The organism is Egbenema bharatensis FJBBOT/2019, assembly GCF_048077055.1.
Taxonomy (GTDB): Bacteria; Cyanobacteriota; Cyanobacteriia; order Elainellales; family Elainellaceae; genus Egbenema; species Egbenema bharatensis.
In genome coordinates, this window is the sequence record NZ_CP182236.1 from 6,070,570 (window position 1) to 6,185,912 (window position 115,343).

At 50.1% G+C, this 115,343-nt stretch carries 96 protein-coding genes, 1 tRNA gene and 7 pseudogenes (2 of these 104 only partly in view); 63 read left to right on the forward strand and 41 right to left on the reverse strand.

The features are described from left to right. From ACM1PF_RS28300 to ACM1PF_RS28325, 6 genes and pseudogenes are all read left to right on the forward strand, one after another. Positions 1-95: the 3' end of a YqhA family protein gene (locus tag ACM1PF_RS28300; RefSeq protein WP_416669497.1), read on the forward strand. The gene continues 427 nt to the left of window position 1, outside the view; only the last 95 of its 522 coding nucleotides appear in the window; its start codon lies off the left edge, out of view; it ends in the stop codon at positions 93-95. Positions 96-149: 54 nt separating this feature from the next. Beyond that, a pseudogene (locus ACM1PF_RS28305) lies at positions 150-1,441 on the forward strand (anaerobic sulfatase maturase). Positions 1,442-1,682: 241 nt separating this feature from the next. Then, positions 1,683-2,213, forward strand: coding sequence for an HAD family hydrolase (locus ACM1PF_RS28310; protein ID WP_416669498.1), 531 nt, complete (start codon positions 1,683-1,685; stop codon positions 2,211-2,213). 52 nt (positions 2,214-2,265) lie between these two features. Further along, positions 2,266-3,249: a formylglycine-generating enzyme family protein gene (locus ACM1PF_RS28315; protein ID WP_416669500.1), complete on the forward strand. Its 984-nt coding sequence runs from the start codon at positions 2,266-2,268 to the stop codon at positions 3,247-3,249. A 199-nt stretch (positions 3,250-3,448) separates the two neighbouring features. After that, on the forward strand, positions 3,449-4,240 hold the full coding sequence (locus ACM1PF_RS28320; RefSeq protein WP_416669502.1) for a MarC family protein: 792 nt from the start codon (positions 3,449-3,451) through the stop codon (positions 4,238-4,240). Positions 4,241-4,567: 327 nt separating this feature from the next. Beyond that, the gene (locus tag ACM1PF_RS28325) at positions 4,568-4,888 is read left to right on the forward strand and encodes a transposase (protein WP_416669503.1); all 321 of its coding nucleotides are present in this window, start codon (positions 4,568-4,570) and stop codon (positions 4,886-4,888) included. 99 nt (positions 4,889-4,987) lie between these two features. On the opposite strand, the gene ACM1PF_RS28330 is transcribed toward ACM1PF_RS28325, so the two are convergent. Next, positions 4,988-5,788 (reverse strand): ABC transporter permease, encoded by an 801-nt coding sequence (locus tag ACM1PF_RS28330; RefSeq protein WP_416669505.1) that lies wholly within the window; start codon positions 5,786-5,788, stop codon positions 4,988-4,990. Positions 5,789-5,973: 185 nt separating this feature from the next. Here ACM1PF_RS28330 and ACM1PF_RS28335 point away from each other — a divergent pair, with 185 nt between their 5' ends. Further along, the gene (locus tag ACM1PF_RS28335; RefSeq protein WP_416669507.1) at positions 5,974-6,423 is read left to right on the forward strand and encodes a hypothetical protein; all 450 of its coding nucleotides are present in this window, start codon (positions 5,974-5,976) and stop codon (positions 6,421-6,423) included. Further along, on the forward strand, positions 6,318-8,423 hold the full coding sequence (locus tag ACM1PF_RS28340) for a PhoD-like phosphatase (protein ID WP_416669509.1): 2,106 nt from the start codon (positions 6,318-6,320) through the stop codon (positions 8,421-8,423). Before ACM1PF_RS28335 ends, ACM1PF_RS28340 begins: the two co-directional genes overlap by 106 nt. Before the next feature lie 196 nt (positions 8,424-8,619). Here ACM1PF_RS28340 and ACM1PF_RS28345 read toward each other — a convergent pair whose 3' ends face one another. After that, positions 8,620-11,190: a sensor histidine kinase gene (locus ACM1PF_RS28345; protein ID WP_416669511.1), complete on the reverse strand. Its 2,571-nt coding sequence runs from the start codon at positions 11,188-11,190 to the stop codon at positions 8,620-8,622. Positions 11,191-11,871: 681 nt separating this feature from the next. Here ACM1PF_RS28345 and ACM1PF_RS28350 point away from each other — a divergent pair. Further along, complete coding sequence (locus ACM1PF_RS28350; RefSeq protein WP_416669513.1) at positions 11,872-12,264, forward strand: hypothetical protein; 393 nt, start codon at positions 11,872-11,874, stop codon at positions 12,262-12,264. 219 nt (positions 12,265-12,483) lie between these two features. On the opposite strand, the pseudogene ACM1PF_RS28355 reads toward ACM1PF_RS28350, so the two are convergent. After that, positions 12,484-14,378: pseudogene (locus ACM1PF_RS28355) on the reverse strand (ArsA family ATPase). 154 nt (positions 14,379-14,532) lie between these two features. On the opposite strand from ACM1PF_RS28355, the gene ACM1PF_RS28360 reads away from it, so the two are divergent. The 3 genes from ACM1PF_RS28360 to ACM1PF_RS28370 all read left to right on the forward strand — a co-directional run bounded on the left by ACM1PF_RS28360 (position 14,533) and on the right by ACM1PF_RS28370 (position 17,805). Further along, the gene (locus ACM1PF_RS28360) at positions 14,533-16,377 is read left to right on the forward strand and encodes an AAA family ATPase (protein ID WP_416676832.1); all 1,845 of its coding nucleotides are present in this window, start codon (positions 14,533-14,535) and stop codon (positions 16,375-16,377) included. Positions 16,378-16,662: 285 nt separating this feature from the next. Next, on the forward strand, positions 16,663-16,923 hold the full coding sequence (locus ACM1PF_RS28365) for a hypothetical protein (protein ID WP_416669514.1): 261 nt from the start codon (positions 16,663-16,665) through the stop codon (positions 16,921-16,923). Positions 16,924-17,145: 222 nt separating this feature from the next. Continuing rightward, positions 17,146-17,805 (forward strand): type I restriction endonuclease, encoded by a 660-nt coding sequence (locus tag ACM1PF_RS28370; RefSeq protein ID WP_416669516.1) that lies wholly within the window; start codon positions 17,146-17,148, stop codon positions 17,803-17,805. Between the two features lie 57 nt (positions 17,806-17,862). On the opposite strand, the gene ACM1PF_RS28375 is transcribed toward ACM1PF_RS28370, so the two are convergent. Both ACM1PF_RS28375 and ACM1PF_RS28380 read right to left on the reverse strand, forming a co-directional pair. Continuing rightward, entirely contained in the window at positions 17,863-18,732 is an 870-nt protein-coding gene (locus tag ACM1PF_RS28375; RefSeq protein WP_416669518.1) for an aldose epimerase family protein, read from the reverse strand. Between the two features lie 224 nt (positions 18,733-18,956). Continuing rightward, a complete protein-coding gene (locus tag ACM1PF_RS28380) occupies positions 18,957-21,143 on the reverse strand; it encodes a CapA family protein (protein ID WP_416669519.1) in 2,187 nt (728 codons plus the stop codon). 465 nt (positions 21,144-21,608) lie between these two features. Between ACM1PF_RS28380 and ACM1PF_RS28385 the strand changes: the two genes are divergently transcribed. The 5 genes from ACM1PF_RS28385 (at position 21,609) to ACM1PF_RS28405 (ending at position 27,829) form a co-directional block, all read left to right on the forward strand. Beyond that, positions 21,609-21,830 carry a hypothetical protein gene (locus ACM1PF_RS28385; RefSeq protein ID WP_416669521.1) on the forward strand — a complete coding sequence of 74 codons (222 nt, stop codon included), beginning with the start codon at positions 21,609-21,611 and terminating at the stop codon, positions 21,828-21,830. 124 nt (positions 21,831-21,954) lie between these two features. Beyond that, positions 21,955-23,154, forward strand: coding sequence for a pyridoxal phosphate-dependent aminotransferase (locus ACM1PF_RS28390; protein WP_416669523.1), 1,200 nt, complete (start codon positions 21,955-21,957; stop codon positions 23,152-23,154). A 127-nt stretch (positions 23,155-23,281) separates the two neighbouring features. Then, entirely contained in the window at positions 23,282-26,386 is a 3,105-nt protein-coding gene (locus tag ACM1PF_RS28395) for an N-acetylmuramoyl-L-alanine amidase (protein ID WP_416669524.1), read from the forward strand. 135 nt (positions 26,387-26,521) lie between these two features. Further along, the gene (locus ACM1PF_RS28400) at positions 26,522-27,232 is read left to right on the forward strand and encodes a hypothetical protein (protein ID WP_416669526.1); all 711 of its coding nucleotides are present in this window, start codon (positions 26,522-26,524) and stop codon (positions 27,230-27,232) included. 27 nt (positions 27,233-27,259) lie between these two features. Next, a complete protein-coding gene (locus tag ACM1PF_RS28405; protein ID WP_416669527.1) occupies positions 27,260-27,829 on the forward strand; it encodes a hypothetical protein in 570 nt (189 codons plus the stop codon). On the opposite strand, the gene ACM1PF_RS28410 is transcribed toward ACM1PF_RS28405, so the two are convergent. Continuing rightward, entirely contained in the window at positions 27,818-28,081 is a 264-nt protein-coding gene (locus ACM1PF_RS28410; protein WP_416669529.1) for a DUF4351 domain-containing protein, read from the reverse strand. The two genes, ACM1PF_RS28405 and ACM1PF_RS28410, sit on opposite strands and share 12 nt — an antisense overlap. 12 nt (positions 28,082-28,093) lie before the next feature. Further along, entirely contained in the window at positions 28,094-28,372 is a 279-nt protein-coding gene (locus ACM1PF_RS28415) for a hypothetical protein (RefSeq protein WP_416669531.1), read from the reverse strand. Between the two features lie 314 nt (positions 28,373-28,686). Here ACM1PF_RS28415 and msrP point away from each other — a divergent pair, with 314 nt between their 5' ends. Further along, on the forward strand, positions 28,687-29,667 hold the full coding sequence (msrP, locus tag ACM1PF_RS28420; protein WP_416669532.1) for a protein-methionine-sulfoxide reductase catalytic subunit MsrP: 981 nt from the start codon (positions 28,687-28,689) through the stop codon (positions 29,665-29,667). A gap of 39 nt (positions 29,668-29,706) precedes the next feature. On the opposite strand, the gene ACM1PF_RS28425 is transcribed toward msrP, so the two are convergent. Further along, positions 29,707-31,341 (reverse strand): glycosyltransferase family 39 protein, encoded by a 1,635-nt coding sequence (locus ACM1PF_RS28425; RefSeq protein WP_416669534.1) that lies wholly within the window; start codon positions 31,339-31,341, stop codon positions 29,707-29,709. Positions 31,342-31,501: 160 nt separating this feature from the next. On the opposite strand from ACM1PF_RS28425, the gene ACM1PF_RS28430 reads away from it, so the two are divergent. Then, positions 31,502-32,596, forward strand: a complete 1,095-nt coding sequence (locus tag ACM1PF_RS28430) for an AI-2E family transporter (RefSeq protein WP_416676833.1) — start codon at positions 31,502-31,504, stop codon at positions 32,594-32,596. A 127-nt stretch (positions 32,597-32,723) separates the two neighbouring features. On the opposite strand, the gene ACM1PF_RS28435 is transcribed toward ACM1PF_RS28430, so the two are convergent. The 3 genes and pseudogenes from ACM1PF_RS28435 to ACM1PF_RS28445 all read right to left on the reverse strand — a co-directional run bounded on the left by ACM1PF_RS28435 (position 32,724) and on the right by ACM1PF_RS28445 (position 37,607). After that, positions 32,724-34,013: an ATP-grasp domain-containing protein gene (locus ACM1PF_RS28435; protein ID WP_416669535.1), complete on the reverse strand. Its 1,290-nt coding sequence runs from the start codon at positions 34,011-34,013 to the stop codon at positions 32,724-32,726. Between the two features lie 124 nt (positions 34,014-34,137). After that, a pseudogene (locus ACM1PF_RS28440) lies at positions 34,138-37,403 on the reverse strand (UPF0182 family protein). A 60-nt stretch (positions 37,404-37,463) separates the two neighbouring features. Next, the gene (locus ACM1PF_RS28445; protein ID WP_416669537.1) at positions 37,464-37,607 is read right to left on the reverse strand and encodes a hypothetical protein; all 144 of its coding nucleotides are present in this window, start codon (positions 37,605-37,607) and stop codon (positions 37,464-37,466) included. Between the two features lie 261 nt (positions 37,608-37,868). Here ACM1PF_RS28445 and ACM1PF_RS28450 point away from each other — a divergent pair, with 261 nt between their 5' ends. Then, on the forward strand, positions 37,869-38,420 hold the full coding sequence (locus ACM1PF_RS28450; protein WP_416669539.1) for a hypothetical protein: 552 nt from the start codon (positions 37,869-37,871) through the stop codon (positions 38,418-38,420). A gap of 24 nt (positions 38,421-38,444) precedes the next feature. Here the strand turns inward: ACM1PF_RS28450 and ACM1PF_RS28455 are convergent, their stop codons facing one another. Further along, entirely contained in the window at positions 38,445-41,108 is a 2,664-nt protein-coding gene (locus tag ACM1PF_RS28455; RefSeq protein ID WP_416669540.1) for a bifunctional diguanylate cyclase/phosphodiesterase, read from the reverse strand. Between the two features lie 404 nt (positions 41,109-41,512). Between ACM1PF_RS28455 and ACM1PF_RS28460 the strand changes: the two genes are divergently transcribed. Continuing rightward, positions 41,513-41,761, forward strand: coding sequence for a hypothetical protein (locus ACM1PF_RS28460; RefSeq protein ID WP_416669541.1), 249 nt, complete (start codon positions 41,513-41,515; stop codon positions 41,759-41,761). A gap of 222 nt (positions 41,762-41,983) precedes the next feature. Here ACM1PF_RS28460 and ggt read toward each other — a convergent pair whose 3' ends face one another. Continuing rightward, positions 41,984-43,552, reverse strand: a complete 1,569-nt coding sequence (gene ggt, locus ACM1PF_RS28465; RefSeq protein WP_416669542.1) for a gamma-glutamyltransferase — start codon at positions 43,550-43,552, stop codon at positions 41,984-41,986. 147 nt (positions 43,553-43,699) lie between these two features. On the opposite strand from ggt, the gene ACM1PF_RS28470 reads away from it, so the two are divergent. Beyond that, positions 43,700-43,781, forward strand: a tRNA-Leu gene (locus ACM1PF_RS28470). A 197-nt stretch (positions 43,782-43,978) separates the two neighbouring features. Here ACM1PF_RS28470 and ACM1PF_RS28475 read toward each other — a convergent pair. From ACM1PF_RS28475 to ACM1PF_RS28485, 3 genes are all read right to left on the reverse strand, one after another. Further along, positions 43,979-44,794, reverse strand: a complete 816-nt coding sequence (locus tag ACM1PF_RS28475; protein WP_416669543.1) for an SDR family oxidoreductase — start codon at positions 44,792-44,794, stop codon at positions 43,979-43,981. Further along, a complete protein-coding gene (locus ACM1PF_RS28480; protein ID WP_416669545.1) occupies positions 44,791-45,735 on the reverse strand; it encodes a class I SAM-dependent methyltransferase in 945 nt (314 codons plus the stop codon). The genes ACM1PF_RS28475 and ACM1PF_RS28480 overlap by 4 nt, the downstream gene beginning before the upstream one ends. An 86-nt stretch (positions 45,736-45,821) precedes the next feature. Next, a complete protein-coding gene (locus ACM1PF_RS28485; RefSeq protein WP_416669546.1) occupies positions 45,822-47,966 on the reverse strand; it encodes an AMIN domain-containing protein in 2,145 nt (714 codons plus the stop codon). A gap of 223 nt (positions 47,967-48,189) precedes the next feature. Here ACM1PF_RS28485 and sbcD point away from each other — a divergent pair, with 223 nt between their 5' ends. Beyond that, on the forward strand, positions 48,190-49,509 hold the full coding sequence (gene sbcD, locus ACM1PF_RS28490; protein WP_416669547.1) for an exonuclease subunit SbcD: 1,320 nt from the start codon (positions 48,190-48,192) through the stop codon (positions 49,507-49,509). A 240-nt stretch (positions 49,510-49,749) separates the two neighbouring features. After that, positions 49,750-51,864: a M3 family metallopeptidase gene (locus ACM1PF_RS28495; RefSeq protein WP_416669549.1), complete on the forward strand. Its 2,115-nt coding sequence runs from the start codon at positions 49,750-49,752 to the stop codon at positions 51,862-51,864. 103 nt (positions 51,865-51,967) lie between these two features. Here the strand turns inward: ACM1PF_RS28495 and ACM1PF_RS28500 are convergent. From ACM1PF_RS28500 to acsF, 6 genes and pseudogenes are all read right to left on the reverse strand, one after another. Continuing rightward, positions 51,968-52,198: pseudogene (locus ACM1PF_RS28500) on the reverse strand (IS701 family transposase); the annotation flags it as partial. Positions 52,199-52,213: 15 nt separating this feature from the next. Further along, a protein-coding gene (locus ACM1PF_RS28505; RefSeq protein WP_416669550.1) for an IS1 family transposase occupies positions 52,214-52,917 on the reverse strand; the annotation gives its coding sequence in 2 pieces (ribosomal slippage) (positions 52,214-52,579 and positions 52,582-52,917; 702 coding nt in all). A 37-nt stretch (positions 52,918-52,954) separates the two neighbouring features. Then, positions 52,955-53,866 (reverse strand): annotated as a pseudogene (gene tnpC / locus ACM1PF_RS28510) (IS66 family transposase); the annotation flags it as partial. A 34-nt stretch (positions 53,867-53,900) separates the two neighbouring features. Continuing rightward, positions 53,901-54,443, reverse strand: coding sequence for a transposase family protein (locus ACM1PF_RS28515; RefSeq protein WP_416669552.1), 543 nt, complete (start codon positions 54,441-54,443; stop codon positions 53,901-53,903). A gap of 280 nt (positions 54,444-54,723) precedes the next feature. After that, a complete protein-coding gene (locus tag ACM1PF_RS28520) occupies positions 54,724-56,031 on the reverse strand; it encodes an NF041680 family putative transposase (protein WP_416666339.1) in 1,308 nt (435 codons plus the stop codon). 130 nt (positions 56,032-56,161) lie between these two features. Next, a complete protein-coding gene (gene acsF / locus ACM1PF_RS28525; RefSeq protein ID WP_416669554.1) occupies positions 56,162-57,235 on the reverse strand; it encodes a magnesium-protoporphyrin IX monomethyl ester (oxidative) cyclase in 1,074 nt (357 codons plus the stop codon). A gap of 392 nt (positions 57,236-57,627) precedes the next feature. Between acsF and ACM1PF_RS28530 the strand changes: the two genes are divergently transcribed. From ACM1PF_RS28530 to ACM1PF_RS28545, 4 genes are all read left to right on the forward strand, one after another. Further along, entirely contained in the window at positions 57,628-58,386 is a 759-nt protein-coding gene (locus ACM1PF_RS28530; RefSeq protein WP_416669556.1) for a biliverdin-producing heme oxygenase, read from the forward strand. A gap of 130 nt (positions 58,387-58,516) precedes the next feature. Then, positions 58,517-59,902: an oxygen-independent coproporphyrinogen III oxidase gene (hemN, locus tag ACM1PF_RS28535; protein ID WP_416669558.1), complete on the forward strand. Its 1,386-nt coding sequence runs from the start codon at positions 58,517-58,519 to the stop codon at positions 59,900-59,902. A 48-nt stretch (positions 59,903-59,950) separates the two neighbouring features. Further along, a complete protein-coding gene (gene bchE, locus ACM1PF_RS28540; RefSeq protein WP_416669560.1) occupies positions 59,951-61,978 on the forward strand; it encodes a magnesium-protoporphyrin IX monomethyl ester anaerobic oxidative cyclase in 2,028 nt (675 codons plus the stop codon). A gap of 343 nt (positions 61,979-62,321) precedes the next feature. After that, positions 62,322-63,167: an acyl-CoA desaturase gene (locus ACM1PF_RS28545; RefSeq protein WP_416669562.1), complete on the forward strand. Its 846-nt coding sequence runs from the start codon at positions 62,322-62,324 to the stop codon at positions 63,165-63,167. Between the two features lie 229 nt (positions 63,168-63,396). Here the strand turns inward: ACM1PF_RS28545 and nifT are convergent, their stop codons facing one another. From nifT to cysE, 6 genes are all read right to left on the reverse strand, one after another. Continuing rightward, a complete protein-coding gene (nifT, locus tag ACM1PF_RS28550; protein WP_416669563.1) occupies positions 63,397-63,600 on the reverse strand; it encodes a putative nitrogen fixation protein NifT in 204 nt (67 codons plus the stop codon). Between the two features lie 8 nt (positions 63,601-63,608). Then, on the reverse strand, positions 63,609-63,887 hold the full coding sequence (locus tag ACM1PF_RS28555; protein WP_416669565.1) for a nitrogen fixation protein NifZ: 279 nt from the start codon (positions 63,885-63,887) through the stop codon (positions 63,609-63,611). Continuing rightward, entirely contained in the window at positions 63,877-65,028 is a 1,152-nt protein-coding gene (nifV, locus tag ACM1PF_RS28560; protein WP_416669567.1) for a homocitrate synthase, read from the reverse strand. Before nifV ends, ACM1PF_RS28555 begins: the two co-directional genes overlap by 11 nt. A gap of 337 nt (positions 65,029-65,365) precedes the next feature. Beyond that, complete coding sequence (locus ACM1PF_RS28565) at positions 65,366-65,914, reverse strand: Dps family protein (protein WP_416669569.1); 549 nt, start codon at positions 65,912-65,914, stop codon at positions 65,366-65,368. Between the two features lie 51 nt (positions 65,915-65,965). After that, positions 65,966-66,271 (reverse strand): Asr1405/Asl0597 family protein, encoded by a 306-nt coding sequence (locus ACM1PF_RS28570; protein ID WP_416669571.1) that lies wholly within the window; start codon positions 66,269-66,271, stop codon positions 65,966-65,968. Next, complete coding sequence (cysE, locus tag ACM1PF_RS28575; RefSeq protein WP_416669573.1) at positions 66,231-67,091, reverse strand: serine O-acetyltransferase; 861 nt, start codon at positions 67,089-67,091, stop codon at positions 66,231-66,233. The genes ACM1PF_RS28570 and cysE overlap by 41 nt, the downstream gene beginning before the upstream one ends. Before the next feature lie 983 nt (positions 67,092-68,074). Here cysE and nifB point away from each other — a divergent pair. From nifB to ACM1PF_RS28685, 22 genes and pseudogenes are all read left to right on the forward strand, one after another. Further along, a pseudogene (nifB, locus tag ACM1PF_RS28580) lies at positions 68,075-69,510 on the forward strand (nitrogenase cofactor biosynthesis protein NifB). Positions 69,511-69,837: 327 nt separating this feature from the next. Beyond that, positions 69,838-71,046: a cysteine desulfurase NifS gene (nifS, locus tag ACM1PF_RS28585; RefSeq protein ID WP_416669574.1), complete on the forward strand. Its 1,209-nt coding sequence runs from the start codon at positions 69,838-69,840 to the stop codon at positions 71,044-71,046. Positions 71,047-71,209: 163 nt separating this feature from the next. Next, the gene (nifU, locus tag ACM1PF_RS28590) at positions 71,210-72,109 is read left to right on the forward strand and encodes a Fe-S cluster assembly protein NifU (RefSeq protein WP_416676834.1); all 900 of its coding nucleotides are present in this window, start codon (positions 71,210-71,212) and stop codon (positions 72,107-72,109) included. 187 nt (positions 72,110-72,296) lie between these two features. Then, complete coding sequence (gene nifH, locus ACM1PF_RS28595) at positions 72,297-73,187, forward strand: nitrogenase iron protein (protein WP_416669576.1); 891 nt, start codon at positions 72,297-72,299, stop codon at positions 73,185-73,187. A 131-nt stretch (positions 73,188-73,318) separates the two neighbouring features. Next, positions 73,319-74,800 carry a nitrogenase molybdenum-iron protein alpha chain gene (gene nifD, locus ACM1PF_RS28600; RefSeq protein WP_416669578.1) on the forward strand — a complete coding sequence of 494 codons (1,482 nt, stop codon included), beginning with the start codon at positions 73,319-73,321 and terminating at the stop codon, positions 74,798-74,800. Between the two features lie 185 nt (positions 74,801-74,985). Continuing rightward, complete coding sequence (nifK, locus tag ACM1PF_RS28605; RefSeq protein WP_416669580.1) at positions 74,986-76,521, forward strand: nitrogenase molybdenum-iron protein subunit beta; 1,536 nt, start codon at positions 74,986-74,988, stop codon at positions 76,519-76,521. Between the two features lie 65 nt (positions 76,522-76,586). Further along, positions 76,587-76,901 carry a Mo-dependent nitrogenase C-terminal domain-containing protein gene (locus ACM1PF_RS28610; protein ID WP_416669582.1) on the forward strand — a complete coding sequence of 105 codons (315 nt, stop codon included), beginning with the start codon at positions 76,587-76,589 and terminating at the stop codon, positions 76,899-76,901. Positions 76,902-77,323: 422 nt separating this feature from the next. Then, complete coding sequence (locus ACM1PF_RS28615) at positions 77,324-80,074, forward strand: bifunctional nitrogenase iron-molybdenum cofactor biosynthesis protein NifEN (protein WP_416669584.1); 2,751 nt, start codon at positions 77,324-77,326, stop codon at positions 80,072-80,074. 91 nt (positions 80,075-80,165) lie between these two features. Beyond that, positions 80,166-80,615: a nitrogen fixation protein NifX gene (gene nifX, locus ACM1PF_RS28620; protein WP_416669586.1), complete on the forward strand. Its 450-nt coding sequence runs from the start codon at positions 80,166-80,168 to the stop codon at positions 80,613-80,615. Beyond that, the gene (locus ACM1PF_RS28625; RefSeq protein WP_416669588.1) at positions 80,612-81,085 is read left to right on the forward strand and encodes a NifX-associated nitrogen fixation protein; all 474 of its coding nucleotides are present in this window, start codon (positions 80,612-80,614) and stop codon (positions 81,083-81,085) included. Before nifX ends, ACM1PF_RS28625 begins: the two co-directional genes overlap by 4 nt. A gap of 68 nt (positions 81,086-81,153) precedes the next feature. Beyond that, positions 81,154-81,378 (forward strand): CCE_0567 family metalloprotein, encoded by a 225-nt coding sequence (locus tag ACM1PF_RS28630; protein WP_416676836.1) that lies wholly within the window; start codon positions 81,154-81,156, stop codon positions 81,376-81,378. Next, complete coding sequence (gene nifW / locus ACM1PF_RS28635; protein ID WP_416669590.1) at positions 81,375-81,686, forward strand: nitrogenase-stabilizing/protective protein NifW; 312 nt, start codon at positions 81,375-81,377, stop codon at positions 81,684-81,686. The genes ACM1PF_RS28630 and nifW overlap by 4 nt, the downstream gene beginning before the upstream one ends. A gap of 179 nt (positions 81,687-81,865) precedes the next feature. Further along, positions 81,866-82,669, forward strand: coding sequence for a TOMM precursor leader peptide-binding protein (locus ACM1PF_RS28640; RefSeq protein ID WP_416676838.1), 804 nt, complete (start codon positions 81,866-81,868; stop codon positions 82,667-82,669). 7 nt (positions 82,670-82,676) lie between these two features. Then, entirely contained in the window at positions 82,677-82,943 is a 267-nt protein-coding gene (locus tag ACM1PF_RS28645) for a hypothetical protein (RefSeq protein ID WP_416669592.1), read from the forward strand. Between the two features lie 63 nt (positions 82,944-83,006). Then, positions 83,007-83,375, forward strand: a complete 369-nt coding sequence (locus ACM1PF_RS28650) for a HesB/IscA family protein (RefSeq protein WP_416669594.1) — start codon at positions 83,007-83,009, stop codon at positions 83,373-83,375. Between the two features lie 154 nt (positions 83,376-83,529). Continuing rightward, on the forward strand, positions 83,530-83,829 hold the full coding sequence (locus tag ACM1PF_RS28655) for a 2Fe-2S iron-sulfur cluster-binding protein (protein ID WP_416669595.1): 300 nt from the start codon (positions 83,530-83,532) through the stop codon (positions 83,827-83,829). Positions 83,830-83,853: 24 nt separating this feature from the next. After that, the gene (locus tag ACM1PF_RS28660; RefSeq protein WP_416669597.1) at positions 83,854-84,099 is read left to right on the forward strand and encodes a ferrous iron transport protein A; all 246 of its coding nucleotides are present in this window, start codon (positions 83,854-83,856) and stop codon (positions 84,097-84,099) included. A gap of 98 nt (positions 84,100-84,197) precedes the next feature. Next, positions 84,198-84,494, forward strand: coding sequence for a ferredoxin III, nif-specific (gene fdxB, locus ACM1PF_RS28665; RefSeq protein WP_416669599.1), 297 nt, complete (start codon positions 84,198-84,200; stop codon positions 84,492-84,494). Between the two features lie 94 nt (positions 84,495-84,588). Continuing rightward, positions 84,589-85,191, forward strand: a complete 603-nt coding sequence (locus ACM1PF_RS28670; protein WP_416669601.1) for a CBS domain-containing protein — start codon at positions 84,589-84,591, stop codon at positions 85,189-85,191. A 90-nt stretch (positions 85,192-85,281) separates the two neighbouring features. Next, positions 85,282-85,923, forward strand: coding sequence for a class I SAM-dependent methyltransferase (locus ACM1PF_RS28675; RefSeq protein WP_416669602.1), 642 nt, complete (start codon positions 85,282-85,284; stop codon positions 85,921-85,923). 76 nt (positions 85,924-85,999) lie between these two features. Further along, a pseudogene (gene cysK / locus ACM1PF_RS28680) lies at positions 86,000-86,988 on the forward strand (cysteine synthase A). Positions 86,989-87,496: 508 nt separating this feature from the next. After that, on the forward strand, positions 87,497-88,816 hold the full coding sequence (locus ACM1PF_RS28685; protein WP_416669604.1) for an AAA-like domain-containing protein: 1,320 nt from the start codon (positions 87,497-87,499) through the stop codon (positions 88,814-88,816). 222 nt (positions 88,817-89,038) lie between these two features. On the opposite strand, the gene ACM1PF_RS28690 is transcribed toward ACM1PF_RS28685, so the two are convergent. Next, positions 89,039-89,257: a hypothetical protein gene (locus tag ACM1PF_RS28690; RefSeq protein ID WP_416669606.1), complete on the reverse strand. Its 219-nt coding sequence runs from the start codon at positions 89,255-89,257 to the stop codon at positions 89,039-89,041. Positions 89,258-89,414: 157 nt separating this feature from the next. Between ACM1PF_RS28690 and ACM1PF_RS28695 the strand changes: the two genes are divergently transcribed. The 4 genes from ACM1PF_RS28695 to ACM1PF_RS28710 are packed head-to-tail and all read left to right on the forward strand — an operon-like array spanning position 89,415 to position 96,346. Beyond that, a complete protein-coding gene (locus ACM1PF_RS28695; protein WP_416669608.1) occupies positions 89,415-90,581 on the forward strand; it encodes a cyclic nucleotide-binding domain-containing protein in 1,167 nt (388 codons plus the stop codon). A 30-nt stretch (positions 90,582-90,611) separates the two neighbouring features. Next, the gene (locus ACM1PF_RS28700) at positions 90,612-91,184 is read left to right on the forward strand and encodes a hypothetical protein (RefSeq protein WP_416669610.1); all 573 of its coding nucleotides are present in this window, start codon (positions 90,612-90,614) and stop codon (positions 91,182-91,184) included. Next, entirely contained in the window at positions 91,184-93,418 is a 2,235-nt protein-coding gene (locus tag ACM1PF_RS28705) for an NHLP family bacteriocin export ABC transporter peptidase/permease/ATPase subunit (RefSeq protein ID WP_416669612.1), read from the forward strand. The genes ACM1PF_RS28700 and ACM1PF_RS28705 overlap by 1 nt, the downstream gene beginning before the upstream one ends. 3 nt (positions 93,419-93,421) lie before the next feature. Beyond that, positions 93,422-96,346: an NHLP bacteriocin export ABC transporter permease/ATPase subunit gene (locus ACM1PF_RS28710; protein WP_416669614.1), complete on the forward strand. Its 2,925-nt coding sequence runs from the start codon at positions 93,422-93,424 to the stop codon at positions 96,344-96,346. Positions 96,347-96,482: 136 nt separating this feature from the next. On the opposite strand, the gene ACM1PF_RS28715 is transcribed toward ACM1PF_RS28710, so the two are convergent. Further along, complete coding sequence (locus tag ACM1PF_RS28715; RefSeq protein WP_416669616.1) at positions 96,483-96,959, reverse strand: TOBE domain-containing protein; 477 nt, start codon at positions 96,957-96,959, stop codon at positions 96,483-96,485. A 192-nt stretch (positions 96,960-97,151) separates the two neighbouring features. Between ACM1PF_RS28715 and modA the strand changes: the two genes are divergently transcribed. Both modA and modB read left to right on the forward strand, forming a co-directional pair. Further along, positions 97,152-97,964 (forward strand): molybdate ABC transporter substrate-binding protein, encoded by an 813-nt coding sequence (gene modA, locus ACM1PF_RS28720; protein WP_416669618.1) that lies wholly within the window; start codon positions 97,152-97,154, stop codon positions 97,962-97,964. After that, the gene (modB, locus tag ACM1PF_RS28725) at positions 97,964-99,814 is read left to right on the forward strand and encodes a molybdate ABC transporter permease subunit (RefSeq protein WP_416676839.1); all 1,851 of its coding nucleotides are present in this window, start codon (positions 97,964-97,966) and stop codon (positions 99,812-99,814) included. The genes modA and modB overlap by 1 nt, the downstream gene beginning before the upstream one ends. A gap of 69 nt (positions 99,815-99,883) precedes the next feature. On the opposite strand, the gene ACM1PF_RS28730 is transcribed toward modB, so the two are convergent. The 3 genes from ACM1PF_RS28730 to ACM1PF_RS28740 form a co-directional block, all read right to left on the reverse strand. Beyond that, a complete protein-coding gene (locus ACM1PF_RS28730) occupies positions 99,884-100,093 on the reverse strand; it encodes a TOBE domain-containing protein (protein ID WP_416669620.1) in 210 nt (69 codons plus the stop codon). 160 nt (positions 100,094-100,253) lie between these two features. Then, the gene (locus ACM1PF_RS28735; RefSeq protein ID WP_416669622.1) at positions 100,254-100,718 is read right to left on the reverse strand and encodes an ArsC/Spx/MgsR family protein; all 465 of its coding nucleotides are present in this window, start codon (positions 100,716-100,718) and stop codon (positions 100,254-100,256) included. Between the two features lie 55 nt (positions 100,719-100,773). After that, the gene (locus ACM1PF_RS28740) at positions 100,774-101,640 is read right to left on the reverse strand and encodes a type I restriction endonuclease (RefSeq protein WP_416669624.1); all 867 of its coding nucleotides are present in this window, start codon (positions 101,638-101,640) and stop codon (positions 100,774-100,776) included. A 299-nt stretch (positions 101,641-101,939) separates the two neighbouring features. Between ACM1PF_RS28740 and ACM1PF_RS28745 the strand changes: the two genes are divergently transcribed. Together ACM1PF_RS28745 and ACM1PF_RS28750 are read left to right on the forward strand one after the other, a co-directional pair. Then, a complete protein-coding gene (locus ACM1PF_RS28745; RefSeq protein WP_416669626.1) occupies positions 101,940-102,716 on the forward strand; it encodes an SAM-dependent methyltransferase in 777 nt (258 codons plus the stop codon). A 111-nt stretch (positions 102,717-102,827) separates the two neighbouring features. Then, a complete protein-coding gene (locus ACM1PF_RS28750; RefSeq protein WP_416669627.1) occupies positions 102,828-103,163 on the forward strand; it encodes a cupin domain-containing protein in 336 nt (111 codons plus the stop codon). A 7-nt stretch (positions 103,164-103,170) separates the two neighbouring features. Here ACM1PF_RS28750 and ACM1PF_RS28755 read toward each other — a convergent pair whose 3' ends face one another. Beyond that, positions 103,171-103,905, reverse strand: coding sequence for a Crp/Fnr family transcriptional regulator (locus ACM1PF_RS28755; RefSeq protein WP_416669629.1), 735 nt, complete (start codon positions 103,903-103,905; stop codon positions 103,171-103,173). Positions 103,906-104,066: 161 nt separating this feature from the next. Here ACM1PF_RS28755 and ACM1PF_RS28760 point away from each other — a divergent pair, with 161 nt between their 5' ends. Both ACM1PF_RS28760 and ACM1PF_RS28765 read left to right on the forward strand, forming a co-directional pair. After that, the gene (locus ACM1PF_RS28760) at positions 104,067-104,921 is read left to right on the forward strand and encodes a YwiC-like family protein (protein ID WP_416669631.1); all 855 of its coding nucleotides are present in this window, start codon (positions 104,067-104,069) and stop codon (positions 104,919-104,921) included. Positions 104,922-105,216: 295 nt separating this feature from the next. After that, positions 105,217-106,830, forward strand: coding sequence for a helix-turn-helix domain-containing protein (locus tag ACM1PF_RS28765; RefSeq protein ID WP_416669633.1), 1,614 nt, complete (start codon positions 105,217-105,219; stop codon positions 106,828-106,830). A gap of 146 nt (positions 106,831-106,976) precedes the next feature. Here ACM1PF_RS28765 and ACM1PF_RS28770 read toward each other — a convergent pair whose 3' ends face one another. The 4 genes from ACM1PF_RS28770 to ACM1PF_RS28785 form a co-directional block, all read right to left on the reverse strand. Beyond that, positions 106,977-107,789, reverse strand: coding sequence for a pentapeptide repeat-containing protein (locus ACM1PF_RS28770; RefSeq protein ID WP_416669635.1), 813 nt, complete (start codon positions 107,787-107,789; stop codon positions 106,977-106,979). Positions 107,790-107,998: 209 nt separating this feature from the next. Continuing rightward, positions 107,999-109,471, reverse strand: coding sequence for a P-loop ATPase, Sll1717 family (locus ACM1PF_RS28775; RefSeq protein ID WP_416669637.1), 1,473 nt, complete (start codon positions 109,469-109,471; stop codon positions 107,999-108,001). 119 nt (positions 109,472-109,590) lie between these two features. After that, positions 109,591-109,794: a hypothetical protein gene (locus tag ACM1PF_RS28780; RefSeq protein ID WP_416669639.1), complete on the reverse strand. Its 204-nt coding sequence runs from the start codon at positions 109,792-109,794 to the stop codon at positions 109,591-109,593. A 150-nt stretch (positions 109,795-109,944) separates the two neighbouring features. Further along, a complete protein-coding gene (locus ACM1PF_RS28785) occupies positions 109,945-110,076 on the reverse strand; it encodes a hypothetical protein (RefSeq protein ID WP_416669322.1) in 132 nt (43 codons plus the stop codon). Positions 110,077-110,194: 118 nt separating this feature from the next. Between ACM1PF_RS28785 and ACM1PF_RS28790 the strand changes: the two genes are divergently transcribed. Beyond that, complete coding sequence (locus ACM1PF_RS28790; RefSeq protein ID WP_416669640.1) at positions 110,195-110,359, forward strand: hypothetical protein; 165 nt, start codon at positions 110,195-110,197, stop codon at positions 110,357-110,359. 318 nt (positions 110,360-110,677) lie between these two features. Here ACM1PF_RS28790 and ACM1PF_RS28795 read toward each other — a convergent pair whose 3' ends face one another. The 3 genes from ACM1PF_RS28795 to ACM1PF_RS28805 form a co-directional block, all read right to left on the reverse strand. Further along, positions 110,678-112,711 carry an NACHT domain-containing protein gene (locus ACM1PF_RS28795; protein ID WP_416669643.1) on the reverse strand — a complete coding sequence of 678 codons (2,034 nt, stop codon included), beginning with the start codon at positions 112,709-112,711 and terminating at the stop codon, positions 110,678-110,680. Between the two features lie 2 nt (positions 112,712-112,713). Further along, positions 112,714-113,124: a hypothetical protein gene (locus tag ACM1PF_RS28800; protein WP_416669644.1), complete on the reverse strand. Its 411-nt coding sequence runs from the start codon at positions 113,122-113,124 to the stop codon at positions 112,714-112,716. A 124-nt stretch (positions 113,125-113,248) separates the two neighbouring features. Next, a complete protein-coding gene (locus ACM1PF_RS28805) occupies positions 113,249-113,491 on the reverse strand; it encodes a hypothetical protein (RefSeq protein ID WP_416669646.1) in 243 nt (80 codons plus the stop codon). A gap of 765 nt (positions 113,492-114,256) precedes the next feature. Here ACM1PF_RS28805 and ACM1PF_RS28810 point away from each other — a divergent pair. After that, positions 114,257-115,078, forward strand: a complete 822-nt coding sequence (locus ACM1PF_RS28810; RefSeq protein WP_416669648.1) for a class I SAM-dependent methyltransferase — start codon at positions 114,257-114,259, stop codon at positions 115,076-115,078. A 12-nt stretch (positions 115,079-115,090) separates the two neighbouring features. Then, positions 115,091-115,343: the 5' portion of a (2Fe-2S) ferredoxin domain-containing protein gene (locus ACM1PF_RS28815; protein WP_416669649.1), read on the forward strand. It continues 137 nt past the right edge of the window; the window shows 253 of its 390 coding nt (coding positions 1-253); its start codon is at positions 115,091-115,093; its stop codon lies off the right edge, out of view.

Below are 115,343 nucleotides of genomic sequence, written 5' to 3' on the forward strand. Positions count from 1 at the left end.
TTGCCGCGATCGGACTGATTCTCTACGTGCGAAAAGTGCCTCATCCTGTTGAGGGGCAACTCTTAGAGCCACCCTATGAAGAAACGAACCATTGATGGTTCTCAGGAACTTGCTCGTGATCAGAAAACTATTCTGGAGATTTCCCAGGTATGTTGAACAAACTTCCGCCTCGCATTCATGTATTAACTAAACCAACTGGAGCCATTTGTAACCTCAACTGCTCCTACTGTTTCTTCCTGGACAAAGAACAGCTTTATCCCGGCAGTCGGTTCCGCATGACCGATGATGTCTTGGAAACCTATATTCACCAACTGATTGAAACCCATCAAACTCCAGAGGTGACCGTAGCGTGGCAGGGCGGAGAACCAACCTTAATGGGCATCGACTTTTTCCGCAAAGCGATCGCCTTTCAAGAAAAGTATCGCCAGCCGGGGATGACCTTTGAGAATACGCTGCAAACCAACGGCACGTTACTGAATGATGAATGGTGCGAATTCTTTAAACAGAACAATTATCTGATTGGGTTGAGTCTGGATGGCCCCAGAAATTACATGATGCCAATCGAGTCGATAAGGGAGGCGGTGGCACGTTCGATCGCGTCATGCGCGGACTGCGACTGCTGCAAAAACATGGCGTGGACTACAACATTCTCACAACCGTTAATCGTGTCAATGCCGATCATCCTCTGGAGGTTTATCGCTTTTTGCGCGATCAGGTGAAAACAGATTGGATTCAGTTTATTCCCGTTGTAGAACGCCTGAATGAAAGCGGCGATACCCTCTACCAGGCTGGAACGATGGTATCCGATCGCTCGGTTCTTTCGGAACAGTTCGGCAATTTCTTAATCACCATTTTTGATGAATGGATTCGGCATGATGTCGGTAAGGTCTTTGTCCAAACCTTTGAAGCTACGGCTCGGAGTTGGATGGGGTTGCCTTCAGGAATGTGTGTGTTTGCTCCTACCTGTGGTCATGGCGTAGCACTGGAACACAATGGCGACCTCTATTCCTGCGATCACTTTGTCGAGCCAGATTATCTGCTGGGCAACATTCAGGAGACGCCCATGGCGGAATTGGTGGGGAGCGATCGGCAGTACAACTTTGGGCGAGACAAGTTAAGGTCGTTACCCAAATATTGCCGCGAATGCGACGTTCGATTTGCCTGTCATGGAGAATGTCCCAAAAATCGGTTCCTGCCCACACCCGACGGAGAACCGGGACTCAACTATCTCTGTGCTGGATACAAAAAATTCTTTCAGCATGTGAACCAACCGCTTCAGGTGCTTGCCACCTTGATGCGTCAGGGCAGACCCGCCTCCGACATCATGACCTGGTACGCGATGCAGGACAAAGCCGCCAAGGCGCAGCAACCGCCACCAGTCACAGCAGGGAAATCAGGGCGATCGAAACCACAAGGGTTTGGAGAACGCAAAATGCTGTGATTTTCCCTTAGTTCTACCCGGTCATCTGCCGTCAAGATGCCTGCTTCTAACATGCGGTGATACTCCTCCACAGTCCAGGCTCGAACCTTGGTCAGCGCCATGTTCCGTTTCTCCTGCGCCATGTTCACCCACGATAGCAAGTATGGCATTTTCATATCTCATGCTTAGAAGTTCATATCTCTCTCTTATTTCCTCGACCTATGGTTAGGGACAATCCAGCGAATCTATCCTCCGATCGCGTATGTTAAATCCATTACCCAGTTGGCATGATACGCCCACCAGGCAAATTATTCTCGATTTTGTCACCGCAGTCACCACAGAAGAACATTCTGACTTTGTCCCCCCTGCTGAACGCATTGCCACCTTTGACAACGATGGGACGCTATGGTGCGAACGCCCGATCCAGATTCAAGTGTTTTTCCTGATCGATCGCATCAAAAGCATGGCAGCAGAGAATCCCGCATTAGCCACACAACAACCGTTTAAGGCGATTGTAGAACAGGACTTAGAAACCCTGAAAACCTTCGGTAAAAAAGAGTTGCTGATTTTATTTTTCAGTTCCCACACGGCGATGCCCCCAGAGGAATTTGCTCAACTTGCTCAAACCTGGTTTGAGTCAGCAACCCATCCTCGATTTAAACGGTTGTTTAAACAATGCGTTTTTCAGCCAATGGTGGAACTGTTAAATTACTTGCGATCGAACGGCTTCAAAACCTTTATTGTGACGGGGGGAGGAATCGAATTTGTCCACGCTCTAATCTTCGCTAGATGACAAAAGTGAGATGCACAAATCCTGGCAACCTATTCGGCAAAAGGAGCTAACGATGAGTAGTGCTGCACCATCTGCCCAATCCACTAAAGAGAAAGACACATCTCCCGGTCGTACCCCTGCTAAAGACATGGTATGGATACCAGGCGGTACATTTCAGATGGGATCGGATCATCACTACCCGGAAGAAGCTCCAGCCCATCAGGTAACAGTGAGCGGCTTCTGGATGGACAAATACACCGTGACGAATGAACAGTTCCAAAAGTTTGTTAAAGTGACGGGGTACATCACCGTTGCTGAACGTGCCCCCAATCCAGCAGACTATCCTGGAGCCGACCCCGAACTGCTGGTTCCCGCTTCCCTGGTATTCCAGAAGCCTACCCAACGAGTAGATATGCGCGATATCTGTAACTGGTGGCAATACCTGCCAGGTGCAGATTGGCGACATCCTGAAGGAAAGGGCAGTTCGATTAAAGGACGAGAAAAGCATCCAGTGGTGCATGTAGCCTATGAAGATGTGGAGGCGTATGCTAAATGGATTGGCAAGCAGCTACCTACCGAAGCAGAGTGGGAGTTTGCGGCAAGGGGTGGTTTAGAAGGGGCAGATTACGTTTGGGGAGATGAGTTGTACCCCAAAGGTAAAATGATGGCGAACACCTGGCAGGGAGAATTTCCGCTGCAAAATTTGCTGACCGATGGCTATGAGCGCACCGCTCCGGTCGATGCCTATGCGGCCAATGACTATGGCTTGTACAACATGGCAGGCAATGTTTGGGAATGGACAGCCGATTGGTATCATGCTCGCCATCTGCCCAAAACCTGCTGTGGCAGCATGAACCCCAAGGGTGGAGCAATGGAGCAAAGCTATGACCCCAATCTGCCAGCAATCAAGATTCCGCGTAAGGTGCTGAAAGGGGGTTCCTATCTGTGTGCGCCAAGTTACTGTATGCGATATCGTCCTGCGGCACGAATTGCTCAACCGATCGACACCAGCACCTGTCACGTTGGATTCCGCCTCATTGTTAGAACTAAGCACTAATACAACGGAAAATTCATTCTCAATTCAAAACCCTGGTATTCATCCAATGGGCACAATTTTTGTAGAAAAACAGTTTCAATTATGGGCTAGGAAATGGCGATCGTTTAGTGTCGTTAGTATCATCAGTTTGATTCTTTTTCTGAACCTGGTGCTCCCTGATTTTGTCTTTTCTCAGGAAGTTAACCTATGCAGTAGTAGCATGAGGCAATTCACTTGTCAGGCTGTCAATCAGAATAGTAACCATTACAAGGATATGTTGCTGGCTCAAGCTCCTACAAATGAATTACCACCTTTAGAGGGGAACAAAACTGCCAAAGAACGCATTGCCGATCGCATTGCCAAAACACCATTAGAGTCTCCTATTGGCGTTTTTAATTTATTCATTATCTTCTTCGTCACACTGGGTCCCTTAAAGACCATTCCAACCTTTGCTCAACTAACACAACAGGCAGATGAAAAATTACGCCAACAGTTAGCATTTCGCAGTACCGCCATTGCCACGATCGTGCTTTTGTTAGTGTCGATCATTGGTCAAAATATGCTGCGGGTTTGGCAAGTTCGCTTACCTGCCCTATTAATTGGCGGCGGAATTCTCCTCTTTCTCGTTGCCCTGCGAATTGTCCTGAGTGAGTATGCCCCTCCCCAGAAGGCTGACCCACCTGATCCCCCCACCTTGAATATGGCAGTGTCGCCTCTCGCGTTTCCCACCATTGCCCCTCCTTTTGGTATTGCGATCGCCCTCACGATTATGGTGATGGCTCCAGAGATTGGAGTCAGCCCACTGATTGTTCTAGGATTGCTCGTGTTGGTGATGCTGCTCAATCTAATCGGCATGTTAGCAGCCAGACCCATTCTGGCGTTTCTCAAACCTGTCACCTTAAGGATTGTGGGATTTGCCTTAGGTGTATTGCAACTTGCTCTAGGCATTGAGTGGATCATCACAGGATTGGAGATTGAAGTTTTGGTGCTGCGCCGCCTGTTAGAAAGTTGATGACTCAGTTTTGTTAGGGAGAGAATATAGCGTTCACAAATTGTTTGTGAACAAGGGGGTAGGGGCAACGCCCCCACGCCAGGGTTTTACCCCTGCACCCCGTTCAAATCCTACGGAGGATAGCTATAACTAGATCAATTTCTGAAATAAATCCTCAACGCGAAATTCAGTTATTGCAACGATTAGAATCAATATTCCGGTCAGAATTAGATAGTTATGATGCTGTAGGAGAAGAGATTGTCATAGCTGGGTGGAATTTAACCAAAGTTCGGTCTACCTCTAGCATTCACTAGCCTGTAAAAGTGAACTAGTACACTGCGGCATAAGTTGAACATTCATCAGTCAGAATCGTTAGTGCGCTATGTGGCAGCAGTCGAGGGAATAAACATTGACCTGGGCATCAAGGGCAAGAGAGGCATTCTCCAGTCGATGGCAACGCGAGCCGCGTTTTTAACGGATCCCACCCATCAGATTGTGTTTCATTTTACGCCCAAGCATTGCTCCTGGCTCAACCAGATTGAGATTTGGTTTAGCATCTTGATGCGGAAGTTACTCAGACGCGGCAATTTTCTGAGCCAAGCAGACTTAAAAGAGCGTATCCTTGCCGTTCATCGATTACTTCAACCAGACAATGGCGAAGTCATTTAAGTGGACGTATAAAGGCAAGGCGCTAGCACCTAAAAAAGCAGAGGTAAATTTACGCCGTAGACTACTAGCTAATCTGGCAAGGCAACGAATACAGCTGAATCAGGCTCCCATTCCCGAATACCGTTTCAACCCCAGCCGCCACAGCCATCGATTCAAACCCATAAATAGCACTGTCCAACCGATCATCACCGCCAGGCTCCGTCCCAGATCCACGGGCAACCCAACCAACAGACTGGCTGGAAAATAAATCATATACGGGAAGGGAGTCCATTCCACGATCGCCCGCACCATAGGAGGAAAGATCTCTAACGGAGCCACTACGCCAGAGAGAAACAGGTAGAACAAAAACCAGAAAGACTCGATCGCATTAGCCCGTTCAATCCAGAAGGAGAACATGGCGAAGGTGTATTGGGTGACAAAGCGCAGAACAAAGGCGAGGAACGTCACTCCAATGCAGAGGAGGATGTTGCTCAGGCTGGGAACCCAGAAAGCCTGGGGATAGAGCAGAAAAAAGAGGGCAATCAGGACGATCGCAAAGGGAAGACGAGCAAACCGTTCAGCGAAGTGGGAGGCGAAGTGATGCCAGCCGGGATCGAGGGGTTGGAGGAGTCGGAAGGACAGTTTACCTTCAACCACCTCCCGCTCAAACTCCCAGATCACCCAGACGACGGAGAATTGCCGCACCAGAAACACGGCCAGGAAATAGCGAATAAACTCTAAGGGCGAAAGCTCAAACTGTCCTTCCTGGGAAGCCTGTACCCATACCCCCATCAAGATCAGGGGCAAGCTGCCAGAGAGTACCCAGAAGAATAATTCTGCCCGGTACTCCAGCATGTAGGCATAGTAGACGGTGATTAAAGTGTTGGCAGTGCGGAGGGCGCGGCGGAGGGGATGCTTCATAGGGTGGCAGTCGAGGATGAGCGGTAAAGGGGGCGAGCGAGTGTATCCTGATTTTATGCCGCATTATATTAGCTTGCGTCGCTTCAATTGGGAACTCTCTCTGGATGGTTTCCAGACTGCTAGCATAGATTGATAATTCTACTGATCACCCCTCACCGCTTACCGCTTACCGCTACACCCTCCCTATGTCCTGGACACCGTTGGCCGATCGCCTCCCTCATTTACCTCTGGTTCTGGCTGGGCCAATCCTGCGACGCACAGAGTCGGACTCGGTTACGGTTTGGCTGGCCTTGCAGAAACCCTGTGAGGTCACACTGTCCGTCTATGCAACAGCAGCAGGGGATGGCATCCGAATCAAAGAAGATGCTGGTGAAGCCCGATCGCCTCTCCTGGCTGGAACTCGCTCTACCGTTGCCCTGGGTCAAAATCTCCACATTGTCGCAGTCACGGCGCGATCGCTGACAGAACAGACCTTAGTTCCAGGACAGGTCTACGTTTATGATCTGCATTTCGGGAACGGTGAACGGGAATGCAGACCTTGGCACAGGCTCTCAATGCCGCATCGTTTCCGCCCGTATCCGTCAGCTATTTTGATCATCAGCTTCCCAGTTTCTCCCTACCGCCAGCGGACTTAAATCAGTTGCGAATTCTGCATGGTTCTTGTCGCAAAGCTCATGGCGGTGAGGCGGATATTTTGCCCTTTATCGATACATTGATTGAACAGCACTGCACCCAGGCGAATACCCGTCCCCACCAATTATTCTTCACGGGCGATCAGATCTATGGAGACGATGTCGCCGATCCGTTGCTGATGGCTTTGACCGATGCGGGGGAAACGCTTTTGGGATGGCAGGAGGAACTGCCGATCGATGCCTCAAATCCAGTCAGGCTCAAACAGCTTTATCCTGGGCAGCGCAGTCAAATTGCCGAGGAATCGGGCGGGTTTACGGCTGGACTTCAGGGCAAAGAAAAACTGGCCAAGAGTCATTTATTTGGGTTGGGAGAATACTGTGCCGCCTATCTGTTGGTTTGGTCGCAGGTGTTGTGGACGGAATTTCCGGCAGGGCAGGTGGTTTATCCGCAACGAAAAGCGGCAAAAGCCTGGAATCAGGAAGTCAATGCCCTACAGAATTTAGCCCATACCCTCTGGCGAGTCCGACGACTGCTGGCCAATGTGCCCACCTATATGATTTTTGATGATCATGACATTAGTGATGACTGGTATCTGAATCGGCATTGGTGTGAGCGGGTGCTGGGACGAAAATTAGGGCGACGGACGGTGTTGAATGGCTTACTGGCCTACGCGCTGTTTCAGGGTTGGGGAAACACTCCGGAGCAGTTTGAGCCGGGTCAATCTGGAGCGGTGTTGTTAGAAGCGGCAGCAGCCTGGTCTGTCTCCAGGGGAACTGATTCCACGATCGAAGCGACGATCGCCCGTTATTTAGGACTGCCGGACACCGATCCAGCCACCGGACTGCCAAAATTTTGTCAGGATGGAAAGACCCTGATTCTCGATCGCCACCCTGTCGCGTTGCAGTGGGACTATGTGGTGCGGGGCAGTCAGCATGAAGTCGTAGTGTTAGACACTCGCACCTGGCGGGGTTATCCGGTGAATGAAGCGGCGGAGGCTCCGCCCATGTTGCTCAGTCAAACCGCTTTCGATCGCCAACTGCGACAACCGCTCCAGCCAACCGATCGACGAAATCCAGAGATCCAAACGACGATTAAAGCCACCCTGGTGATTGCTCCAACGAATTTGGTTAGCCTGAAGGCGATCGACTGGGTGCAGCACTGGAATCTAAGACAGGGCAAGGTGTTTCACAATGATGTCGGGGATGCCTGGAATATTAATAAATACGCCTTCTCGAAACTGCTGAGAACGTTATTTGAACAGCGCGATCGAGTGGTGGTTTTGTCGGGTGATATTCACTACGGTTCTGCGGTCTGTTTACACTACTGGTTGCGGCAGTCGTCTGACCCTGACTCCCCTGAAGCGGCGCGAGTTCTGGCCCAACTGACCTCCAGTGCCATCAAAAATACTGAATTCAAAACCCGCATTGTGCATACCAAAATCAAATCCCTTGTCCCAGAGTGGTCACAGGATTGGGCTGGTTGGGATACACCACCAGAGTTGTTAGGAGTGCGTTCAATTCTGGGATTCAGGCGGGTCAGTCCAATCCCTCAATCCACCCATGCACCAATGATCCGACGACTGCATCAGATTCCAGGACAGGCACGATTTGCCTGGAATATAGCAGTGTCCCATCCCCGGCATCTACCCCACTGGCGGTATCATGTTGACTGGATCAGCCGTCAACCGGCTCAGATGGTGTATGAACGGCTCAAACCGACAGCTCCTCCCCAAGGGGGATTGAAACGGATATTGGATGGGTTCCAGATGCTCTGGACGAATCGGTGGTTGCAAGACGGGAAAGAGGTGGTTGGCTTAAATAATATTGGGTTAGTGCAGTTTGAATGGGTAGAAGCCGCCGATCGCTTCACCGTGACTCAAGACCTGTATTGGTACGCACCCTGGCGATCGGATGCTGTGGTTTCCAGTCAGTTTCGTGTTCCCCTACAGCTAGAGGAACCGCCCGTACACATTCCAGTCGTCGAGAAACCCAAGTCACCATAGGAATGCAAACTTAATCATCTGAAATTCTTGTGGGGTGGGCATCTTGCCTACCCAGTCAACTCAAAAGACAGTAATAAACTAGAGTTCTTGTGGGGTGGGCATCTTGCCCGCCCAGTCAACTCAACAAGACAATAGAACAGGTACTTTCATTCACACTTCATCGGGCAAACATATGACCGATCAGTCCTGACAAAAACTATCCCAGATCCGGTAGAACCAGCGTAAAGGTCGTACACCGATCGCCACTGTTCACCTGAATTGAACCTTGCAGCCGCTGAACCAGTTTCTTGATTAATGCTAATCCCAAACCCGTTCCACCATACTTCCAGGGATCGTTGTTGGGAATGCGATAAAACGTTTGAAAAATTCGATCGTATTCCTGTTCAGAAATTTCGACCCCTGTATTGCTGATCTGGATCAAAAACTGAGCTAGATGTGAGTTATTTTCAGGATCAGTCATTTGAACTGAAACGGTAATCACTTCATTGGGTGGACTGTATTTGCAAGCGTTATTTAGAAGTTCTGTGATAATGCGTTCCAGATTCGCCATATCAGTCATGATCAAAGGTAAGTCAGCAGCAAAGGAAAACTCAAACTGCTGTTGCTGGGAATGGGCTAATTCCACAAATGATTCAGCAACATGGGGAATCCAGATGCTGAGATCAAGCGGTGTCAGCAGGAGGGGATCGGTTTCAGCATCAATGCGGGACAAATCTAGTAAATCGTTGATTAATCGAATCTCTCGATCGCACTCATCCTCCAGGATTTGGAAGTATCGATGCAGGCGATCGATCTCGATGGGTTGAGCTAGCTCGGAGGGGAGAGTTGGAAAAGGTTTTCCGGATGCGGGTGTGCTGCCAGGTTCAGGACGATGGATTCTTGAGGGATCATTACGGCCAAACAACGTTAACTCCAACATTTGCACGGCCATTTTAATACTGGACATCGGGGTTCGCAGCTCATGGGAAACTGTACTCAAAAAATCATCCTTGAGGCGATTGAGCCGTTCCAACTCTTGCACCTGAGCTTGTGCCGCTTGATAAAGCCGCGATTGGCGGAGTGCGATCGCACATTGGTTGGCCACTTGCTGAGCGAGCCGAATCTCCAGACCATCGAACCCTGAGTGACAGGGTTTGAACAGCCACATATCTCCAACCACCTGTCCTTCATCAATCATGGGACAGGCTAAAATTGCAAAGCCTTGACGGGGCACAGGAGTCAGATCGCTCAATTGACAAGCATGGCAGAATTGGGCGGTTTGCCCATGCAGAAGCTGCTGATATAGATCAGGAATTCCTGCCATTTGAATCCGCGTTCCTTCCGCATGGGGCAACTCAGACCGAATATATTCAAAGCAAATCGTAGCGATTTGTTGTTCACAATCGTAAAGAGCGGTATCACAACCCAGTAATTCCAGCCCGTCCGACAGTTCCTCGACCGCCGTTTGTAAAATTTGGGACTCATCCAAACTATCGCGCACCTTGTCAGTAATTCGCTTGAGCAGGGCTTCAAATCCCAGAGCCTGATGCAACTGTGCGGTGCGGAATCGAACCAGATCCTCAAGATCATTGTTCAAATCTTGAATTTCAATATAAAGTTGGGACTGCTGAATGGCAATTCCTAGCTGATTGGCGATCGCCTTAGCCAAATTTACCTCCCATTCTTCCCAGTGCCAGCGACTCTGATGATTCAGGCTCAGGCTTCCCCAGACTTCATCCCCTACTTCCAGGGGAACCAGCAACCATGTACCAGGATAAGCCTCAGCAAAGGATTGATTGGTAGCATCTGCTTCTCTGCGATAGTCACCCACATAAACCACCTCGCGTCGCTTGAGACGATCCGCAAGGGCATTGCTTTCATCAGGAATTCGGATGCCTAGAGCATTCGGCATTTCAAAGTGGCGACGATAACTGGACACATTTAACCAGCAGCGATCGTCAGGCAAATATTGCACAATTTCAGCCCGATCGACCTGGAGAAACCGCCCAATTTCCGATGTTGCAGTGGCGAAGACCGTATTCAAATCCAGAGAATTGCGAATATCCTGGATCACTTGATTCAGAGCCTGTTCTCGGTGGGCCTGCTGCTGAATTTGCTGGTACAGTTCCGCCTGATGAATGCCGATCGCCAGGTGGTTACTTAACTGCTGGAGCATTAACCAATTGAGTTCTTCCCAGTGCCGAGAACTGGTGCACTGATGGGCCCCCAGCAGTCCCCAGAGTTCATTTTTGACCAGGATAGGAATAACAAGTACCGCCCGCACATGCAGGGTTTTGAGCAGTTCAGCGTAACACGGCTCAATCTCAGCCGTCAGGACATCGTTAATTCGGTGAATCCGTCCCTGGCGATAGGGGTAGAGCATCGACTCAACAAAGCAGGGATCATAAATTTCTTGATTGATGACAGAAAGGGAGGATTCGCTGACGGACTCTGCGGCAATTCGTCCACTCCAATCAGGCTGAAAGCGGTACACCACAACGCGATCGACCCGGAGAAATCGCCGCACTTCCTCAACGGTGGTATCCAGCACCTGATGCAAGTTCAGCGACTGCCGAATCGTTTGAGCCATCCGGGCAATAAACCGCTCTCGCTGTAGGATCCGTTGCTCATCGTCCGTTTGACGGAGGGTAGAGACCTCGGCTTGCAGGGCAAACACCTGTTGACGGAGTGCCGCAATTTCACTCATGAGTTGCTCTTGGGTTTTGGATCCATCGCCGACTAAATCTGCATTCTCCACAGAGAAATCTGCCTGTGAGTTTTCCGTCATCACTACCTTTCCAGCAAAGTCTGGGCATCGATCGGTTTACCCGGCGACGACTGCACCAGGTTGATTGGACTAACAGGGCCTAGCAATAATGCATAGGGGGCAGCTTAAAGCCAATGGGTGATTGGGACTAAAGAGCAACTCTAACCGAAGCGGGGAAACGATGGGGAGCGACTGGGAGCTATAAAACGAGAGAAATTTATCAAGAACATAGAAACGGAGCTATCCAGATGCTCGATTCAGGGTTCGGAATGCTAGAGGATGGACAGCGACGTGGCTAAGTTTCATTGCAGGGTTGCTCAGAGTTGCTCAGGGTTTCTCAGGGAAGAAGGGTGTTAAAAGAAACATCAATAAAAAATTCTAATTTTTGGCAAATGTGATGATAATCCAGTAATCCTACGGCTGTACCAGTCAATTTTACAGCCAACAAATCCAGGATTTTACGGTGGTAAGGTCGTCCTGACTGTTTTGAGTTTGGTTTAATTTAAACTTCGGACGCAAACTGCTTTACATACCTTAATACTTCCGGTACGCCCTGGCGAAAAACGTTTATAAAGTTTACAAACACCCCTTTCTACCAGAAAACACTGGATGATTTTCTCTGGGTCTGTTGAAATGGGTTTAACGAAATGGGTGTTAATGTTTGGGGGCGAACTCCGTTCTGCGAAGACTAGGAGGAATGCAATGGCAGATGTAAATGGTATGTGGCTGGGTACGTATTGGCAAAACGGTAACCCCACGCGCTTTGAGGCAACGTTCATTCAAGCGGGCAATAGCCTGAGCGGTCGCATTTTGGACGATAGCAGTCTGGGAGAGGCCCAGATTGATGGTGAGGTGGTTGGACGAAGTATTCGATTCACCAAGCGATACTTGACCGCCGCAGGGCAGGGTGCTGTGCTCTATTCTGGAACGCTCTCAGAGGATGCCGATTCCATGCAGGGAAAGTGGAAAATTAATCCACTCCATTCTGGTTCCTGGGAAGCCCATCGCAGTGGTGAGGATTTGATGGCAGATCTAAAGAATCTTTTGGAGAAGGAAACGCCGGAGGAGGTTCCAGCTTTGGCAGTGACAGAGTGATGGTCTGTGCCGAAACGCTCCTATTCCACAGGAGGTGTAGTGAAATGGAAATTTCCTGAGGAATGCGAATTGAATCCCCTGTTTCCGTGGAGTGGGTAGCGGTTCAACTGAGTGCTCCAGCCGATGTTGGGTCTGCCCCAGCAAGGCAGCAGAAACGATGATTGACATAGCTCCCGATCGCCCTGTTGAGCCATGAGCGCGATCGGGAGTTTGACGAATTCAGCTTGCCTGGGGATCAAACAACAGTTGAGCGGCCACCTGAATCTGCTTTTGGGGATCGATCGCCCTGGGCAATTCTGCTAACCGCACAAGAACCTGGGCTGAAAAAAGATGCGCTGCCAAACCATCCTGGGGCTGATACCGATTCTGGACAATATATCGTTCAGAAACGTTCATTTCTGCCAAAGATTGAGTGAGCCGTGCAGTTTCCGCCACGATCGCAGACTGGGACTGCAACACAGCAATAAACTCCGTATGATTTGGATCTCTTAGCTTTTCTGAGCCTGCACGACCCGCTGTCGGAGCGATCGCAATCGTCCCATTAATTCAACGCGCCCCACCACATTTTGATATTTAATCCACAGCTTAAAAATCCAGGCTAACCAATCTGCCAGGGCAGTCGGCATTTCCAAAAAGCGAAGCAAGTGACCCGTGGGTGCAGTATCCAAAATAATTAAATCCTGCTCGTCCTGTTCCAACAGCTCCATCACCGTCAACAATGACAGCATTTCATCAATTCCGGGTAAAGCCTGAGAGACAATCTGTCGCCATGCTGCTGGAGCATAGGCGATTTGGAGCATCTCATCCTCCGTATCTCCGCTCATCATCTCCGCCAGCTCCCAGAGATAATCCTCCCGAAATTGGTCGAGTACCCGTTTAGCATCCACTTCCTGCCCACTTAAATTTGCGGTGATGTGAATCGGTTCATGTCCCAGAGCAACGCCCAACGCATCTCCTAAGGAATGGGCCGGATCAATCGAAATGATGCTGATCTTGCGATCGGGATGTCGTTCTGCCATTTCCCAACCGATCGCAGCGGCCACGGTCGTTTTCCCGACTCCCCCTTTACCGCCAACCAGGAGCAAGCGTCGCTGGTCAAGCACAAAATCACTGAATCCCGGCGGATAGGCGGGTGGCAAAATCAGCGGCAGAGGATCGGGAGAATCGATCGGTGGGAGGCTCTTTACATCCAGCGTTTGGAGCTGGGTGAAGAGGTGATCGAGTGCAAGCAATCCAATGGGTTCCGCCTTTTGAAGGGGGAGAGTCACCACGGAATGGGGATCAGCCAGATTCAGAAATTTGTGCAAAAGTTCCTGCTGTTCCACAGAGGGCGATGAGTTGAAGCAAGAAGACCCTATTCGGTTCACAACCAGTCCACCCAGCGGAATTTGCAGTTGGTTCAATGCTCTAAGAAAGCGCCCCGTTTCTAAATAGCTCATGGGTTCTGCGATCGCCACCACCATACAGGCGGTCTGTTGGGGATCTTGCAGCAAAGCCCGTCCCCGTGTCAGATCAATTTTCATTTCATCTAAAAAGCGATCGGCTTGATCCGGGGTATAGCGTCCGGTAAGAGATTGATGAATCGTGCGGTGTTTTTCCTGGAAGAGTCCCAGCGCATCCAGCAATTGCTCAAGGAAATCCATTAACCCAAACAGGTTGAGCGTATGCCCAGAGGGAGCCATATCTACCACAATGCGATCGGCCTTTTGCTCCCGCAGCAGGGTCTGAATCTCTAGAATTCCCATCAGTTCATCCACCCCCGGCCACGCCAAATCCCACACTGGAGATAAATCTTCCCCCTGGACAAAGCTGCCGCGCTCCACCAAAAGCTGTAATACCTCGCCGTACTTTGCTCTGAAAGCTTGCAGTAACGCTTCCGCATCCAGCGATCGCACCGACAGGTTGGGCAAATTCTCCACAGGACACGGCGTATCGCTCACTTCCAGGTGCAGCACATCCCCCAGCGAATGGGCTGGATCGGTTGAAAGCAACAGAATGTCTTCGGCGGGAAACTGCCGCGCCCAGTACTGTGCCAATCCGCAGGCAAAGGTGGTTTTACCAACGCCTCCTTTCCCGCTAATGAGGGTGAGGCGTGTTGGGGTGAAGTGGTGCATGGTTGATTCCCTCCGATCGCTTCCATCTAGGATTCCCCCAGCCGTCGGACAATTACTGCTCAATTCGTAAAGAGGTGTTACGAGAACAACGGCGATCGTTACAACGCGATCGGAAATGGGGATGAATAAACTGGTAGCTCCGATCGAAACCGCTATGAGTGAATTATTTAAAGGGCTGGAACAACTGCTTGAGTTTGCCAAAGCCCTGGAAGAGAAAGCTGAAAAGGGAGAACTTAAAACAGATGTCCAATTTCACTCCCGTACCCTCAGCAGCATTCCCCGTCAGGGTAGTATGCCGCGTAGTAATCCGGGCGGAATCGGTACGAGCCGCATCTATCCCAATTCCCCTCCCGCCAGTTCGTCCCCTACTTCCCAGGATGAACCGATTATTACTCCCCCGCCTGCCGATCCAACTCCCAATGCATCGCTAACTGACGTGGGTGGACTGGGGGAGGTGTTGACGGAACTGCGGGAACTGGTGGAAATTCCCTTGAAGCGACCTGATTTATTAAATAAGTTGGGACTGGAACCGACCCGTGGGGTGCTGCTCGTTGGACCACCGGGAACGGGAAAAACTCTGACGGCTCGGGCCCTGGCGGAAGATTTGGGGGTGAACTACATTGCCATTGTCGGCCCGGAGGTGATGGGCAAGTATTACGGGGAAGCGGAAGCTCGGCTGCGGAGCATTTTTGAGAAAGCGACCAAAGCGGCTCCCTGCATCGTGTTTATTGATGAAATTGACAGTCTGGCTCCCGATCGGGCTAGGGTGGAGGGGGAAGTTGAAAAACGGTTGGTGGCCCAATTACTCAGCTTGATGGATGGCTTTGCTCAAACGAAGGGAGTGATTGTTTTAGCCGCGACGAATCGCCCCGACCATCTGGATCCAGCCCTGCGTCGTCCGGGACGGTTCGATCGAGAAGTGCAGTTTCGCGTTCCCGATCGCCAGGGTCGCCTGGAGATTTTAATGATTCAAACTCGCGCCATGCCGCTGGATGAGTCGGTGAACCTGGAAACGATCGCTGACCTATGTGTTGGAATGGTGGGAGCCGATCTGAAAGCACTCTGTCAAAAGGCGGCTTACACGGCCCTGCGTCGTCAGGTGCCCAACCTTCAGTCCAGTATTCCCGACACCCTGACCGTCACCCAGCCCGATTTTCAGGTTGCCCTCAAGGAGATCAAACCCTCCGTCCTGCGATCGGTGGAAGTGGAAACACCTGATGTCACCTGGGAGGCGATCGGGGGTTTGGAGTCCATCAAGCAAACCCTGCAAGAATCGGTAGAAGGGGCACTCTTATATCCAGAACTGTACCAACAAACCGGAGCCAAAGCCCCACGCGGCATTCTCCTCTGGGGTCCACCCGGCACAGGTAAAACTCTCCTTGCCAAAGCCGTCGCATCCCAGGCGCGAGCCAATTTTATTGCCGTCAACGGGCCAGAACTCCTGAGTAAATGGGTCGGAGCAGCCGAACAGGCCGTCCGAGAACTCTTCACCAAAGCAAGGCAAGCAGCTCCCTGTGTGGTATTTGTCGATGAAATTGACACCCTGGTTCCCGTTCGGGGCAGCTTTCAGGGGGATTCTGGCGTGAGCGATCGCGTAGTTGGACAACTCTTGACTGAGCTAGACGGACTCCAGGATTGCCTAAATGTCCTATTGATTGGAGCCACCAACCGCCCCGATGCGATCGACCCAGCCCTGCTCCGAGCTGGACGATTAGATTTGCAACTCAAAGTGGATTTGCCTGATACCACCAGCCGTCTGGAAATCCTGCAAGTTCATAATGGCGATCGTCCTCTGGAAAACGTCGATCTCACCCACTGGGCCACCCACACTGAAGGCTGGAACGGAGCCGACCTTGCCCTCCTTAGCAATCAGGCAGCCCTCGAAGCCATCCGCCGCTTCCGCACCCAGGGAGAAACCGACCCCACCACCCTCCGCATCACCACCGACGACTTCACCCACGCCCACCACCTCATCACCACCCAAAAAGCCACCCAATAAAAAGCCACCCAGCAGGTGTATCCCAATTTTGCCCTTTGACAATTATTTCCCCAGCAGGTGTATCCCAATTTTGCCCTTTAACAATTATTTCCCCAGCAGGCAAGATGCCTGCGCTACAGACCCCCTGACTCCTCACTCCTGACTCCCCACTCCCCACTCCCCACTCCCCACTCCTCACACTCCTCACTCCTCACACTCCTCACTCCTCACTCCTCACACTCCTCACTCCTCACTCCTCACTCCTCACTCCTCACTCCTCACTCCTCACTCCTCACACTCCCCACCATGCTTACCCCAACCCCAGACAACGCCCGTCAACAAGCACTCACCGTTCTGATCGCCAGCTTCGTCGCCCAGGGTCATCCTCCAGAATACGCCCAACACATGGCAACAGCCGCTATTTTTCAGGCAGATCTAGAGCTAAGAAATGCGCAATTAACCCATCTACTCAGTTGGCTAAAACAGGAACATAGTGATATCTACGATGAAGCGGTTGCGGTGGCTGAATCGACTCGTGAAGAATTCGAGCGGCGTGTGAAGGCATAAGTACCATTACCGCTCGGCAGATAGGGCTTGTAGAATAGATTTCATTGCTACCTCGTGGGTGTTCGATTTGTTTATCTGCACCTTATAAAGGGAGGTAGCTTTTTGGCTAGCAACTTTTTTCTCTTAAAAAGCTGTCTGAACCATTACCAAACAATCAGCGATTAATGGCCCATCACCCATTTCAAACGCAATAAAAGGAATTAGAGCAAACCAGAGGCTGACATGGCAAACATCCTGGCAATCGCAGAAGGAATTACAACGTTTCGACAAGTTGAAGAAAAACTGGGACTAACCCTAAGCACCGATCGAGCGTTCTTCACAGAATGGATAGAGCAATCCTCCGAAGAATTGACTGAAACAGAACAAACTCGTCTCGATCAAATTCGTGCCAACTATCTCTACCAAATTTCAGACGGCATCTTGTTAGAAGAAACGATCAGAATGGTCGTTCTTTCGCCACTCCTGGAACTAGCGGGTTTCTATCAATCTCCCTATAAATTTCGGGCAGAAGTTTCTGTTACGATTGAAGCACTTGGCGATCAAGATGAAATTCTACGTGGTCGTATTGATGCGCTTGTCCTGCAAGATCGCCTGTGGATTGTTCTCATTGAATCAAAAAGAACAACATTTGATTTAGAATTAGCCCTTCCTCAAGCCCTAGCATATATGGCAGCCAATCCGCAGCCCGAACAAGCTCTCTATGGCATGGTCACGAACGGCAGCACCTACTTGTTTGTGAAAACACTGGGTCAGCAATACGGAGTCTCCGATCTATTCTCAACGCGTTCAGCTTTGCTGTCTCGAAGAGAATCGCAATATCGAAACACGCTCAGTGAAGTTCTGAAAACTCTGATACATCTGGGTCGTTTGATTACGAGCTAACTTTAGAAGCAACCCGATCTATTGAAATTGATCAAGTAGAGCTACTTTTGGCATGATCTACTCCTCTACCAGCCGCAGGCAAACCAGCGTTCGCAAACTCGTACCCGGTTCCAGGTGGATTAGATTCTCACCCGTGTTCAGCGCGTTGCGGGGAGCTGTCCACGGTTCCAGGCAGTAATAATCTTTACCTTTGACTGTCCAGAAAACGACCGTGGAGTAAATCAAATCATAGTCGATCGCAATGCGGTACTTCCGACTAGTATCATTCACGCTGGCAGACTGGCGGGATACATTCCGAAAAGCGACATCGATTTCATCCTGCCCAAAGTCAAAATTGCCAGAAAAGGTGTGTGTCTTCTGCGTCAATTGATCGAGGTATTCTGTGGCAGGAATATCGAATTGGAGTTGGGTTTTATCTGATACTTGAAAGTAGGGATGGAGTCCCGTGCAAAAGGGCATCGGTTGGGCTGAGAGGTTGGTGTAGGTCTGATGGATCTCCAGCGCAGTTCCTTTCAGTTGATAGGTAAAACGAATATGGAAATCAAAGGGATAAACCCCATGGGTTTGGTCGTTACTCTCCAGATCCAGGCTAATGCTAACCTCATCCTGCGTGTTTTGCTCTACCACTCGCCAGGGCAGATTTCTCGCAAAACCATGTTGCTTCAGGGTATAGGATTGCCCATCGTAGGTGTAGGTGTCATCCGGTAGATTACCGCAGATGGGAAACAAAATCGGAATCCCACCCCGAATGGATAACTCTGGATTGGCAAAGCGTTCTGCATCCATGTACAGCAAGTCTTGTCCCTTTACCTGCCACTGAGTAATGATTCCCCCCCGCTCCGGAACGACCTCCAGACGAGCTTGAGCCACATCATCCGTCAGAATATAGGTGTGAAACTGCCGTTGTTCTTGATTGATGGCAAACACAGACAAACCTCCTGGTGCGGTAAAGCTGAAGACACAAAACGATCGGGGGAACAGTCCGCAGATCTAATCGCGTAGGCATCATAGCGCAAGCATCATAGAAGCGAATCACCCTGACCCATCGCTCATTGCCCTACCTTCAAGTTCCTTTAGACCTTAACCGATCGCGCTGGATGGATCTACTTTTTCAGGAAAATTTAAGTTCGTTGTGCATTGCCCCCTCCCAATCAATTCTCCTGGGGATAGGAGAGAAACGGATCGGTGGGTAATTCTGCATCAGGAGCCGTTGGCAGGGAAAAGCGCACCCGAGAATCCAACACCACGGGCGATCGCAAAGGTTGATCGAACAGGCTGGAGGCTTGATGAAAATATTCCAGAATGGCTGCTCCCTCTTCCCCTTCAGCGATCGAAGCTTGCCCCTGCCGCAGTTGGACTGGCAAAAACTCAATACCCATATCGTGATCGTCCAGCGTCACTTTCAATGTCACCGTATCTCGATTGGGAATCGGCTCATCACCGTAGTAATCCAGGTACTCTTCAATAGAACTGCCCAATGAATAGGCAATGACGCGCCCGTTGTAAATCTCTGCTCCCTGCGTCATCTGGGCATGATAACCCACCACCAGATCCGCTCCATGATCGATCGCCAACCGAGAGAGGTGCGTTTGCCAGGATGCAGGATACGCCCTCAGGTTGCGCTGCCAGCGAAAGCTAACCATCACCCAGTCCACCTGCTCTCGGATCGCTTGAATGTCTTCGGCAATCTGAGTCGGCAAAGGCGGAACCACATTGGCTGCAACAGCTAACTGAGTCGCTAGAGATTGCTCCGAATAAGCTAGATAGGCAATGCGGTGTCCTTTGACCTCAAGTACCTGCGGACGACGGGCTTCCTGGGGAGTACTGCCTGCGCCCACAGCATGAATCTGACTTTGCTTCAATACATCCAGCGTTTGCACCTGCCCAGAAGTATTGGACTGCACCGGGAGATTATCCGCCAGGTTGACCACATTGACCCCGTTATCCAACAATTCCTGCACCGTTACTTGCGGTCGTTGGGATGAAAACGCTGCTTCCTCCCCCCAATCGCCAGATGTTCGATCGCCGAGGTCGAGCGTCTGTTCAGGCATTGGCAAACTGGACTGGAACTCTCTCGTGGTTTCTGGCACCGTACGGGTAGAACTGGCTTCACCTGAACCAGAGTGAATTTGTGGCAACGTCAGTGGATGATCCAGGCTGGTCATGACGATATCGGCCTGTTGATAGGCAGTGATCCCCTGAGCCACGCGCCGACTGCTTAACTGGGCTTCATTCCTTTGTCTTCTGGTGGTTTGTCCCAGGGCTGCACTATTGCTGAACACCAGCGTCACAGCAGGATCGTCAGGATTTTTTACGGTGGGATAAATGACCGGCACGTTTTCCAGAGCCGTTGTAATTTTCGTAGAGTTGCTTCGGTTCGATCGCGTCCCTCCAACTCTGGATGCAGAGTATCCCACCGATGGGTTTGTAATATAATGCCGCAGGAGTTCCACCCCACAACCCAGGAAAAATACCGCCACGGCTGAACCGCTGAGGGTCAGGGCCCGCACGGGTACAGTTTGCCGATTAAACCATTGGGTAGATTGAGCTGACCAGCGTTGAGCTGCACCGGGCATCTGCGTGATTTGCCACACCACGGAACGCGACCAGCGTTTTAACCGATCAGATGAATGGAGCAAAGATGGCTGGAGCAAAGATGGCTGGAACAAAGATGACTGCTTTTGAGGCAGTTTCCGCCGTTTAACTCGCTTTTTCGGTTGGGCTGCTGGAGGGGCGATCGGACGAGAGGCTGTAGCAGATTGCGCCACAGAGGGTTGGGAAGATGAAGTTTGCGTCGGAAATTGAAAATCCCGAACGGACTGAACGAAGGAGGGAATAGAATTCGCGGCGACGGAGACAGAAGAACCCACCTGGGTAGAGTGGCTGAAGGGATGGGCTGAGGTTGGAGTCCGGGAAGGATTTGGCGCAACCGCTTGATCAGTCGATCCAGTCCCAGGATGACTGACAGGACGACTGACAGGATGACTGACAGGGCGACTAACTGCCTCACCCGCTGGATGAACAGAAGCAAGTTGTACCTTTTTTTCCCAGAGTAACTCAGAGGCTCCGACCAACTGCGCCCGAATTCGAGCGGACTGAAGGGACGGTGCTTTCAGGCTGTTTAAACGAGCCAGAATAAATTGCACCAGTCGATCGCAGTCTGGTTTGGTGTGGCTGACAACGCGAACCAGTAAGTGCCCAGGTTGCTCAAAGGACACTTGAGCACAAATTCCCTGAGGAACGAGATATCGGTTGACCCAAAAGGCAATTGCCCGCAAATTTCCGGCTTGCGCCAACTGAACCACAGAAGATTCCCACGATTGATCCATACTTGCCATCAGCTTCTTCCTTAATCCCGCTCTATATTCTGATTCGTCGTCCTCAGAAATCAACCATTCATCTGATCTGTCAAATGATCTGTCAAAAAATTAATCCATCACCCGTTCAACGACTGGACGCATTCCTCTTACTAGCATTAATGCCATACTCTGTAAGGGAATCTGCCCTTTTCTTTAACGTTGTTAGAAATTTTAGCTCGCCAAAGAATAATTGAACCACCTTTTTTCAGGTAAATTTCCAGTAGATTGCTCTCAGCTTATGCATGCAGCTCAATTCTCAAATCTATTGCTCCCAGGCAGTTCCCCAAGCGATGTCATCTCAAGGCATCCACTGTGACTTATATCACACGAATTCTAATCCGCGATCACATTTTATGACCGATCGCCATCAACTGGTTTCCCCGCCCGATCGCTGACACTGGATCTAATGATCTACCTCACGCCTTATCCAAGGACAGTTGCGCCATGCTCCGTCGCCTTATTCAATCTGCCTTTGAAACAGGCTATCTCAGCGTTGAATCAGAGGGCTTAATCCGTCAGGTTTTATCTATCCGAGGCTACCAGTCTGCTGATCTGGTTGCACTACAGCATTTGCGGCAAGCCGTTTACGAGGGGCTGATTAAACGAGAGGCCAGTGCCGATTTATTTCTGTTGCCAGAGGAAAGCGACTGGGGCCGTGTTCAATAAAAGTCGTATCAAACTCCAGACTTATCCAGTCGAACAATTCACTCCAGACTCAACAACCGGGCGAATTGAGAAATTTGCTGTACGATAGCAAGCATTCTATCCCCGATCGCATTCTGGAGGAATTGTGCCACAGCTTGAATCGCGGCGAATCCAGGTGGTTCAGTCGCCTATTATCCCGGTCGTTGGAGAACTGATTCAGAATACGCCAGGTACCATTTCCCTGGGGCAGGGTGTGGTTTACTATCCGCCGCCATCCCAGGCGATCGATCGCATTCAGCAGTTCTGGCAAAATCCAGACCACCATCGCTATCAAGCCGTGCAGGGTATCCCTGAATTAGTGGCGGCGATCGGCGCGAAGTTGAACGCTGAGAATGGCATCGTTGTGGAGAATGACGGTGAAACACCCAGCGAAATTGTGGTGACATCCGGGAGCAACATGGGGTTTGTCAATGCCGTGTTGGCGATTACCGATCCGGGGGATGAAGTGATTCTGCAAACGCCCTACTATTTCAATCACGAAATGGCGATTCGGATGGCCAACGCAGTGCCAGTGCTGGTGCCGACCGATGACCAGTATCAACTTCAGCTAGCAGCCATTCGGGCCGCCATTACCCCCCGCACCAGGGCGATCGTCACCATTTCCCCCAATAACCCTACGGGAGCCGTCTATCCAGCAGCAGATCTGCGAGCCGTCAACCAACTCTGTCGGGACTATGGGATTTATCACATTCACGATGAAGCCTACGAATACTTCACCTACGATGGGGTGATGCCCTTCTCCCCTGGCTCCATTCCTGGCAGCGGTGGTTACACAATTTCTCTCTTCAGCCTATCCAAGGCCTATGGCTTTGCCAGTTGGCGGATTGGTTATATGGTGCTTCCAGCCCACCTGATGGCGGCAGTCATGAAAATTCAAGATACGATCGCCATCTGTCCAGCCGTAATTTCCCAATATGCGGCTCTGGGAGCATTGGAGGCGGGAATCCAGTATTGCCAACACCATCTGCAAATGCTGGCTCAGGTCAGGCAACTCTGCCTTGAAGAATTTGCAACTCTTCAAGACCTTTGCACCATTCCCCCTGCTACCGGAGCCTTTTACTTCCTACTCAAGGTTCACACGTCCATGCATCCGTTTCAACTGGTGAAGCAACTGATCCAGGATTACCAGGTGGCAGTGATTCCAGGCATGACCTTTGGGTTGGAGGAGGGATGTTATCTGCGGGTCGCCTACGGGGCTTTACAGCAGGATACGGTAGCAGAAGGGATCGGGCGTTTGGTTCAGGGACTCAGGGCGATCGTCGGTTCAGGGGAAGTTCAGTGGTAATCTCGGCAATTTTTGACATTAAGGAATGCGAACTGAATAATCCGGAATTCTTGTGGGGTGGGCATCCTGCCTGCCCAGTCAACAACGTAAAAATTTGGCAATCTTAGGGCGTAATGGGCTTGCAAAAATGGTTTCCGATCCAGCACTACAACAATCTGCTTTCTCTAAACAGTTTCAAGAATTTCATGTGAATCCCGTAACCGAAGACGATGCGGCTGACGGTACATTTGCGCACCCCTTTCGTACCATTACCCATGCTCTGCGGCAAATTTCTGGGGGGATTGCCATTCTTCGCTTAGATCCAGGCATCTATAGCACCGCAACGGGAGAAGTTTTTCCCCTGATCATTCCACCTCAAACATCACTGCTGGGCAATCCCCGATCGCGGCAAAACCTGACTCGTTCCGCATCTCGTTCTGAATCAGATTCTCCTTCAGAATCATCTTCAGATTCTCCTTTGGATCCACGTTTTGAGCATTGTATCCTGATTCGGGGCGGTGGAAGGTATGACAGTCCGGGCTATGGTGCGCAAAATGTGGCGATCGTCCTGCAAGAAAACGCGCTGCTGCGAGACTTAATCATTATCAATTCCAATGACAAAGGCACCGGGATCTGGCTGGAAGATCAGCCCGCTGGAGTGGCATCCTGCCAGATGCTTCAGTGTGGACGAGAGGGCATGTTGGTGACGGGATTAGCCAACCCGGTGATTACCGACTGTCGCTTTGCAGAGAATACGGCCAGTGGTTTAACCTTCATGGGCAATGCCAGGGGCGAAATCCGACGTTGTGGGGGGCAAGGCAATCGGTTTGGTCTGGTGATCAGTGATGCAGCAGCTCCTTTTGTCGTCGATAACCAGTGGGTGCAGAATCGATCGGGAATCGTGGTGTCGGGAGCCTCCCGCCCGGTGCTGCGACAGAATCAGATTGCCCAAAACCATCAAGAGGGGCTGGCGGTTTTCCATCAGGCTCAACCCGATCTGGGGCACAGATTTGATCCAGCCGGCAATCACTTCAGCCAAAACGGAGCAGCCGATCTGCGCAATGCCACGCTGCGATCGCTCACCTCCGTCGGGAATCATCTCACGCTTTCAGGCATTCAGGGTTCCGTCCAACTCCTTCCCAGCCATGCTGCTGGTCACCCCACGCCCATCGTATCTCCCCCCCGCAAGCGCGCTCCTCTCAGTGCTAAACTCTGTCCCATCACGCCGCCTGCCCCTTCTCCGCCGCTGCTCCCCACGCCTGCAACAATTCCCTCCGACATAACAGGGCACTGGGCAGAAAGCTTTATTCATGCTCTGCTGGCGCATCAGGCGATCGAGTCTCCCCTGGAACCATTTCATCCCGATGATCCCATTATTTACTCCCAGTTTGCCGCATGGCTCACCCAACATTTTTCGGGGTCAATCTCTGAACAGTCCATTGCTCCCTCAGAACCCCTGAATCGACTTCAGGCAATTCTGATGCTGGTGCAAGCACTGGAACTAGAGGGAGCCAATCCGGATGAACTATTGATCTATAGCGATCGATCCCAAATTCCCAGCGGAACGGTAAGGGCCGTAGCCGCTGCAACCCACCATCAGCTCATCGTTCTACCTCAAAGCACCTCTGCCGTTTCCTCCTCTGCCCTGCGCCTGCATCCCTTTGCCCCGCTGACTCGCGCTGAAGCCGCCGCGATGCTGTATCAGGGACTGGTTTGGCAGAGGCAACTGAAGCCGATCGCTTCTTCCCACATCGTTCAGCCCCAGCCAGCCGTGGCATTTGCCGATAGTTACGATCACTGGGCCAGGGAATTGATTCAGGAAACCGTTTGTCAGGGAATCCTGGCAGGCTTACCCCACGGCCAGTTTGCCCCCGATCGCCCAATGACTCGCGCCGAGTATGCTGAAGTCCTGGTTCGTTTATTTGAACCGGAGGTGGAACGTCCTGCCGCTGGCTTTAGTGATGTCAGGGAGTCTCACCAGCAGGCGATCGATCGAGTGTATCAGGGGCAATTGATGGGGGGATTTGCCGATGGAACGTTTCGTCCCGATCAACCGATTACGCGGGTGCAGGTCTTACTCTCCCTGGTGAAGGGGTTGAAGTGTCCTGCGGCAGATTTGCAGCTTTTAAAGCGATATGCCGACCAAGCAACCATTCCCAGGGCAACCCGTCCAGCGGTGGCTGCTGCAACAGCAAACTGGCTGGTGGTGAACTATCCCCGGTTAACCCAGCTTCAACCCAATCGAGCCGCAACCCGTGCTGAAGTGGCTGCAATGGCGTATCAGGCATTGGTACGATTAGGGCGATCGGCTCCCCTGGCTTCTCCCTACCTGATTGATCCGGGGAATCCTGAGCAGCATCAACAGTTCAGAACCCCGATCGTAGTGGTACTGGATCCAGGGCACGGTGGACAGGATTTTGGCGTGGTCAATGCTAACCCACTTCAGGTTCAGAATGAGGTGCCACCCTCCCCCGCATCAGCAGCGTCACCAGAATTGTCAGAGCTATCAGAACTATCAGAACTATCAGAATTATCACCTCAATTCCCGCCCGGATTTTCCCCAGATTTTCCGCTCCAGCCTGCCATGCCGCCTTCCAGATCCCAACAACCGTCTGAAATGATGCCGCCTGGAACAATGCCGCCTGGAACAATGCCGCCCGGAACAATGCCGCCCGGAATGATGCCACCTGGAACAATGCCGCCTGGAATGATGCCATCCCAACCGACTGGGTTTAGCAGGATGCCACCGCCTGTTCTGCGAGAAAAAGAGATTGTGTTATCGATCGCTCGAAAAACGGCCGAACATCTTGGAGCGGAAGGGATTCGAGTCATCTTGACTCGTACAGACGATCGCACTCTCGATCTGGCAACCAGAACCCAACAAATCCACCAATCCAACGCTGATTTACTGGTCAGTCTCCACATCAACGGTGCGCCCAATCAACCCGATATCAACGGTTTGGAAACTTACTATTATGCTGATTCTCGTAACCCTAATGCGGCAGAAAGTGTCCGACTGGCCTGTGCGCTGCATCGCACCATCCTGGATGCAGTGGATATTCCCGATCGAAAAGTTCATTCCGCCTCTTTCTACCTGCTGCGAGCCGCCGACCTGACCGCTGCCCATGTCGAGTTGGGCTATCTCACGGGAAAAGTTGACGCGGCTAATTTCACCCGCTCAGATTATTGCCTCCATCTGGCAGAAACGATCGCCCAGGGCATTTTGCGATATGTTCGTACGTTTGGGGTTTGAACCAGGTTTTTGAATCTCCGTTGAAGTTCCCTTGAAGCTTGGCTAAAGGTTGGCTAAAAGTCGGTGGATGTGAGGATTGCCTCAAGATGGGCACTCTATACTCGGAAGATGAAGCTTGCTCAAGGGTGAAAAGTTATGGCAACGAGAAGAGCCGATCGACGTACCAGTTCCTATGACAATACTGTGAAAAATCCACAGTCGAAGAAAGTAGAACCGCTCTCCTCCCATGAATTGAGGCAATTGTTGTTAACGGTGCGATCTCAAAAAGATGAATTGCAGCAGAAGGTTCAAGAAACCGAGCAACGAGCAGAACAAACCCAACATTTGTATTTAGCAGAGCAAGGGAAATATCAATCAACGCTCACCCTGTATCAGGAAGAGCAGAAGAAATATGAATCAACCCTGACGCTGTACGAAGAAGCGCAAACTCAGGTGCAGTCTTACCTGGCACTGTACGATCAGGAAAAAGCCCGCAGCAGTGAGCTATTGGTTAAATATGAAACGGCTCAGACGGAACGCGATCGATACCTGACGCTGTACGAAGAAACGAAAGCTGAACTCAAATTTGAACGCCGATCGAAGGCTGGGATCAAGGGCTGGGAAACTCGTCGTAAGCGGGAAAATGAGCGGCTGAAGCAAGAAATTGGTGAGATGTCCGTTCTGCTGAGAGATTCCATTGCCCGAAGAGATTCAGCAATTGGTAACTTAGAAGAGTTAGCCAATCGAATGGATCGGATTCAAAATCTGGTTGACTCGGTGGAAGGCAGTTCTGGGGATACTCCTGTAAACCTGGTACAAAAATTTAAGCGCATCTGGCAAGCCATCCAGGACATCCTGGCAGAATAGAGACTCGCACAACAGAGAAGCATTCGCATGAGTGATCAGTCAGCTCCCCTGGTTCCAACTTCGGTTGTTCCTGATTCCAGTTCTCCAACCGCTCGAAAAACCACATTGGGCGATCGCATTCGCCACTTAGCTCAACAACTCCGCCAGGAAGATCAGATCCAAATCAAAGCAACTTCTCGTATCCTGGGAGCCGCAGCCCAATTGGCCGAAAATCACGATCGGCTGATTGATGAGGTGGTTGAGATGGTGGAGGAAGACCTGGATCAGCAAGCCCCAACCCCGCAAGCCCCAACTCCGCCGCAACCCTATACCGTCGAACAACTCCAACAGCAGTTCGGCAAATTCAGTGATGCGAAAGCTCATTTTGGTATCAAAGCAGCAAGTTGGGCGGCACTGGTGGATAAATTGAATCAACCCTGGCGGCAGCAAAGGACAGATACTCGTCATCCTTCCCCACCTTCCGCCCCTTCCCCCTCCCGCTCTCCATCCTCCCAGGATGCTGTCCTGCAACGGCTAGAGGCGATCGAACGGGAGATTCAAACTTTGCGAGGCGAGATGGCGCAGGTGTTGAGCCTCCTGAAGGCTTTAGGAAACTAGAGCCAGGTATTGAGTGAGATCTGCGATCGTCGAGAAATCTAAAATTGCTTCCCCCAAATCCTCCAATTGAGTGACTGATAGCTCTCTCACCTGCATCTCAACTTCAGAATCAAACTCCCCAAACTTGCGTCTGAGCAACCGCAGCGTGTAATTCAGTGCCTCTCGTTGGGATCCTTCTGCCTGCCCCTGCTGAAGTCCCTGCTGAAGTCCCTGCTGAAGTCCCTGCTCCATCCAACTGGTCACAATTTCCATAAGTCCCTCCTGCTATAGCACAGAATTGTTCTGTGATTCTCCTGAATGCAGTTGCTTTTGGGCAGATTGAATTCTCACCTGAGATTCCAACATTCGTGCCTGACGATCCAAACGCTGCGCCTCAAATTCTTCCAACCGTTGTAGCTTCTCTTCTGCGCTGACGTAGGCTTCAAAGTCTCCCTTTGTCTCTGCCTCCTGACGTTGCAACACAAGGACTTCATACAGCAAATTTGCCTCAGAACCATCTACCACCTGATTCAGGGCGGGTACTCCTTCCAAATTCAGTTCCATTGCGTCTGCGATCGCCTCCAGGGATGTATTGAACCTCAGTAGATCACAAACCTTGTTTAGATCCCCCCTAGCCCCCCTTGAAAAGGGGGGAACCGAGCCGAAGAGGGGTTGAAGTCCCCCTTTTTAAGGGGGATTTAGGGGGATCAACCCCAGGGTTCACTGTGAAATGAACCCATTTTAGATCTACTGAACCTATCTTCATGGGCTTTGGCTGCCTTTACAACCGAAACTCCAGCCTCGAATAAGCGATCGTTCAAATCCCTTATAGTGAAAGTAACGCCGTTCGATCGCATAACTAGTACCGCACTGATTCTATGGCATTTATCCATATTCCCAAATCCTGGCAGTTACCAGAAAAAATGGCAACACCTGAAGCCGTTTTCTTAAATCGTCGAAAATTTATTAAAGGGTTCGCTGGCTTTAGCATTGCTGGGTCAGCATTGGCTCTGGCAGGATGCCAAACGCAAGTTGCAGATGGAGAGGAAGCACTACAGGGAATCAAGTCGCTCAATGCCAGATTGAATCCCACCTTTGCTGATGCCGATCGCACTGTAACGAATCAGATCCTGGCAGCAACTTACAACAACTTTTATGAGTTTGGTGGCTCAAAGCATATCTGGCAAAATGCTCAGGCCTTGCCCACAGAACCGTGGCAGTTAGAGGTAACGGGCTTAGTCAATCAGCCTCGCACCTACGATCTGGATGATTTGTTGTCTACCTTTCCCCTAGAGGAGCGCGTTTATCGGTTTCGCTGCGTGGAAGCCTGGGCGATGGTGGTTCCCTGGTTAGGGTTTCCCATGAATGCCATCCTCGAAGCCGCAGATCCCACTTCAGACGCTAAGTTCGTCCAGTTTACGTCCTACTACGATCCGCAGGTTACAAAGGGGCCAACCTTTCCACCGTCGCAGTTTTTGCCATTCCCCTACACTGAAGGACTGCGAATTGAGGAAATGGCCAATGATCTGGCGTTTTTTGCCGTTGGGATTTATGGACACACATTACCCAAGCAGCACGGCGCACCGATCCGGGCGGTACTGCCCTGGAAGTATGGCTTTAAGGGGGCAAAGTCGATCGTCAAAATTGAGTTTGTGGCCGAACAGCCCGCGACCTTTTGGAACACGATTAGCCCCGGTGAGTACAAGTTTGAAGCCAACGTAGAACCCGATGTACCCCATCCGCGCTGGTCGCAAAGACAGGAACGCCTGATTGGGCCAGGCTCTCAGTTTGAATGGGAACAGGTTCCCACCCTTCTGTACAACGGGTATGGGGATTATGTGGCAGATTTATATGCGTAACAATTGTGGGTCAGCGATCGCCTGTACCTGAACCAGGCTTTACTCACCGTTGCTTTGAGCTTGCCAGAAGGGATAGGGATCACCGCGCAGTCCGGAACGTTCTCGAAATTCAGTAACCGTATAGCCTTGAGCTGCAACCCGATCGCGTAATTCATCGCTGGGAGTCAGCAAGTAGATGGGATCAAATCCGTCTGCAATGGTGATCTGATCGGGATCTCTGGCAAGCTGAAAGGCAATGTCTGGTCGGAGCCAGGTGGCAAAGGCCAGGGTATCGACGATCGGCCCATCGCTAATCAGGAGGGGATTGGCAGCTTGATTGATAACTTCAGAAACGGGGATAAAGTAAGCACTGCGGTAGGGGCTTTTGCTCCAGGGCACAGCGGATTGACTGATGGACATATTGGCAAACACATTTGCTGAAACCACTGCCACCATGATTAGCCGCCATACTTGCTGCCCCCAGGTTCTTGCCCACACGGCCTGCGTTGCAAAGACAAACGCCAGGGACATCTGAATCCCAAGCACGGCCGGCAGCAGGTAGCGAATTCGGGTCGATCGCCGTCCTCCCCATAGCAGATCTGGAACTGCCAGGGTCAGAAACAGGGTGGCAATGATCAGAATAATGAACAGCCAGGCGCGTTTGGGAGCCTTACGCCAGAGAAATCCGACAGAAACTCCAGACAGCAGCACAAAAATCCCATTGGCAGATCCCAGGTCTCGATCGACGAAAATCCGGCTGGCGTTGAGGAACCAACTGTCAATTACCCTGGACATGGAAATGGCTTGACCCAGAGATACGGTGGAGACTCTAACGGTTTCCAGGTTATTGAACAGCAGAACAATCCAGGGAGAAAGTAGCAGAAAGGCAATGCCAGCAGTCATGCCATAGGACAAAACCGATCGATTGATGCGTCCCTTAACCCGAAGCGGCTCAGTCAGCCCCACATACAGTCCCTGAGCCAGTACCACCAGGCTAAACAACAGGTGGGTGTAGAGTCCGGCCGTGATGGTGACTCCGTACAGCAGCCAGCCCAACCGTTTTCTCCCATGCCCTCCCGTTTGTGCAGTTTGTCCAGTGTGTCCAGCCTGTCCAGCTTGCAATATTCGCAACAACAGAGCACTCGATAGCAGAAATAACAGGCTAAACAGGCTGTAGGGCCGGGCTTCCTGAGCGTACAGAATATGCAATGGCGAAATGGACACCAGCGCAACGGCAATCCAGGCAACCGCAGGTGATTCAAACAACAATCGGCAGAGCCAGAACAGGCAGGGCAGCATCAACAGGCTGAACAGGGCAGCCAACAAGCGCATGGTGGTGACCGAATGACCAACCCCATCCACCCAAAGGCGGGACAGCATGAAGTAGAGGGGGGTATGCTCTGCGGTTCCCATCAGGGCATTCATGGTGTCATCCCAACCCCGATCGGGATCGGGCTGTTGATACTGTTGTAAAACTTCCGCCCGGACGACTTCCCCTGTAAATACGGCATCAATGAATTCACTACGGGTATAGCCGAGCGATCGAAGGGATGTGTTCGCCTCATCAATCCAATAAACTTTGTAATCAATATTGTAAAACCGGAAAAAAATTCCCAGGATAATGACCAGGATCACCCCGTAGCGGAACCAGACTGGCAGCTTTTTCCACCCCTCAAACCGTCTCGCATTCATCATGATGCGGTCAACTCAGTGCCCAACTAGATTAGGTTTACAATCTTCAGCAGTTTAACCGATCGCCATCCATAAACCAATGCGGGGCTAGATTTAGAAAATCTGTCGAGTAAAATTTTATTGTGTTACGGCTGCAAATCCTACTGTTGCGAACTGTTGCAAAATTGTGTCACCCATTCAAAAATTTCTGATTACCTGGTCACTGACCCTGGTTGCAAGCTGGCTGACGCTCAAAGCCTTGAGCTACGTCGGTGGATTGATCAGCCTTTTGCTGACCGCTGCCCTGATTGCGTTTTTGCTGAACTATCCGGTGACTGCCCTTAAAGCCCTCCTGCCTCGATCGATCGCTGCGGCTCTGGTCTACATTTTCAGTGCGGTCATCGTGGCTCTGCTATTGGTCACCCTGCTGCCCCCTGTGATCAATCAGGCGCGCCAACTGATTATTAACTTCCCAGGATTACTGGAACACGCTCAGGAAACCTTAGCCCGCTTTCAGGTCTGGAGCAATGAACATAATTTGCCGCTCGATGTGGAATTTCTGACTTCCCAGTTGCTCAAACGGGTTCAGGCGATCGCCGGTTCATCCGCCAAAACGGGGGTGAATGTTGTGTTGGGAACCTTTGACTGGGTGGTGGGCTTCATCCTGATTTTGGTGATTTCGTTCTATATGCTGATTGATGGCGATCGGTTGTGGAATTTACTTACCGGAATTCTCAATCCCATCATTCAAACCGAATTAACTGCTGCCCTCCGCCGCAACCTGCAACAGTTTGTCACGGGTCAATTGCTGCTGGGTTTGTTCATGGCAGTTACGCTAACCTGTGCCTTCTGGCTGCTGAATGTACCGTTTTTCTTGCTCTTTGCAGTGTTCATTGGGCTAATGGAACTAATTCCATTTATTGGTGCAACCCTGGGTATTGGCACGGTTACAATCGTTGTACTGTTTATCAATGTTTGGTTGGCTTTTGATGTCTTAATTGTGTCGCTGGTCATTCAGCAAGTTAAAGATAACCTGATCGCGCCCAAACTCCTGGGCAACTTAACGGGCCTATCGCCGGTCTTGATTTTTGTCGCGTTATTAATTGGGGCTAAAGTCGGTGGACTATTGGGCGTAATTCTGGCCATTCCGCTGACAGGGGCAGCAAAAAGTTTGGCAGAGGTCATTTCCGATCCAATGCTCCCCCCGCAAACGGGTTCGTTTTTCCGCAATCCCTTACAGAGGGAAAGAAGGGTTTTGGAGATTGGCGGTGAAGATTAACCCACCCCTAGCCCCTCCCGAGAGGGGAAGTTCCGGAGAAGCCCTGTCCAAGAGGTTCGCCCAAAGATCCCCTCCTGGGAGGGGCAGGGGTGGGTTCCAGTGCTACAGAAACCGATTTAGGTGACTTTTAACTGACCAACTGCAACCCTTTATGAAATAAATTCTGCTCGATCGCCTGCATTTCCTCCATTGTTTCCCCAGCCACAATGCCATAGATATCGGTATAAATTTTGCCATACTTCATCTTTTCGAGGGCTGATAAAATCAGAAAATCCTTGCGATCGAGTTCGGGTTTTAAGGTCGTTAAAATATCATCTAGCGTACCGTTCATGTGGTAATCACTGGAATACTTCGCAACTTCCTTGCCGACCTGTAGGAGGGAATGACGTTGGAGGCAAAGCGGGGTTGAACCATTGATGCGGAAATTGGCATCGATCGCATACAGTTCGCCATCTTTAGTTTCTAAAACATCGCAGCCAATAATGCCAAAATAGCCTTGCTGATGGGCATACTGAGCGATCGCCATAATCATCTCAGCAAACTTGTCAATCTCAGGATTATTGTAGTGAATTAATCCGCCCAGGAAGTTTCCCTCTGATGTCACTAACTGGCTCGTCACGCCAATCAACGTCACCTCACCCGTTTTGCTGACATAAAACTGCATACAATGATTCTCAATTGCATCTTTGACAAAGTCAGACACAATAATTGTGGTCAGCATCTGCGACTCAAGATATTTTTCTAACTCACTCAGGCAATAATTCAAATCGCTGACGGATTTGATGATGTAAGTACCCTCTCCAGAGAGTCCGTGGGAGGTTTTGATCAAGTAGGGAAACTGATCGGGAAGAGGAACTTGATTCAAAAAGATTTGCCGCAAATCATAGCTGGTGTAATGGGGACAAGGCACGCCCAAATCGGCCAGGGACACTTTACTGAGCAGGCGGTAATGCACATCTGGATCGATCGCGTGCTTGCTGGGATGGAGGCGATCGAAAGGAAACAGGGTAAGGACGTGATCAAATCGATTGCTCTGATTGAGGTAATCCAGGTAAAGCGATCGCTGGAGCACTTCCATATTGTTGTACTGGAAGCCAAAATGATCCCGCCAGTAGTCGATGAGCAAATTTCGAGGGGGACGAATCACAATTCCTGGAATCAGATCTCCCAAAACCGCCAGATTTTTCCAGGGTTCCTTCTGCGAAATCTTATCGTAGGACGTTTTGGTCGCTTCATCGCTACCATCTTGCAGCAAGTATTTAGACGTGTTGGGATAGACAGCCCAACTTGCCGTTGCAGGATAGTTCAGAATAAAGCAGTACTGCCCATCAGTAAGATCCTGGGCGAATAAATCAGACAGGGAAGTTCCCTGGGTATACTGAAGAGTTTGAGCTTGGGGGACTTGAGTTTGAGCCATAGGTCATTCTAACTGCCGGAGAGAAGTGTACGAATCTATCCAACAGGAGAATCAAACTTATAGAGTGGCTCTGTCTGTAGTCTGGCGTACAGAACCAGTCATCTGCATCCCCATTCCCCACTCCCTATTCCCCATTCCCCACTCCCTCTTCTCCCTGTCCATTCTCCAGTCCCGGATCCAGCAACTGCTCATCCACCGATCGAATAATCGGTGCCGCAGCTTCCTCAGGTTCAAAGACCGCCGTGAGGGCATCCTCCAGGGTTTCCGCCATCACAATGCGGTTACCAAAGGCCACAATCACCCGCACCAGGGTCGGCAGGCGATTCTGTTCCGCTTCCAGGTATAACGGCTCCACATACAGCAGCGAACTTTCGATCGGAATCACCAGCAAATTGCCCTGAGCCGTCCGCGACCCCTGCCGATTCCACAGGGAAATTTGTTCTGAGATCAGGGGATCCTGGTTAATTCGTGCTTCCACCTGTTCTGGGCAAAAACCAGCCGCTCCTTCGGGAACACATAAAGCAACATTCTGCCGTACTCTTCCCCATCCGATCGGGCGGAAAGCCAGGCAATCAGGTTATTCCGCTGGGTTGGCGTAAAGGGACGCAGCAGAATAAATTCCTCTTCGGCCGCGATCGGCAACCGCATAATCAGGTAGTACGGATCAACGATTTGTTGCTCATTTCGATAGAGTTCGTTGGGAATCCGCCACTGATCTTCCCGGTTGTAGAACACCACTGGATCGGTCATGTGATAGGTCAGGAGCTGATCCGACTGAACCCGGTAGAAGTCGGGGGGGTAACGAATATGCCGTTGCAGAATCGGCGGCATTTCGCTAAGGGATTGGAACATTCCAGGAAACACCCGTTCCCAGGTTTTAATAATTGGATCGCGTTCATCCGCAACGTAGAAATTCACCGAGCCGTGGTAGGCATCCACAATGATTTTGACGGAGTTGCGAATGTAGTTGAAGTTATTGGCAATTGGATCAGAATAGGGATGACGATCGCTCGTGGTATAGGCATCAATCACCCAGTACAGATAGCTCTCATCGACAATCGGCTGCCTTTCCGGGTCGTATCCCCGTTCCCAGGCTTTACCGCCTGTATCAGCAGTCACGATGTAGGGATCACTGTCAAACCGGAGGAAGGGCGCGATCGCACGCACCCGGCTGATCATGTTGCGGCGAAACAGCAGGCGGGTTTGGGGGAGAAAATCATCTGTAAACAACATCCGCCAGTCGCGCATATGCTTGGCGTAGAGTAACCGTCGCCAGAATGGGCCAATCCCAATGCCTCCCCGACCGTCGTAGATGTTGTACACGTTATCGCTACCACTGGGATAATCCAGCTCTCGAACGCTCGTTCCCGTCATCACATGGGTGTTGGTTAGTTCCCCGAAGTAGATACGCGGCCGACCCACAGGGACGCTATTCTGCACCCGCTCATCCACAATGATCGGTTCCAATCCCTGAATAAAGTAATCGGGCAATCCTCCTTCCGCTGCCACGTTCACCGGACTCATGGTGAACCCATAGCCGTGGGTATAGATTAAGTGTTGATTGATCCAGGTTTGGGCCCCAGCGGGTACAGCAGTATAGTCCAGTTCTCGGGCTGAGATTAAAACTTGCTGTTGAGCCAGTTCTCCAGCGTTATCCGGAATCACATAGCGATCGACATCGGCATCGGGAAATTCATAGTAGAGGCGAATCCGTTGCAGTTGGCGATTGGTTTCCAGCAGGGGATTCGTATCCCAGAGGCGAATATTTCCGACGGTAGCATCATTGGCTTCGATGTCTTCCAGCGTTAGATCTAACTGGGGATCAAACGTTTCCACCTGAATTTTCGCCAGGTCAAAGGCTTCTCGCGTCAGGGCGATCGTCCGTCGAATAAAGGGCTGCTCCAGTTGCAGTTCATTGGGTTGGACAATGACTCGCTGTACCACCGCCGGAATCACAATTCCCCCCAGCCCAGCAATCAAAATGTACAGCGCGATCGCATAGGGAATCGGACGAAACTGCAAGGGTCGCAGAAACGGAGCAAGGGGCGATGGCGGTGAGGCAACAACCGCACCATCCGGCAGGGCAAACAGAGAAGGTTGACGCAATACCGGACTCAGGGATTCCCCTTTCGCCAATCGTCGCTCTGCATTGACTCGCCTGGCCCGCAATTCCCGATTTTGCGCCTCTCGTCGCCGCAGTTCTTGAATTGTCAAACCTGCCGACTGCCCGTTTCCCTGGCCCGCAATCCCTGTCCCGCGACGGTCTTCCACCTTCTGCCTTCTACCTTCCTTGTTGCGCTTGCCGCGCCAGGAAATCGATCGCCAGGCCATAAACAGCGCGATCAACACCCCTAATCCGGCCAGCAGGGTATACATGGGTAGAATCGCTACGACATCGGTGTAGCTGGCTCCATAGGTGACGTTTGCTGATGAGGGGGTAAACAACAGGGCATAGCGATCGAGCCAGTAGCTAAAGGCAATGGCCAGCATCAGGACTGCCCCCACGCCATACAGGTGACGCTGTTGAGCCGGAGTCAATCCAGGAAAATATCCCTGACTGAGGCTCTTTCCAGAGAGCAGGTAAGTCAGCCCGACGGATAGAATCGTCAGCCAGGACAGCCCGATTAACCAAAATTCCAGCAATTCCAGGGAGGGCAACGAAAACAGGTAAAACCCGATATCTCGACTGAAAACGGGATCGACTTGGCCAAATAGGGTCGGATGCAGGGCCAGCAGGGCCTCGGCCCAATGTTCCGACAACACCACGCCGAATCCTAAACTCATCAGCAGGGCGATCGCAAACAGCGAAACGGTGGGGAAGACCAATACCACTACCGCGATCGTGAACACCAGAATCGGTTGCCACAGCTCTGCACCCCAGGTCTGAGCAATTTGCCAGATCAGCGGCAGGCGGAACTTAAGGGGAATCTGTGGCATGGCAGCATTGTAAACTCCCACATTCGGCTGCCAGTGGCTAATGGCAATCCGCCCATGATGCAGCAAAATCATCCCAATCACAAAGCTCATGAACAGCGTGATGGGCAACAGCCAGGCTAACCCCATTCTGCCCGACAACCCAACCGAATCCACGGGTTCTGTGGGATCAGGGGAGTCGATCGGTTTTGCCCAGGCCCGTCGGCGAGCAATCTGTAAATTCCACAGCAAAAACCCCGCACTGACCGCCAGGGGAATCGCGCCCAAAATCACCTGGGCAGTCAACCGCGTCAGAAACACCCCCAGATAATCTACCTCTTGAAACCAGAATCCTTCTGCCAGCAAGTAGGTTGATAAATCAAACAGCAGGTACACCCCAACCAGCAGGGCAATCCACAGCAAAGGGGACGATCGGAGGTTAACCAGGGAATGGCGTAAATGTTTGGGAATCAGCATGGAGTCAAGGCAGTTGCTCTTTCCTCAATGGTAAACCGATCGCCTCTTTCCCGATCTAATCTACGAACCGGATACGAGTGATTTGCTGAACTTCATCCTGGTGGGGTGCAGAACAGGAACGCGCATATTTGGCTCGATCGCCGCCAGCAGACTTTGATAATTCTTAACGGTAGAGTCAATGAACAGCATCAACGAACAGGGCATGGCAGTAGAGTCCTAAAGTTGTGGAGAGTAGTGAACGGTTTGGCAGAAAAGACATTGAATCAACCGTTACGTTGGGGAAAATAAAAAATACTTTGGGCAGGACTTAATTAAGTATTGAAATTGCTTAAAGTTACTTAAAGACATTGACAGGTTTATATTACGAACCAATACCGTTAACGGAACGGGTGATTTTTACTTTGTAGTAATAGTTTGAAATTGCTTTTACACTAAAAAAGAAGCAGGGTCTTGTGAGGTCAGGTTATGACGACTACCTCTTCCAAAAATAACAGCAACGCAGATTCTGAGGCTGACTCAAATCAAAACCGTCCTCAGGTCACAACGCTGAATCCAACGGTCGGCTTTTTAGCAAGCCCAGTTGATAATGGACATATTAAATTTTTTACTTGTGATTTTGATAAACGTCAGGTAGTGGTTTTGAGCCGCGTCGATTGGGACTTGTTAATTAAGCTTTTTGAAGCAATGGAACGGTTACAAGTTGCAATGGGTAAAGGATTTATGACCGTACAACCTTTGCAAGTTGTCCACCACATTACCCACCGGGAACAAGCACTTGTGATCTTACCTCTGAACGCCTGGCAGCGATTGCTTCGACAAATAGAAGATTGCTCCCGTGCCTGCGATTGGGAATTGTTTAATTTACACGTTGAACAACTGAAGCATGATCCAACTCCTCCCCCCCAACTGCCCCCCAGCGACAGTGTTCCAGTCGATATTCACCTGGATGATTTATCCATTCCTGATTCCTGGGAAGATGATCACGACTCCATTTCGCCATCGATCGCCCCCTCCTGACAGTTGGATTGCATAAAATTACGGTCAGGCTCCAGCGTTTGGAAATCGGGCAACGGATGAAGCGGCTAGCCCACAGTGCAGCAATTGGCGGATTTGATGCGCGGGTAAGGGTTTTGAGAAGAGATATCCTTGAGCATATTCACAGCCGATCGCCTGCAATTGGTTCAGTTGAGTCACGGTTTCCACGCCTTCAGCAACGATCTTGATGCCGAGCTTATGGGCCAATACCACGATCGCTTCCACGATTTCAAAATTTTTGCCCGGTAAATCCAGTCGTTTAATAAACGATCGATCAATTTTGAGGGTGTGAACGGGGAGGCGATAGAGATAGCTCAACGATGAATAGCCCGTCCCAAAATCATCAATACTCATCCGAATGCCGATGTGTTCAAGCTGGTGCAACTTTTCACGGGTGATGTCTTCGTGGGCAATAAAGCCGCTTTCGGTAATTTCCAGATTGAGGTGGGCTGGGTTCAGCGAGGTTGCCTGTAAGACTTGCTCAACTTGATGCAAAAAATCGGACTGGAGCAACTGTTGGGTGGACAAATTAACGCTGAGGCTCAGGGAGGCATATTCGGGAAATTGTTGTTGCCATTGGTAGATCTGTTGGCAGGCTTGCCGCATCACCCACCAGCCCAACAAATGAATCAGTCCTGTTTCTTCGGCAATGGGAATAAACCTGGCTGGAGAAATCATGCCCTGGCTGGGATGATGCCATCGGGCCAGAGCCTCAAATCCGATGAGTTGCTGAGTTGCAGTGCTGACGATCGGCTGATAGTAAACCTGTAATTCTTCCCGCTCCAATGCCCGTCGCAGGTCTGTTTCAAGCTGCAACCGTTCAACGGTATTGGTAAACATGGTGGCATCAAACACGGCATAGCGGGCCTTACCACTGGCTTTGGCTTGATAAAGAGCAATATCGGCATCCCGCAAAAAATCTTCTGCCTGGGCTTTACCATCCTGATTCAGGACAATGCCAATACTGACACTGACAAACGCCTCCCGTCCCCCCAGGTCAAACGGGTGCTGAATCTGGTCTAACATCCGCTGGGCAATGCGAACGGCATCACCTCGATGGGACATATTTTGGACTAAAACGACAAATTCATCACCCCCAAATCGGGCCAGGACATCGGTTGGATGCAAACAGGCTTGTAGGCGTTCGGCAACCGCCAGGAGCAATTGATCGCCGACCACGTGACCATAGCTATCGTTAATCAGCTTGAAGTAGTCTAAATCCAGAAAGAAAACGGCAAAGCTGCTGGAGGTTGGGGTCTGTTCAGCGATCGCAGTCTGCAACTTCAAACAAAAGGTGCGACGATTGAGCAGCCCTGTAAGGGAATCGTGATTGGCAATGTATTCAAGCTTGGTGAAGGAGTCGTGCAGTTGTACCGCCATACGATTAAAGGCATCGGACAGGCGATCGAGTTCGTTGACATGGGAGTCCGGAACTTGTTGATTCCAATGCCCCAGAGAAAGCGCATCGGCAGCTCCAACCATCGACAGAATGGGGTAGGTGAACCACCGGGCGGTGAGCAATCCCATCCCAACGGCAACGCTTAAGGCCAGCAAAGATAGCAGGATCGTCGTGCGCGTGTTGGCATTGATTTGGGCCATAAAGTCGGATTGAGGCACCACAATCACAACGAGCCAATCTAACCCATAATCATCTTGCCAGGGGGAAACCTTCACCAGTTGCCGCTCGCCGTTCCACCGGAAGCTAAACTGCTGCGGGATTTCAATGGCTTGCAGAGTATGAAATTCTGCGATTAATTGCTGCCCAACGCTCTGAATCAGCGGATCGGGTGAGTCAAACCAACCAAACCGTTGTACCTCACCGTTGGTTCGATGCAGAATCGGTTCAGGGCTAGAACTGCCGACCAGCAATCCTTCCCGATCAAAAATAAACACTTCTCCCGACTGGCTGACCTGTAGGCTGCGGAGAAAGGTGCTAATATCTGCCAGCAGCAGATCCACACAAATGGCACCTAAAAGCTGGTTGTTGCGATCGTAAAAAGGGGCAGCGGCCGCAATGGCAACGTAATCAGTCACGCCAGTTTCGAGATCAACCGTTTGCTTTGCTGCCAGCGATTGTCCCAGGACAGTCTGTTCAATGCTGAGGTTTTCAGCCGCATAGATCCGAGTCCACTTCAGGCTTCCGGCTGCTACTGCATCTTGATACCAGTCCTCTCCCAGCACATCATAATCATAGGTCTGAATTTTTTGGGTGCGATTCCCCTCTGAATCAGCGAGATAGTCGGATGCGCTATTATCGCCCGGCAAGTTTTCATACAGGGTGACTCCTAATCCGGCTAACCAGCGTCCGGCTCCCACTTCCCGGCCATCGGTCAGGGCATAGCCCACATAGGTCAACTGTTCAAACGCTTGTGCTTGCCGCCAGAAGTAGCGTTCACTGGCTCGTTGATCCTGGATATCGAGATCCCCTCGTTCGATCGCCTGCTGATTCATTTGAGCAATCTGGAGCGGCAGATTCAGTAAGTCGCTGAGGTGAGCATCCACCTGTTGCTGCGTTTTAAGAATCAATTGCTCACTTAAATCATGAACCGTTTGTTGCCCATTTCTAAACGATAGGAACGCAACTACCCCCACTGTCCCAAAGATTTGCAGTGCAAAGGGAACCACCAAGATCATTTGAAGAGATAACTTGCTGTACGGTCGTGGTGGCATAAACGCATTTAATATAGGAAAGACTTTATTCTATTGTTCCCATACTTCAGGCAGCACCCGAAGCTTTATCTAATTTTTATTAATCTATCTCTACCAGGAACAACTAAACCGTAACATTTTTAACTTGATTTGACCGATGCATTAATGCTAATCTCTTCAGCTATGGTTGTCTTTTGGGTTACACAGACCTGGGGGATAACTGGACGACCTGGAGACGAATTCTCTAACGGAGGTCGAGCGTGCGCCGACCAAGCATTACGCTCAACCTCCTGACCCAGACTATCCAAGCTAGTCCAGGCTAGGGTGTATGATAACACCCGATGCTTGCGGCCTGCCCTGTCTGACATTGAGGGCTAGTCTCTGGGGTTTCTTCAAACCCTGGAACACAAGGAGATTTATTTAATATGTCCGACAAACTTTTCGGTCAGCCTCCCATTGGCGATCGGCTGATTTCCCCTGCCCGGCGTTCCGTGAAAATTCTGATGATCGGTCAACCCGATGATGTGGAATTAACCATTGCTCGTCTGTATCAATGTGGTTTTTGCCGAGTCGAAGATTGGTCAAGACCCCTACCCTTCTCGCAGATTCAGCAGGCCACGACTAAGGAACCGGGTGAGATTATGCGGATTTATGTGCGATCGATGACGCTTTAAGGGATCTGCAACAGAGGTAGGGGGGCAACAATATGAGGACGCACAGCAATGCGCCCCTACAGTACCACCCTTGTTGCGATCTTGTGGGGTGGGCATCTTGCCCGCCCATTCAACCAAGACAAAATCATTCGCAAATATGATTCCATCAAGCATCCTCGATTCATTCTTCGTTAACTCTCAAACCCGATCGCCCTCAGGTTCATCAACAGCTGCATACCAGAATCATGGACACACAGCAACGACTCCACCCCGTCGCCGATCGCCTGCCCCGGAAAGTTCCCCAGTTCCACTGCGAGTGACGGCATGCACCCCCCCGAAGAACATATTTTGCTCTGCCCAGAGTTCTAGCGTTTCATTAAAGGGAAAAGCGGTGCGATCGATTGCATGAGGTTCCAAATTCTCGAATCCGGGTTCCAGATTAAACGTGCCATTTTCCCAATGCACACGGGGACTGCTGACCGCAGCGGCGACAGACAGATTGAAGTCAAGTAAGTTGGAAATCACCTGGAGAATAGCCGTCCGAATGCGATTGGAACCACCTGAACCCAAAACAATTTCGGGAACGTGGTGGGCATCCAGAATCATCGTCGGAGCCATCATGGAAGAAATCCGCCGATTTTCCTGCCACTCATGGAAGCCTCCCGGATGCAGATCGGCTTCTCCCAGCATATTGTTCACCATGATGCCCGTACCTGGAATCACGTAGGATGATCCTTCACCATTGGAAGTGGTGACGCTGGCCGCATTTCCTTCACCGTCGATCGCGCTGACGTGGGTGGTACTCCCCCATTTATTCGTGCTGGATAGCAGTTGTTGGCTATATTGAGCCAGGTGGGCGGGATTGAGGAAGCGATCGGCCACATCGGGTTCATATAGTCGTGCATCATAGCCATCGATGCGGGCCAGGTTCGTCAGGCGCATCACCGCTGCCAGCATTCGGATATGGTCTGGGGAACCAAAGGCGATCGAACTGAGATCGATTTGGGCCAGCAGAGCCAAGGCAAAGGCAATTAATGTGCCGCCTGAACTGGGAGGTGGGTTGGTGAGAAACGCATTGCCCCGGTAGGTGGTCATCAGGGGGTGACGTTCGAGGACTTGATAGCTTTCCAGGTCTTCCAGCGTCAGATATCCACCCTGCGTCCGACAATCCTGCACCAACCGTTGGGCTATATCGCCTTGATAAAATCCCCTCGCACCTTCCTGAGCTAAGTAGGCTAAAGTATCTGCCAGATCCGGCAGTCGCAGTGGATCGCCGGTGGTTGGAACCGTTCCCGTTGGGGCGTAAATCCGTTGAGCACCTGCTGAAGCCATCACGATCGGACTTAAAATTTTCAGGGAATAAGCCTGAAAGTCATTTACTTCTACCCCCGAACGGGCATAGTGAATGGCTGGCTCAAATACTACCGATCGCGGCAATTTTCCCAATTGATGATGCACGTACAACAACCCGCCAATGGTTCCGGGAACTGCCATTGACCCTAACCCAATGTGAAACTGCTGAATTACTGAGCCAAAATTGACATCGATCGGGTAAAAATCAACTTCAGCGATATTCCGCTTGTGGCGCGGAGTTTGGGTAAAGAAATCAAACAGGATGTTGCGATCGTCCTGGGTATGGGCCAGCAAAAATCCGCCTCCTGCCACTGAAGTCAGCATGGGTTCTGCCACAAAGGAAGCCAACACTGCGGCAACGGTTGCATCAAAGGCATTCCCGCCCAGGCGAAACATTTCAATACCCGCTTCAACGGTTTTGGGATGTCCGGCAGCAATCACACCACGATTACGATCCATAGGAGATGAAAGATAAACAGTTAGATTTAACTAATCTACGACCTCTGATGTCCTGATCTGCCAAGAAGAATCGGATTTCTGAGAATTTAATTTGTTTCAACTGTGCGATCGGGGGTAATTTTTGCTATGATGCTTAACTGCAAGACTGCGGATGTGGCGGAATTGGTAGACGCGCTAGATTTAGGTTCTAGTTTCTTCGGAAGTGAAGGTTCAAGTCCTTTCATCCGCATTAAATGCCCATCCGGAAGCTCACCAGGGTTTTTGGAATTCAAATCCCCTGACAGGGTTTTCGGCTCGGTTCTAATTGAAAACATTGATGAATTTCTGGGACGATGAATGTCTGGAACTAGCCAGGTAGAAGTTGCCGCCCAGCATCCCCGGCAGTTAGTTGGAGCTTCAGTTAGTTGGAGCTGATATCAGTGCCATTTAACGATCAGTCGAAGCTTTCGTACGGGCAGCCAGCGCCGCCAACCGATCGACCAGCCCTGGCAGCAACAACTTGACCCAGGGAATCGCTTTACCTTTCAGGGTCATCACCTGCTCCCGCTGGCGGCGTTCCATCGCCCTGACCATCTGACGCACACACTCATCCACCGACATATTGCCCTGGCTCTCATCCCGGGGACTTTGCCCCAACGCTTTGCCATCCGCCCCTAATGCTCGCTGGCGGATGTCCGTCGCTACAAAGCCAGGGGAAACCACCAATACATCGACTCCGGTTCCCCGCAATTCAATGCGAAGCGTATCGAAGAACCCCTGCATCGCGTGCTTGCTAGCCACGTAACCGGAGCGCGTCGGCACAGCCGTTTTGCCGGAAAGGGAGGAGATGGCCACCAATAACCCTCGGCTTGCTTTCAGGTGGGGTAAGGCAAAATGCGTACAGTACACCGCCCCCAGATAATTCACCCGCATCACCTGCTCGAAGATGGACAGATCTGTGACCTGATCAAACATCGTTACCATTGAAATTCCAGCATTGTTGACCAGAACATCAATCTGCCCAAAGGCTGCGATCGCCTGCTCAATCAATCGCTGACAATCCTCTGGGCGAGTGACATCCGTTGGCACGGCGATCGCCTTTCCCCCTGCTTCAGTACAAGCCTGCACGACTTCCTCCAGGGCAGCTGGCTGCCGTGCGGCCAGAACTAAATTTGCCCCTTGAGCGGCCAGCGCAATCGCCAGGGAGCGTCCAATGCCAGCGGATGCCCCGGTCAGCACGATCGTTTGATGCAGAAAGGTCATGGTTTACACCCCACAATCGTCCGGTGGCGAGGATCGCTGGCAACGGTCGTCACCTGCTCAAACCCGATCGCCTCCATGGCCGCTTCAAGATTGAAGGTGTAGTAATCATCAGACCAGGGTTCAGTACTCTTCATCAGGGTAAACAGGACAGGGGGCAAATTTTGAATGACGGGAGATTGCGGATTGTTATCCACGATCGCCAGATGTCCCCCAGAGTGTAGGAGGCGAAAGGCTTCCCGAAAAATGCTCGTGGTGGCATAGCCCGGCAATTCATGGGTGACAAACTGAAGCGTGATCAAATCAAAGGTGCGATCGGGCAGATCCGTTGCTTCCGCATTGGCATGAATCCATTGAGCAATTTCCTGGTCTGCATCCCGATGGCGGGCCACGGTCAGCATATAGGGAGAAAGGTCTAACCCCATAGTGCGCACAGGTATCTCCTGGCGATTCTGGTAAAAGCGATGCAGAGCCAGGGTAGAGATCCCGATGGAACAACCCATATCAAGAATATCCTGAACTGGGTGCGAGATGGCTTGAGCCAGGACTTGATGGAAACTGCCGCGCAGGCGATCCTGGGCTTCCTGCCAGGTTAGGGGTTCATTCTTCCAGACCCGCAGGGCCATGGCATGGGTTGCAGGTTCTGCCTCGAATGCCGCGTCCCAACACAAATTTCCCTGCTCGTAGGCATGGAATGGGACTTGATAGTAGTCGGGATAGGGCACAGAGGGATTCGTCACCTGAGCGATTCGCTGCTGAATGCCCGATGCTTGCAGCTCCTCGTAGTGCTTTCGCCAGAAAATGCCGTTCTTTTCAGCCGTCTGAATCAACACCTGCCGTGCCTGCCGTTTCATTAAGGCGTAGAGCGGTTTGGTTTGAATCAGCAGATTGACACAGTGAGAGAGAAAATCATCCCCTGCCCAAGCGGGTTTGCTCTGAATCATAGTATGACAACGCGATCGGAACGTTCCTTATTTTAAATCGCGCCAACTGTTTCTTTTATGATCATTCCAAAACTAGAGTTGGGATACTAGATCTGGGACAAATGTTCTGTTAACTGCACTTCCAACACTTGATCAGGCTGAATTGGATTCTGTGAAGTCCGATCGGCGGCAGGCTCAACCAACAAATTGCCTGACTCTGCATTCAGTAAAACGTTGCGTCCTTGAATGGAAATCGCCTGCGTCACAAACGAACTTCTTCCCGGCTGGGCCTCAAACCGTCCAATCACATAGCTGCCTTCAGGTAAAATCACATTCCCGGCCGCATCCTGAACGGAGGTTGCCAGAACCAGAACTTCCTGCCGAGACTGACCTTCCGTCAATTCCAGGGGAGCGGTTCCCGCATACCGCAGACGCAGCACCGTTCCAACAGGTAACAGCACAGAATTTGGCGGCGTTGAGGCATCGGGTTGAGTAGGGGGCATCGGCGATGAGGCTGGCTCAGGAACCGACGATGCAGGGGCAACTGCCGTCAGGGGTTGACCAAACTGAATGAACCGATCGCTGGGGGAGGACGGAGTCGCATTGGCAGTGGTAGGGATAGCCTGAATAGCGCGATCGGTTTCTGGATTTGGCTCAGTTACAGTTTCCTCAAGGTTTGGCTCAGTTACAGTTTCCTCGACACTGGGTTCGGTGATAGCTTCTGGTTCGGTAATAGCTTCTGGTTCGGTGATCGCTTCCTCGACACTTTGATCAGTTACAGCGTCCTCAGTTACCGCTTCCGTTGCCGCTTCCGTTTCTGCTAGAGAAGGCACTTGAACGATCGCCGCATCGGGTTCTGTGGAAAGGGCGGGGGGCAAGTTGGGAAGAGAGGTTTCGGGTTCGACTGTTTCTTCCGATGTTTCTTCCAATGTTTCTTCTAACGCCAGAGCCTCCGGTGCTTCCGGTTGGGGTTGAACTATCGATTCAGCCGCAGGGGATGCGTCTGGTTCTGGAGGTGGTTCTGCTATTTCCTGCGGTACGAACGGTTGAGGTTCATCGACTCCCCCCGCATCAATTGCATCGATCGTTTCCTGAATTGCTTCCTGGGGAATGATAGCTGTAATTCCCAAGTTTGGTAAAGAACCGTTATCCGGAGCAGGTGTTTCTGGGGATGGCTCTGGTGAAACTGCGATCGGCACTTCGGGGGATTCTGGTTCTAACTCTGGTACTAGTTCCGGTTCGATTTCATATTCTGCATCAGAGGCATTCGCCAACTCTAGATCGATCGTTTCTGATTCTGCAATCTCCGATTCTATAGTTTCTCCACCAATCTCACTACCAGTCTCTCTATCCACAATGTCTGATTCTATAGTTCCTGAATCCTCAATTCCCAATGTCGCTTCTGATTCGGCAATGTCTGTTCCTACCACTGCTTCATCTACTGCTTCATCTCCGGCTTCATCTGCATCCTCTGTCCCTTCAAGCTCTGGAACCCTTACCATTTCAGACTCAGATTCCGCCTCAGGTGAGGGGCTTGCTCCAACCGTGCGATCGGCTTCTGAAGGGGGATTGTCTGCATCAGGGGAAGGTGCTTGAACCAGGGGTTCCGCCGGAGGCAGTTCGATCGGAATTTCCGTTGCGCCCGGTTCCAGGGGGGGCAGGGTATCGAAAGAAGGGGCAGGTTGAGGGAGGGAAACTTCAGATGGGGAAACTTCAGATGGGGTAACTTCAGGAGCAGCAGCCGTTTGAGTAGAATCCGTTACTAACAGCGGCCGCAAAACCCAGCGATCGCCCGGTTCATCTGCTCCAGCCGTTGCCGCTCCAACCCGCCGTAGTTCCACATGCCCCGGAGCCAGGATCGTTCCAGGCGAAAGTTCCAGCACAATCCGAGTTAGCCCTGGTTCGTGCTGAGCGACCCGAATTTCGCGGATGGCTCCACCGTAGGTTTGCTGATGGGAAACGGTGCCAATGCGGGTATTGGGTAAGTCAATAATAATGCGAGCGGGTTCAGCCGCCAGAGAATAGCGAGGGAGGGTGCCGCCAGGGACAAGAATTTCTAGCTCGTAGCTGCTGGGATTATATTCCCACTGACTGAGAATGGCGGCCTGCGCTGGAGTAGCCAGGACGATCGCCGCCAGGACGGTGGCTCCCGTTAAGCTACCCGTTCCAATTGCCATCCAGGGAAGTCCCATGACTGAAAATTGGGTCAGCCTTGCCCTGAGCCAGAGATTTTGTACTGAGGAGTTTCGCATCGCTTTCGATCCGGACAGGCATTGACAACAGCCAACGTTATACCACTTCTGTTCAAATCTGCGATCGTTTTACAAAGATTTTTTTCAAAACAAATATTTTCTCGAAGCTAAATAATCCGTTTCTCCAGGCAATGATTCATCCGTTATCTGGCATAAAAAGGGATACACTAGTTCTAATCCTGACAAACGTACTAGTGCGATCGGTTCCTGTCGTGTTACTACTATGATCAAAATCCTCCACCTTTCAGATATCCACATGGGGAGTGGGTTTTCCCACGGATGCATTAATCCTGAAACGGGACTGAACACTCGCCTGGAGGATTTCGTTCAGACATTGAGCCAATGTATCGATCGTGCTATTGCAGAACCCGTCGATCTGGTGCTGTTTGGGGGGGATGCCTTCCCCGATGCCACACCACCTCCGATCGTTCAGGAAGCCTTTGCCGTTCAGTTTCGTCGTCTGGTGGATGCTCAGATTCCCACCGTACTGCTGGTCGGTAATCATGATCAGCACTCCCAGGGGTTAGGGGGAGCCAGCCTGTGCATCTACCGGACTCTGGGCGTTCCCGGATTTTTGGTGGGCGATCGGCTGACCACTCACCGGATTCAAACCCGCAATGGTGACATTCAGGTGATTACGTTGCCCTGGTTGACGCGATCGACTTTACTGACTCGCCCGGAAACAGAAGGTTTATCGATTGCTGAGGTCAGCCATCTATTGCTCGATCGGTTGCGGGTGGCCCTGGAAGGAGAAATTCGTGGGCTTGATCCTGAACTCCCAACGGTTTTACTGGCGCACCTGATGACGGACACCGCTCGGTTTGGGGCAGAGCGATTCCTGGCAGTCGGTAAGGGCTTTACAGTCCCGATGGCTCTCCTGGCGCGTCCCTGTTTTGACTATGTGGCTCTGGGGCATGTGCATCGCCATCAGGTGCTTTCCGAACAGCCGCTAGTGGTGTATCCCGGCAGCATTGAGCGGGTCGATTTTAGTGAAGAGAAGGAAGACAAGGGCTTTGTTTTGGTGAACGTGGCGCAGGGTCATGCTGAGATGGAGTTTTGCCCTCTGTCCGTGCGTCCATTCCGTACGATCAAGGTGAATGTGTCGGAAGCTGAACAGCCCCAAGATGAATTGCTCAAAGCCATTGCTAAAGCCCCAATTCAAGATGCTGTAGTGCGATTAATTTATCAACTGCGATCGGAACAGATTGAGCAGATTGATAACAGTATCATCCATCAGGCGTTAGACTCTGCCCACACCTACACAATCCACGCTGAGTTAGTCAGTCAGCTTGCGCGTCCTCGTCTACCGGAACTGGGAACGGGTAGCACCGTTGACCCGATGGAAGCATTGAAAGCCTACATCACGAACCAACCTCACCTCTCAGACATTGGACTGGAAATGATGGAAGCAGCCCATGCCTTACTGACGAGCGATCGAGAGGATGGCTGGTTTGGGGAACCGGAGTGGGAAGCATGGCAGGAAAGTTTGGAGCACTTGGAGCGATCGGCGGAAGCGGAAGAGGCGCAATTACGATTGCTTTAAGGGGATGCGGCTAAAATAACATACCCGTTAGGAGCGCACTGCCGCGCAGCCTTACAGCCGATTTTTTCAAAGTTTGGGATGCCATTTATTACAGATTCCTGACCCATGCAGGATTCGAGGTGCTATCAGTCTCACGCTATACCCGTAGGGTGATCAGGAAGATGTCACTTTTCCCAGTGCTACATTGAGAATATTAAGGCAACCATCCGCCGATTTCGTGAATTCATATAAAGGACTCCTATGACTGCGATCGCATCAACCGTTGATACCCCCCAAGTGGATAATCCCCTGCTGATTGGTGAAGGGTTGCCCCCCTTTGGGCAGATTCAGCCGGAGCAGGTGGTTCCCGCTATCACACAACTTCTATCAGAACTGGAAGTGGAACTCACCCATTTAGAAGCGAACGTCGTTCCCACCTGGGATGAGTTAGTGCAACCCCTGGAGCAGATCGAAGAGCAACTGTCCTGGAGTTGGGGCATTATCGGACATTTGATGGGCGTGCAAAATAGCCCGGAGTTGCGGCAGGCTTACGAAACGATGCAGCCCCAGGTCGTAACCTTCTGGAATCGCCTCAGCCAGAGTCAGCCCCTCTACGAAGGATTTAAGGCGTTGCGGGACAGCGATGCCTGGAATGGGCTGGATCAAACCCAACAACGCATTGTCGAGTCGGCGTTGCGGGATGCGGAACTTTCTGGTGTAGGTCTGACGGGCGAGGTGAAGGAACGGTTCAACGCCATTCAGCTAGAGCGAGCCGAACTTTCAACCAAGTTTTCCAATAACGTTCTGGATGCCACGAAAGCCTTTAGTTTGACGCTGACTCAGCCAGAGGAGGTGGAAGGATTACCGCCCAGCTGGTTGGCTCTGGCTGCCCAGGCCGCGCGATCGGAGGGCGAGGAAGCAGCAACGGCAGAATCCGGCCCCTGGCGGGTGACGTTGGATATGCCCAGCTATCTACCCTTCATGCAACACAGCCGCCGTCGGGATTTGCGGGAGAAATTATATCGGGCATTTATCCGTCGCGCCTCGGAGGGCGAGTACGACAATTCCCCCCACATCAAGCGGATTCTGGAACTGCGGCAGGAGCAGGCGAATCTGCTGGGCTATAACAGCTATGCTGAGGTCAGTCTGGCGGCAAAAATGGCTCCCAGTGTGGAAGCGGTGGAAGACCTGATGGAGGAACTGCGCCAGGTCAGCTATGATGCTGCTTTGAAGGATTTGGCAGAACTGCGATCGTTTGCCGCTTCTAAAAAGGCTCCGGAAGCAGAGGATTTGCGCCACTGGGATATTTCCTTCTGGGCAGAGCGGCTGCGGGAAGAGAAGTTCAGCTTCAACCAGGAAGAATTGCGGCCCTACTTCCCCCTGGAGCAAGTCCTGCAAGGATTGTTCAACCTATCAGAACGAATTTTTGGAGTCAAAATCACGGCGGTGGATGGCCAGGCTCCCGTCTGGCATCCTGATGTGCGCTACTTCCAGGTGACGGATACCGATGGTGCTATAATCGCCCATTTCTACCTCGATCCCTACAGCCGTCCGGCGGAAAAGCGCGGAGGAGCCTGGATGGATGAATGTATTGGTCGGGCCAGGGTGGCGAGCAAGACGGGGGAAAGGGTTCGCTTACCTGTGGCTTACCTGGTGTGCAATCAATCTCCTCCAGTGGACGACAAACCCAGCCTCATGACCTTTACGGAAGTGGAAACCCTGTTCCATGAGTTTGGGCACGGGCTCCAGCACATGCTGACCAAGGTAGATTACGGGCGAGCATCGGGGATTCGCAATGTGGAATGGGATGCGGTGGAGCTACCCAGCCAATTTATGGAGAACTGGTGCTATCACCGCTCTACCCTCCTCAGTCTGGGCAAGCACTATGAAACGGGTGAGCCTTTACCAGATCACTATTACCAGAAACTCCTGGCGGCTCGTACCTTTATGAGTGGCAGTGCCATGCTGCGACAGCTTCACTTTAGCTGGGTGGATCTGGAACTGCATCACCGCTATCAGCCAGGCGGTTCTGAATCCCCTGAAGATGTGCGTCGTCGGATTGCTGAAAAGACCACCGTGATGCCACCCCTCCCCGAAGATTCCTTCCTTTGCGCGTTCGGCCATATCTTTGCCGGAGGCTATGCCGCAGGTTACTACAGCTATAAGTGGGCGGAAGTCCTCAGTGCAGATGCCTTTGCGGCCTTTGAAGAGGCAGGCTTGGAAGATGAACAGTCCATTGCGCAAGTAGGACACCGATTCCGCGATACGGTGTTAGCCTTGGGCGGCAGTCAGCATCCAATGGAGGTGTTCAAAACCTTCCGGGGACGGGAACCCGATACGACCGCCCTGCTGCGGCATAATGGGTTGGCAGCGTAGAGAAAGACAGAAGAGGGAAAATAGAAGAGGGAAGAGAAAAAGGCAAAGTGCTTACCTTTGACCTTCCTTTTCGGGTTTTGCATTCTAACCCTCTTTAATCACTCTAAGCGGATGAAAAGATCAGTTGCCAGTTCAAACAACGCACCAGTGGACAGACAAACTGATTCATCTGGTGCATCAATTGCTCAAATCCAGCTTCTAATGATGCGATCGGGAAAACCTCCAACCATCGTTTGAGCCAGTTGAAACAAATCAACGGTTGAATGATCAATCGCAGGTTATTCAATAAATTCTGCCAACCGCCTTAATTGTTCCACCAAGGATGTCTGGCAAACTGGGCGTTGCTGAATCAAGAGATGAACCTCGGAGGAACTGGAACATCGTCAAACCAGAGGTAGTGAAGTAACAACCGAACAGAGTGAGCCAGCATTTCTACGGCTTTGGAGTAGCACAGCGTTTTGCGATGCAGTCGAGCCAGATAGTGCCGCAAGCGAGTGTTCTCACTTTCAACTCGAGTCATATACGTTTTGCTGACAATCTGATCGCCATCGGGAATGAAGCCGGGATACACCGACCACCCATCAGTGACGTAGAAATAGCAGTTCCAGTCCGCCACAGTCTGCCAGAGTGGGACAAAGGTTTCAGCACTATGGTCACCCAGAACCCAGCCTAAAATTCCCTTTTTGAAGTGGTCAACGGCTGTCCATAGCCAAATCTTGTTTTTTTTGAGCCGACAAAGGTTTCCAATTCGTCGAGTTCTCCAACTTCGGGGGGCGTTTCCGGTGCATAGGCGTCCGGCAGGCGCGTTGCGACCTGCTGCACCCAGGTAATGACCGTGGTATGGTGTACTCCTTTGACCCGTTCGATCGCTCGAAACCCAGAGCCGTTGAGATACATCTTGATGCATTCGCGTCTGAACTCGTCTGAGTACCCTCGATGCGGGTCGTAGGTATCAATGAACTGACGACCACAAGCGACACAAATGTGATTTTGCTTACCTTTCCTCTTACCGTTTTTACGGATATGAGTAGCCCCACACTCTGGACATTGCATTGCAGATTACCCTAAATCATTTTTCAATTATGCAACGCACTTTCTTGAAATGCCGTCGCAAATGCGCCAGACACTTCTGTTGCGCCGATACCGCATAGCCGTTGTAGACGCTAAAGTCATCGGAACTGAGGCATCCGGAGAAACTCTTGCCGAGCAGGTGTTCCAGTTCGCCTCTGCTGCGAGTATCAGCGGCGTGAAACAACACAAATCCAACGCCCGCAATCACCCACATCCATTCTTTCACCCCTTTGACGAGCCAGGGCAACTCGTCCACAGGCACATGCGGTTGGTCTTTCACCCATTCCCCAAGGTCTGCAACGAGGCAGTTCACCTGCTGTGCCATTCGCGCATTCGTTGCTTGCAGCGTCCCTGTGCCCACCTCAATCCCGCCGAGTTCTAGCAAGAGTTCCTGTTGCTTTTCATAGGATAAATGCCCATAGTTGCTTAACCACACCAACAGTGCTTGTAAACTCGCCCCCAAGCTTTGCCCTGCTACCACGTCCGCTGGCATCGCTGCGGTCACCACTGCTCCGCAGCAGGCACACGCATAGCTCTGCTGCTGATACTCCACCACTTCTATCGGGCGTTCCACCAGTTGCGCTACGCTTTGAGACTGCACTCGCACAGGCTCTGACTCAAATCTCGCTCCTCCACAACCCCCACAGCACTCCGGGCGCAATACCTCAATGCGATCTACTCGTCCAAATCCTTTCCGTGTTTTGCCCCTATGCCCAGGTTGTCCCCCAGCTTTACGCTTTAGATCCTCACCGTTCGTTGTCGTCTCGTCGGGTTCTCGCTCCTCACGTGGCTTCTCTGAGCGTTTATGCACATCGCTCGACGGCGGCTTCGACGAACTCTGACTATCACTACTGACCCGTTGCTTCAACCGCTCGATTTCCTCTGCCAGTTGTTCGAGCATTTTTTGCTGCGCTAGAATGATCTCCACCAGCACTTCGGGCGGGCTTTGCAGCAGCATCTCGCGTTCAGGTAGCCGCGGGATCTCGATTGGCTTCATGCTTCCACGTTACCGTTTCTGTGCTTCCTGTCAACCCCACCTGAATCCTTACCAATTCCGACCCGTTTAACTCCCTCCCATCCAGAGTTTTTTTCTGAGCGTACTGATGCTTAAAGATTCCTTGAATCCGGTCAAAACTTAATCCTTCTACTCGGCTAACTTGTTCAATACTGGACAGTTGCACTTGCTGATAAATATGCTCCTCATATCGTCGGGTATACTGATGTCCTTCATCCATAAATGTCAATGCTTTGGTGAAATAACGTTGACAATCACGGCAATAAAACTGACGACGAGGAACTTTCAGGTAAGTGACTTGACCAAAAATTGATAAATCCCGGATTAAAATCGCTCGATTTTGATGAACCCCTGAACTCAATGTCTGACAGTGGGGACAGTTAGCTTCCTCATTGAGCAAGCGCAGCTTTAAGTACACTTCATTGCTTTGTTGAGTGCAACTTTCAACCGTAACATGAGGAAAATTCAGCAATGCATCAAGATGAAAGTCCATTGGCGAAACTCCCACTAAAAGTATTCTATTATACGGTTTTCACCCCGGATCCGGAAGAGCCATTAGAAGTCCCCCTTTTTAAGGGGGATTGAGGGGGATCTATCAGGGTTTGAGCCTCTCAGTCAAGATCTGTGTACACGGTAGCCTTTTAAGGGGGACTTCAAACCTTTGTCGGCTTGGTTTCCCCTTTTTTAACTGGAGTTTAGACTAATCACAGCAGAAATAGCCCAACCCCCTTATCTGGATTGAGCGAGACTGAAGATTGGGAAAAATTTAGTGGTTAAGCGGTCTTGTTCGCCACCTTCTTGGGTCTGGTGAAGCGCTTTTTGACCGTTGGATAGCGAATACGGCGGGAACGGGGTTGCCCTGGAGTCCACCCCGGTGACTTTCCGCGTGGTTTGGGCGGGGGGGCAGGTGTGCCAATCAACGCTAAAACAGAGGCAAAGGCATTTGCGGTTCGTCCCGGAGATAGCTTAGCAGATGACTTTTGCCAGGGCAGGGGGGAGTCCTGGACGTGGCAACGAGCCAACCACAACTGCCAGGTGAGCAAGGGCATCAGATCGCTCCAGCGTTCGGATTGTTCGGGCGTTGCCAACTGGGGTAACGTCCAGTGCAATCGTTGCTTAGCGAAGCGATACCAGTGGTCAATGGCAAAGCGACGGAAATACTGTTGCCACACCGTCTCTAAGTCGGGTGGTGCTTGTCCCACCCAAATTAGCCACAAAGGTTTGGCGGGGTGGAGGGCAGAGTCATGGAGGCGTTGCAGTTGAATTAACCAGATCGTCTGGTTGGCAACGCGTCGCAGTCGCATTGATGACCACATCCGCACGTGTAATCGTCCCCACCGGGACTCTTCTACCTGGAGTTCGGCATCAGATGACCACCAGGTGGTGGCATCGTTAAGTTTGAACTTCTCCCCATACTGCCGAGGACGACCCGTTCCGCTATAAACAGGCGGTGGTCCATACAGTACTCGATTGGAACGCAACCGAATCAACTTGTCACAAGCAATATCCGCCGTACCATTGAGGAATGGGGCACAGCCATATTCGGCATCCCACAAAGATAAGGGACGAACCTGGAACTGCTCACACACCTGACGCAATTGCACTATTGCCTTGCTAATGGGGCTCTCTGCGCTAGTGATGCGTTCATGCAGCAACGGTAATGCCCAACTGCCCTGCTCCTCTGGAATCCACGCAATCGTACTATATCCTTGTCCCAACGTCACCGGTTTGGCTCCACTCATCGGAGTTGCTTGATGTTCATACGTCCGTTCTCGCAGGGTTTGTGCCTGTAACCTTGACCATGCCGTGTGGTCTCCCGCTAAGACAACCCGTTCGTCCTGGGGCATTTGCTCCAGGTACAACCCCATCCACTCCAGTCGAGGCGGGTTGCTATCCTGTAGGGCTTCATACAAACTCGGCCATTGGCGTCGAAAGACAGGGGCAACCGACAGTTCGGCAAAGGAGTACACACTGCGGCTCACTAGCACGGCATCCATCAGGTCGAAGAGAGCATCCTTGCCGTTGCCAATCAGCATGTAGGATTTATGTCGAAACGCCCTCAAGCGGTCAAAATTAGTCATGGTCAATCATTATTGATGCAACATGACCATTAAGCAGCCAAACCGTCGGGTTTGGCTGCTTTTCTTTCCCAATTAGTCTAAACTCCAGTTTTTAAGGGGCTAGGGGAGATCTAAACAGGGTTTGCGATAGCTACCGAATTGTTTCTCTCAGAGCTTCCGCATCGATTGGTTTCAGTAAATAAATCCGCAACAAATGACCGACGATCGCCAGTTGGAATGGCACTTTGCGTAATACTTTCAGCCATTTCGGTTGAGAAGTGCGATCGATTTCAGCCATTTTTAAGTTGAGATCAGAGCAGTGGTGGAGCCGCTGGAAAAACTGGGGATGATCGGTATTAAGAACCGATGGAAAAGCGCGGGCTGCGGTTTCGTTCGTTTGGCGAATGACTTCCCGATCAAATTCCGTGGGGTCAAGTCCTAGCGTGTGGTAGAACTCAGATCGTTCATGCACTGTTAAGGTGTGGGTGGCAAAGACCGTCAGCAGGAAAAAGCGACTCCACCAGCGAGATCTCCGAGTTTGCCAGAGTTTAGACTGCGATCGCAATAGGGCCTTAAAAATATCGCCATGCCGGTTTTCATCCTGACACCAGCTTTCAAAGTAGCGAAACAGGGGATAAAACTGGTTTTCAGGATGCTTTTCCAGATGACGGTAAATAATGATGTATCGCCAGTAGCCAATCTTCTCCGAAAGATAAACCGTATAAATCACCCATTCGATCGGAAAGAAGGTATAAACCCGATTCTTGGTGAGATAGCCCAAATCCATCGTGCAGCCGAAATCCGCCATCGCCTTATTCAGGAAACCCGCATGACGAGCTTCATCCCGCGCCATCAGACTAAACATTTCAGACAGCAAAGGGCTACGACCCTTCAGCTTGCGGGAGAGTTCCTTAAACAGCAAAAAGCCGGAAAACTCCGAAACACACGATCGCTCCAGGTAATCCACAAATGCCTGACGGGCTTCTCCAGTAATATGATCCCATGACTGATTGAAGGACTCATCCCGGACAAAGTGATGGCGGTTGTAGTCTGCCCGCATTTCTGTCAACATTGCTTGCAGTTCAGTATCCTGGCTGGATAGATCGAGTTCTGCGGCCGTTTCAAAATCTGTCGTATAAAACCGAGGCGTAAGGATGTTTTCCTTAATCACTTTTGTCCTGGCTTCCGTTGTCTCCAGAGTAGGCTGTGGCAGCGAGTTGACCATAACGTTCTATAGTTTCTGATGATTTGATAGCTATCGAGTTATATTACATCCGTTTGTTCCCTTCGACCAGTGATATCCTGGTAACAATAGATGAAGCTGTGCCACACAAATGTTTACAGGATCACTGCGCAAACTCATAATGTAACTTCAACACCTGTTAGGCTCAGGGTTTGGGAGTGCTTGTTCATGGCGGTTTAAATAAAATGGCTAAAAATGAATTAATTAAAACGTTTGACTTTGATAACTCAATAGTTATAAAGTTCAAAAAGAAGTGAGAGGGTTCTCCTCTGGAGGGTTCTCCGATCGCTCTGCTGTTTTTACCCTTTGCTCCACATCAGAATGGCAATGGGTATTGGTCAACATCACCATTTTTAGGTAATGAGGTGTTTAAGATGACTCATGATTTAGCCCAACGCCTGCGCGAAGGAACCCAGCAATCCCACACCGCCGCAGAGAATACCGCATTCATGAAGTGCTTCCTCAAAGGGATTGTGGAACGGGAACCCTTCCGCAAGCTGTTGGCAAATCTGTATCTAGTCTATGACGCATTAGAAACAGAATTTCGTCGCCATCAAGATGATCCGATCGTCGGACAGATGTATTTCCCAGAGCTAAACCGGACGGCAAGCCTGGAACGCGACCTGGCATTTTACTATGGTGACAACTGGCGAGAACAGATTGTTCCCCTGCCCGCAGGACAGATTTATGTCGATCGGATTCATCAAGTCGCCAGTACCGATCCTGTGTTGCTGATTGCCCATGCCTACACTCGCTATATGGGCGATCTCTCGGGTGGGCAGGCATTGAGAAAAATTGTGCGTTCAGCCTTGAACTTGCCGGAGGAACAGGGAACTGCACTACATGAGTTTGAGCAACTGCCAACGGTGGAAGCAAAGCGGGCGTTCAAAGAAACGTACCGGGATACGCTCAATGCATTATCTGTAGATGATGCCACGATTCAACGGATTGTCGATGAAGCCAATTATGCGTTTGAGCTGAACCGTGATGTCGTCCATGAACTGGAAGAGGATGTTATTGCCGCCATTGGTGAGCATGTGTTTGATCTGCTAACACGACAAACTATTCCTGGAGCAACCGAACGACCCGTTTCCAGTACCCTGAAAGAACCAGCAGTTGAGTATAGCATCTAGCTCCGATCCAGGTTAAAGATCGCTTGTAGGGTGGGCAATGCCCACCCTATGGAATGCTGTGGGAATACAAATAGAGATTTTGCAACCAGAGATTGAAGATTAAATAACGATTCGAGGAGAACCTATCTGCATGAAGTATTTATCACCAACGGTGCAATTTGATACGGAGTTACTCAAGAAATATGATCAACCTTTGCCACGTTACACCAGCTATCCTCCCGCAACAGAACTCAGAACCGACTTTAATCTCTTTGATCATCAACAGGCGATCGCCGCTTTGAATCAGCGTTCATCTCCCTTATCCCTTTACGTTCACATTCCCTTTTGTCAGAGTGCGTGTTATTTCTGTGGTTGTAATGTCATCGTTTCTAACAATCGAAATGTGGCATCTTCCTACCTGAACTATTTAATTAAAGAAATTCATCAAACCGCAGCCCAGCTAGACTCCCGTAAGCCCGTGGTGCAAATGCACTGGGGTGGAGGAACCCCCAATTATTTGACCCTGGAGCAGGTGGAATTATTGTGGCGGGCCATCCACGATAATTTTAATTTCGCACCGGATGCGGAAATTTCCATCGAGATCAATCCTCGCTACGTGGATCAACCCTACATTCAAGCGTTGCGGGAAATCGGCTTTAACCGGGTAAGTTTTGGTATTCAAGATTTCAATCCTCAGGTGCAGGCAGCGGTCAATCGGGTACAGCCGGAGGAATTGCTGTTCGGGGCAATGGACTGGATTCGGCAGGCGCAATTCGATAGCGTCAATGTTGATTTGATCTACGGATTGCCCCATCAAACGTTGCGGACTTTTGAAGAAACAATTCAAAAAACCGTTCAGTTGAATCCCGATCGCATCGCTATCTTCAACTTTGCCTATATTCCCTGGCTTAAACCCGTCCAAAAGAACATTTCGGAACAGGCTTTGCCCTCTCCCCAGGAAAAGCTGGACATTTTACAAATGGCGATCGCAGAGTTGACCCGTAGCGGCTATTACTACATCGGCATGGATCACTTCGCCAAACCTGATGATGAACTGTCGGTTGCTCAGCACAACGGTCAGCTCAAGCGCAACTTCCAGGGCTATACGACGCAACCGGAGGCAGAACTTCTGGGCTTTGGGCTAACGTCCATCAGCATGCTGCATGATGCTTATTTTCAAAATCACAAGCGGCTGAAGGATTACTATCAAGCGATCGACTACAGGCAACCCCCCGTTGAAAAGGGCATCAATTTGCATCGAGATGATGTGATTCGACGGGAAATTATCATGCAGTTGATGTGTCATTTTAGTTTGTCGAAGCACACGATCGAAACGAAATATCACCTGGACTTTGATGACTATTTCGCAGTCGAACTGGCAGATCTGAGGGCCTTAGCAGACGATGGTTTGGTCAGAATCATTGCTAATCGCATTGAAGTGACTCCGCCAGGACGCTTGCTGATTCGCAATATCGCCGCTGTGTTTGACTCTTACTTGCGCGATCGGATTATTGCCAATTTTTCCAGAGCCATCTGAGCATCAGGCTGATTCGAGCAACAATTCACTCAAGGCAGGAGGATGGGTATGCGTATCCTGATGATTCAACCCAATTATCATTCGGGGGGGGCAGAAATTGCGGGCAATTGGCCCCCCAGTTGGGTTCCCTATGTGGGTGGAGCCTTAAAGACGGCTGGCTTCACCGAGGTTCACTTTATTGATGCCATGAGTAACCATATTGAGGATGGTGAACTGGCAGAACAGATCAGGGCTTATCAGCCAGATGTGGTGCTGGCAACGGCGATCACCCCCATGATTTACAAGTCTCAGAGCACATTGAGGCTGGTTAAAGAGGTTTGCCCGAATGCCAAAGCGATCATGGGTGGTGTGCATCCGACCTATATGTATCGGGAGGTGCTGCATGAGGCACCGTGGATTGATTACATCATTCGCGGGGAAGGCGAGGAGATTACAGTCAATTTGCTGCGATCGATCGCCAATGGTACGGATGAACAAGACAAACGCGAGATCTTGGGCATTGCCTTCCTGGAGGCGGGTAGGGTGGTCGCTACGCCGGCCCATCCACCGATCAAAGACTTGAATACGTTGACTCCAGATTGGAGTTTGCTGGATTGGGACAAGTACATTTACACGCCGCTGAATACGCGCGTGGCTGTACCCAACTATGCTCGGGGTTGTCCATTTCGCTGTCGGTTTTGTTCCCAGTGGAAGTTCTGGCGCAAGTATCGTTCCCGTTCTCCCAAGCAGTTTGTAGATGAAATTGAACGGCTCGTGAAAGACTACAACGTGGGCTTTTTCATCCTGGCTGATGAGGAGCCAACGATTAACAAATCCCGGTTTGTGGCTCTGTGCAATGAATTGATCGATCGCAATCTGAAGGTGCACTGGGGCATTAATACGCGGGTGACGGACGTGCTGCGCGATGAGAAAGAACTACCGCTCTATCGCAAAGCCGGATTGGTGCATGTTTCCCTGGGGACGGAGGCGGCTGCCCAACTGAACCTGAATGTGTTCCGCAAGGAAACCACGATCGCCGATAATAAGCGCGCCGTTCAACTCCTGCGGCAAAATGGAATTCTGGCAGAAGTGCAGTTCATCATGGGCTTGCCGAATGAATGCCCGGAGACGATCGAGGAGACCTACCGCATGGCGCGGGATTGGCAGGCGGACATGGCCAACTGGAATATGTATACCCCCTGGCCTTTCTCGGAGTTGTTTCAGGATGTGGCGGACAAGGTGGAAATCCGCGATTATTCCCACTACAACTTCGTTACGCCCATTATTAAGCCGGACAACATGACGCGGGAAGACCTGCTGAAGGCCGTACTCCACAACTATGCCCGCTTTTATGGCTGGAAGTTTTGGGAATACTGGTTTGAAAAAGATCCGTTTAAGCGGCGTTATTTGCTCGGATGCCTCTGGGCCTTTGTCAAGACGACTTTGAACAAACGGTTCTATAACCTGAAACGGGTGAAGCAGAAAGGGCTACAGACTGAAATTGAGTTTGGCTTTGATGAATCCAGAATTCTCACCGCCGAACAAATGGCTCAGCTCAAGCACGATCGCCCGGCAGATATTGATTTCGTCGGTACGATTTCCGCCTGTGGTGCGCCCAGTGATGCCGCTGAATGTGAGTCCCATCCCAGTCTGCCCCAACCGCTCCATGAAATTATTCAGGTGGCGATCGTGGAGTCCGATCAACAAACTCGCATCAACTTGCGAATGGATTTACGATCGCAGGACGGCATTGAAGTCGCCAGTGAAGCGACGAATGCAGAAACGGGTCTGGTACTGTTAGAATCGATCGATGTGGATGTCGCAGTGATTGATGCAACCCTGCCGGATATGAATATTGCCAAATTCATTCGCATGGCGCGCAAAGTACAGGCAAACTCCTACGTCACCGCTTCTCGTATTCTGGTGTTAGCCACGCCAGAACAACAATCCCGACTATCGGAGGCGATCGCCGCCGGAGCAGATGCGGTATGCCTGAAGGATGCTCCCCTTCAACAACTGGCGGATGCCGTACGAACAACCTATCGCACCGGAAGCTACCGTGATCCAGCGATCGTTGATCCACCTGTCCCCGTTTGAGGTTTCATCCACCCCTGCCCTTCCCAAGAGGGGAACGTTAGAATCCCTCTTACCTCCCCTCCTGGGAGGGGTTAGGGGTGGGTAAAACCCTGATTGACTGTCAAAAGTTGTGTGCCCTCACCCCCAACCCCTCTCCCAAAGGGCGAGGGGAGCGATTCACTTTTTTAGTTCCCTCTCCCCTGGGGAGAGGGCTAGGGTGAGGGCTTTCAGGGTCTTGACTGAGAAGTTTTGTCAGTCAACCAGGGTAAAATCTCACCATCCCAGGCAAGTCGTGTAACCCGGTCGCCCCACTCCCTACTCCCCACTCCCCCTCTTTATTTCTCGTGTGGTTGAGGAAACATTAATGACATTGAATTACGAAACAACAGTTCCCCAAGAACCCTTGAAACTGGACTGGGTCGCTGTCGTATTTTTCACCAGCGTTCATGCCCTGGCCTTACTATCCCTCTGGTGCTTTTCCTGGTCAGCATTGGGAGTATTACTGCTGCTCCACTGGCTATTTGGCAGCATCGGCATTTGTTTGGGATATCATCGACTCTTAAGCCATCGTAGTTTTGAAGTGCCGAAATGGTTGGAATATACGATCGCCATCATTGGGGCAGCCGCTTTGCAAGGGGGGCCGATCTTCTGGGTCGCAGGGCACCGGTTGCATCATGCCTACACCGAAGACGAAGTGAAAGACCCCTACTCTGCCCGTAAAGGCTTCTGGTGGAGCCATATGATGTGGATTTTCTATCCCCGTCCCGATTTCTTTGAGTATGAGCGTTACAAACGGTTTGCTCCTGATTTGGTGCGCGATCCCTTCTATCGCTGGCTGAATCGCTACTTTATTCTCTTACAGCTTCCGATCGCTTTGTTGCTGTACGTTCTGGGAGGTTGGTCATTTGTGGTCTATGGTGTGTTCCTGCGGGCTGTGTTGCTGTGGCATACCACCTGGATGATTAACTCTGTCACCCATATGTGGGGCTATCGTACCTTCCAGGTTGAAGACAATTCTCGCAATCTCTGGTGGGCTGCCATCTTTACCTATGGAGAAGGCTGGCATAACAACCATCATGCTCATCCCAATGTGGCGAAGGCGGGCTGGCGTTGGTGGGAACTGGACATTACCTGGTGGGCGATCGCACTGTTAAAAACGGTTGGTCTGGCTCGAAAGGTCGTGATGCCTCCCCAATCCGCAACAAATTAATTGAGCAGAACGCTTTTTTGCTGTCCTACCTTAAGTCATCTTCTGATTCACGCGCAACACGCCAGAAAACCTCTGGCGTGTTTTTTCTAAGGAGCGTGGACTAAATCACCTGCCTATGGTTCTGCTTCTTTGACTGGGCGGGCAAGATGCCCACCCCACAAGAATTTCAGGTAATTGAGTTTGTATTTCTAAGGAAGTTTAGGCAGGATCGCAGGGTTCAAAACACAGCTTAAGCCAACCGCTTCATCTCGATCGTCTGGGGGAGTTGGAGGGGTTCTACCAGACCAGGCGCAACCAGTTCCCAACCATTCGCCAGGGTAAATACCCTGCCTGCTTCCGTTTCGGCTTCAGCGATCACCTCTTCTTCTAAATCTTTTTTCGCAACATAGACCAGGAGTGTTCCAGATGGATTACGACGCAGCATCACTTTCATGTTAATTCTCAGCTTTCTTGTGAATAAATTGGTTCAACTTGTTCTAATTCTTTGCGTCGGCATCCGACCACAAATCCAGTGTGGAGAAAATGCACTGCGTAGATGTAGGAAGACTGCAAAAATGTCCCAACGCTGATCACATAACCCACCTCTCCTTTTTTTGCTAAAGTGGCTCCAATCTCCTGTCCTGGGAAAGTGCCATCATTGCGGATCAGCTTGCGGGTACGGACTTTCTCACCAATTTCAAAATAGGGGGGCAAATTTAGCTCTAATTCATCAGGTTGCATAGGACAGTTCTCCCTTAGGTGAGGCTAAACTGAGCAGTTCGTCCGGCGTTAAACTGCGCTTCACTTGAACCGCTCGATCGCGAACAGCTTGTAATACGATTTGAGCTTCCTCCGCATTCAACAGGATTCCGTGTTGTTGCAAAACAGCCTGTACCAGGTGGCGACCAGAATGTTTGCCGACCACAAACTGATGCTCCCAGCCAACTTCTGCTGGATCAAACGGTTGATAGGTGACAGGATTTTGCAGCACTGCGTGGGCATGAATTCCAGCTTCATGGGCGAAGGCATTTTCACCCACGATCGCCTTCCAGGGAGGAACCGGACAGTTGGAAGCCTGGGAGACTAACCGGGAGAGTTCCAGTAAATGACGGGTATCAATCCCAGAATCAACCTGATGAATGCATTTTAACGCCATCACCACTTCTTCCAGAGCAGCATTTCCCGCCCGTTCTCCCAGTCCATTGACCGTGGTATTGACTGAGGTTGCCCCTGCCCGGACTCCAGCCAGTGCATTTGCCGTGGCCAATCCCAAATCATTGTGCGTGTGCATTTCGATCGGAATCTGCAAGGATTGCACCAGGGGACGCACTTTGTTAAATGTAGTAAAGGGATCTAGAATTCCTACCGTATCGCAAAATCGGAACCGAAATGCACCGCAAGCCTGGGCATAGGCCGCTACATCCAGCAAGAAGGACTCATCTGCCCTGGAAGAATCTTCTCCACCGACCGCGACGGATAGACCCTGATCCAGCGCAAAACTGATCACTTCCCGGAGGCGATTCAGCATGACGCGCCACTGTCCATGAAACTTGGCCTCAATTTGAATTTCAGACACGGGAATAGAAACGTGAACCCGCGTCAACCCGCAGGCGATTGAAGCTTGAATGTCCGAAATGACGGCACGGTTCCAGCCCAACAGCCTGGCGTTTAAGCCCAAATCAACGATCGTTCGAATCGCTCTGGTTTCTTCCTGCCCCATGGCAGGAATGCCCACTTCCAACTCCTGAACGCCGATCGCATCCAGAAAACGGGCGATCGAAACCTTCTCCTCTACGGTGAATGCCACACCAGCGGCCTGTTCACCATCGCGTAGAGTCGTATCATTCATTTGAACGGTTTGGGTTTTCACGGGTTCACTCATAGGGTTCTCTCAACTTCGACATCAAGGTGGACTCGTTACAGATCAGGGGACTGTATCGGTGCAGAAGGTCTGGGTCGCCGATGGGCATCCTTCAGAATCTGATCAAGAAGGTAGGCATGAACGAATGAACATAACAAAAACAAACAAAGAAAACTAAAGGTGGTGAACATAACGAACTCCTAACTACAGAAAAGTGAATTCACGCGATAAATCAGCGATCGAACAACAGGGTACTACGGGAATAAACGAACGAATCAAACCAGACAACTTGAACTCTCGTGGGGTAGAAATCTACCCATTGAACACAAACGAACGGAATCAAACTAGACAAGCTGATCTATCCGCCATTCCGGGACAGATAAACCAAACTATCATCCGCCAGAAAATGGGACAGGTGAAACGCCCGATCTTCTGTTTTCAGCAAGATTTGCTCATAGAGATAGCGAGTTGCCCGATCGCCAATACTCTCTGCCTGAGATGCCTGCCGTCGAATCAAGTCAATGATGGACTGCTCTGCTTGCAAATCATGCTCCACCATTGAACGAGATGCGTAGATGCCATCGGGTTCTGGCGTAAAGCAGCAGAGTTCTGCCAATTTACCAAAGCTTGCCGCTGGCACTCCCCCCAGACCATTCAGACGCTCTGCCAGGTCATGGGCATGATCTTTGACCGCTTCGTAACCTTCCTGGAAGAATTCATGAAGCGAATAAAATTCTGCCCCTTCCACCACAAAATGATGTTTTTGGTATTGCAGATACAGCCCTTGAAAACTGGCAAAGACCAAATTTAAGCCTTCACAAATGGGAACTGTAATTTCTTCAGCAAAACCAACGGGATTATCCCCCACCTGACCAAATTCTCGTACTACTGTCTGTAGCTGCGTCATTCCAATTCTCCTTAACTGTTGTTTTGCGAACGTTCAACAAACATTGGCTGATCAAGGCTTTTCTCTACACACTTCTGCGGTAGACCAGCATCTTTCTAACCAATTGACTAACTCCTGACGAGGCGCGACAAACTGTTGAATCACGCTGCGAATCAAGACCAACTCAATGCCATGATGCATTTCAACTCGTAGGGAACCATCGGTAGGACAAGAGCAGGAAATCCTTAACGATCGCAAGCGATTGTGAACTTGCCAGCGATCGCATCGTGAAATTTCAACCACTTGTTCCATCGGGAGATTCGTTTCCATTGGGACATTACCGTCCGTCAGGGCATTTGGACTGGAGGGCGTTTGCATGGGTTTGACTTCCAGAGAATGCTAAGGTTTGCAGTTTTAGGGTTTGTAATTGCTGTTCGAGCGTATCGATTCGATCGATCAGGGCACGAAGGACGATCGCATCTGGATCGGGCGTTTGCTCATGATTTAAAGGGCAATTTTGTGTATTTGTCCGACAGATATTGCGACCAGGTACACCGACTGCCGTGCAATGGGCAGGAACATCTCGTAGTACCACTGAACCTGCGCCAATTCGGGCGTGATCGCCAATGAAAATGTTGCCGAGTACCTTAGCTCCCGCGCCAATCACAACATGGCAGCCCACGGTTGGATGGCGTTTACCCGTCTCTTTGCCAGTACCACCCAGGGTTGCCCCCTGGTAAATCAGCGTGTAATCTCCGACGATCGCCGTTTCACCAATCACAACACCCATCCCGTGATCAATCACAACCCCTTGACCCAGAACGGCCCCTGGATGAATTTCAATTCCGGTCAGAAACCGACTCAGATGAGAAATGAAGCGGGGAAAGAAGGGAACGTTGCGGCGATAGAGCCAATGGGCAAAGCGGTGACAGGCAATGGCATGGAAGCCAGGATAACAGCAAATGACTTCTAGCCAATGACGAGCGGCTGGATCACGCTCAAAGATCATGCGGAGATCTTCTACCAGGGGAATGTCTTGCATCCATTTGAGCTGGCATTGCTCGGCAGAAAGCTGAATTCCATCGATCAAAGACCATAGCAGTCCTGCTTGGGACGTGACGTTGCTAATCGTTGCCGTGAGCGTGCGTTGAATGCTTGTGGCTTGCTGGGTGAGGAACCGATCGTAAAGCTGAAACATTGCTGTTGAGGGTTGAGGGCAAGTCGTGTTTTCTGTATATCAGATGCCTTCTCCCCAATTTTTTATTTTTTTAAGTTGAATTTATTAAGATATTAGTGATGTACTCAGTGACGAAAATGCCCTGTTAGCAAGCTTTTGAAAATCGCTTGAGGGAAGGGGTGCTGGTATTTTAATGTCGGGGTATCAGTATTTATCACAAAGGGGGCTTGTAATTCTACACTCAAGCCCAAACCCAATATAGGTTAGAGCTGTGGAGATCTCAAAGGACTGTTTGCTGGGTCTAAAACTGTACTCAACGTCAGGTTCCTTCCAGCCTGATCGAGTGAACCGAGACGCATCCTTTGAGCGTTTGCTCTAACCCCGTTCGTTATTTTGCAATGCACCGTTTTCCTGCCTTGATGGGTGACTTAATGAAAACGATCGCATTTTATTCTGTTATATAGGCTACCAATAATCGATCGACTCAAATATTAAATTTTTCCAAAAGTATACCAAGTTGCAAAATAAAATGTGAGAATGCTAATTTAGATACAGAAAACAAATTTGGAAAGATTAACGAGTGATTCAAACTGAGATTCACTGCGGTTTGAGTACCTGGAGAAACCCTTAAGGAAAAATAATTTTTTCGCTCAAAAGCTTGTCGTGTCTGGGTTTTACTTGAGTGCAAGAAATCCAGACCCTCAGTCTCTTAAATACTAATACCTACTTCCAAAAATACTCAAACCCCTATCCTCAGAAAATATTTAAATGCTGATGACAACCGGGATACAAGGGTTGAGTACATTCCTAATATTTCAATAATTTTGACCTCACGCAACGCAGCATTTGGGCTGAGGACGACTGGTATAACCCTATTAACGCCAGTCACTAAGTCTTCCAACTGAGAACAGGTTTAATTGGCTCTCATACCGGAGTTTAGGTGAGTGGAGTGATGCACCAGCATCCCCACAGTGGCGGTTTATCCACCCATCCTTTGAAAGTCGATGACACCACCACCCAACACTCTCCTCTCCCCTGCCATCGCAGACTCACAGGCTAAAGCCAAGTCCGGTAGCTGTGGTTGCAGCAGTTCCACTCAACCAGCCAATGAACTTGATGAAAAGATGCGGGCCCGGATTGAAAAGCATCCTTGCTACAGCGAAGAAGCCCACCATCATTACGCCCGGATGCACGTTGCAGTTGCCCCGGCTTGTAACATCCAGTGCAACTACTGCAACCGTAAATTTGACTGCGCCAATGAAAGCCGTCCAGGGGTGGTGAGTGAATTACTGACTCCCGCAGAAGCCGCTCACAAAGTGCTGGTGATTGCAGGCAAAATTCCCCAAATGACGGTTCTGGGCATTGCTGGCCCTGGTGATCCGTTGGCGAATCCAGACAAAACCTTTGAAACCTTTGAACGGATTGCTGAGAAAGCTCCTGACATTAAGCTGTGTCTTTCTACCAACGGGCTAATGTTGCCGGATTACGTCGATCGCATCAAACAGCTCAACATCGATCACGTCACCATCACCATTAATATGATCGACCCGGAGATTGGTGCCAAGATTTATCCCTGGGTGCATTATGGACGGAGACGCTACAAGGGGGTAGAAGCTGCCAGAATCCTGCACGAACGGCAGATGGAAGGCTTACAGGCACTCAAGGAAGCTGATATCCTCTGTAAGGTCAACTCAGTGATGATTCCTGGCATTAACGATGAGCATCTGGTGGAAGTGAACCGGGCGATTCGGGAACGGGGTGCCTTCTTGCACAACATCATGCCCCTGATTTCTGCACCAGAACACGGTACGCACTTCGGACTCACCGGACAGCGGGGCCAACTCCGAAAGAGCTGAAATCCATTCAGGACAATTGCTCCGGCAACATGAAGATGATGCGCCACTGCCGTCAATGTCGCGCCGATGCCGTCGGGCTTTTAGGTGAGGATCGCAGCCAGGAATTCACCAAAGACAAGTTCATGGAAATGGCTCCGCAATACGATCAAGAACTGCGGCAGGAAGTCCATGCAGGGATTGAGAAGTTCAAAGCGGAAATCAAGCTAGCCAAAGCTAAAGTGAAGCCCAGCGAGCGGGTGAAGAACAGTCCTAAGGTTCTGGTGGCGGTGGCAACCAAGGGGGGCGGATTGGTGAACCAGCATTTTGGTCACGCTAAGGAATTCCAAATTTTTGAAGTGGATGCCAACGAAGCCAAATTCGTCGGACACCGCAAGATTGATCAGTATTGTCAATCGGGCTATGGCGAAGATGCCACGCTGGAGCATGTGATCAAGGCGATCGCAGACTGTAAAGCGATTCTTGTTTCTAAGGTTGGGGAATGCCCCAAAGCGGAACTGCGAGAAGCTGGACTCAAAGTAGTGGAAGCCTACGACGTAATTGAGAAGGTGGCGAGGGAGTTTTACGACGAACACGTTTTGAGATAGGGAGTAGGGAGGGGGGAGTCGTGATGAGCAACAGTACCAAATTGATTCTGAACGCTGTAATGATTGTGTGGGTGATTATGCTGTACCGCAGCGCTGGACAATTTGTCCCCCCCATCGAGGCTGTGTTCCCGACCTGGCAGTTCTCCCCCATCCAGTTTCTCCAGAACCTTCCAACAACTACTGAGACAACTGGTTCAATTCTGACGATCGAGCGGTAACACGGTTAAAAACCAACCATCCTTCTGACGATTGGCAACGCTGGTTTAATACCTATTCGCAATCCTTAGCCAAACAATTACAAATCCCGACATCGGTGGGAGTCAACGCATGAGTGCAGTGATTTATCTCGACAACAACGCGACAACCCGAATTGATCCAGAAGTGGTGGAAGCAATGTTGCCTTACCTGACCGAGTATTATGGTAATCCATCCTCAATGCACAGCTTTGGTGGACAGGTCGGTAAAGCGATTAAAACGGCCCGATCGCAAGTGGCAGCTTTACTGGGAGCTGAAGAATCGGAAATTATCTTTACCAGTTGTGGAACGGAAGGAAACAATACTGCGATTCGTGCTGCTCTGGCTGCCCAACCCGATCGCAAGCACATTATTACAACTCAAGTCGAACATGCTTGTGTATTGAATGTGTGCAAGCAACTCGAAAAGCAAGGATATACAGTCACGTACTTATCGGTTGATCACCAGGGACAAATTGATCTGGCTGAACTAGAAGCCGCACTTACCGGAAATACCGCCCTGGTTTCCACCATGTACGCCAACAACGAAACGGGAGTGATTCTACCCGTCGCTGAAATCGCTGCCCTGGCGAAAGCCTACGGTGCCACCAGCCATGTAGATGCAGTTCAGGTCGTCGGCAAACTGCCCCTGAACCTGAAAGCCAGCCCGATCGATTTGTTAACCCTATCAGGTCATAAACTCCATGCTCCGAAGGGGGTTGGTGCCTTGTTTGTCCGACGGGGTTTCCGCTTCCGTCCGTTCCTAATCGGTGGACATCAGGAGCGGGGCCGCAGGGCAGGGACAGAAAACGTAGCGGGCATTATTGCCCTGGGTAAAGCCGCTGAATTAGCCCAGCAGCACCTGAGTGAGGTATCCCGCGAACAACAACTGCGCGATCGCCTCGAACAGGGATTGCTTTCCACAATTCCCGATTGTCAGGTCAATGGTCATCCCACCAAACGGTTACCCAATACGACCAATATTGGCTTCAAGTACATCGAAGGAGAAGCCATCCTGTTCTCCCTGAATCAGCACGGCATCTGCGCCTCTTCTGGCTCCGCCTGTACCTCTGGCTCCCTGGAACCTTCCCACGTCCTGCGGGCCATGGGACTCCCCTATACCATCCTCCACGGCTCCATCCGGTTTAGCCTCTCCCGCTATACCACCGATGCCGAAATCGATCGCGTTCTGGAACTGATGCCTGGCATTGTCGAACGGCTCCGTGCCCTCTCACCCTTTAACAGCGATCAAGCCGACTGGTTACAAGACCGGGAAGAGGCGATCGTTGCGGGAAGTCGATAGTCAGGAGCCAGGAGCAGGAGCCAGGAGCCAGAACTCAGGAGCCAGAACTCAGAAACCAGTTGTTGACTATTCCCCACTCCCCACTCCCTACTCCTCACTCCTCACTCCTCACTCCCCACTCCTCACTCCCTATTACCCATCCACCCATCACCCCCTTACTACCATGTGGGACTACACCGAGAAAGTACTAGACCTGTTCTATAACCCCAAAAATCAAGGGGCGATCGCAGATGCCGATGAATCCGGAGTTGCCGTTGTGTTTGGCGAGGTGGGCAGTATTGCCTGTGGAGATGCTCTGAGACTCCACCTGAAGATTGAAGTGGAAACGGATCAGATTCTGGATGCTCGGTTTCAGACCTTTGGTTGTACCAGTGCGATCGCTTCTTCCTCTGCCCTGACGGAATTGATTAAGGGACTCACTTTAGATGAGGCTCTGAAGATCACAAACCATGAAATTGCGGATTATTTAGGCGGATTACCGGAAGCTAAAATGCACTGCTCTGTCATGGGACAGGAAGCTCTGGAAGCAGCAATTTACAAGTATCGCGGTATTGAAGTCGAACACCATGAAGACGATGAAGGAGCGTTGATCTGCGCTTGCTATGGGGTCAGCGAAAACAAGATTCGGCGAGTGGCGATCGAAAACAATTTGTCCACCGTTGAGCAAGTTACCAGCTACGTTAAAGCGGGCGGAGGTTGTAGCTCCTGTCTAGCAGCGATCGAGGATATCCTGACAGCGGTACAGCAGGAGACAGCCGCCACCTCCAGACGACTGGCAACGGAAATTGCAGTTGCTCAAGAAACTCAGGAAACGGCTCAACCCACCCTTACGACTGTCCAGAAAATCACTCTGATTCAGAAAGTGTTGGCGGAGGAAGTTCGTCCGGTGTTACTGGCAGATGGGGGAGATGTGGAGCTGTACGACGTGGACGGTGATGTGGTTAAAGTTCGTCTGGTAGGTGCCTGTAGTTCCTGTTCCTCCAGCACCGCCACCCTCAAGATTGCGATCGAAGCTCGGTTACAAGAACGGGTTTTACCCACCTTAATAGTTGAAGCAGTATAAACAGTGTTCACCATGGCATTTTCTATTCTGATCGTTGAGCGATCGCCTCCCAGCCTGTGGATCGTTCATCCCCCTGGCAACCCCCTCACAAATTGACCCATCTGGGTTGCTGGTCGATGGTTTGTTAACTGATGGTTCGTAAAAGACGGCTGAACAAGTTCTTTATCCCTTTTTAGGAGATCACCCAATGACTGACAACATTAGACAAATTGCGTTCTACGGCAAGGGCGGTATTGGTAAATCCACCACATCCCAAAACACCCTTGCGGGTCTGGCAGAACTGGGTCAGCGCATTATGATTGTGGGTTGTGACCCCAAAGCCGACTCGACTCGTTTGATGCTGCACAGCAAGGCCCAAACGACGATTCTTCACCTGGCAGCTGAACGTGGCGCAGTGGAAGATCTGGAAATTGAAGAAGTGCTGCTGACGGGCTACAAAGACATCAAGTGTGTTGAATCGGGTGGGCCTGAACCCGGTGTGGGCTGTGCCGGACGGGGCATCATCACCGCTATTAACTTCCTGGAAGAAAACGGTGCCTATGAAGATCTCGATTTCGTATCCTACGACGTTCTAGGTGACGTGGTTTGCGGTGGATTTGCTATGCCGATTCGGGAAGGCAAAGCGCAGGAAATCTACATTGTGGTTTCCGGTGAAATGATGGCAATGTACGCGGCAAACAACATTGCGCGAGGCATTCTCAAGTACGCACACTCCGGCGGTGTTCGTTTGGGTGGTTTGATCTGCAACAGCCGTAAGACCGATCGGGAAATTGAACTGATTGAGGCTCTGGCAGAGAAACTGAACACCCAGATGATTCACTTTGTTCCCCGCGACAACGTGGTGCAACACGCAGAATTGCGCCGGATGACGGTGATTGAGTACAGACCGGATCACCCGCAGGCAGACGAATACCGGACGCTGGCAAACAAGATCCTCAACAATGACAAGCTGACGATTCCAACGCCGATCTCAATGGATGAATTGGAAGAACTGCTGGTTGACTTCGGCATCCTGGGTGGCGAAGAAGAGTACCTCAATGCGATCGCCCAAGATGAAAAGGCACCAGTGACAGTGTAACGCGGCTCACTGAGAGGGGGTCTAAATCACAGCGGTAATCACACTCAATGATTTCTGACTCCCTTTCCTCTGAATCGCTTGCCTCCCACTCCTGCTCCCTCATTTTTACCCTACAGCCTGAGAGGAAAACCATGACCTATACAGAAGAAAAAGCACCTGAAGTTGACAAGAGACAGATTATCGAGGAAGTTCTGGAAGCCTATCCCGAAAAGGCCGCAAAAAAGCGGGCGAAGCACCTGAATGTGCATGAGGAAGGCAAATCCGACTGCGGTGTCAAGTCCAACATTAAGTCCGTGCCTGGCGTGATGACGACTCGCGGCTGTGCCTATGCGGGTGCAAAAGGGGTGGTTTGGGGGCCGGTGAAGGACATGATTCACCTCAGCCATGGACCGGTCGGCTGCGGCTACTATTCCTGGTCGGGACGGCGCAACTACTACATTGGCACCACTGGGGTTGATACCTTTGGCACGATGCAGTTCACCTCCGATTATCAGGAACGGGACATCGTTTTTGGTGGAGACAAAAAGCTGGCGAAACTGCTGACGGAAATGGATGAACTGTTTCCACTGGCTAAAGGGGTGACGATCGAATCGGAATGTCCGGTGGGATTGATTGGGGATGACATTGAAGCCGTCGCCAAGAAGTCAGCCAAAGAAACGGGCAAACCAGTGATTCCCGTCCGCTGCGAAGGTTTCCGGGGCGTTTCCCAATCCCTCGGACACCACATCGCCAATGACACCGTCCGCGACTGGGCTCTGCCGATCGCCGACAAGAAAGCGAAAGAAGGCTCCTTTAACTTTGAACCCTCTCCCTACGATGTCGCGGTCATCGGGGACTATAACATTGGTGGAGATGCCTGGTCTTCCCGGATCTTGCTAGAAGAAATGGGGCTGCGCGTCGTCACACAATTCTCTGGAGATGGCACCTGGAATGAAGTGTTGTTGACCACTCAGGTGAAACTCAACCTGATCCACTGCTACCGCTCCATGAACTACATTTGCCGTCACATGGAAGAAACCTACGGCATTCCCTGGATAGAGTTCAACTTCTTCGGCCCAACCCACATTGCTGAATCCCTGCGGGCGATCGCTGAGAAGTTTGACGACAAGATCAAGGAAGGGGCAGAGCGGGTGATTGCGAAATACCAGGCTCAGAGTGATGCGGTGATCGCCAAGTATCGGCCGCGGTTAGAGGGCAAAACCGTCATGCTGATGGTGGGCGGTCTGCGTCCTCGCCACGTCATTCCAGCGTTCCAGGACTTGGGAATGAAAGTCATCGGCACAGGCTATGAATTCGGTCACAACGACGACTACAAGCGCACCACCGAATACATTGACGATGCCACCCTGATCTACGACGACGTAACGGGCTATGAGTTTGAACAGTTTGCCGAGAAGCTGAAGCCAGACTTAATTGCCGCAGGCATCAAAGAGAAGTACGTCTTCCAGAAAATGGCTCTGCCCTTCCGGCAAATGCACTCCTGGGATTATTCCGGCCCGTATCACGGCTACGACGGATTCGCCATCTTTGCCCGCGATATGGATCTAGCTCTCAACAGTCCCACCTGGGGATTAGTGAAAGCACCCTGGAAGCAAGCTGAAGCGGATAACTAGGTGTACCAGGGACGGGGATGGTTTGGAGAGACACCTGTACGGGCGAAGCATTTGGTAGACCCGTTTCGATAACGACAACAAATTGTAGTCGAATGCTTCGCCCCTACCCATCATCCATTACCCATCACCCATCACCCATCACCGATTCCCTATTCCCCCCGATCCACCCTACAGGAGAAAAAGTCATGGCTCAGAACGTTGACCAAATTAAAGACCACGTTGAACTCTTTCACCAGCCGGAATATCAAGAACTGTTCCAGGGCAAAAAGCAATTTGAAGACTGCCATAGTGCTGATGAAGTGGCGCGAGTAGCAGAATGGACAAAAAGCTGGGATTACCGTGAGAAGAATTTTGCCCGTGAAGCCCTCACCATCAACCCTGCCAAAGCCTGCCAGCCCCTCGGTGCTATCTTCGCCGCTTCGGGATTTGAAGAAACGCTGCCTTTTGTGCATGGTTCTCAAGGCTGTGTCGCCTACTTCCGGACTCACCTGACCCGCCATTTCAAAGAACCCTTCTCTGCCGTATCCTCCTCAATGACGGAAGATGCAGCCGTGTTTGGTGGACTGCAAAACATGATTGACGGTCTGGCCAACTCCTACACGCTGTATAAGCCGAAAATGATCGCCATGTGTACGACTTGCATGGCTGAGGTAATTGGAGATGACCTGCAAGCCTTCATCAAGACCTCCAAGGAAAAGGGTTCCATTCCAGAAGAGTTCCCGGTTCCCTACGCCCACACCCCCAGCTTTGTTGGTTCCCACATCACGGGTTACGACAACATGCTGAAGGGAATTCTGACCAACCTGACGGAAGGGAAGAAAGCTGAATCAACGAACGGCAAGTGGAACTTCATTCCCGGATTCGATACCTACACTGCCAATAACCGCGAACTGAGACAAATTTTGAATTTGTTTGACATTGATGCCACGATTCTGGCAGACAACTCCGATACCTTTGATTCTCCCAATGAAGGGGAATTCGTAATGTATCAGGGTAAGACAACCCTGGAAGAAGCGGGTGATTCCATCAACGCTGAAGGCACGATCGCCCTCCAGGCTTACTCCACCACCAAAACGCGGGAGTACATCGAGAAGGACTGGCAGCAACCCACAACGGTATTGCGTCCCTTCGGCATTCAGGGTACAGATGCCTTCCTGCAAAAGCTATCGGAAATCAGCGGCAAGCCGATCCCCAGAGAGTTGGAAATTGCGCGGGGACGGGCCATTGATGCCATGACTGATTCCCAGGCGTGGATTCACGGCAAGAGCGTTGCCCTCTACGGCGATCCCGATCTGGTTTACGGTTTAGTCAGCTTCTTGCTGGAACTGGGCGCAGAACCCACCCACATCGTCGTCACCAACAGCAACGATGTCTTTGCAGCCGAACTGCAAGCCCTGCTCGATTCCAGCCAGTACGGAGCCAATGCCAAGCTCTGGCCCGGTAAAGACCTGTGGCACCTGCGATCGCTCATGTTCACTGAGCCAGTTGATCTGTTAATCGGCAACTCCTACGGCAAGTACCTCTGGCGCGACACCAAAACGCCCCTCGCCCGGATTGGCTATCCCATCTTCGATCGCCATCACCTGCATCGCTATCCCACCCTGGGATATGCTGGAGCACTGAACCTACTCAACTGGATTGTCAACACCGTGTTGGAAGACCTCGATCGCAAGACAATCATTCCTGCAAAAACGGACATCTCCTACGATCTGATTCGCTAACCTCTCCCTGTAGAGATGTTGAGCAGGCAGCATCTCTACCTCTGTCTTCTTCCAGGATATTTCCCATGGCTACTCTCACACATGATCATTCCCACTCCTTAAGGAAAAGCCGGCGATCGAGGTTTGATATCCTTGCTCCATTCCGCAACTGGCTCGATCGAATTGAAGTTAATGATTCCAGACTGGCTCATTTTCTTTGTCAACTCATTCCCTGCCAGTGTGCCTTTGAAAGAGATATCACCCTATTCGGCAGAACCTTCCATATTCCTGCGCTCTGCAAGCTGAATCCTCTCTACGATGAACTGATCAGTTTACGGTTTCGCGCCCTCAGCTATCTGGCAGATGTCTGTGGTGAGGATGTTGAACGGTATATCTGTTAAGTGAGGAGTGAGGAGTGAGGAGGCGGGAGACAGAAGTCAGGAGTCGGGAGTCAGAAGTCAGAAGTTTCAGGGATTGTCAGTTGGATCGTTTGAGCTGTGGCTGGCTTCATTCGATCGCCCGCAGATCAATCGCGGGCTACCTGAAAAAGTCTGATCAATCAGACTGGCGGAGGGATTGAGTCCATTGGAATGGACTTCATCAAATAGACCGCAATTCATTCGCGGGCGGTTGAGCGGTTAAGCCAACACAGTGAAATTTACAGTTCCCTGCAAAGCCCTGTCGGTTCTCCCTTGCCCTTCCCTCTTCCTCCACTCCCGACTTCCTCCACTCCCGACTTCCTCCACTCCCCCACTGACTCCCCACTCCTCACTCCTCACTCCCCACTCCTCACCCATTACCCACCCTACCCAGGACTTGAGCCATGAAAATGACCCAAGGCAAAATCAAAGAATTACTGACCGAACCCGGTTGCGAACACAATCATCACAAGCACGGAGACAAAAAAAATAAAGGTTGCACTCAACAGGCCCAGCCCGGTGCTGCCCAGGGAGGATGTGCCTTCGATGGTGCCATGATCGCCCTGGTTCCCATTACGGATGCAGCCCATCTCGTCCATGGCCCGATCGCCTGTGCCGGGAATTCCTGGGGCAGTCGCGGCAGCCTTTCCTCTGGGCCGATGCTGTACAAAATGGGGTTTACCACCGACCTGAGTGAAAACGATGTCATTTTTGGTGGGGAAAAACGACTGTATAAGTCCATTCTGGAAGTACATCAGCGGTACAGTCCAGCGGCGGTTTTTGTCTATTCCACCTGTGTTACAGCCTTGATTGGCGATGATCTGGATGCGGTTTGTCAGAAGGCATCGGAAAAAATCGAAATTCCGGTGATTCCGGTTAACTCACCTGGCTTTATCGGCAGCAAGAATTTGGGGAATCGGGTCGGGGGAGAAGCCCTGCTGGACTATGTGGTGGGCACGCGCGAGCCAGAATATACCACCCCCTACGACATCAACCTGATTGGGGAATATAACATCGCAGGCGAAATGTGGGGGGTGTTGCCCCTATTCGAGAAATTGGGCATTCGCGTCCTGGCGAAAATCACGGGGGACGCTCGCTATCACGACATTGCCTGCGCCCATCGAGCCAAACTCAACGTGATGATTTGCTCTAAAGCGTTGATCAACATGGCGCGCAAGATGGAAGAACGCTATGGCATTCCCTACATTGAAGAATCCTTCTACGGTGTAGAGGATATGAATCATTGCCTGCGGAATATTGCCTTGCAACTGGGCGATCCGGATTTGCAGGAGCGAGTGGAACGGTTAATTGCTGAAGAAACAACCCAACTCGATCGCACCTTAGCCCCCTATCGCGATCGCCTCAGAGGAAAGCGCGTTGTATTGTACACCGGAGGGGTAAAAAGCTGGTCGATCGTTTCGGCGGCGAAGGATCTGGGAATGCAGGTGGTTGCTACTAGCACCAAGAAAAGCACGGAAGAAGATAAAGCTCGGATTAAGGAATTACTGGGTCAAGACGGCATCATGTTAGAAAAGGGGAACGCTCAAGAACTCCTGCGCGTGATTGCTAAAACCCAAGCCGATATGCTGATTGCAGGTGGACGAAATCAATACACTGCTCTGAAAGCGCGAATTCCCTTCCTCGATATCAACCAGGAACGCCATCATCCCTACTCGGGGTATGTGGGGATGGTGGAAATGGCGCGGGAATTGGAAGAGGCCCTCTACAGCCCCATCTGGCAGCAGGTACGGCAAGCGGCTCCCTGGGAACAGGAACCCATGACCCAATCCTCAAGTCCGGCGCGTGAGCATTTCGTCGCTGACCCACAGCCAAAAGCCAAAGTCCAAATTTCCAAAAAGGCGATCGCCGTTAACCCTCTCAAACAAAGCCAGCCGCTGGGTGCTGCACTAGCCTTCCTGGGAGTTAAGGGCATGATGCCCTTGTTTCACGGTTCTCAGGGTTGTACTGCCTTCGCCAAGGTGATGCTGGTTCGCCACTTCCGCGAAGCAATTCCCCTATCTACGACGGCTATGACCGAAGTGAGTACCATCCTGGGTGGGGAAGACAATATTGGACAGGCAATTCTCACTATTTTGGAGAAGTTTAACCCGGAAATCATTGGCCTCTGCACCACGGGACTGACCGAAACGCGAGGAGATGACATGGAAGGTATTCTGCGGGACTTCCGCAAGAAACATCCCCAGTTAGATGGGTTGCCGATCGTATTGGTTTCCACTGCCGACTTCAAGGGTGCTTTACAGGATGGCTTTACTGCTGCCGTCGAGAGCATCGTCCGAGAACTACCCCAGATCGATGATGCCAAACCCAATCAGGTTAACCTCCTGGCCGGAGCAGCGATGGCTCCTGGGGATGTGCAGGAACTCAAAGCCATGATTACTGCCTTTGGCTTAACGCCGATCGTGGTTCCCGATTTATCAGCTTCCCTGGATGGGCATCTGGATGAGTCCTACAGTGCGGTGACGGGCGGCGGGACTTCCCTGGCTGACTTACGGAAGATTGGGCAATCGGCCTATACCTTTGCGATCGGTGAGAGTATGCGGGAAGCCGCAGACATTCTGGAGCGCCGATTGGGGATTCCCTACGAAGTGTTTCCCAAACTGACAGGGCTGGGTGCCGTTGACCAATTCCTGCAAGCCTTATCCGACCTGAGCGGGGTCGAAGTTCCAGAAACCTATCGTCGCCAGCGCCAGCAACTTCAGGATGCCATGCTGGACACCCACTTTTACCTGGGTCGCAAGCGGATTTCCCTCGCTCTGGAGCCGGATTTACTTTATGCTGTCGCCAGTTGGCTGCATCAAATGGGAGCCGAAATTCATACCGCTGTCACCACGACCAAATCTCCCCTCCTGGAACACCTCCCCGTTGAAACGGTTGTCATTGGCGACCTGGGAGACTTTGAGGAACTGGCGGTCAGTTCCGATCTGCTGATCACCAACTCCAACGGCGCAGCGATCGCCCAACGGCTCAACCTTCCCCTCTACCGCCTGGGATTCCCCATCTTCGATCGCCTGGGCAACGGTCAACGCTGTTCGATCGGTTATCGCGGCACGATGCAGCTTTTGTTTGATATCGGCAATCTGTTTATCGAAGAACAGGAGAAAAGTGTTCATTTGCCAGTGGAACTGAATGTTTAGGGGGAAGATGCTTGAGACGGTGGGCACTGCCCACCCTACTCTTCCCTTCACTCCTCACTCCCCACTCCCTACTTCCACAAGGAGACCCATCATGAAAATAGCCTTCGCCACCAACGATCTGGTTCACATTGATGCTCACTTTGGTTGGGCTAAGAAAATTGTGGTTTACGATGTCACGCCAGAGAGGTATCAGTTTTTGGAAACGCTGGAGTTTTCTGGAAACCTTCAGGAAGACGGCAACGAAGACAAGCTGGTTCCCAAACTGGCGGCTCTGGCAGATTGCACGATCGTCTATGTGGCGGCGATCGGCGGTAGTGCAGCGGCTCGATTAATTCAGAAGAATGTCACTCCGATTAAGTCGCGATCGGAAGAGGATGAAATCGATGATGTGTTGACGAAGTTTGTGGAATTGTTGAATGGGAATCCGCCGCCCTGGTTGCGGAAGGCGTTGAAGCAGAAACCCAACGTGATTGACGAACTGGATACTGAGCTGGATGCTGAACCGGAAACTGAATCAGAATTAGAAGGAGCGACTGTATGAGCATTGCTGAAACCACCCAAACCACTTCACCCGATTTAATTCAATCCCCCTTTGCCCAGGCATTAGTGCAGCAAATCCGCGCCAATGATCCCTACGGCACCTTCCGCAACTGGTCGGATGAACTACTGCTCAAACCTTTTGTTGTCAGTCGGGTTCAAAAACGGGAAATTTCCGTAGAAGGAGAAGTCGATCCCATTACCAAAGGACGGATTCTGTCCTTTTATCGAGCGATCGCCTTTCGGATTGAACAACAGACGGGGCAATTGGCGCAGGTCGTACTTGACCTCAGCCATGAAGGATTTGGTTGGGCATTGGTGTTCTCCGGTCGGCTCCTCCTGACTTCCCGCACCTTGCGCGATGCTCAACGGTTTGGCTTTGACTCCCTAGAGAAGCTGGTGGCTGAGGGTGAAAAGCTGGTTAATACAGGTGTAGATCTGGCAAGCCGCTATCCTGAAGTTTGTAAGCTTTAAGCGTGAAGCGTTTTACCCATCACCGATTACCCATTACCCTCCATCACCTTAACTCCATGCAATTTTGTATGCCTCACCCAACCGAAACTCCCCCCAGCAAAGAGGAGCTGAAAACCCAGATCAAGCGTCTGAACAGCAAGGCGGGTCAACTCAAGATGGATTTACACGATCTGGCTGAGGGACTGCCAACCGACTTTGAAAACCTCATGGCGCTGGCATCTGAAACGTACAACATCTATGCCAAATTGAACACCTTGAAGCAGCAACTCAAGCAACTGGAGCAAGAATCATGAGCGGAACCTTAGCTGAATTCAATCAATTAACGGATGCAGAACAGTTTTTTGCATTCTTCGACCTGCCCTATGATCCGGCGATCGTCAACATTAATCGCCTGCACATTCTGCAAAAATTCTCTGCTCTGGTCAAAGAATTGGATGTTGAGGAATTAAGCGAAGCTGAGACGCTGAACCAATATCGATCGGCTTTCCAGCAGGCGTATACGGTGTTCCTATCGTCCAATTCCCTGGAGCAAAAGCTATTCAAGGTCTTCAATCAGAAGCAACAGAATTTAGTGCTGCTGTCTGAGATTGATTCTGATTAGCTGTCCACCCTAATTTGTTGGGTTTCGTAAACTCAACCCAACCTACAACTCAGTCCACTGCTTCGCAGAAGCAAGCTACAGTCCTCAGTCCTCAGTCCTCAGTCCTCAGTCCTCAGTCCTCAGTCCTCAGTCCTCAGTCCTCAGTCCTCAGTCCTCAGTCCTTTAAAGAAGAGATGGATATGATGAACCTGACCCCAACCGAGTTAGAACGCTATCGCCGCCAAATCATGCTACCTGGATTTGGAGAAGCGGCACAGCAACGCCTGAAAGCCTCTACCGTATTGGTGACAGGAGTAGGTGGCTTAGGTGGTACGGCTGCGCTTTATCTGGCGGTGGCGGGCGTAGGCAAACTGATTCTGGTGCGGGGTGGCGAACTGCGCCTGGATGACATGAATCGGCAGGTGTTGATGACCCATGATTGGGTCGGCAAACCCAGAGTATTTCAGGCAATGGACACCCTGAGAGCGATTAATCCAGATGTCGAAATCGAAGCCCTTTGTGAATATATTACGCCTGAAAATGTCGATCGCCTGGTCAAATCGGCGGATGTGGCTCTGGACTGTGCCCACAACTTTGATGAACGAAACCTGCTGAATGCAGCCTGTGTTCGTTGGGGTAAACCGATGGTGGAGGCAGCCATGAATGACATGGAGGCCTATTTGACGACGATCGTTCCCGGTGAAACGCCCTGCTTATCTTGCATCTTTCCTGAAAAACCTGTATGGGATCGCCGGGGATTTGGCGTATTGGGTGCAGTCTCAGGCACCCTGGCCTGTTTAACAGCGCTGGAAGCCATTAAGTTGATTGCGGGAATTGGACAACCCCTGCGATCGCAATTATTGACGATGGATTTGAGCCGACTGGAGTTTACCAAGCATCGCCCCTATCACGATCCCAACTGTCCCGTTTGCGGTCAAAAAGCAGCCCCTCAAGCATCCGTTGTTTCATCGCTCTCACCCGTTTTGCAGCTCGTACCAGGATGATCGCACCATGCCGGAACTTTCCCTGATCATGGCTCTGTTGGCATCGTTGACGCTTTATCTCATGCGAAGGGTGACGGATGAGATTGAAAAGACCATTCTGCAATTTATCAGCATTGTTTGCTTACTGGTTAGCCTGCTCAACGCCCCCTGGATGATTTTATTACTGGTTGCGATCGGTCTTTTAGTGGTTCCAACCTGCAATCATCCGTCACACCAACCACAATGCGCCTGTTCCCGCTTTTGCTTCATGAGTTCCCAGTGCCGATCCCAATAACGTTTCACGTTTCTATCTTTTTGTCGTTCAACCAGCCACCCTATTTGTTTCTAAGGAGCACCTATGTCCCTGGTCTTAACTGAAATTGCAGAACTGCGTTTACGTACCTTCCTTCAAGCTGCCCGCCAGAGCGAAAATCCCGTTCAGGGAGTTCGGATCTCGGTAGAAGACGGGGGATGTAGCGGCTACCAGTACGCCCTCAAACTGATCCGCGAACCGCAATCTGGCGATTTGCTGGTGCAGCAGGGCAACGTCAACGTTTATGTTGCCTCTAATCATGCCGCTCTGCTGGAGGGGGTGGTGGTGGATTATGTGGAAGGACTGACCCAAAGCGGCTTCAAATTCACCAATCCCAATGCAACGGACACCTGTGGCTGTGGACAATCGTTTCGTGCTGGAGATTGCTCTCCCGCAGGCGTAGCGTGTAGCTAATTGCAAGGCAATCGTCAGAAGCAATAGTTCTTGTGGGGTGGGCATCTTGCCCGCCCAGTCAAACAGCCAGAATAATTGACAGATTATTCAATTCACGATCCTAAATTTTGGATTCTAATCAACCCAAAAATGAGAACACTACGAGGACACTATAATGACCACCTATCAAGTTCATCTGATCAACAAAAAACGCAACATCGATATCACAATTCCCGTCGATGATGATGTCACCATTTTGGATGCTGCGGAAAACAGCGGTTTAGATTTACCCTTTTCCTGTCAGTCGGGTTCCTGCTCTAGCTGTGTTGGCAAACTGGTGGAAGGCGAAATTGATCAGTCGGAGCAAGTGTTCCTGGATGATGAGCAGATGGCTAAGGGATTTATTCTCTTGTGCGTGACCTATCCGCGATCGGACTGCACGGTTCGCACCCATCAGGAAGCTTATCTAGTGTAAACATTCACTCTGGAGTAACGCAAAATGTTTAACCAAGGATTTGTTGTCTCTGGCTCCTCATTAAAGTTACTCAGGCTCGGAGAACGGGGAGTTGTTTCTGGATTGAGCCATGTTAACGATCGCACCGTGCGGCAGTTAAAGTCAATGGGCATCACCCCTGGAACCTCTATTGTTTTAGAACAACGTTTTCCTCGTTTTGTTGTCAAAGTCGGGCGCGAGCGGTTTGCCTTAAGCCATGACCTGATCCAGTCCATCTATGTCAGGGTCTAGACGGTTAGCTCAAGTCCTGGCGAATGAGGCAGATGAGTCCAGCACCCGTGGGATCACTACAGCAAATCCCAACCAAATTTATAGAAGGAGAACACGATATGGCGGTTGTAACAGGCTTAACCTTTGGACAGAAAAGCTGGACACCTCAGTTTGTTCAGGCGATCGACCATTCTATCTGCCTGGGTTGCGGCAGATGCTTTAAAGTTTGTGGACGGAACGTTCTACATCTCCAGGCAATGAACGATGAAGGAGAATTTGTAGAAGATGAAGATGAAGATGAAGTGGAACGCAAGGTGATGACGATCGTTCATCCAGAAAATTGCATTGGTTGTCAGGCGTGTTCTCGGATCTGTCCGAAGAAATGCTATACCCACAGCTCCCTTGAACTGAATTAGAGACACACGACACCAGCAATAGAGACGCACTCCGAGGTATCTAAAAACAGTCGTATCAATTTGTTTGTTGAACAAATGAAGGAGAGTTTTTGAAATGACGAAAGCAAGTGAAATTATGACCGAAGACGTAGCGACCATTCGCGGATCAGCCACCGTCGCCCAGGCCGTTAAATTGATGAAGCTGAAGGGTCTACACTCTCTCATCGTCGATCGCCGTACGGAAGAAGATGCCTATGGCATTGTCACCGATACTGACATTACCAAGAAAGTCGTCGCCTTCGGCAAGGATCCCAACCAGGTGCGCGTCTATGAAGTGATGACGAAACCGTGCATCGTCGTCAATCCCGATCTGGCAGTGGAGTATGTCGCCCGTTTATTCGCTCAAACTGGAATCGATCGCGCCCCGGTCATCAAAGGAGAACTGCTGGGTATTGTCTCGATGCACGACATTCTCACCAAGAGTGATTTCCTGAACAACCCACGGGTTCCTCTGTTGGAGAAAGCCTTGCAGCAGGAAATTTCCAACGCTCGTGCAGTCTGTGCTGCTAATGGAGGCGATTCGGAAGCCTGTGCTGCGGCTTGGGAGGCCGTTAATGAAGTGGAGGCAGAGTTGGCTTTCTGTAAAGGCCAGCCTCCTGCCCAGACCGCGTTTGAGGAATATAAGGTCGCATCCGATTTAGCGATCGCTGCAACCTGAGCGAGTGATTCTCTAACATGAGGCTAGGGTGGGCATTGCCCACCCTACAGGGATAATTCACAGCGATGTGGGCATAGCCTACCTAATGTGATGAAAACGCAATCTAACCACCCGATGACGCACCCCGTTGATGGACACCAATGGACAGACTACTATCAAGCCGTTGAGGGACGACCCCCGCGTGAAACGCTCCTCACTGCCCTGACGAAGTTTGATGCTGAAACGACCTTTGGTACGCTCCGCTTTGCAGTCGATCTGGGCTGTGGGGACGGTCGGGATACCGTAGAGCTACTGCGACGAGGTTGGCAAGTTTTAGCGATCGATGGCGAAGCCCAGGCCATTGATCGTCTCCTCAGCCGATCGGATATTAACCCTCAACTGTTAGAAACCCGTGTGGAACGGTTTGAAGAACTTGTTCTGCCAGAGAATGTTGATTTGATCAACGCTAGCTTTTGTCTACAGTTTTGTCCCCCAGCGGATTTTCCCGCGTTTTGGCAAAAGATTGTGGCCGCCATCCGGGAAGAAGGCCGGTTTTGCGGTCATCTAATTGGCGATCGAGATTCCTGGGCAACCTATGACCACATGAATCACCACACCCGCGAACAGGTTTTAGAATTGCTTGCCCCCTTTGATATTGAACACCTGGAGGAGGAAGAACACCCAGGTAAAACTGCTATTGGGGTTGAAAAATACTGGCATCTTTTTCACATTGTTGCCCGCAAAATAGCATAAACAAAACAGCCTAAAGTCGTTCCTAACACTCCGAACCGATCGATCACCCTGTCTTCCTTTGTCCAGGAGATTCACGATGCGTATTGCCCACGATATTACAGAAGTCATTGGTCATACTCCCTTAGTGCAGTTGAATCGAATTCCTCAGGCAGAGGGCTGCGGTGCCCGAATTGTCGTGAAGCTGGAAGGGATGAATCCAGCCGCTTCGGTGAAAGACCGCATTGGCTCCAGCATGATTCAGGCGGCAGAAGCGGCAGGTTTGATTCAACCGGGAGAAACCGTGATTGTAGAGCCGACCTCAGGCAACACCGGCATTGCCCTGGCGATGGTCGCTGCCGCGAAGGGATATCGTCTGGTTCTGACGATGCCAGAAACCATGAGTTTAGAGCGACGAGCCATGCTGAAAGCCTATGGGGCTGAACTGGTTTTAACGCCAGGAAATTTAGGTATGAAAGGAGCGATCGCCCGCGCCGCAGAATTAGCCGAGAGCATTCCCCATGCCTTTATGCCTCAACAGTTCCAAAATCCAGCCAATCCCCAGGTGCATCGAGACACAACGGCGGAGGAAATCTGGGCAGATACCGAAGGTCAGGTCGATTTTCTGGTGGCGGGTGTGGGTACAGGTGGAACGATTACTGGGATTGCCGATGTGATTAAAGCCCGTAAGCCAGACTTCAAAGCGATCGCTGTTGAACCCGAAAATAGTCCGGTGCTTTCGGGCGGACAATCCGGCCCCACAAAATTCAGGGCATTGGAGCCGGATTTGTGCCAGATGTTTTACAGGTAAAGCTGATTGATGAAGTGATGACGGTCAGCGATGCGGATGCGATCGGCTATAGTCGGCGTTTAGCCAGGGAAGAAGGTTTACTATCGGGCATTTCGGCAGGTGCCGCATTATGTGCAGCCATTCGGCTTGGGCAACGGCCAGAGAATGCCGGAAAATTAATCGTCATGATTCAGCCCAGCTTTGGTGAACGTTACCTGAGTACGGTGTTATTTAACGATCCAGAAGCTTCCCCCTCTGCATCCGACTTGCCTCCCCTGGTTCCAGCACCAGCATCCTAGAAGGATATACGCATTGACGGCTGATGACTCAGCACTACTTTTGGTTGACCATCAGGTCGTTGCATTTCAAAGTGCATTTCCCGATAAATTTTTGCTGACTGGCTATTGATACTTCCAGTTGTGGCATTAGCCTGTTTGTTCGTTGAGACGCGCACCTCTCGGCGCAGTTGATCATGAATCTGCCTCACCCTTACATCCTCGTCCAGATGAGGGAGGCAATAGGAATGGACGGTCAACTCCCACTCTTGGTCACTTAAATCACTGCTGCATCGCTTCGTTCTCAGCAAAATCTCAGCCTAAGTACCGTAGAATCTCAAACTCAGAAGATATAAATAAAGCTATAAAGAGGAAATTCGAGCTTGTAGAAGCAGAATTTGCCTCATTTTTGGTACTCAGCTTGACTCGAAAGAGGAAACACAATGAAGACAGAGAGATAGAATTAGAAGCATTTTCTTCTTTGATTTTACGTTAATTCCGGAACTACTAGACATTCGTTGTGTTAGAATCTATGTCCTCTGAAGAAGCACTAGAAATTGTAGAACAAATTTTACCACCAGGAACACTAACGCCAATTAAAAGGCTGGTATTTCAACAGTCTTGGAATGGCAAAGGATATACAGAAATTGCTAGGGAATTGGGATATGACAATAGCTACATTCGAGACATTGGTTCCCAACTATGGCGTGCGCTTTCAGAAGTGTTAAAAGAGCCAATCAACAAGAAAAACTTTCGGGCTTTACTACAACAACGATTTTTACAGGGTTTCCCTCAAGACAATCAATCAATTCCCCCTGTTCGATCTCGTTTCCCTGAAGAACCAGAGTACCCGGGTAGAGCTGTACCACTGCACTCAAAATTCTATATTTCCCATCCCCACCTAGAACAAACAGCATATGCTGAAATCAGCAAGCCGATCTGTTTATTTCAGATTAAAGCTCCGCCCAAAATGGGAAAAAGTTCATTTTTGATTCGGGTGATGAATTACGCCGTTAGTCTTGGCTACCATGCTGTAATCCTAAATTTCAAACAAATCGAAACGCAGTTTTTTTCTAGCCTTGATCAGTTTTTAAGATGGTTTTGTACATCTGTTAGCTATCAGCTAGAACTAGAACCCAGGTTAGAACGTTACTGGAATCAGGATATTAGCTATACAGAACGTTGTGCGCTTTATTTTACACGATACTTACTGCCGCAGATTAATCGTCCGCTCGTTCTCGCCTTTAACAATTTTGATGAAGTTTTCAACTATCCACAGTTGGCTCAAGATTTTTTATTTATGATTCAGGCATGGCATGAGGAAGCCACTCAAAGGGTTGCATTGCAAAAAATTCGATTGATTCTAGTTTATTCTGGCGATATTGATCATTCCGACTTGCCTAAACAATTTGACTTAAGTGATATGGGGCGATCGATTCGTTTACCTAGTTTTAATGAGGCGCAAGTGCAAGTCTTAGCTCAGCGGTATGAATTTCAAAGAATTCCACTGCCTAAAATTCACGCATTAACGGAATTAACAGGAGGACACCCTTACCTTGTGCAGCTAGCCCTATACTCTCTTTGGATGCAGGAGATAACATTGGATCAAGTTCTACACCCTAATTCAATCCCTGAAATCTATCAGGATCATCTGCAAAGCCTTTTATCGAATCTTCAATCGCAACCAGAACTGACAGCAACCTTAAAACAAATCTTGGAAAACAATAATGCTGAGCGGTTAGATCTTAAAGCAATTAGAAAGTTGCAAACTCTAGGTTTAATCAAGCGATCGAATGGCAAAGCTAGACTGAGCTGTCAGTTATATCAAACCTTCTTCAGGCAGATTTTATAGCATGCAATTACAATAGGACTACTAAGGGATCTGCAATCAAACGGCATCCTAATTTTTGAAAAAATCGGCTGTAAGGGCGCACAGCAGTATGCCCCTAACGGGTATGTTATTTTGCCGCATCCCCCTAAGCAAACATCTAGTTCGCTTGAAACTAGAAGGTGCAGAAAAATAAAAGGGTGCAGAAATTTCCGCACCCCCTCTAAATTCAACTAGAACCTAAGATTACCTATCCAGAACATCTTGACGGGACTCTTGAAAACGCTCGTTGAGTCCACCAGAAACTCCTTCCAAATCCTTTTGTGAGAGTTCTCCCTCAACGGCATTCGTGTCGTTGAGAATCCGATCGCGAGATTCTCTGAATCGATCATTTAAGCCACCAGATAACGTATCAAGTTGCTCATCCGAAAGCTGCTCTTCGGGCTGGGGATTTTGCTGACTCATTGATTTATATCCTCAAATTGGGTGGTTTAATGACAAACGTTTTAAATGTCGCTAGTCACTAAACATAGAGTAGCTTGAAATTCAGATATCCTTCCAATTGATATGTTGGATGAATGCTGGAAAGATGTTGGATGAATGTTGGAAAGATGTTGGATGAATGCTGAAACCTCTATCCACAATTCAATTGATCCGCAATAATGTCTTTATTACAGATTTTGTTGGTAACATAATGGCGGAAGTCCTCCTCAAAGAACTGAGCAATGCTGACGTTGATTGGCTAATTCACACAGGGACTCGGGAAGTAGTTGAAGCTGATCGAATTCTTGTCCAACGCTGTAAAAATCCAGGTATGCTCTATCTTCTGTTAGAAGGATCTTTGGCAATGATTGTCCCCCAGGCTGAGACTGATCTAGATCAGGAGCAATCATCCATTTCCAAAGCCAATGCTAGAAGCGATCGAGAAGTTATGCAGCTCTCAAATGGTGAAATTGTCGGAGAAAGCACCCTATTTGATTCCTGCTTGATGCCGGCAGTTATTAAAACCCTTACTGATTCATTGGTATTGTCAATTGATCGACAAAAGCTAGTTAAAAAATTAGAGAAAGACCTGACTTTTAGCAACCATTTTTACCGAGCGATCGCCTTGATGCTATCTGAGCGATTGCGCTTTTTACTGGAAACAAGCAGCCAGGTTCGGGTAATGTCTGAACCATCCATGAAGGAAGTTCTGTTTATCTTTGCTGAATTGCGAGATAGCGATGTGGACTGGCTAGTGGCAGCGGGTAAAATTCAGTCGCTTATGGCTGGTGATGTGCTGCTGCAAGCGGGAAAACCCGTTGATGCCCTACATATTGTTTTGAATGGGTTGCTGCAAGTTTCCGCGCCGAAAGATCATTACAATCCCTTTACCCTTTGTTTTGAATGTGCAAATACAAGAGCGAACCTTGAGCAACCAATCGCAACTGTATCGAGAGGGGAAATTAGCGGAGCGATTTCTTTCCTGGATTTTCGACCTCATCCAGTAACCGCCAGAGCGATTGAAAATACCTTAGTACTGTCGATTCCCCGGCCCATATTATCTGCACGACTTCAGCAAGATTTCAGTTTTGCCTCCCGGTTTTATCGTGTGTTGTCGATCCAGCTTTCGGACAGCTTACAAACAGTCTTAAATCAGCTAACTGGTAGTCAAAGTATGCATTCAGCGCATCAACCTATGAACAAAGAAATGGAATATGATGACGAGTTAAATCTTGATTCATTGCATCAGGTTTCTCAAGGTGCAGCCCGCTTCAATTGGATGTTGAAACGGTTAGGCGTAATGTAGCTCCCGCCGTTCCTATGAGTGCTTTCAGGTATGAATAAGAATTCATCTTCCAGTATTTTTCGGAAAGAGTCTCTGGAAAGGCTCTCTTCCCCAGAACAGCTAGACCAACTGATACAGATTGTTAGCCCCAGAAGCTGGCTTCCATTAGCATCTCTGGGAATGTTGATTGGACTTGGCTTCCTCTGGAGCGTAGTTGGGAAAATTCCAATTACGGTCAGTGGAAGAGGGGTTTTCGTGCGATCGGCTGACTCATCCAATGAATTGGTCGGCTTAACCTATTTCAACCTCGATGAAGTAGGACAAATCCAGCCAGGAATGGAAATAATGCTTCTACCCGATCGGGCTGACCGTACAGGGTCGGTGGGGGTAATTGGTCAGGTAAAAACGGTTTCAGAACCTGAAGTCACAACCCTGGCAACCGCCCGTCAAACAAAGCCATTGGATCAGGACAATTTCATTGAAGTGGTGGCAGAACTGGATCCAAATTCATCCGGTGCAAACCACTCAGGTATCGCGCCTGGTATGAGGGCAACTGCACGAATCACCCTAATGGAAAAAGCACCAATCGCCTTTGTATTTCCATTCCTTGAGGGTTCTCAATAATGTTCATTAATCCCTTACGCTCTATACACCCGCCCTCCAGGAAGCCATACCGTCGGGTGAAAACGCCGACCGTGCTACAGATGGAAGCCGTTGAATGTGGTGCCGCCGCCTTGGGAATTGTGTTGGGCTACTATCATCGGGTTGTGCCCCTGGCAGAACTACGTCAGGCTTGTGGGGTATCGCGGGATGGGGTGACGGCTGCCAACATTCTGAAGGCGGCCAGACGGTATGGCATGGTGGCCAAGGGATTCAAAAAAAGCCTGGACAGTGTCGCTCAACTGCGTCCACCGTTCATTGTCTTTTGGCATTTTAATCATTTTCTAGTGGTAGAGGGATTTGGGCGCGATCGAGTTCACTTAAATGATCCTGCCCTTGGTTCCAGAACGGTTTCGGCTCAGGAATTTGATGAGGGTTATACCGGAGTGGTTTTGGTATTGGAACCAGGAGAAACCTTTGAGCCAGGTGGTCAAAAACCAAGTATTGTTTTAGCCCTGGCCCAGCGATTGCAGCACTCTACGGGGGCACTACTTTACTGCATTTTGGCTAGTTTTTTGTTGGTGGTTCCCAGTTTAGTTCTTCCCGCCTTTAGCCAGGTTTTTATAGACGATGTATTAATGAATGGGCAACTAGACTGGTTGCCCTACCTGCTGCTTGGTATGATGCTCACCGTTGGGTTGCAAGGTGCGTTGACTCTGTTGCAACTGCGCTATTTGCGAGCCTTAAAGGTTAAATTAGCAGTGGGGATGTCCAGTCGTTTTGTATGGCACGTATTGCGCCTATCGGTTAGTTTTTATGCTCAACGGTTTGCTGGGGAAATTAGTAGCCGGATTCGGCTGAATGATGAAGTGGCGGATGTCCTATCGGGTCGTCTGACGGTGACAGTGATTAGTGCATTCATGGTGATCTTTTTTGCGATCGTCATGGTTCAGTATGATTTAATACTGACGCTGATTGTGATCTTCTTTGCAATCGTCAACGTCATCGCCTTACAGTGGGTAGCGCGTCAGCGAGTCGATGCAAACTTGAGGCTGAACCAGGAATACGGCAAAGCCTCTGGAGTGGCAATTGCAGGACTGCAAAGTATGGAAACGTTGAAAGCGTCGGGCTTGGAATCCGATTTCTTTGCCCGATGGGTGGGGTACTACACGAAAGCCATCAATGTGCAACAGGAGTTAGGCTTAGTCAACCGAATGCTGGGCTTGCTCCCGTCCCTGCTGTCTGCCTTGACCGCAGCCTCCCTACTGGTGATTGGTGGATGGCAAGTTATTCGTGGCGATTTGTCTATAGGGATGCTAGTGGCGTTTCAGCTTTTAACCCACAGCTTTCAGCAACCTGTAAACCGGCTCGTTCAATTTGGCAGCACACTTCAAACGCTTCAGGGAAATTTACAGCGGTTAGATGATGTTCTGACCAACGAAGTTGATCCTCAGTTAGAAGCTTCTCTTAAGACGAAGGACGTGCCGCAGTGGACAACTACAAATCCTCGGTTACAGGGTTATGTCGATCTCGAAAACATTACCTATGGGTATAGTCCTCTGGAAGCTCCTTTAATCGAAAACTTTAACCTCTCCATTCAACCCGGACAGCGAATTGCTTTGGTCGGCGGTAGCGGCTCCGGAAAATCAACCATCGCAAAGGTGATCGCTGGATTGTATGAACCCTGGTCAGGCGAAATTTACTTTGATCAGACCGCCAGAAAGAATTTACCTCGTGCTGTTCTGACTCATTCGATCGCGCTTGTTGAACAAGACATTCTACTATTTGCAGGAACGATCCGCCAAAATCTGACGTTGTGGAATTCAACCATTTCCGATCGCGTTTTGCATCAAGCCTGCCAGGATGCCGCCATTCATGATCTGATTCTTTCTATTCCAGGTGGTTATGATGCTCAATTGCTGGAAGGAGCCACTAATCTTAGCGGTGGGCAACGGCAGCGGTTAGAAATTGCGAGAGCATTAGTGAACAATCCAGCGATTTTAATTATGGATGAAGCAACCAGTGCCCTGGATACCGAAACGGAAAAGTTTATTGACCAGAGATTGCGGCAACGGGGCTGTACCTGCATTATTGTGGCCCATCGGTTAAGCACAATTCGGGATGCAGATGAAATCATTGTGCTGGAACAGGGTAAGGTCGTGCAGCGTGGAACCCATGAATCATTGTGGCAACAGTCAGGACAGTATGCCCAACTGATTCAGGAAGCAGGAGAAGCACTCTCTAATGAATGGGTATAGATAATGAAGCATATGCAAACTGCTGAAACAAAATTGCATCCAATCTACGGTAATGAACCGCTTCTGCTCAACGATCCACAGCAAATATGGCTTGTTCAATCCGGTTCTCTAGCTTTATTCACTGTTCAAGTTAATCAGGGTGTTATCAAAGGCGATCGTCGTTATCTCTTTAGCATCTATTCAGGTGAAGCCTTATTTGGTATTGCCTTAGATCCAGCGCGGGAGCAGGCGGGTATCATTGCCGTACCCTTAGAACCGACTCAGTTACTCCCCATACCAATCGAGCAAGGCATCACCATCGAGTCGCCGTACCTCCTCGAACAGTGGATTCATAAATTTGGTCAAGTCAACGGGTTGCCCCAACCTCAACCGATCGACCTTTCGCCATCGATTCAATACCTGTCTTTGCTCAAGGGACAGGTTTTACAGCCACCGACCTATCAGGTATGGTGGATCAGAATTCAGCAGGGGCAAGCCAAATGGTTGGGGCATCCCAATCTGCTGCTAGATCAAGATACACCCTGCGTTCCACTAGGCAATGGGATGTGTTTGGAGGCAGCCGACGATTGTCTTGAGCTATATGTCCGAGGGACGGCAGAGGTAGCAAACTGGACGATTCTTGTGAACGGTTTAGCCCAATTCCACAACTATTTCCTGAGCTATCTTCAAAGTATCCGGGAACAGGAGATGCAAGCGGCATTACTTCAGTTCCACTCTCAGCAGCAGTTCAATCATCAGGTGACGCAGCAAACCCTTCGCAATTTGGTTTCAATCCTTCAACCGCAAACTAATCAATGGTTTGAAAGCGAATCGCCCTTGTTGATCGCGGCAGGAGCGGTTGGGAAAGCACTGGGAGTCCCCATTTGTCCGCCTGGTAAATCGGAAGATCTGAATCGGTTGAAGGAACCTCTGGAGGCGATCGCTCGTGCCTCTCGGTTGCGGTTGCGGCGGGTGTTGTTGCGTGATGGTTGGTGGCAAAAGGATGGTGGGCCCATTCTGGCTTATACCTCTGGCGATCGGCATCCGGTGGCATTACTGCCTGGTGGGCATACAGGTTATCAGTTGTGCGTTCCGGCCCAGACTGATTTCATTAAAAGCGATGGTGTTCCACCTCCAGGACATTCAACCCATCCGTCCAGGATTCCGGTCAATGCAGCTGTTGCTCACACCCTTGATCCGGTTGCCTTCGTCTTTTATCGTCCCTTACCAGATGGATGGACGAATGCGATGAGTCTGCTCAGGTTCACGCTGCAAGGACGCAAACGAGACATCATTACCCTGCTTTTGACGGGAGTTGCGGCAACGCTGGTAGCCATGCTGGTTCCTCAAGGAACTGCTTTACTAGTGGATCGGGCAATTCCCTATGGTAATTCTGGTTTGCTGCTACAAGTTGGGCTGGGTTTATTGGCGGCGGCATTTGGAGGAGCAAGTTTTCAACTGGCTCAGGCGATCGCCACTTTACGCATTGAATCCAGTTCTGATGCAACCCTGCAAGCGGCTGTTTGGGATCGTTTATTGAAACTAAAAACCACTTTTTTTCGACAGTATGCGATCGGCGATTTGAATTCGAGAGTATCAGGTATCGGAGCGATTCGGCGAAAGCTCAGCGGTACAGCACTGCAAACGATTTTCACCAGCTTTTTTGCCTTGCTGAACCTGGGACTTTTGTTTTACTACAGTTCAGAGTTAGCAAATTTGGCGATCGTTCTGGCACTGGCTGTTCTGGTTTTTACAACAATTTCCGGTTCTCTGCTAATTCGCAAAAATCGTCCTTTGATGGAGATTGAAGGCGAAATTTTTGGCTTAATGGTACAGCTCATCAATGCCGTGCCGAAGTTGCGCGTGGCGGGCGTTGAGGAGCGAGCTTTTGCCTACTGGGGACAAAAATACACACAGCAGCTTCAGCTTTTACGCAGTACCCAGCAGCTTGAGGATGCAGTTAATTTGTTCAACACGGTCATGCCAACGATTACGATGGTAGCTCTGTTTTGGGTAGCGAGCAGCTTAATGGACGGAAATGGAACAACCTTATCGGCAGGAACATTTCTGGCATTCAGTGTAGCGTTCGGTATTTTTATCAGCGGAGTCACCAATCTCAGCAACACATTGATTGAAGTGCTAGATGTCATTCCCCTGTGGCAACGATCGCAACCCATCCTGGCGGCTCAACCCGAAGTTGTTGAGCATCAGGCTAATCCAGGACGGCTATCTGGAAAAATTCACATCGATCGCGTGTCGTTTCGCTACCGGGAAGAGGGGGTACTGAATCTGGATGAAGTTTCGATCGAGGCTCAACCAGGAGAATTTATTGCTCTGGTCGGGCCATCGGGAAGTGGCAAGTCCACCATCCTGCGATTGTTGCTGGGATTTGAAGCGCCTATGTCTGGTACGGTTTACTACGATGGGCAGGATTTGATGGGATTGGATGTTACGGCAGTGCGGCGGCAACTGGGCGTTGTGTTACAAAATAGCCGCATTAATGCAGGCTCAATCTTTGAAAATATTGCGGGCGGGGCATTAATCACATTGGATGAAGCCTGGACTGCGGCAGAAATGAGTGGTTTTGCAGACGATATAAGAGCCATGCCAATGCAGATGCATACGCTGGTCAGCGAAGGTGGCACAAATCTCTCTGGCGGACAACGGCAACGGCTCATCATTGCCCGCGCTCTGGCACTGAAACCTCAAATTCTTCTCTTTGATGAAGCAACAAGTGCCCTGGATAATAAAACTCAGGCGATCGTTAGCCACAGTTTAGATCAGCTTAAAGTCACGCGAGTCGTTATCGCCCATCGCCTCAGCACCATTCATCATGCCGATCGGATTTATGTGCTTCAAGCCGGGCGCGTGGTTCAGCAGGGTAACTTTGAGCAGTTGGTAAAACAACCTGGGTTATTTGCTCAATTGGTTCGTCGGCAGGTGGTTTAACTGTTGAAATTTGTTCCTAATTTTTGATTAGTCTGAATGAGCTTTTTTATCTCCACTGCTACAGAATAATTAGGGGCTAAACATTTGCGTAGGATTGTTACCTGGAGCAATACATCTCACCGCACATGCTTCGCCTCTACTCTGCCGCGATCATAATACTGTTGGATTTAATCACGGCAAAGACTTCTTTCCCTTTTTTTAATCCCAGTTTGTCCGCTGAGGCTCGCGTCACGATCGATACGAGTTCTACCCCTGGTGCGATCGCCAGCGTCACCTCTGCACTCACACTGCCTTTGACAATTCGTTTCACTTTCGCCTTCAAAATATTACGGGCGCTGATCTGCATTGCCTGTCGTTGGGCGGTACTCACTGTTCCATCCCCAACGCTGAAGGGCAGCCCATCTTCTTCGTCCTCATCCTCCTCCAGATCCTCAGACACTTCCATTGGGATGACATCCAGAGATTCAGGGGGAGCCGATCGCCCCATCTCGCGGATCAATTCTCTTAAGACTTCCGTTTTGGTGCGTTGGGTTTGCTGACAAATCTCCTCCAAGATTCGCCGCTCTTCATCCGAGGATTGAAACGTAATCCAGCCTTGTTGTTTTCTTGGCATCGTAGAATACCAAATTAGTTGGTATGAAGTTGATATGATAATTTTCGTGATTTTTATTTTAGCGGACACGCATTCCAGCGATCGTATTCTCTTTGAATCTTGCAGTCCTGCAGTCCCGAATCCTCAAAGTTGCACCTACGCCAGCAGTTTTGCTAGTTACTCCGCTTGAAACCTTCATCTCCTCAACGTCCTATGAAAGTTCAACGACTATTAACTTGGCTTGGTTTGTTCGTAATCGCCCTCTCTTTTGCAGTCGGCTGTGGTGGAACCAGTTTAATTTCCTTGTCTAATCCTCCAACCGCGCCATCTACTACCCTGACGGTATCGGCAGCAGCTACTTTACAGAACGTGCTAGAAGCGATCGATCCGCTGTTTGAACAAGCGCATTCTGACATAGAAGTGAGCTACAATTTTGCTTCTTCTGGATCTTTGCAGCAACAGATTGAACAAGGCGCGCCGACCGATGTATTTATTTCTGCGGCAACCAAGCAAATGAATACATTGCAAGAAAAGAATTTAATTCTGACAGAAACTCGACGCAATATGCTATCCAATCGGTTGGCATTGGTTGTACCCAAGAACTCCACTCTAAATCTATCTGATTTTCGTCAGCTTGCGGATACTCGTGTTAATCGAATTTCTATTGGAGAACCGCGTAGTGTTCCACTGGGGCAGTACGCAGAAGAAGTATTTGACAACTTGAACATTTTGGAATCGTTACAGCCAAAATTTGTCTTTGCCAGTAACATACGTGGCATATTGTCTGCGGTAGAAAGCGGAAATGCAGATGCAGGAATTGTCTTTGTAACCGATGCCCAAGCCTCTGACAATGTTGAATTAGTCACGATTGCTGATGAAGCTTTACACCAACCGATCGTTTATCCCATTGCAGTTGTCAGCAGTAGTCCCAATGTTGAAGCGGCGAATACCTACACTCAGTTTCTATTCGAGGATGAAGCACGAGATACCTTTCAGCAATTTGGTTTTGGAACTCCAGGATCATGATGGGCATTGCTCTTTCACCCTTATGGATTTCGCTAAAAACCGCAGGGTTGGCCACCATAGCCACCTTCTTTACCGGAATTGCGGCTGCTTACTGGATGTTGGGCTATCGGGGGCGATGGAAGTCAGTGATCGAGGGGGTTTTTGTTTCACCGTTAATTTTGCCACCCACCGTTGTGGGCTTTTTGCTGCTGCTGCTGTTTGGCAGGAATGGCCCCATGGGACAGTTGATGGCGCAATTTGATTTCACCGTTGTCTTTACCTGGTATGCAGCGGTGATCACAGCCACGATCGTCGCTTTTCCGTTGATGTATAAAACGGCCCTGGGAGCCTTCGAGCAGGTGGATAGCAGTCTGTTGCAAGTCGCTCAAACGTTAGGGGCATCCAGGGGCATAATTTTTTGGCGGGTGCTTCTGCCGTTGTCGGTTCCCGGAATCTTAGCGGGCACAATCCTGTCCTTTGCGCGGGCTTTGGGGGAATTCGGGGCAACGTTGATGCTGGCGGGAAATATTCCCGGTCAAACCCAGACAATTCCCATGGCCATTTACTTTGCGGTGGAAGCAGGGGCAATGAGCGAAGCCTGGCTCTGGGTGCTTGTGATCATGACAATCTCCCTATCAGGGATCATTGCGGTCAACCTGTGGCAAAAGCAATATCAGCGCAGGATTCAGAACACTGGACTGGGCATGGTGGAGGCCCATGAGCCGGTCGGTGGCAGGGGCAAAAGGGCTGAAGCACCGCAAATCGTACCGATCGCCGATGTTTCCCCCTCGCAGCTAGAGCAAGGCTTGCTGGTAGACATTCAGAAACAGCTGGCCAACTTTACCCTGGATACTGCGTTTACAGCGCACCAGGAAACCCTGGGATTGCTGGGTGGATCGGGTTCGGGCAAAAGCATGACGCTGCGCTGTATTGCGGGGGTTGAAACGCCGACAGCGGGGCGAATTGTGCTAAACGGGCAAACCCTGTTTGATGCTGAACAACGGATCAATGTCCCCAGTCATCAGCGCAAGATCAGTTTAGTCTTTCAAAACTATGCCCTGTTTCCCCATATGACCGTGGCTCAAAATATTGCCTTTGGCTTGCAGTCCTTACCCAAACCCATGCGATCGCAACAGGTGAACCAACAGCTTGCCCTGCTGCAATTGGAAGGCTTGGGCGATCGCTATCCCCATCAGCTTTCTGGCGGACAGCAGCAGCGAGTGGCCTTAGCCAGGGCACTGGCAACCGAACCCGAAGCCCTGTTGCTGGATGAACCCTTTTCGGCGTTGGATACCTATCTGCGGGCAAAGGTCGAGCGACAGTTAGTCGAAACGTTATCGACTTATTCGGGGGTCACTTTGTTTGTCACCCACAATCTAGAAGAAGCCTATCGGGTATGTGAAAAGTTGATGGTGATGTCAGGCGGTAAGCCGATCGCCTTTGATTCTAAACATCGTGTCTTTGAACATCCCCGTACTGTTCGTGTTGCCCAGCTCACTGGATGTAAAAACTTTTCTCGTGCTGTTGCGGCGGAATCCAATACCATTGAGGCGATCGATTGGGGTGTGTCCTTACGGGTGGTGGAAGCCATTCCTCGTGAGTTATCTGATGTGGGGATTCGGGCCCATCAAATTAACCTCATGCCCCAACCCGATGCCAGTTTAGAGAATCTATTTCCCTGCTGGTTAGCCTCCACCAGCGAAACTCCCCACCGAATGACCCTGTTTCTAAAGCTGAATGCTGAACCGCAAGGCTCCCACGATTACCATGTCCAGGCAGAGGTCTTCAAGGAGAAATGGCAGAGCATCAAAGATCACCCCTTTCCCTGGTATGGGCAATTCGATCCGTTGCGATTGATTGTGTTGATTTGAGGAGCGAAGCATTTGCGGCAAGATGATTGCTTGAAACAAAAGTTTTCTACGCAGATGCTTCGCTCCTACTTAATCGATCGCCACCATCACATCCGATGCCTTAACCACAGCGTAGGCTTCCTTACCCACTTCCAGACCCAGGTTTTCAGCCGAAGCTTTGGTAATCACAGCAGTGACTTCCACACCGGGAGCCACTTCAATTGTGACTTCATCATTTACTGCACCTGTCACCACAGACTTTACGGTTCCTTTCAGGGCATTCCGGGCACTCACTTTCATAATTTTCTCCTCAACTAAAGGCTTCTGAAAGATAAAAACATGACTATTCAATCATTAAAGGCAGGAATAAAACGGCATACCTGCATACCAATTGATGGTAATTGTTGATTACCACTCCATGAATATTACAATGTAATCTATCAACTTTATCAAGGACTCCTTAAACCTCAGAACTTTTACAGGGAATAGGATGGGACTGTTTACTGCTTGGACAGGTTTGTAAATCTTGCTGAATTAACTGATCTCGAACCGTCTGCTGAACCGTATCGGCTGCCTCTAAGCCAATCCATGCAGCAATTTCATCCTGATTAAAACCCACTACGCGCCGATCGCCCACTTGCATCAGGGGACGACGAATCAGCAGCGGGTCATCGACCATTAGCAACAAAGCCATTTCTGCATCTAGTTGATCGGGAATAATTTCTCCTGATTTAACCCGTGGTGCAGTGGGATTAAGCCATTCTGCGACTGGCAAATCTGCAAAAAAAAGATGCAGCGTTTCAACTGTCCAGGCTTCAGTCAATAAGTTACGCGGTTCAACGGTATGCCCTGCTGCTTTTAGCAACGCTTTTTGTTTGGTGTTGTTGATACATCCTGGTTTTTCGTAAAAGAGAACAGTTGCCATTGGTTTTCCTGATGATTGTGAAAAAAACAGACCCGGTAGGGCGCGCCCTGTGCGTTCAGCTCCGGGATACCGGATCAGGAATGGTACAAAATGAATGGGGACAAATTCGTTTGGTGAGCATGGTTGGATTTTGGTGAAAGACAATAAAGTGCTGAATGATTTCAAAAAAGCGGCGGCGATCGAAAATAGCTTGAATCAGCGTTTCTACTTCGGTTTCTCCGGCAAAAGGAGCATTCTCTCCATTAGTAGAGCGAATTGGAATGAACTGTTTCCATCGAGTGGTGAGTGTCCCAATCCGCGATTGATCGCCATTTGAAAGCACCAACAATTCATTAAAGGAGAAAAACTTAGGTAGGTGAGCTTTATATTTTTGAAGCTGAAAATAAGCAGCTCGGAAAGACCATGCCTCGTTCCCCCTATGGAGTCCCTGAAAGACTGCCAGTGGTAGTCCATTGATAAATACAACCAGATCCAGGCAATGTTGTTCATCGGCCTCAATGACGGGGAAGGAGTGGATCACTAACCAGTCGTTGTTGAGCGGATTGAAAAAATCTATGAGCCGTAAGGTTGGCAGCCTGTTTGGATGGGTGCCTGAACACTCAATAGAAATGCCATGCAGCAATTGCCGGTGCCATTGATAATTTTGTTGCATTGTTGGCGCGGAATGGCTTGTGGTTAACTGATGGAGAATTGCCTCAATCTGCTGGGGTGAAGCGGTGGGATTAATTCGCTGCATTGCCTGACAAAAGCGATCGCCCAATATCCCATCGCGGTAATTTTGCAAAACTGCTTGATGATATCCCGAAATAATATCCGACTGGAGCAGAGCTGTATAGCCCAGCACCTCGAACCAAGTCAGCGCGCGTTCCACATTGGATTCAACTGGCTCAGAGTACCTTAGCCATGAGGGGGTGTTGCTCATGGGCTTGTGTGTGCGGTGGGGCGATCGATTCATAAATTCCAGGAAGGACAAATAGCAGTCCGAGTGAGTTTTCCTGTTTACCAACTATATTGGTATCACGTCTTTCCAATGGAATCCCTGGATCAATTAAGGATGTACTTATCGGCTGTAGTCCTGTTGCAGCCCGCCTCTCAGAATTCTTATGGGGCAGGGGGCGGGTATTCTTAAGGCGTGAGCGCTTTTTCTCTCTATGAGGTAGCTCATATTGTTTTTGCCAAGAATTTGTCAGAGTAGAAGCGTCGACACAAGAGGGCAAAGCAATGACCCGAACCATCAACTTTGAAACAGCAACTGGGCATGAAGTGATGGCCGCCGCTGGCAAGAAAATTTTGCGACCGGGGGGTAAAGCCGCAACGGAACAGATGTTTGAATGGGCAGGCTTCAAACCCGGAGAAACGGTTTTAGAACTGGCAGCCAGCTTTGGGTATAGTGCGATCGCTCTGGTCAGGCGGTATGGGGTGCGCGTAGTGGGTGTAGAGAAAAACCCAGCCAGCGTAGCTCGTGCCCGTGCCAACATTCAGGCGGCAGGACTGGAAGCCCAGGTGCAGGTGCTTGAGGGCGATATTTTTCACCTGGAACAAATCCCTGGACAGTTTGATTATGTATTGGCAGAGGCAATTCTCACCATGCAGTCAGCTCCCGGCAAAGCAAAGATTTTGCAGGGTATCCACGATCGCCTCAAGCCTGGCGGCAAGTTTCTGTCCCATGAGTTGCTGGTGAACGATCGGGAAGCCGAAATTCACCGTGCCCTTGCCGCCGCGATTCGAGTCAATGCTGCTCCTCTATCTGAAACGAATTGGATTGCAGCCTATGAAACCGCAGGCTTAGAGGTTTTGCAACACCAAACTGGGGCAATGGGATTGCTGAATCCAGCTCGGATGATCCAGGATGAAGGATTGATCGGTACTATCCAATTCTTCTGGAATGCACTCCGGCATCGTCCCATCCGCGATCGAATCCTGACGATGCGACGTGTTTTTAACCAGTATGAACAGGAACTCGGCTACATCGTTTTCTGTGCCGAGTGCCACCACTAGGAGCATGGACTGAATAACCTGTACAACGTTTTACTTCGCTGACTGGGCGGGCAAGATGCCCACCCCAAAAGAATTCCAGATGATTAAATTCGCATTCCTGGGAGATCAACCATGACCACACTATCGCAAACCATTCAACCTCTTATCACTCAGCTAAAAGACAAAATTGAGTATGCTGAAACGGGAATTCTTAGTAAGGTTTTGCTCAAACTGCCCTCTTGCCAATACACGCTCTTTTGTTTAGCCTCTGGAACAGATATTGCCGAACATACCTCCACGCGCAATGCCTCCGTTCATGTGATTGAAGGCGAGGGCACGTTAACCCTCAACGGACAGGAGATTCACCTGGAACCTGGTGTATTTGTCTTGATGCCTGCGAATGCCCCCCACGCCCTGAACGCCAAACAAAACCTGACCTTTCTCCTGACCCTCTCCGATCCGGCTTAGGCTGATTTCACTCTCTGTCATTGTTGGTCAGCACCAGCGCACTGGGTGCTGTCATTCCCTGGGCGATCGCCTCTAACCCATCCCAGTCCAGCAAAGTAATTTTTCCGCCGCGATGATAGGACACCACCGGATGAAGTTGCTTAAACAAACGCACACATTCTTCGTAGGTAATGCCAATACTGCGAGCCATTTCATAGTAGGAAAGCGGCAAACGCAAACAGGCTCCCTCTCCGCGAATCTGGATTCCTGGTTCTCCGGCCGCCGCCTGGATGAAGCGCGCCAACCGCACGATCGCCCGTTCTGACACCAGCCCATGCACCATTTCATGCAATTGTTGGAGCCGCTGGTTAAAAACCGCCATCATCTTCAACGCAATTTCAGGATTGGCTTGAATCGCAGACAGTAACGCCTCCCGATCGACCATCAGCACTTCCGCATCCCGTTCAGCAATGACCGTTGCCGGAGCGATGCCATTGCCAAAGAGGGCCGGAGCCGCAAAAATATCACCCACCGTTAAGGTGCGTAGAATCGTTTCTTTCCCGGTGGTTGCCGTTTTGGATACGCGCAGTAACCCCTTCACCAAAGCATAAAGCCGCGATGGAAGGCGATCGCCCTCATCCATGACCCTCTCCCCCGATTGGTACGATCGAATGACGCTATGGGGCTGTAGGCGAGTCAATTGTTCCGGTTGCAGTTGGGCAAACAGCGCGATCGCGGCCAATTGTTCAACAGTTGCATTCATGCAGGATCAAGAGAACAGTTCTACAGTGTTAGGATAAGCCCCGCTTGAGGCCATCTCAATCAGGCTCTATCTCAAATACTCTCTACCTCAAATACTCTCTATCCCAATCATCATTCAAAATCAATGCGTTCAAACTCAGTCTAGCTATGGGAGACTCCCTCATGTCCTCATCTCCCCTCAATCCCGCTTCTGACCCATCCCCCCAACCCACTCCCCGACGATCGACGGCTCAAGCCTGGTATCGTCCTACCCTATCTCCAGAGCATGGAGTTTATGTGATCCTGGTGGTTTCTTTTCTGACCGGAGCCGCCGCCGCGCTGCAATGGAACTGGCCGACCACCTTAGCCCTGATCGCTGCCTTCTGTGGCTTTCAGGCAGAACATCCCCTGGTTTTACAAATCAAACAACGGCGCAGCCTCAAACCGCGATTTCTCACCTGGGGAGGGCTATATTCTGGGGTGGCGATCGCCCTTGCCCTTTACCTCTACTGGCAGCAAGGCACGTTACTATCCCCTCTCCTCTGGGTCTATTTGGGCGCGATCGCGGCCTTTTTATTTGATGCCATTTCCGTGTTTCACCGCGAACAGAAATCGGTGCTGAACGAACTGATTACTTTTTTTGCAGTGTGTTTATCTGCGCCCTTCGCCTATGTCGTAACGACTGGCACAGCCTCTCCCGCCGTTGTAGGGCTATGGCTGTTGAATAGTTTGTTTTTCTCCAGTGCCATTTTCACGGTGAAGTTTCGTAAGGACAAAACCCATCCCGCAACCCCCAGCTTGGTTTATCATGCGATCGCCACCTCGATCGTCGTTGGGCTATGGTTCGCAGGCGGGTTGTCGCTGCTGACTGCCTGTGCGTTCGGCATTGTCCTGCTCAAATTTGGCCTCATCCTCTGGCAGCGCAATTGGTACTGTACCACCACAATTCAATGGGTTGCCCTACTGGAAACCAGCTCAGCCTTCGTCTTTCTCCTTATGGTTACCCTCTCCGTCTTACCGGCCCATCTGCCGACATAGGATGAGTCAGCATCTAGCCAGCAGCCAGCCAACATCAAAATCCAGCAGCCAGCCAGCCTCTAGTTTCCCTGGGGGCTGAATTATTTTTTTCAAAGATTGTTCGCAGCGAACACAATTCGGGTTCAAAAAATTAAGAAAATGTTGATTTGCTCGACCCGAACAGAAAAGGAATTTGTTGTTAGATATGACTGAGATCATTCAAATTTAGCTGACCAAAATTGCAAGGTCAAGTTCATAAGGTAAACTCGATTAACGAAAATTTCCTGCAATTTCTTAATATTAGGCGATCCGCACTATGCCCTACGCAATTACCAATCGTTGCATTCAATGTGATAATTGCCTGCCGCTTTGTCCTACGGGTGCAATCACGCTCGTGGACGGCAAAGATTTTTGGATTGATCCCGCTCTGTGTAATAACTGCGAGGGCTATTATGCAGAGCCGCAGTGTGTCCTGACCTGTCCCGTTGATTCTCCGGTTCCGTTTCAAGCTAAAAAAGGCAGATGTAAGGCCAGTGAAAGAGCGATCACCAGCCCCGATTTGTTTCCGAATGGGAAGACGAATTCTTTTGCCTCCGCGATCGTCGTTTGGGAACTCTGCAATATTTTGGCGCAACGTCGCTCTTTGCCCTGGCAGGTCGATCCGATCGGGCAACTCTACTATCAACGGCAGGTCAATCAGGGACAAAGTTTAATGACCTTTCATGTGATAGATACGCTAGATTCGCAACCTGCTCCGCTCCAGGCGGTCAATGCCTTAGCAACACTCGACACTTTTGATATTCGGGCGGCCTGTTTACACTTAATTTATGCTGCCCATGCCGCTGCTTTAGACCAACCGTGGCAGGAAGCATTTGTGATGAGCGATCGGCAAATTGAAAGCTATTTGGGGTTGGATAAGCGAAAAGATCTGAGTAAACCTGCAAAGCTTGCCCTCATCAAAGAACTGGTTCAACAGCCTTGCAAGATTGCTGTCAGCTTAGATTGGAGCCAACCTGGCAAAATTAAGGACTTCTCTTTGCAACCTGCTCCCCTATGGCATTTGCAAGAAATTCAGCATCACTTTCAGGAGGATGAACAAGGCTGCAAACATCTGACAGGATTAACCTTTAGAATTCAAGCCGGAACCTGGACAAACCATTTTTTGAATCGTAGTGGATATAAAAATCGCGCTGCCTTTTACCAGTACGGAACTTTGCCTCAATCTTTGCTGACCACTGTCATGAGTATCTGGCAACAGCATGAAGGAGCTGCTCGAATCATGTTGTGGCTATTATTTAAATCCAAGATGGGGCAAGAACAACGAATCACGATACTCACCTTAATGCGAATTGCGTACGGCGAAACGAAATTATCGCGCGTTGCGGCTCATTCAGATGAACGAAAGCGACTACTCCGAACGTTTGAAAGCGACCTGGAAGTCTTAAATCACTATGGCATGAAGCCCGTTTTCGACCCTGTCACCTACCCAACTGAAATTCAACCCCTCTGGGCTAAACTTGCTGATTTACCCGATGATGCAGAAGCAGCATTAGAATTTTGGATCAATGATGGCACTCAAAATTCTCGGCTGACTGATGCTGCCCCAAGAGGCAAGTGGAATCGTCTGATGAATGCTCGTTTGCTTTACTTTGAGCTACCCGATGATTGGCAAAAACCCCCTGCAAAGAAAACGAAACAAAAACGATACCCCAAAAAGCATCGCCAAGCCTCATTTCAGATACAGCCTGCACTTTCCAGTCAGCAAATTATTGAGGCCAGACGAAAGCTACAACTGAGCCAGCGTACATTAGCCCAGCAAATTGGTAAAAGCCAGAGTTGGGTGCGAGATGTGGAACGGGGACGATTCCAACCCACGTTGAAAGATCAGGTGCGTTTGTGTCAAATTTTGAGGATTAGTGAAGTCAGTTAAACGAATGTTCAGAACGGTTTAGCGAGGGAAAAGGTTTCCAGGAAGAAGATTTAATTTAAAGGGAACTGCGGATTTACAATTGCATTCGATCGTACAGAAACATCATTCACCTCTGCGATCGCAGTTGCCGCACAATTTCATCTTGCTTACGAGAAGTGGTTCCAAAACTCAATTTCCTGCTGTTCTAAACTACCATCGGGCATAACCGTACGGTGCAGCCTTGCTCCATATAGTTCAGCACCTTGAAGTTCTGCCCACTTCAGCTCTGCATCCTCCAAATTAGCACCCAAAAACTGAGATTTCCAGAGTTCAGCACTACGTAAGTTGGCTCCCCGTAAATTGGCTTCCCGCAGGTCAGCCCCACTCAGATTGGCATCACGCAGATTCGCTTTTTGCAGATTCGCTCCGCGCAGGTTCGCCCCCTTGAGGTTCGCCTTTTGCAGATTCGCCCCCTGGAGATTCGCCTGGGACAGGTCGCAGCGGTGTAGATAGGCTTCTCGCAGATCAGCCCCCGGCAAATTTGCTTCATTCAGCTGGGCACCGGAGAGCTGAATTTTTGCCAGGTTAGCGCGGGGAGCATCCAGAGCACGGAGCGCAACCCCATCGTTATGAAGGTCTTGAAGGGCCTGAAAGCGAGCATAGCTGGTCGCAACTTTGGCGGCAGCCGCATTGTCAATAATGCTCCACGCTTCGTAGTGTTTCTTGGCTTTGCGATCGGGTGCGTCTTTGAAGTAGAGAATTACAGCTGCCACGATCGCAAACGACTCAGCATTCTCAAATAAAATTTTGAGGGTATTGCGTTGGAATAGATCGAGCGGTGAACGGATAACGATATCTTCCTGAACCCAGAGGGCGATCGTGGCAAGGCCCACCACTGATATTAATACTGCAACCCAGGTGGGGATCTTTTGGGCCAGCAACTCTAAAGCACACGTTAGTTTGCGGGGGTTCCATTGCATACTTATTCTCTCTATAGCTGTTAGATGGAATTTTGGAGGGTGTTTTAAAAGTGGTCTATAGTGATTCTAAGCATCTATCGATCCCCCTAAATCCCCTTGCAAAGGGGGACTTAAACCTGGGAGTTGCGTTCCTCCTTTTCAAGGGGGGCTAGGGGGGATCAAGCTACATCAACAGTTTCAGCACTTAAGTTTTACTTTATAAATCAGCTCTAAGATTTGAGACTCAGGAAGTAGCAGAAGGCCGGGTGGATGCAAAAGTGTTCAACGTTTTCCAGGTTGATACTTGGCAATTCATAATGTCCAAAGAAGGTGCCTTTGCCTCCAATGTTTTGACCCATTTGGCGAGGCACCTTTGCTTTAAGAAAACCGATATTCCAGAGCAGTTTTTTTAGTTCCAGGTAGTCGAGTTCCTGCACCCAGGATGCTGCCTGATCCACATCAACTTCACCACAAACAATAGACAATAACAGATACTCCAGATCATTTTTTTCGTAATGGCTTCTATGTCCCCGAAACACCTCAAATAGATCTAATAAATGAGGGTACTTAAAGCGATATTCTGAAGCTAAATCCTTGATTTTTTGCTCTGAATAAACTTCTTCAGCCGCATAGATAGTATTTTCCTCAATCCGCTTGCCGCTGTTGTAATACTCGATGCAGAGTTTGCAAAACTGTAGGAGTTCACGGGGACGCAGTTGGGTGCGATCGATGATGTAATCTGCTGATGTAGAGCCGATCGATTCCTCATTGCGGAGGGGCAGTTGGGAGACAAAGATGGAATTCCAGCAGCGCAGTCCATCAGACTGTTGCAGTTCCGGGAAGCAGTGGGAAATCCGTAGTCCAATTAGCTCCAGGAGTTCAGCTTTGCCCCAGCGAATCACCTCTACGTCTTCACGAATCTTCTGAGCATCTTCGTAGATTTGGGGAATGTTATCAAATAGCTCCTGGCGAATCGAGATATAGATTTTTAAATTGGAGCTGATCAAATTGAGCTTTTGGGCAGCTTGAAACAGTCCAGCTAGAAAATATTTGGCATCTTCTGAGTTATCCCACCCTTTGTCCAGTTCATCAATAAAAACTTTGACTCTGAGCTTTCCCAGTATTTTTTTGAGGCTCGGCAGCAGTTGCTTGATTTCTTCTAAACTATAGAGACTCTGAAGCTCGCGCGATCGCTGTAAGCTTTGATGGCTACCCAGCTTAATTTCCTCCAGTCGCTTTAAGTAGTTGAAAAGAATGCTGATGGAATGGAGGTTTTGGTTCTTTAGGTGGCTTTGGACGTAGGTAAAAATGTCCTTTTGGCTCCCCAGTAATAAGCCCCGCTTTTCCTCGACAATCTTCTTGAAAATGAGGCAGTAGAGCAGATATTGCCAGGCGACCGAATATGAGCTTTGCTTGCCCCAGGAGCCTTCCTTCTCACTGCGTAAATGTTCCGATAATAGTTCGTAGGAGTATTCCTCGGGTGACAATTCGAGGATGAGGTTGCCTTTACGGGCTTCCACTGCTGCCATATATTTGAAGATGGCACTTTTGCCGCTGCCCCGATTGCCGACCAGGATGGTTTTGCCGCTGTTGAAAAACTTGTGATAGGTGGAGTTCTGATAGAAATACTCGGATAGTCCAATGGCGATATCGCGCTCGGCTGAATCGGAACCCAGGTTAAGTTGGCGAATGTCCAGCGGCATGGGGAGAGGGAAGGGAGAATGGAGGAGTTCCCCTAGTTTAAGGTTTCAGTATAGTTTTTCAATCAGTTTCTGAAAATACCCCAGGCGGGTAACGGCTGCAAGGAAAACGGTCAGCAACGTTAAATCGCCGATCGCAGTTGCCGCACAATTTCATCAGCCAGATTTTTGCTCCAGGTTTGCTCAAAGGGGCAGGAAATGGTTTGCCCTTGCTGAAACCAGGTAATGGCTTCTTCCAGTTGGACTACAGAATAGGCATCGTTGATCAGCATTTTGGTCAGCAAGGATTCGACAATCAGGGCTTGGGCATCGTTCAAAATCAGCATGGTAAATCTCCAGGTGAATGGGGCGATCGGGTTTAAGACGATCGGTTGTGGGATTCGAGGGGTAGGGGCGAAGCATTTGCGTAGACAATTTCTATTTTGGGCAATACATTTTGCCGCAAATGCTTCGCCCGTACAGGAGATGGTGTCAATTCAGGAATCGATCGGTTTGTTGCGTTTATGCAGGATGGCGAGGGCTTTGTCGAGATCGGAGGTTTTGATGGAGCGTAAGTCCATGAGGAGTTTGCGGATCAGGTTGAACTCATCATCGGAGAGGGTCGGCATGGTGAAAGACCTCATTAGAATTATAGGTAAGGTACTTTACTTATATGCACCTTACCTAAATTAAAACATAAGGTCATAGACTTGCATAGAGGTAAGGTGAAGGTAGAGGTCATTGACAGTGGTAACGAAGAAGAATCAGGTGACGCTTTACCTGTCGGATGAGGTGAGAGATCGAATTAAGGCGATCGCAGAACAGGACAGGCGATCGTTTAGTTTCACGGCTGAGGAGTTGTTGATAGAAGCTCTGGAAGCGAGGGAGAAGGCTTCTGGGAAGACGGGTTGATTCAACGAGGAATTGTAGATTTCACGGTGTCGTCTCACTCATGAAATCGCCCGCGAATCAATTGCGGGCTACCTGAAAAAGTCCGATCAATCAGACTGGGGAAGGGTTTGAGTCCATTTCAATGGACTTGATGCAATAGCCCGCGATTCATCTGCGGGTGGAGCAGAACCGCAGTTAACACCACCATCACACAAAAGCCCTGAAAATCCTCCTCAAATCCCACTTACCCTCGCCTCCTCTCTCTTCCCTCTTCCCTCAGTCCTCAGTCCTCAGTCCTCAGTCCTCAGTCCTCAGTCCTCAGTCCTCAACACTCAACACTCAACACTCACTCCTCATCCCCGCAAAATGCTCCTGCAACAACTTATGAATAAACCGATACCGACCACCGACCCGTTGTAGGAAGAGCCGCTCGGTGCTGTAGTTGAGGAAACGGGCATAGTTCCAGGGAATAAGGTGATTTTTATAGAGAAGTACTCGTAGAACGAAGTGTTGGATGCAGACTTGTCCACCACTGCTCAAACCACTTATCAAACCCAAAAACAGACCTAACATTAGACCAAAACTTAGCCCTTCAATCAGCCCACCAAATAAACCATCAATCAAACCACTACTCAAACCGAAAATTAAACCAAAAACCAGTCCAACGCTTAACCCAACACTCAGTCCCATGGAAGCAGAAGTTCTAGCTAATTGTTTGATAGCCTGATTGGGAACTTTTGAAGTGGTCGTTTCACTAACTAACCCAACAAACAAGCCACAAAACAGCCCCGCAAACAGCCCTAAAAATAGTCCAACGCTTAGACCAGCACTCAACCCTAAAAACAAACTAAAAATTAGCCCATAGAACAAACCACCAAACAGACCAAAAAATAACCCGACACGTAGAAAGTTTTGCCAAGACCATTTCAAAATTTCTGTAGGTTCGATACCATCACTTAGCCCAATTGACCATATAAAAACCAATCTCTCGAAAATCAGTTTTCCACCACTTTGTTCATTGATCTTATTGAGCAGCCTTTTGAGTATTTCATAAGCTTTCGAGTCAAATAGTTCCAAACCTAGCCCGCCAACCAGCCCACCCATCAACGCACCACCTGTTCCACCCACCTGTCCACCACTTAATCCACCACCTAACTGACCAGTTAGTCCACCAATTACACCGAAAATGAGTCCACCTGCCGATACACCGATCAGCCCACCAATCAGTCCGCCAATCAGTCTGCTACCCGATCGATACATCCACATTTGCCCCTTAGGCAGCATTGAGGGCTGTAGCTCCTCAATCAAGAACTCAGTTCCCTCCATTTGTCGAGCCATCCAAACCAACCATTGCCTTGTTTCCCTGGCAGTCGGAGCCTTTCGTTTGCCATAGGCACGGCTTTCAAACTGGCGATGCAACATCCGTTCCACATAGGCATCCAGCAAAAACGGTAATGGGTCACTTGCCGTCTGTAATTGCTGCCACTGAGCCTCACTATGTTGGGGATATGCCAAAACCGTCACACTCAAAAGCAACGGCGCACGAACAAACTCCAGCAATACAGAATGCTGGCTCAGAAATTGCCACAGATCAGTGCGATCGACCTTTTCCAGATAGGTTTGAATTTGCCCATCCCCCAACGCCTTCAAACAAATTGCCCCGTTTAGCTGCAACTGACGGTTCAGGTTCTCGTATTCCGCCAACCGACTGCACACTACCGCCTGAAGCGGAGCCGCCTCCCCCTGCAAAAACTCATTAATCCGAATAATGCACTGTTCCTGCCGTTCCGGGGCAACCTCATCCAACCCATCCAGCAATGGCAACAGTTGACGTTCATTCACCCACAGTTGCGCCAGTTTCCGGCTTGCTCCATACTTCGATCGCAGCTCCGCCACCATCCACTCCCGAATCGGCTGTTTTTCATCCCGCCAACTCGACAGGTTAAACAAAACCGGAATGGGATGATTAATTTCTTGCCATGCCCAATCGACCAACACCTTCGCCAAATCCAGCAGCGTCGTGGTTTTCCCTGCTCCGGGTTGTCCCAAAATCAGCAGCTTACCCCCAATCGCCGCATCATCAAATACCTGGGCGATCGTCTTATCTTCCGGCAGAGGCAAGGCGGGCTTCAGTCCAATCCGAATTTCCCGCTCCCAGGGACGATTCACCTGTTCCGGTTGAGCCTCTTTATCCAGATTAATCAAAATTGCATTGTGCAACGACTGCTCCAGGCGCGACTCAACCTCCTGTTCCACCGCTTGCAGCAGCACTTGTTCATTTCGAGGGCGATCGGGCTGCCCATGAATATGAACATCCCCTGCCCGTTCAATATTGATCTGATCGCGTCCCCGATTTTTGTACTGTCGGCTCATTGCTACGAACCGCCGATTCTAGGATTACCTTGAATGGTTTCAATATTAATCTGGTCACGTCCGTAATTGTTGTACTGGCGATCGGAAATGGTCTGGTTTTGGATATTGATAATCTGCTGGGCAATCTGGCGAACCTCAGTGGCAAACGCTTCATCCTCCGTCATTTCCAGATCCAGATACTTCGTCACCTTCTCCAAAGCCGCTGGATTTCCCTGCTCCACCACCTCTGCCAGAGCAGCTTCCACCCGTGAATTTCCCTGAAACTTTGCCTGAATCTGCTCTCGCAAACTTTTGACCAGACTTCCTGCTCCCTTCAAAGACTGCTTCGCCAGTTCTCCCGCCCCAGATTTAACAAACTCATTAAAGGCAAGATTGGCGATCGTGGCAACGGCGATCGTAATTCCGGATTCCATAATGATTTCAATGACTTTTACAAATCAGGAATAAAAAGTTAATTTCCCTCTTTTCTAACCTTGATGCCCGCAGGATGCAAACAATGCAAAGCTCAGTACTGGAAAATCAATTCACACTTCCAGTTCACTGGACTCGTTCTCGATGCTCATCGGCTTCCCGTCGAGTTCGTGAAACCCACGCTTGAGCGTCCTCTCCCGTCATTGGATAAGGAGCTAACCCCTTCAAATCGCTCCATCGAGTTTTGGGTTGTTCGTCGATCGAGGTTGACTTTTTCAATCCTTCCGCAACCTGTCGAATTAATTCCAACCGCTCTTCAGGTGTCAGTTGCTCAATCTGTTGTAAAACCTGCTCTAACAATGGACTCATCGCCCCACCTCCTGAGATGGTCTTGAGTCATTAACTTTAGTTTGGCACTTTCGCTCAGTTGTGCCCTGATTATCTTAAAAATCTGTACCCTCTTTTCAAAGTTCCGATCGCAGTTGCCGCACAATTTCATCAGCCAGATTTCTACTCCAGGTTTGCTCAAACGGGCAGGAAACGGTTCGCCCTTGCTGAAACCAGGGGTTTCACATCGGGTCTGCCCTGGTTTCTTGTGGGGCGAGCATCTTGCCTGCCCAGTCAGCGATCGGTTGCTTTAGTCTGCTTGCTCATGATAGCGAGGGCTTTGTCGAGATCGGAGGTTTTGATGGATCGATCGCCTGACTGGGTCGAGCAGGCGGGGCGGTTGAGGTTGCGACAGGATAGGTGCTGGATAATACCCTTATCAGGGGTGTTATCCAGCAAATGTGACGGATAAGCACCCGAATCTCCATACTTAACTGTCAAATGTGACGGATAACACCCCAAATCCCCGGACTTAACTATCAATTTTTCTGTTTAAATCCTGATTAAATCCTGAAAAGCTGGGTGTTATCCCGCAGATCTGATGGATAATCCTGGAACATCGGGGTGTTATCCCGCACTTTTGACGGTGAATATATAGTTAGCATTCCACATACTGACGTACCTTCAGGGTGAAAGAAATTAGATACTAGATGAGTATTTGTACTTATTGAAAATCTAATTTCTCAGGAGCCTGCAATCTTGGTTTCTGAGTTAGCCTAAGAATGAAACTTGTAGCGAGGTCGGAAATTGAGTTTTGATTTCTCTACTGCCTCAGATTCGATCGCGAATCCGCTGAGCTATTTTTCTGATCGAGGCGAAGATTATCAAAAATATCGCCTGATTTATCCTGCTTCTGCGATCGATACAATTTTGTCAGATTTGGGATCTCCGACTCAGATTACTGCTGTTGATATTGGCGCAGGAACGGGGATTGGCGCAAGATTGTTGGCAGATCGAGGTGTTCGGGTTGTAGCGATTGAACCCAACGAAGACATGAGGAGGGCAGCGACCCCACATGAGGGAGTAGAGTTTCTAACTGGAACTGCCGAACAGACCCCTCTCAAGAATGCATCAGTCGATTTAGTTACTTCGTTTCAAGCATTCCATTGGTTTGATTTTGATAAAAGTCTCCAAGAGTTTCGTCGTATCCTCAGAGCTAGTGGACATTTAGCATTAATATGGAGCTTTTGGGATCAAAGCGACCTTGTTTCCAAAGAATACACTCGCCTAGTTTTTGAAGCATCCAAAGATCGAGAGCATAAATCCCAATCTGGAATGCAGCTGAAAACATGGTTCAAGAGCATACGTTATCAACTATTTTGGCAAGGGTTATGGCTGCCTTACTTTACAAACTTACAGCGACATGAGTTTGTGTCTAGTCAATGTCTAGATTTACCAGGACTAGTAGGTTTAGCTCGAAGTCAAGGATTTACACCGTCTGAAGGAAAAGGTTTAGAAAAACTCATATCAGACTTAGCCGTGTTCCAGCAACGCTTCTACGATCGCCAAGGTTCGGTAAGATTGATTTATCGCACACACCTGTATACCGCAATTTCCAACCATACCTAGAGTACTCTCATTATGGATATAAAACCCTTGCAAAAGAAGGCTAAATCACGGGGCATTGCTGTTAGTGGGCAAGGTGGTTATGAACGGCATATTTTATTGTGTACTGGATTGCGCCAAAGTGGAGGTACTTGTTGTCCTAATGAAGAAGGTACTACGACCTGGAAATATTTGGGTAAACGACTGAAAGAACTTGCTCAAGCTGGACACAACATTTATCGCACAGAAGTGGAATGTTTAATGTTTTGTCGAGGTGGTCCCCTTGCAG

What these genes read in the sequence shown, in the direction of transcription:
- ACM1PF_RS28475 (WP_416669543.1), bottom strand. Translation starts at nt 44,794, where the DNA reads ATGACCTTTCTGCATCAAACGATCGTGCTGACCGGGGCATCCGCTGGC.
- ACM1PF_RS28445 (WP_416669537.1), bottom strand. Translation starts at nt 37,607, where the DNA reads ATGCCCTGTTCGTTGATGCTGTTCATTGACTCTACCGTTAAGAATTAT.
- ACM1PF_RS28615 (WP_416669584.1), top strand. Translation starts at nt 77,324, where the DNA reads ATGAAAATGACCCAAGGCAAAATCAAAGAATTACTGACCGAACCCGGT.
- ACM1PF_RS28410 (WP_416669529.1), bottom strand. Translation starts at nt 28,081, where the DNA reads ATGGAAATTGTGACCAGTTGGATGGAGCAGGGACTTCAGCAGGGACTT.
- ACM1PF_RS28660 (WP_416669597.1), top strand. Translation starts at nt 83,854, where the DNA reads ATGTTTAACCAAGGATTTGTTGTCTCTGGCTCCTCATTAAAGTTACTC.
- ACM1PF_RS28690 (WP_416669606.1), bottom strand. Translation starts at nt 89,257, where the DNA reads ATGAGTCAGCAAAATCCCCAGCCCGAAGAGCAGCTTTCGGATGAGCAA.
- ACM1PF_RS28365 (WP_416669514.1), top strand. Translation starts at nt 16,663, where the DNA reads ATGCTTACCCCAACCCCAGACAACGCCCGTCAACAAGCACTCACCGTT.
- ACM1PF_RS28400 (WP_416669526.1), top strand. Translation starts at nt 26,522, where the DNA reads ATGGCAACGAGAAGAGCCGATCGACGTACCAGTTCCTATGACAATACT.
- nifU (WP_416676834.1), top strand. Translation starts at nt 71,210, where the DNA reads ATGTGGGACTACACCGAGAAAGTACTAGACCTGTTCTATAACCCCAAA.
- ACM1PF_RS28715 (WP_416669616.1), bottom strand. Translation starts at nt 96,959, where the DNA reads ATGCCAAGAAAACAACAAGGCTGGATTACGTTTCAATCCTCGGATGAA.
- ggt (WP_416669542.1), bottom strand. Translation starts at nt 43,552, where the DNA reads ATGGATCGTAATCGTGGTGTGATTGCTGCCGGACATCCCAAAACCGTT.
- nifS (WP_416669574.1), top strand. Translation starts at nt 69,838, where the DNA reads ATGAGTGCAGTGATTTATCTCGACAACAACGCGACAACCCGAATTGAT.
- fdxB (WP_416669599.1), top strand. Translation starts at nt 84,198, where the DNA reads ATGGCGGTTGTAACAGGCTTAACCTTTGGACAGAAAAGCTGGACACCT.
- ACM1PF_RS28545 (WP_416669562.1), top strand. Translation starts at nt 62,322, where the DNA reads ATGACATTGAATTACGAAACAACAGTTCCCCAAGAACCCTTGAAACTG.
- ACM1PF_RS28750 (WP_416669627.1), top strand. Translation starts at nt 102,828, where the DNA reads ATGACCACACTATCGCAAACCATTCAACCTCTTATCACTCAGCTAAAA.
- ACM1PF_RS28485 (WP_416669546.1), bottom strand. Translation starts at nt 47,966, where the DNA reads ATGCGAAACTCCTCAGTACAAAATCTCTGGCTCAGGGCAAGGCTGACC.
- ACM1PF_RS28310 (WP_416669498.1), top strand. Translation starts at nt 1,683, where the DNA reads ATGTTAAATCCATTACCCAGTTGGCATGATACGCCCACCAGGCAAATT.
- ACM1PF_RS28315 (WP_416669500.1), top strand. Translation starts at nt 2,266, where the DNA reads ATGAGTAGTGCTGCACCATCTGCCCAATCCACTAAAGAGAAAGACACA.
- ACM1PF_RS28800 (WP_416669644.1), bottom strand. Translation starts at nt 113,124, where the DNA reads ATGGAATCCGGAATTACGATCGCCGTTGCCACGATCGCCAATCTTGCC.
- ACM1PF_RS28630 (WP_416676836.1), top strand. Translation starts at nt 81,154, where the DNA reads ATGCCTCACCCAACCGAAACTCCCCCCAGCAAAGAGGAGCTGAAAACC.
- modB (WP_416676839.1), top strand. Translation starts at nt 97,964, where the DNA reads ATGGGCATTGCTCTTTCACCCTTATGGATTTCGCTAAAAACCGCAGGG.
- ACM1PF_RS28685 (WP_416669604.1), top strand. Translation starts at nt 87,497, where the DNA reads ATGTCCTCTGAAGAAGCACTAGAAATTGTAGAACAAATTTTACCACCA.
- ACM1PF_RS28695 (WP_416669608.1), top strand. Translation starts at nt 89,415, where the DNA reads ATGCTGAAACCTCTATCCACAATTCAATTGATCCGCAATAATGTCTTT.
- ACM1PF_RS28530 (WP_416669556.1), top strand. Translation starts at nt 57,628, where the DNA reads ATGACTCATGATTTAGCCCAACGCCTGCGCGAAGGAACCCAGCAATCC.
- ACM1PF_RS28740 (WP_416669624.1), bottom strand. Translation starts at nt 101,640, where the DNA reads ATGAGCAACACCCCCTCATGGCTAAGGTACTCTGAGCCAGTTGAATCC.
- nifD (WP_416669578.1), top strand. Translation starts at nt 73,319, where the DNA reads ATGACCTATACAGAAGAAAAAGCACCTGAAGTTGACAAGAGACAGATT.
- ACM1PF_RS28480 (WP_416669545.1), bottom strand. Translation starts at nt 45,735, where the DNA reads ATGATTCAGAGCAAACCCGCTTGGGCAGGGGATGATTTTCTCTCTCAC.
- ACM1PF_RS28700 (WP_416669610.1), top strand. Translation starts at nt 90,612, where the DNA reads ATGAATAAGAATTCATCTTCCAGTATTTTTCGGAAAGAGTCTCTGGAA.
- ACM1PF_RS28670 (WP_416669601.1), top strand. Translation starts at nt 84,589, where the DNA reads ATGACGAAAGCAAGTGAAATTATGACCGAAGACGTAGCGACCATTCGC.
- ACM1PF_RS28645 (WP_416669592.1), top strand. Translation starts at nt 82,677, where the DNA reads ATGCCGGAACTTTCCCTGATCATGGCTCTGTTGGCATCGTTGACGCTT.
- ACM1PF_RS28520 (WP_416666339.1), bottom strand. Translation starts at nt 56,031, where the DNA reads ATGACTAATTTTGACCGCTTGAGGGCGTTTCGACATAAATCCTACATG.
- ACM1PF_RS28675 (WP_416669602.1), top strand. Translation starts at nt 85,282, where the DNA reads ATGAAAACGCAATCTAACCACCCGATGACGCACCCCGTTGATGGACAC.
- ACM1PF_RS28705 (WP_416669612.1), top strand. Translation starts at nt 91,184, where the DNA reads ATGTTCATTAATCCCTTACGCTCTATACACCCGCCCTCCAGGAAGCCA.
- ACM1PF_RS28565 (WP_416669569.1), bottom strand. Translation starts at nt 65,914, where the DNA reads ATGACGCAGCTACAGACAGTAGTACGAGAATTTGGTCAGGTGGGGGAT.
- ACM1PF_RS28515 (WP_416669552.1), bottom strand. Translation starts at nt 54,443, where the DNA reads ATGGACTTTCATCTTGATGCATTGCTGAATTTTCCTCATGTTACGGTT.
- ACM1PF_RS28340 (WP_416669509.1), top strand. Translation starts at nt 6,318, where the DNA reads ATGCAGACCTTGGCACAGGCTCTCAATGCCGCATCGTTTCCGCCCGTA.
- ACM1PF_RS28405 (WP_416669527.1), top strand. Translation starts at nt 27,260, where the DNA reads ATGAGTGATCAGTCAGCTCCCCTGGTTCCAACTTCGGTTGTTCCTGAT.
- ACM1PF_RS28795 (WP_416669643.1), bottom strand. Translation starts at nt 112,711, where the DNA reads ATGAGCCGACAGTACAAAAATCGGGGACGCGATCAGATCAATATTGAA.
- nifT (WP_416669563.1), bottom strand. Translation starts at nt 63,600, where the DNA reads ATGAAAGTGATGCTGCGTCGTAATCCATCTGGAACACTCCTGGTCTAT.
- nifH (WP_416669576.1), top strand. Translation starts at nt 72,297, where the DNA reads ATGACTGACAACATTAGACAAATTGCGTTCTACGGCAAGGGCGGTATT.
- ACM1PF_RS28395 (WP_416669524.1), top strand. Translation starts at nt 23,282, where the DNA reads ATGGTTTCCGATCCAGCACTACAACAATCTGCTTTCTCTAAACAGTTT.
- ACM1PF_RS28730 (WP_416669620.1), bottom strand. Translation starts at nt 100,093, where the DNA reads ATGAAAGTGAGTGCCCGGAATGCCCTGAAAGGAACCGTAAAGTCTGTG.
- ACM1PF_RS28350 (WP_416669513.1), top strand. Translation starts at nt 11,872, where the DNA reads ATGGCAGATGTAAATGGTATGTGGCTGGGTACGTATTGGCAAAACGGT.
- nifX (WP_416669586.1), top strand. Translation starts at nt 80,166, where the DNA reads ATGAAAATAGCCTTCGCCACCAACGATCTGGTTCACATTGATGCTCAC.
- ACM1PF_RS28345 (WP_416669511.1), bottom strand. Translation starts at nt 11,190, where the DNA reads ATGACGGAAAACTCACAGGCAGATTTCTCTGTGGAGAATGCAGATTTA.
- ACM1PF_RS28610 (WP_416669582.1), top strand. Translation starts at nt 76,587, where the DNA reads ATGGCTACTCTCACACATGATCATTCCCACTCCTTAAGGAAAAGCCGG.
- ACM1PF_RS28710 (WP_416669614.1), top strand. Translation starts at nt 93,422, where the DNA reads ATGAAGCATATGCAAACTGCTGAAACAAAATTGCATCCAATCTACGGT.
- ACM1PF_RS28415 (WP_416669531.1), bottom strand. Translation starts at nt 28,372, where the DNA reads ATGGAACTGAATTTGGAAGGAGTACCCGCCCTGAATCAGGTGGTAGAT.
- ACM1PF_RS28360 (WP_416676832.1), top strand. Translation starts at nt 14,533, where the DNA reads ATGAGTGAATTATTTAAAGGGCTGGAACAACTGCTTGAGTTTGCCAAA.
- ACM1PF_RS28760 (WP_416669631.1), top strand. Translation starts at nt 104,067, where the DNA reads ATGTCCTCATCTCCCCTCAATCCCGCTTCTGACCCATCCCCCCAACCC.
- ACM1PF_RS28380 (WP_416669519.1), bottom strand. Translation starts at nt 21,143, where the DNA reads ATGGCAAGTATGGATCAATCGTGGGAATCTTCTGTGGTTCAGTTGGCG.
- ACM1PF_RS28785 (WP_416669322.1), bottom strand. Translation starts at nt 110,076, where the DNA reads ATGCCGACCCTCTCCGATGATGAGTTCAACCTGATCCGCAAACTCCTC.
- ACM1PF_RS28640 (WP_416676838.1), top strand. Translation starts at nt 81,866, where the DNA reads ATGATGAACCTGACCCCAACCGAGTTAGAACGCTATCGCCGCCAAATC.
- ACM1PF_RS28765 (WP_416669633.1), top strand. Translation starts at nt 105,217, where the DNA reads ATGCCCTACGCAATTACCAATCGTTGCATTCAATGTGATAATTGCCTG.
- ACM1PF_RS28805 (WP_416669646.1), bottom strand. Translation starts at nt 113,491, where the DNA reads ATGAGTCCATTGTTAGAGCAGGTTTTACAACAGATTGAGCAACTGACA.
- ACM1PF_RS28770 (WP_416669635.1), bottom strand. Translation starts at nt 107,789, where the DNA reads ATGCAATGGAACCCCCGCAAACTAACGTGTGCTTTAGAGTTGCTGGCC.
- nifK (WP_416669580.1), top strand. Translation starts at nt 74,986, where the DNA reads ATGGCTCAGAACGTTGACCAAATTAAAGACCACGTTGAACTCTTTCAC.
- ACM1PF_RS28425 (WP_416669534.1), bottom strand. Translation starts at nt 31,341, where the DNA reads ATGATGAATGCGAGACGGTTTGAGGGGTGGAAAAAGCTGCCAGTCTGG.
- ACM1PF_RS28555 (WP_416669565.1), bottom strand. Translation starts at nt 63,887, where the DNA reads ATGCAACCTGATGAATTAGAGCTAAATTTGCCCCCCTATTTTGAAATT.
- ACM1PF_RS28745 (WP_416669626.1), top strand. Translation starts at nt 101,940, where the DNA reads ATGACCCGAACCATCAACTTTGAAACAGCAACTGGGCATGAAGTGATG.
- cysE (WP_416669573.1), bottom strand. Translation starts at nt 67,091, where the DNA reads ATGTTTCAGCTTTACGATCGGTTCCTCACCCAGCAAGCCACAAGCATT.
- nifV (WP_416669567.1), bottom strand. Translation starts at nt 65,028, where the DNA reads ATGAGTGAACCCGTGAAAACCCAAACCGTTCAAATGAATGATACGACT.
- ACM1PF_RS28370 (WP_416669516.1), top strand. Translation starts at nt 17,146, where the DNA reads ATGGCAAACATCCTGGCAATCGCAGAAGGAATTACAACGTTTCGACAA.
- ACM1PF_RS28625 (WP_416669588.1), top strand. Translation starts at nt 80,612, where the DNA reads ATGAGCATTGCTGAAACCACCCAAACCACTTCACCCGATTTAATTCAA.
- ACM1PF_RS28385 (WP_416669521.1), top strand. Translation starts at nt 21,609, where the DNA reads ATGCTCCGTCGCCTTATTCAATCTGCCTTTGAAACAGGCTATCTCAGC.
- ACM1PF_RS28650 (WP_416669594.1), top strand. Translation starts at nt 83,007, where the DNA reads ATGTCCCTGGTCTTAACTGAAATTGCAGAACTGCGTTTACGTACCTTC.
- sbcD (WP_416669547.1), top strand. Translation starts at nt 48,190, where the DNA reads ATGATCAAAATCCTCCACCTTTCAGATATCCACATGGGGAGTGGGTTT.
- msrP (WP_416669532.1), top strand. Translation starts at nt 28,687, where the DNA reads ATGGCATTTATCCATATTCCCAAATCCTGGCAGTTACCAGAAAAAATG.
- ACM1PF_RS28495 (WP_416669549.1), top strand. Translation starts at nt 49,750, where the DNA reads ATGACTGCGATCGCATCAACCGTTGATACCCCCCAAGTGGATAATCCC.
- bchE (WP_416669560.1), top strand. Translation starts at nt 59,951, where the DNA reads ATGCGTATCCTGATGATTCAACCCAATTATCATTCGGGGGGGGCAGAA.
- ACM1PF_RS28335 (WP_416669507.1), top strand. Translation starts at nt 5,974, where the DNA reads ATGTCCTGGACACCGTTGGCCGATCGCCTCCCTCATTTACCTCTGGTT.
- ACM1PF_RS28450 (WP_416669539.1), top strand. Translation starts at nt 37,869, where the DNA reads ATGACGACTACCTCTTCCAAAAATAACAGCAACGCAGATTCTGAGGCT.
- ACM1PF_RS28570 (WP_416669571.1), bottom strand. Translation starts at nt 66,271, where the DNA reads ATGCAAACGCCCTCCAGTCCAAATGCCCTGACGGACGGTAATGTCCCA.
- ACM1PF_RS28460 (WP_416669541.1), top strand. Translation starts at nt 41,513, where the DNA reads ATGTCCGACAAACTTTTCGGTCAGCCTCCCATTGGCGATCGGCTGATT.
- ACM1PF_RS28320 (WP_416669502.1), top strand. Translation starts at nt 3,449, where the DNA reads ATGAGGCAATTCACTTGTCAGGCTGTCAATCAGAATAGTAACCATTAC.
- ACM1PF_RS28735 (WP_416669622.1), bottom strand. Translation starts at nt 100,718, where the DNA reads ATGGCAACTGTTCTCTTTTACGAAAAACCAGGATGTATCAACAACACC.
- ACM1PF_RS28330 (WP_416669505.1), bottom strand. Translation starts at nt 5,788, where the DNA reads ATGAAGCATCCCCTCCGCCGCGCCCTCCGCACTGCCAACACTTTAATC.
- ACM1PF_RS28435 (WP_416669535.1), bottom strand. Translation starts at nt 34,013, where the DNA reads ATGGCTCAAACTCAAGTCCCCCAAGCTCAAACTCTTCAGTATACCCAG.
- ACM1PF_RS28755 (WP_416669629.1), bottom strand. Translation starts at nt 103,905, where the DNA reads ATGAATGCAACTGTTGAACAATTGGCCGCGATCGCGCTGTTTGCCCAA.
- modA (WP_416669618.1), top strand. Translation starts at nt 97,152, where the DNA reads ATGAAAGTTCAACGACTATTAACTTGGCTTGGTTTGTTCGTAATCGCC.
- nifW (WP_416669590.1), top strand. Translation starts at nt 81,375, where the DNA reads ATGAGCGGAACCTTAGCTGAATTCAATCAATTAACGGATGCAGAACAG.
- ACM1PF_RS28780 (WP_416669639.1), bottom strand. Translation starts at nt 109,794, where the DNA reads ATGCTGATTTTGAACGATGCCCAAGCCCTGATTGTCGAATCCTTGCTG.
- ACM1PF_RS28655 (WP_416669595.1), top strand. Translation starts at nt 83,530, where the DNA reads ATGACCACCTATCAAGTTCATCTGATCAACAAAAAACGCAACATCGAT.
- hemN (WP_416669558.1), top strand. Translation starts at nt 58,517, where the DNA reads ATGAAGTATTTATCACCAACGGTGCAATTTGATACGGAGTTACTCAAG.
- ACM1PF_RS28775 (WP_416669637.1), bottom strand. Translation starts at nt 109,471, where the DNA reads ATGCCGCTGGACATTCGCCAACTTAACCTGGGTTCCGATTCAGCCGAG.
- acsF (WP_416669554.1), bottom strand. Translation starts at nt 57,235, where the DNA reads ATGGTCAACTCGCTGCCACAGCCTACTCTGGAGACAACGGAAGCCAGG.
- ACM1PF_RS28455 (WP_416669540.1), bottom strand. Translation starts at nt 41,108, where the DNA reads ATGCCACCACGACCGTACAGCAAGTTATCTCTTCAAATGATCTTGGTG.